The following is a 115,343-nucleotide window of genomic DNA, read 5'->3' as shown; positions in this document are numbered from 1 at the left end:
CTTCAACATCTGCACCTGCCTTTTCAAAGGCTCTCTTTGTATCAATTTCACAGTTTGTACCTGGGAAACATGGGATGAATACCTTTGGCTTTGCAACCTTGATTGCAGGGCTGTGAGTATTTCTTTCTGTATATAGTGGAGCATCAACAGTGATTTCAGGAACTTCTGCCTTAGTTGGGAATACCTTTTCAAGTGGAGATGTCCAAGCCTCAATTAGGTCCTTAAGTTCTAGGCTTTCACCGTTAACAGTAATTTTACTGCTTTCGTTAGTTGTACCAAGTGTATAGTGAAGAACATCTTCGGAAAGTGTTGCACCATCTTTAAGTTCAAGGATTAGTGAACCTGCCTTTGGAGCAAATAGTTCTTCCATTGTGTATGTATAGTCAGGTTTAAATTCAAAACCTAGCATATTACCGAAACAAGCCTTTGCTACTGAACCGGCACAACCACCTTCTTTAACAACTGATGCAGATAGTACCTGACCATTGTCAAATAAAGCATAAACTGCCTTGTACATTTCAACTAGCTTGTCCCAATCAGGCATTAGAGTTTCTTTGTTCTCAGAAACAGGAACATAGATAACATTTGAACCACTCTTCTTGAATTCAGAAGAAATTGTCTTACTTGCCTTAGTCATTGCTACTGCAAATGAAACAAGTGTTGGTGGAACATCTAAATCTTCAAATGAACCTGACATTGAGTCTTTACCACCGATTGATGGAAGACCTAGCTTAATCTGAGCTTCCATAGCGCCAAGTAGTGCTGCTGCCGGTTTACCCCAACGCTCAGGCTTATCGTGTAGTCTTTCAAAATATTCTTGGAATGTTAGTCTAGCAGTAAGTGGGTTAGCACCGATAGCAAGTAGCTTTGATGTGCTTTCAACTACTGCATAAGCTGAACCATGGAATGGACTCCATCTTGATGTACCCGGAATGTAACCGAATGACATTGCAGATGCGTCATCTGTTTCACCCTTTAGTACAGGAATTTTAGCTGCCATTGCTTCTTGTGGTGTTAACTGTGTCTTACCACCAAATGGCATAATAACTGTTGCTGAACCGATTGATGCGTCAAATCTTTCAGCAAGACCAATCTGTGAACAAACTTCAAGTCTTGATAGGTTGTCCTTAAATGCATCCTTAACACTCTTACCTTCAAGTGCCTTTGGAACATTGTTTCTGTAGCAATCATCAGCATCAGGAACTGTGATGAATGCATCAGCCTCTTGAGTCACACCGTTAGTGTTTAGGAATTCTCTGCTAACATCAACAATTGTGTCACCTCTCCAGTTCATAACCAGTCTAGGTTCTTCTGTAACAACTGCAACTGCTGTAGCTTCTAGATTTTCCTTTAGTGACTCTGCAATAAATTTATCTACATCTTTCTTGTCCAGAACAACTGCCATTCTTTCTTGAGATTCTGAAATAGCAAGTTCTGTTCCGTCAAGACCTTCATATTTCTTTGTAACCTTGTCTAGGTCAATAGTTAGACCGTCAGCAAGTTCGCCGATAGCAACACATACACCACCTGCACCAAAGTCGTTACATCTTTTAATCATCTTAGAAACAACAGGGTTTCTAAATAGTCTTTGGATTTTTCTTTCTGTAGGAGCGTTACCCTTTTGAACTTCTGCACCACAAGTTTCGATAGATTCTTCTGTGTGTGCCTTTGATGAACCGGTTGCACCACCACAACCGTCTCTACCTGTTCTACCACCTAGAAGAACAATAACATCATCAGGAGTAGGAACTTCTCTTACAACATTTTCCTTTGGAGATGCACCGACAACTGCACCGATTTCCATTCTCTTTGCAACATAACCTTGGTCATAAAGTTCTGTTACCTGACCTGTTGCAAGACCGATTTGGTTACCATATGATGAGTAACCCTGAGCAGCACCTGTTGTAATCTTTCTTGATGGTAATTTACCATGCATTGTATCCTTGAAAGGAATTGTTGGGTCACCTGAACCGGTAACACGCATTGCTTGATATACATAAGAACGACCACTTAGTGGGTCACGAATTGCACCACCAAGACAAGTAGCAGCACCACCGAATGGTTCAATTTCTGTTGGGTGGTTGTGAGTTTCATTCTTAAACTGTAGTAGCCAGTTTTCTGTTACACCGTCAATAGTAACAGGAACATTAATGGAACAAGCATTGATTTCTTCACTTTCGTCAAGATCAGGGATTTGACCACGCTTTTTAAGTAGTTTCATACCCATAAGTGCCATATCCATTAGGCTAACATTTCTATTTGTGTCCTTACCGTAAACTTCATCTCTTGCATCATAGTATGCCTGTAGGGCATCTTCGATAGCCTTTGAAAGAGCCTTTTTCTCAATTTCAACCTTATCAAGTCTTGTTAAGAAAGTTGTGTGACGACAATGGTCAGACCAGTATGTGTCAATAACTCTTAGTTCAGTAACAGAAGGATCTCTCTTTTCAGTATCACGGAAGTAATCTCTACACCACTTTAGGTCAGCAAGTGTCATTGCAAAGCCCATTGAGTTGTAGTACTTTTCCATTTCTTCATCGTTCCACTTAATGAAGTCAGTAATTCTAGCAACATTTTCAGGAACTTCAACCGGAATATCAAGTGACTCCGGCTTTTCAAGAGAAGCAACTCTACTTTCAACAGGGTTAATCATATATGACTTGATTTTCTCAAATTCTTCGTCAGTAATGTCCCCTTCAAGTGAAACAACTTTAGCTGAGATAACCTGTGGTCTTTCTCCTGCTGTTAGTAGCTGTACACATTGAGATGCTGAGTCTGCTCTCTGATCATATTGACCGGGTAGATACTCCATAGCAAAGATTTTCCAATCCTTATCAACCGGATATTCTTCATCATAAACAATATCCTGATTTGGCTCAGAAAAAACAGTAACCTTTGCCTTAGCAAATTCTTCATCTGTAAGACCTGCAACATCATAACGGTTAGCAAATCTTAGGTTTGTTAAAGAACGAACACCAAGGTTGTGACGCAAATCCCAAAGAATCTGCTTAGCTTCAACATTGAATCCGTCTTTCTTTTCTACGAATATTCTTTTTACTTGTGACATCCCATTGACCTCCATCTGGATAATAATCAATATACCTTTAATATTTTACCATAAAATCACATTTTTAATTTTCAACTGAGGAATTATAAAAAATATATTGTTGTTTTTATAGTAAATTTTTTGTGAATAAAACTTATCAAATAAATTTGTTATAATATGTAGTAAGTATAGAAAATAATTACATATATAATAGAAACACATAAAAACATTTGCACAAATTATTTTCTTTATTTATTAGAATTATAGTGGTAGTTTTTCCTTGCGAATATGGTTAAACTGTGGTACTATAAATAAGTATAATTATAAGTATATGATTTGTTATTAGAAAGGATGTTGACTATGTGTGGTATTTGTGGCTTTACAGGCCAGATTGTTGACAGAAATGAAACAATTAAAAATATGACAGATGTTATCACTCATCGTGGGCCTGACTCTGACGGTCTTTTCCAGGATGATTATATTTCAATGGGCTTTCGTAGATTGTCTATTATTGACCTAGACGGTGGTACTCAGCCTATTTATAATGAGGACAAGTCCCTTGTTATTACTTTCAACGGTGAAATTTACAACTACAAGATTTTGCGTGAACAGCTAATCAAGGCAGGTCATAAGTTCTATACCGATACAGACTCAGAAGTTCTTATTCATGGTTTTGAAGAATGGGGCGAAGAAATGCTACCAAAACTTCGTGGTATGTTTGGTTTCGCTATTTATAACAAGAATGACGGTTCTCTGTTTATTGCAAGAGATTTCTTTGGCATTAAGCCAATGCACTATACATTGATTGACGGTAACTTAGTTTATGGTTCAGAAATTAAGTCAATCCTACAACATCCTGACTTTAAGAAAGAGTTTAACGAAAAGGCTCTTGACTCTTACTTATCATTCCAGTATGTTGTACCACCTGAAACATTCTTCAAGAATGTTTATTGCCTACTACCGGGTCACTATATGTGGTTTAAGGATGGCAAGATTACAACAACAAGATATTTTGAACCAACATTTGAACCTGATGAAACTTTAACAGAAGAAAAAGCAGTTGATGCAATTGCTGATGTATTTGAAGATTCTATCAAGGCTCATAAGATTGCCGATGTTGAGGTTGGTTGTTTCCTATCAAGTGGTGTTGACTCATCATATGTTTCAACTTACTTTGCTGACCAAAAGACATTTACAGTTGGTTTTGACTTTGGTGAAAAGTATAACGAAATTTCTTGGGCTCAAGAACTTTCAAAAGAAATCGGTGTTGAACACCATACAAAGATTATCGGCAGTGAAGAATTTTGGAGTACAGTTCCAAAGGTTCAGTACTATATGGACCAGCCTTTGGCTGACCCAAGCTGTATTGCACTTTACTTTGTATCTAACCTTGCAAGTCAGTATGTAAAGGTTGTACTTTCAGGTGAAGGTGCTGATGAACTGTTTGGTGGTTATACTTGCTATAATGTTCCTCGTTCACTAAAGCCATATAGCATTGTGCCATTCCCTATTCGTAGAGCAATCGGTAAATTAGCAGAAAAATTCCCTAAGGTTAAGGGTAGAGCATACCTAATGCGTGGTGGTAAGCGTCTTGAAGAAAGATTTATCGGTAATGCATTTATGTATGACAAAAAGCAAAAACAGGCTTTACTTAAAAAGCCTGAAATTGCAACAGACCCACAAAACCTATGTAAGCCTTATTATGACAGAGTTAAGGATTATGACGATATTACAAAGATGCAGTACCTTGATATTAACCTTTGGATGACAGGTGATATTCTTCTAAAGGCTGACAGAATGTCAATGGCAAATTCACTTGAACTTAGAGTTCCTTTCTTAGATAAGGAAGTATTTAATGTTGCAAGAACAATTCCTACACACCTTCGTGTAAATGGTGAGAATACTAAGTATGCAATGCGTAAGGCTGCTCGTAGAAGAATGCCTGAAAAATCTGCTCAAAAGAGAAAGCTGGGCTTCCCTGTACCTACAAGAGTATGGTTAAAGGATGAAAAGTACTATAATGTTGTAAAGAAGGCATTTAAGTCTGCTACAGCAGAAAAGTTCTTTAACACAGATATTCTTGTTAGTTGGCTAGACGGTCACTTCCAAGGTAAGGCTGACAACTCAAGAAAAGTTTGGACAGTTTATGTGTTCCTAGTATGGTACAATATTTACTTTGGTGATGATGACAAAATCAACACACCTAACTTAGACTAAATAATAACTGCCAGGCAAAGGGCTTTTTGAAGAATTTTGTATTCTTCTTCAAGGTCTGAAAGTGGCAGAGGGTTCTCCCCTTTACCTATTTCAAAAGTAAAACCCGGTTTGTTAAATCGGTGAATAAACCAATCTTTAAACCCACCACCATCTGCTATTGATGGTGGTGTGGATAATTTATAATTACAGGTTCTTGCCAGTAGTCTTGCCATTGTTTTGGAGTCTTTTGGTGTTTCATCACCAAATGTATAGTAGATTTCCCTACCTTGACTATGAAAAGCATAGCACCTGCTGAAATTCTGTTTTATACAGTAGTTCATAAGTGAGATTGTTTCCGGCTCTGATGATGGAGTTTTGCCACCATACCTTGTGTTGTGTGGTGCAGAAATTCCTAAGGCAATTTCTCTCTTGTGTATTTCTTCCCAATTTGCCGGAAAGTTGTGGTTAATGTCAACACCTCTTGCATTTGATTGCCATATGCAAGAATGTGGACAAATATAATTAATAAGTGAAGAATATTTATTTGCTGAGGATGAACCAAGTAAGTTAATGTCAGTACCGTCAGGATTGACACAAGGTATTATGGTTACACCTCTCCTATGTAAATATCTTTTCATTTTAATACCGGCAACTTCACTTCCGTCTCTGTATGAACAACCAAGTTGCCACAAAAATTTATACAGTAAATTAATGGTCAGGTATTCACTTCCGTGTACTCCCCCAACCATAATTATTTTTTTGTTTTTGTTACCTATGGTGATTGCCTCAATGTTTCTGTTAACAAGGCTTTTCCCTATGGTTTCTTTTTTTATAAAGGGAAATTCCTTTATTAATCGGTTTTCAAATTCTTCACGATTTTTTGTGTGGGGATAAAAATTAAACATATCATACCTCGGAGATTTTATTATGAAATTAGAAGAAAAAACTATATCATCAAAACAAGTGTTTGATGGTTGTTTATTAAAATATATAAGGATGAAGTTCTCTTGCCTGATGGCAATACTGCTACAAGAGAATACAACAAGCACCATGGTGCAGTTTGTGTTGTACCACTAACCAAAGATAATGAAGTGCTTATGGTAAAGCAATATCGTTATCCATTACGCCAAGTAATGTTAGAAATTCCGGCAGGTAAGCTGGAAAAAGGTGAAACACCTTTGGAAAATTGCAAAAGAGAGTTAAAAGAAGAAACAGGTGCTGATGGCTACAGTTATATGACACTTGGTAGCTATGTTGGACTATGTGCTTATTCCGATGAGATTGTTCATATGTATATGTGCAGAGTTGATGGTTGTGGTGAACAACACCTTGATGATGATGAATTTCTAAATGTGGAAAAAATTCCATTTGATAAAGTTGTGGAAATGGTGCTGAACAATCAAATTATTGATGGCAAAACTCAAGTGGCAATTCTAAAAGCAAAGTACCTACTTGACAGTGGCAAAATTTAATTTATATTAAAGTATATTTGAGAGTTACTATATATATGAAAGAACAAATTAACGAAAATAATTATTCTGCAGTAGCACTTGGCTTTTTTGATGGAATACATCAAGGTCATAGGGCAGTTATCGGAAAAATGCTTAAAGTGGCTAATGAAAAGTCACTGATTCCTATTGTTTATACTTTTCAGAAAAACCCGGCATTGCTATTTGGCAGAAGTGTTGAAATTATTACTCCTAACGAAGAAAGACAACATATCCTAAAAGATATGGGTGTCAGTAAAGTTATTGAGGATGATTTCTTAACAGTAAAGGACTATTCACCAAGAGAATTTGTGGAAAAAATCCTTGTTGAAAAATTAAATGCAAAAGAAGTATTTTGTGGTTTTAACTATCACTTTGGCAAAGGTGGAGTTGCTGACCACAATACACTTAAAGAAATATGCAAAGAGTTTTCTATTAATGTTACAGTAGCAGACCAAGTTATTGTTGATGGTGATACTGTCAGCAGTACAAGAATAAGGAAGCTTATTAAGAATGGTGAAATGGAAGAAGTAAATAAACTTCTTGGTCATAGATTCGGCTATACTTCTGTAATTGAACAAGGCAATCACATAGGTAGGCTTATGGATACACCTACTATTAATCAGAAACTTCCGGATAATATTGCAATTCCTAAGTTTGGTGTTTACACAAGTTTAGTTACTATTAAGGGTAAACAATATGTCGGTGTAACTAATGTTGGGGTTAAACCAACTGTTGGCAACTATAAGCCACTTTCAGAAACTTGGTTGCCTGAATATAACGGTCCTGACCTTTATGGTGAAGTGATTGACACAAGATTACTTTGTTTTCAGCGACCTGAGAAGAAGTTTGACTCTTTAGCTGAACTTGAGAAAACTATTAAAAATGATGGCAAAAATGCGTTAATCAACATTAAAAAGTATATTTGTTGATTATTATAATTTTTTTGATAAACTATACTTTTACAACTGAAAATTAAGCAAATTAAAGTCTTTCCTAGTGTATTTAGGAAAGATTTTTCTTATTTTATATATTTTGAACAAATTGTGAACAAGTCGAAAAGCTAGAGCCAATGGGAGTTAAGGGTTGATTTTGGAAGTTTTATAAAGCTATTTTAACAAATAGGGTTTAAATTTTAACAAATTGTTAATACAATATATCCAAAACATAAAGAATTGATTACAAACTTTATACATATAAAGTTTTTTATCTATTTTCACCAAAGTTATGGTACTAAATTCGTTACTTTGCTAATTGAAAAGTGGGTGAAAAAAAGACTATAATAATTATGCAATTAAATGCGATACTTTAAAAGGAGGTTTTTCAGAAATGAAAACAAAAAGAATTGTTAGCATTATTCTTTCAGTGCTAATGGCTTGTTCAGTATTTGCAGGCCTATCAGTAGCTGCTGATGATGACGCTAACCACACTTACACAGTTGTAGGTGACGCTGCATTCCTAGGTGCTAGCTGGACTCCTAATACTCCAGCTGACGATATGGCACTTCAGGCAGATGGCACTTACAAAATCACTTATACAGGTGTTGCTAAATCAGATCTATACACAGTAAAGGTTGCTCAGGATCATGCTTGGGATGTATCTTTCGGTGCTACTCTAGGCGAAGCAAACCCTGCAAACATTGAATTCTCAGTTCCAGAAGACAACTCAACAGTTGATGTTATCCTAACTCTTCAGGGTACAAGAGATAAAGACGGCGTTACAATTCCTGACGGTTTTGTTAAGGTACTAGTTAACGGTACAGACGCTCCTGGTAAGGTTGTTCCTCCAGAAACAGCTCATTATGTAGCTGGTGAAGCTGGTCTATGTAACGGTGTTGCTTGGAACCAGGCTGACGAAACAAACAAGATGACTAAGAACGAAGATGGTTCTTACGAAATCACAATCAAGAATGTACAGCCTAAGGAAGACGGCACAGCTTACAAGTTCAAGGTAACAACAAACGGTGCTTGGGAACCAGCTTATGGTTATGACGGTCTAATTGTTGCTGGTGGTGCAGACCAGGAACTAGCTGTAACAAAGGCTGACTCAGAAGTTAGAATCGTTCTAACAGCTGATCTAAAGGTTAAGGTTTATGTAAATGGTGAAGATGTTACTCCAGAACCAATTACAACTGAATCAACTCCAGCTCCTACTCAGACAACAAATGATAAGGGCGAAACAAGTGCAGTTACAAGCCACGGTGGTATCTACACAGGTCCTACAACAGGTGGTGCATCAAAGAGATATTTCTTTGCTATGCCTGAAGATTGGTACACATTCAACAATGCTACAGCATGTGCTTACTGGTGGGAAGGTACTGACCAATGTAACGCTCTAGCTACAGAAGAACTAGGCGGTTGGCAGCACTCATACCAGATGAGAGCTACTTCACTAAAGCTTGAAAACGGCGCAAATGTTTATTACATTGATGCTCCGGCAGACGTTACTACACTTATCTTCAACAACGGTATCGATGGTGGTACAAAGGCAGCTGAAGGCGAACAGCCATCAATCAACTGGGGTAAGAACTTCCAGACAGATAACCTAAAGCTAGAAGGTTATGAAGCAGGCGACAGTGCTAGCTATCCAGATGGCGTTACTTCATTCGAAAACATGATCTACGTTGTTGACCCAACTCAGACTAAGGTAAATGATTACTCAGGTGCTACAACATACGGTGGCGAATGGTATTACCTACATGCTGATGGTAAGTATGACACAACAGCTGGTTCAACTTATGAAGTTAAGGATGTAACTGCTGTTATTACTACAAAGACAGTTTCAATCTACCCAGGTAAGACTGCTAAGATTAATGTTAAGTATTCAAACACAACTGCTCAGACAACAAAGACTTGGGCTTCAAGCAACAAAAGTGTTGCAACTGTAGACCAGAACGGTGTTGTTAAGGGTGTTAAGGCTGGTAAGGCTACAATTACTCTAACAGTTCAGAACCCTGGCGATGCTCAGGCTCTAGTTCTAACTAAGGATGTAACAGTTAAGCAGTATGTAACAAGCATCAAGCTAAACGCTTCAACAAAGGCTATCTACAATGGTAAGTCATTTACTCTAAAGGCTACAGTTAACCCTAAGAACGCTGCTTACAAGACAGTAACATTCTCTTCAAACAACACAAGAATTGCTACAGTTAACTCTAAGGGCGTTGTTGTAGGTAAGAAACCTGGTACTGCTTATATCACAGTTAAGGCTAAAGATGGTAGCAACAAGTCAGCTAGATGCAAGGTTATCGTTAAGCAGCAGAAGGCTACAAAGCTAACAATCTCAGCTAAGAAGACAACTACTCTAAAGAAGAAGGGTGCTTCTGTTAAGATTAAGGCTACTCTATATCCATCTAACACATACAACAAGCAGATTAAGGTTACATCTTCTAAGAAGGGTATCGTTAAGCTATCAGCTTCTAAGATTAACTCCGGTAAGACTGTAACAGTTAAGGCTACTAAGAAGGGTTCAACAGTTGTTAAGTTCACAGCTGCTGACGGTTCTAGAAAGTCTGCTCAGACAAAGGTAACAGTTAAAAAGTAATTTTAATTGACTACTTTGTTAATCTACTAACTAATAATTCACCCACCTGTTTTCAGGTGGGTGTTTTTGTTGTGTAAAAAATTTATGTTGTGTAATCAATTTGATATAATAAAAAATTTTGGTTGTTTGTTATAAGCCTGTTGTACAAATTAGTTTTTTAATTTTAATTGTGCTAAGCTGAAAATACTTCAACAAATTTGGGCTTTTCAATTTTGTTTCTGCGTTACGATAAATTAATTTTGCAAATTAGGGTTTGTGGGGATATTTATGTAATATAGGTTAATTAGATAGTAACCGAATATTTCATCTAATTTATAGTTTTATCCCTCCTTCAGTCGATTTATAAAAGGTAAATTGCCGTACCGTCAATTTACAATCGACAGCTTCCTCGTCTGAGGAAGCCAAACACAATATGTACAAATTTGTAAGTTTGTACACAAAAAAGAAATTATACAGACCTTGTTGCCTCCCTCGCTGAGGGAGGTGTCACCGAATGGTGACGGAAGGAGTGGTTGGAATTGTAAATTCATTTACAATTCCATATTATCTGAAACTTTCCTTTATTTCTAACTATAAAATATAGAAAAATTTTGAGTTACAGTTGTAGGGTGCAACATTGTTGGACCGTTACAAACTATCCTAAATAAAGGTATTATGCCCTATGCTGATATTATAAATTTATTGTCTGCAAACAGGACAAAATCCCATAGGTATCACACTTTCATTACGGGCGAACGATGTTCGCCCCTACGACTGTAAGCCATAATATGATATAACAATCAGCATTATTTATGCCACAAAATATCGTTATATTATAAATTGTACAACCACATAGTTTACAGTTTATACAAGGACATAGTTTACATTTTTTATAATACAACATCCCCACAAACCCAAATTTATCTAACTAACCTTTACTTACAATCAAAATTAAAACCAAACATTTATGATGTTATTTAGAAAATAACAAGTATTTTCATATTCACTTCTTAAAATGTGGAAAACTATGCGAAAAAATTAATGAACATTTTTATTTTTGGTGTATATAAATAGTTAAATATAGGCTTGATATATTGCATTTTAAGAAAAAAATACACAAATTGTACCTTGAATAAAATACAACTTATTGATAGAATGTAGAATAGTGATAAATCGACTTATTATTCTATAATAGAATTAAAATGCTAAGAAAATATCATACAATGGTATAAGAAGTATAATGTGAAAATGGGTCTAAATGACTATATTTAAGGAGTAAATATGAGATTAGGTCTTGATATTGGCTCAACAACAATTAAGTGTGTTGTGCTAGATGATAATAACAAACTACTATATAGTACATATGAAAGACATTACAGCCAGATTACAACAAAAATCGGTGAAATTCTTACTAGGGTAAGAAAGGAAATTGATGGTGTTGAAAATGCACTAGTTGCAATGTCAGGTTCAGCAGGTATGGGTGTTGCTGAACAGTGTGATATTACTTTCGTTCAGGAAGTTTATGCAACAAGAGTTGCTACAAATACATTTATTCCGGGTACAGATGTTGTTATTGAACTTGGTGGTGAAGATGCCAAGATTCTGTTCCTATCCGGTGGTATGGAAGTTCGTATGAACGGTACTTGTGCCGGTGGTACAGGTGCATTTATTGACCAGATGGCTACTTTGCTAAATGTACCTCTTGAAGAAATGAATGACCTTGCTAAAGGTTATGAAAAAACATATACAATTGCATCTCGTTGTGGTGTTTTTGCTAAGACAGATATTCAGCCACTGCTTAACCAAGGTGCAAGAAAAGCTGATATTGCTCAGAGTATTTTCCATGCAGTTGTTAACCAAACTGTTGCAGGTCTTGCTCAAGGTAGAGAAATTGAGGGTAATGTTGTTTACCTAGGTGGTCCTCTTACATTTATGGAAGAACTTCGCAAGGCTTTTGATGAAGAACTTGGAACTAAGGGTACTTGTCCTGAAAATTCTCTATACTATGTTGCTTGTGGTGCAGCTTTATGTGCTGAAAGTACTATTAATTTTGATGAAATTATTGAGAAGGTTAGCCATTATACAGGTAGTGGCAACTTTGCCTTTAACCCTCCTCTATTTAAAAATGAAGAAGAATATGAACAGTTTAAGGCTCGTCATGCAAAAGCTACTGTAAAGGAAGTTCCTTTGGAAGATTATGACGGTGACTGCTATATTGGTATGGATGCCGGTTCTACAACTGTTAAGGCAGTTGTTATGGGTGAAAACGGTGAACTGCTATATTCAAAGTACCTTTCAAACAGTGGTAACCCTGTTCCTATTATTAAAGATTTCTTAAATGAATTATATGATAAAAAGCCTAACATAAAGATTAAGTCTTCAGCCGTAACAGGTTATGGTGAAGATATTATTAAGAATGCTTTTTGTGTTGATTACGGTATTGTTGAAACAGTTGCTCACTTTACTGCTGCAAAAAGTTTTATGCCTGATGTTGAATTTGTTATTGACATTGGTGGTCAGGATATTAAGTGTTTCAAGGTGCATAACGGTGCAATTGATAACATTTTCCTAAATGAAGCTTGTTCTTCAGGTTGTGGTTCATTCCTACAGACATTTGCAAATGCTCTTGGCTACTCAATTCAAGACTTTGCTCAGTTAGGTATCTTTGGTAAACATCCTGTTGACCTAGGTTCAAGATGTACTGTATTTATGAATTCATCTGTAAAACAGGCTCAGAAAGACGGTGCTACTATTGAAGATATTTCAAGTGGTCTTTCTCTTTCTGTTGTTAAGAATGCTCTTTATAAAGTTATCAGAGCATCAGGTCCGGATGAACTTGGCAAGAAAATTGTTGTTCAAGGTGGTACATTCCTAAATGATGCTGTACTTCGTGCATTTGAACAAGAAATGGGTGTTAATGTTGTAAGACCTACCATCTCAGGTCTTATGGGTGCTTATGGTGCTGCTATGTATGCACAGAGTAAGTCACAAGGTTCTACTGAAGGTAGCACACTTCTAAAGAAACCTGACTTAGAGAACTTTGTTCACGAAATTAAGGTTGTAAACTGTGGTATGTGTAACAACAACTGCCGACTAACAGTAAATACTTTTGCTGATGGCAGAAAGTTTATTGCAGGTAACAGATGTGAAAGACCTATCACTAAGAAATCACCTGATGAAAGTTTAAATATGTATGAGTACAAGCTAAAGGTACTTAGAGAATATAAACCTGTTAAGGGTAGCAGAGGCAAAATCGGTATCCCTATGGGTCTTAATATGTTTGAACTATTGCCATTCTGGCATAGATTCTTTACAGAGCTGGGCTTTGAAGTTATCAGAAGTCCATTCTCAACTCGTAAGCTATATCAAAAAGGTCAGCAGACTATCCCTAGTGATACTGTTTGTTTCCCTGCAAAGTTAATGCATGGCCATGTTAAGGCTCTTATTGATATGGGTGTTGATACAATCTTCTATCCTTGTATGTCATACAATATTGATGAACACCTAGGTGATAACCACTACAACTGTCCTGTTGTTGCTTATTATCCTGAAGTTATTTATAACAATATGAAAGAAGTTCACAATGTTACATTTATCAAAGATTACTTTGGTATTCATCGTCCAAAGGACTTCTATAAAAAGGCATATGAGGACCTTTCAAAGTACTTCCCTGACTTAACTCAAAAGGAAGTTAAGAATGCTGCAAAGTGTGCTTATGAAGAATATGACAACTACTTTGCAAAGATTCGTCAGCACGGTAATGAAATTATTGAAAAGGCTGAAAAAGAAGGCAAGGATATTATTGTTCTTTCCGGTCGTCCATATCACATTGACCCTGAAATTAACCATGGTATCAGCAAGATGATTGCTTCATTTGGTGTTGCTATTGTTTCAGAAGATTGTGTTTCTGACAGAGTAGAAAAGTTCAAGGTTGGTGTTCTAAACCAGTGGACTTACCATAGCCGTTTATATGCTGCTGCAAAGTATGTTAGCACAAGAAAAGATATGAACCTTGTACAGCTTGTATCATTTGGTTGTGGTGTTGACGCTATTACAACTGATGAAGTTAGAGATATTCTTGAAAAGAATGGCAAGATTTATACACAGATTAAGATTGACGAAATTACAAACCTTGGTGCAGTAAAAATCCGTATTCGTTCCTTACTTGCAGCCATCGGCAAATAATAATTTTGATATTGGGGGTTTTTGCTTATGGCAAAACTTGTTTATGATAAAGACGGTCGTCTAATGTATACTAAAGAAATGAATGACGAAGGTTACAAGATTCTTGTACCTATGATGATGCCTGTTCATTTTGGTATTCTAATGGATGCTTTCCGTCATGAAGGTTACAATGTTGAGCTACTTGATACTGATGGTCCGGAAATTGCTCAAACCGGTCTAAAGTATGTACATAACGACACTTGCTATCCTGCTATTTTGGTTATTGGTCAGTTGATTAATGCACTTGAAAGTGGCAAATATGACTTAAATAAAACTGCATTGATGATTACCCAAACAGGTGGTGGTTGTCGTGCATCTAACTACATTCACCTACTAAGAAAGGGTCTTAAAAAGGCAGGTTTGGAGCAGATTCCTGTTATTTCACTTAACCTTTCAGGTCTTGAGAAAAACCCGGGTTTTAAGATTTCTTTACCACTAATCAGACGAGTTATTGCCGGTCTTGTTTATGGTGATGTGCTTATGTCTGTTCGTAATCAGACTAAGCCTTATGAGGTTAATAAGGGTGAGGCTGATGCTTTAGTTCTAAAGTGGCAGAACAAACTTGCTAAGGACTTTAACGAAGGTAAGAACTATCGTTTCAAGGATATGTCTAGAATTCTTGATGAAATTTGTCTTGAATTTTCTCAGATTAAAAAGACTGATGAAAAGAAAATTCGTGTTGGTGTAGTTGGGGAAATTTATGTTAAATATGCCAGACTTGGTAACAATGATCTAGAGCAGTTCCTATATGACCAAGGTTGTGAAGTTTGTCTTCCCGGGGTTATGGGCTTTGCAGCATTTAAAATTGATAACCGTATTGAAGATATTAAACTTTATGGTGGTAGCAAAGCAAAGAAAAAAGTTTGTGAACTTATGCTTGATTATGTATCTAAAACTGAGGATATGATGATTGCATCTACTACAAAGTACGGTTTTCAGCCACCATCAAAATACGCTCATACAAAGAGCCTTATTGACGGTGTTATCGGTTTTGGTTCGAAGATGGGTGAAGGTTGGCTACTAACTGCCGAAATGCTTGAACTTGCTGAAACAGGCTTTGAAAACATTGTTTGTACTCAGCCATTCGGTTGTCTACCAAACCATATTAACGGTAAGGGTATGATTAGAAGAATTAAGGAAATCAACCCTAAGGCAAATATTGTTGCTATTGATTATGATCCGGGTGCTCCAAGAGTTAACCAAGAAAACAGAATTAAGCTAATGCTTGCAGTTGCAAGAGAAGAACTTGATAAGAGAGTTTCTGTTAAAGCCGATAGCAAGAAAAGTAAAAAAGTTGACAGAAGAAAGATTCTTCAAAATAAATAAGAATTTAAATGATTATTATTGTATCAATATTGTTTAATTAATATTATTGAATGAATAAAAATTAGCCGTTGCATTGCAACGGCTTTTTGTTTTTAATTGTGATTGTGGGTTAAGATAAATCAATCAGCTATAAGGAAAATTTACAAAAATATCATACCTTATACCATCGTTAAAGTATGTCTAACAGGTGTAGGGGACATCATTGATGTCCCGTTACAAACTAGCCTTTATATAGGTACTTTGCCTTATGTAGATATTATAAATTTATAGTCTGTAAATAGGACAAAAATCCCATAGGTATCACACTTTCATTACGGGCGAACGATGTTCGCCCCTACAGTGTAACTCATAATTCTTGTTATATTTAATAGTTAGAAATAAAGGAAAGTTTCAGATAATATGGAATTGTAAATGAATTTACAATTCCAACCACTCCTTCCGTCTTTGCATACGCAAAGCCACCTCCCTCAGCGAGGGAGGCAACAAGGTCTGTATAATTTCTTTTTTTGTGTACAAACTTACAAATTTGTACATATTGTGTTTGGCTTCCTCAGACGAGGAAGCTGTCATTCGTGAATTGCAAAGCAATTCACTTTTTATAGAATGACTGAAGGAAGGAAAAACTATAAATTAGATGTATTAATCGGTTGCTATCTAAATCAACCTTTATTACATAATCAGCCTCACAAACCCAAATTTACAAAATTAATTTATCGTAACGCAGAAACAAAATTGAAAAACCCTAATTTATGGAACTGATTAATTTTAATCCACAAAGAAATTATGAAAAATAAAAATACCTCTCTAAAAAGAGAGGTATTTATTGTAATTACTGACTTATTAAAGAATTATTTTATTATTTTTTTCTTCAATAATTTTATTTCTTTAATCATTAATTATTTTGTTTCTTCTTTTTCTTTAAAAGCGAAGAATCTTTGACCGATATAGTTAAATGCTACGAATAGGCACATACCAACTAACATTGCAATATTGCTTTGAATTGTTTTGCTTTGACCTGATAGAATCCATAGTGTAAATGGCTTTGCAAGACCATAAGCCAGGAAGTAGCAAACAGCAATATTTAGTGAGAATTTTAGAATTGGTTTAATGCCCTTTTCTTTGTTTTGGAAAGTAAAGTGCTTGTTTAGAATATAGCTGACAATACTACCGATTATGTAACCAAGTGCTGAACTTACCCAGTAACCACCACTGCTAAATACAGAATCAAGGTCTTTAATTGGTGTGAAGTTGTAGAAAATGAACATTAGTCCGTTACCAACTACTGTGTTAAGAATACCGACTAAAATAAATTTCCAAAACTTAATGTCAAAAAATTGTTTGATAAAGTCTTTCATTAATCATTTTTCTCCTTAGTTTCTTTTTCATCTTCATCAAAATTGGTGTGATGAATAATATAAATAGGTCTGTCCTTGGTTTCAATGAAAATTCTACCTAAATATTCACCAACAATACCAATAGAAAATTCCATAATACCACCCATAAATAGAGTTACCATTAATGTTGTGGCATAACCGGGAACATCAATACCAAAAATCAAGGTCTGAATTAAGGTAATAATAATATAGATAAAGGCAATGATAAAGATTACAATACCCATACCACTGATAAATCTAAGTGGTGCTACCGAAAAACTGGTAATGCCATCAAGAGCATATTTAAACAGTTTCCAAAAACTCCATGTGGTTTGTCCAAGTTCTCTGTCTACAGTTTTAAATGGTAGCCATTTGGTATTGAAACCTACCCAACTGAAAAGACCTTTGCTGAAACGCTGAGCCTCAGAAAGTTCAAGAATAGAATCAACCATTTGTCTTGTCATAATACGGTAGTCAACTGCACCATAAGGCATTTTTGTTTCGGAAAGTGCATTTTGAATACGAAAAAACAGCTTTGAGAATGTTTCTCTAAACTTGCTTTCACCTTCCCTAGCAGTTCTTCTTAATGCACAACAGTCATAACCGTTTTCTGTTACTTCCTTAATCATTTCAGGGAACATCTGTGGTGGATGTTGTAAGTCGGCATCCATAACAATAACATAGTCACCACTAGTGTGCTGAAAACCTGCATACATAGCAGCCTCTTTGCCAAAATTTCTTGAGAATGAAATGTATTTAATGTTGTCAAATTGATTAGCAAGTTCTTTCATAATAAGGTAAGTCTTGTCCTTGCTACCGTCATTGACAAGTATATATCTAAATTTATGTTCAGGAATACCCTCTATAACTGAGTTGGTAACTTCAACAAAATGTCTAAGACCTGCTTCTTCGTTATAACAAGGTACTACAATGTCAATTAAACTCATAATAAGCCTCCTAATCTATTTTACATTATATCAAATAGAAATTGAAAAGTCTATTAATATTAAATATATTAACAAAAATATATAAATTATATTTGATTGACTTGTAATATATAAAATGATAAAATATAAAAGTACTTTAATGGGGTATTTTGGGGGTATAATATGAAAATTTTTAGTAATTTAAGTAGAGGAAAAATATATTTCTTATTTTCTGCTATACCAGTATTAGTAATGACAAGTATTATTAGAGGATATAGAGTATTATTGTTTTCGGGAATATTATTTTTAGGATGTGTTCTCTTATTTATGATTGATAAGAATATAAAAATCAATATAAATAAAAGTTATTTTGATGATAAATATTCGTTTGTTTTGTCTTTGTTTCTCGCTACTTGTGTATTTTTAGACTTCTTTTTTGAGTATAGCAAAACTATACCAAGTATAGTAAAAAAATTATCTTATATTGATCCTAAGATAACCATTTCTATTATAGGGATAATTGGTATTGGTATTGGTTTTTTTGCAATATTTGTTTTATCGAAACAAATAAAAAAGATTTTTATTTATCTAACGGAAAACTTGAAAATATATAAAAAACACTATTTTATTATTTTTAGCATTTGTATGATAGGCTCTTTGTCACTAATAAGAGCTAATTTTAATTATATAGATGATGCGGGAAGGGTAATACATGGATATACACTTTCTGGTGATTTTAGTAGATATATGTCCGATTTTTTATCTAAGATATTACATATGAATTCTTGGCTGGCAGATATTTCTCCATTACCGCAGATATTAGCTTTGGCTATTATGTCTTTAGCAGGAATTATAGCTATTTCTGTAATAACTGATAATAAAAAAACTAGTTTGCTATCTGTTGTTGCAATTATACCGATGATTATAAATCCATATTTCATAAGATGTTTAGCTTATAAATATGATGCACCGTATATGGCGTTATCTGTATTATTATCTATAGTACCATTATTGTTTAGACAGTGCAATAAATTAAAGTATGGAATTTTTGTTTTTATAAGTACAATCTTAGTGTGTATTACATATCAATCATCACTAGGTATTTTTCCGATCTTTGTTATTGCAACAGCTTTTCTTAATTTTATTGATAAAAGAAATGATAATATTATAATATATATTTTAACATCCGCATTTTCATATATATTAGGGTTAGTTGTGTTTAAAGTCTTTTTGATGCAACCTATAACACAAACAGATGCATACATAAATCCACAGGTTTCTTTAAATAAAATATTTATTAATATGAATAAATATTTTAATTTGATGAATGAAGATTTAAATTTTATATGGTTGTTGTTTATTTACATAATAGCTTTTTATTTTATTATTTATATAGTGTTAAAAACAAAGCAAAATAAATTAATAACATTATTAACTCTATTTATTTTTATACCTGTAATATTTAGTGTATCTTTTGGCCCATATATTATCTTTGATGAATTACCAACTGATCCTCGATATATGTATTGCATAGGAGTTCTAATAACAATTATAGGATTACCTATTTGTGTAGAAAAAAAGTATTACTTATGTAAAGTAGTAGAGATTATGATTAGTTTTTCTTTTGTTGTCTATTTTTTGATTTTTGGAAATGCTTTATCATCACAAAAAGAATATGCAGATTTTAGAAATAATCAAATCGTTGAAGCTATAAATGATAGTGATATTTTAAAAGATAAAAAAACGGTACAAATAAATGTTAAGGGTACAATTGGCTTTAGTGAATCAGTTGAAAATATGATTGAAGAATATCCGATTTTGAAGAAAACTATACCAGTTATGCTTAGTGATTCCAGTAAATGGGGTTGGGGTGATCAAAAATTAAGACAATATTATAAAATGAATTTAATAGAAGCAGGTAAACAAATTGATAATAATCAAAAATTAATCATTATAAAAGATACCTATTTTTATAAAATAAAAAGTAATAGTGATAGAGATTATCTATTAATTGAGTTAAAATAATGATAATTAAATAGATTATTTACTCGGTTCTTAAAATTGTTTCAGGATATATTCACAAAAAAATAATAAAACTGTATTCACAAAAAAATAATAAAACTGTATGTGCTAAAATGATATGACCCAATAAAAAAGAGGAGTAACTTCAAAATATGGTATAATGGAATCGCTAAAAAACATTAACCTAAGAAAGAAGTACTCCTCATGAATATGATAACACAAGAAGCAAAGAAAAAGCAAGCGGTAGTAAAATACGCAATAAGAAAAGGAAAAAGCAAAGCAAGTAGAATGTACGGTGTAAGTCTTTCAAGCGTAAAGAGATGGTGTAAACAATATGACGGTACCTGGCAATCGCTATTGCCTAAATCACACAGACCACATAGTCATCCTAACAGGCACACAAAAAGAGAAGAAAGACAAATTAGAAATTCTTTCAAAAAGTGCTATGAAAGATATGGATGGGATGGAGTATACAGTGATTTAAAGAGAAAAGGATATACAAGAAGCTACTCAGGAATGATATATGCAGCTAAAAGAATGGGCTTAGTAAAATATAAAAAGACCAAGAAAAAGAGCCGTAAGCATAGAAGATATCCGGAACTGTTAATACCTGGAGAAAAGGTGCAGATAGATGTAAAAGAAGTGCCATATAATTGCTTAAGAGGTAAGGCTTTAAGGGACGGAAAGCATTTTTATCAATGGACTGCAATAGATGAATGTACAAGGATGAGATTTGTATATGGGTTTGAAGAACATACACCTGAAAACTCAACCAAATTCTTGAAAATGTTATTGAAAGAATTTCCGTTTAAAATACAGACTATTCAAACAGATAACGGAATAGAGTTCACATATAAATATCAGAGCAGTGAAGTGAAAAGTCCTTTTGAAATAGAATTAAACAAACTAGGTATAAATCATAAATTAATACCACCACGAACACCTTGGCACAACGGAAAGGTAGAAAGAAGTCATAGAAACGACCAAAGATATTTCTATGAATGGGAAACATTCAGAAATATTGAAGAATTAAACACAAAATTAAAAGGACATTTGGAATGGAGTAATAACAAAACAATGAGAACACTTGATTACAAGAGTCCAATGCAGTTATTGAGTGAAAAGTTAGAATTGAAATCCATTCATTAATTAATATTCATAATCAAAAGTCAGTAAAACAAGCGAAATATTAAATCGTATTTTATTTTTACCCTAAAATGGGTCATATCTATTTACAACACAGACTGTATTCACAAAAAAATAATAAAACATACTTTACCTTGTAGCAAATAGATGGTACAATAAAATAGTATAGGTAAAAAAGAACTACTTCATAAATATGGAGGAAAAAGTATGTCTAAAAAAACAAAACAACTGATTGATACATCAAGAATGTACACTCAGGCAAAAAAAGGACTGGGAAGATTTTTCAGCAACAACTCATTCGTAATTCTTGCCTTTGTCCTACCTTTCTTAATTATGTTGCTTAACTTTGCAATCAAGAGATTTGCACCATTTGGTGACCAACAAATCCTTGTTGTTGACCTTTGGCATCAGTATTATCCTTTCCTTGTAGATTTTCAGGATAAGATAATCTCAGGTCAAAGTTTGTTACATTCATGGACTAACGGTATGGGTGGCAACTATCTTACCCTACTTTCCTATTATGTAGCAAGCCCTATTAACTTCTTAACTGCATTTGTACCGGCAAGTTTCCTAAGAGAATTCTTGATGCTTTCCGTATGTGTAGAGGTTGGTTGTGCAGGTGGCTTTACTGCTATCTTCCTAAAGAAAACTTTCCACAAAAACGGCTTACCACTTGTATTTTTCTCAGTTGGTTACGGTTGTTGTGCATTCTTTATGGGCTACTATTGGAATGTTATTTGGCTAAACACAGTAGCTATGCTACCACTTGTAGCACTTGGTATGGTGATGCTATGGAGAGAAAACAAGTTCTGTCTATATACAATCTCCCTTGCTTTATCAGTTATTGCTAACTACTATGTAGGTTTATTTGCTTGTATCTTTACATTCCTATGCTTTATCGGTTATAGCATTATGTACTGGAATGGCTGGAAAGAATTTTTCAGCAGACTTGCAAGAACTGCAATTTTCTCTGTTATTGCTTTGATGATTACCTCGTTTATTTCATTACCGGCATTTAACGGATTACAACTTACATACAGTACAAATAACAGTTGGCCTGATACAATCAGAACATATTATAATTGGTCTGAAATAATGTCACAGTCACTTGACTTTATTACACCGTCAACTAAGGAAAACCTACCTAACATTGCTTGTGGTATGGCAGCATTGTTCTTTGGTATTATGTTCTTAAGCGCAAGAAAAGTTACTTGGAGAGCAAAGGCTTTTTCAATCGGTTTACTTGCATTCCTTGTAGCAAGTTTCAATGTAAATGTACTTGACTATGTATGGCATGGTATGCATTTTACAAATATGATTCCTCATAGATTTGCTTACCTGTTTAGCTTTGTACTTGTTGTTATGGCATATAGAGCATATACACTTATTGAAAAGGCCAGAATTTGGGATGTGCTACTTGGATTCTTGGGAAGTTTACTTCTTTGTGTGATTTCTTCAACAATCCAAACAGGTACAGTAGTATGGGGTTCATTCCTACTAATCTGTATTCTAACAGTAGCAACAGGTCTGTATATCTTCAAGATTTATCCAAGAGTTGTACTTGATTTAGTTGTATTTACTTTGGTACTTGTAGAAATGTTTATTGCCGGATACAAGGGTATTGAAGCAGTTAGCTCAACAAGTACTGCTAACTATCCTGAAGGTGAAGCAGTAACTGCTGATGTTATCAGAGCAATGAACAACTTAGAAACAAACACAGTTGATATGTGGAGAGCTGAAATGACCAAGACTCAGACACTTAATGATGCAAGTCTTAACGGCTATAACGGTATTTCACAGTTCTCATCAATGAGTAATGTTTCTGTTACAAAGTTCCTTGAAGAATTTGGTTGCCAAGGTTGGCAAAGTGGTAATAGATATACTTATAGAGAAAGTACTCCTGTAACAAACCTTTTCTTAAATGTTAAGTATTTAATCTCAAGAGATGGTACATATTCAGCTACTGACTATATGTCACCGGCTTATACAAATAATAACGAAGTATTACTTAAAAATAATTACTACCTACCAATGGGTTTTGTAGGCAATAAAAATGCTACTAAATACACTCTGGAAACCAGAGACCCTGATGACTTTAGTGAACTAAATGCAATTCAGAAGCAAAATGAATTCTTTAGAGATATTACCGGTATCAACAAAGATGTATTTAGTGAAATAAAGATGACTAATGTTACATCAACTGCAAATGTTACATCATATCAGGTTAACAAGTATTATGAAGACTCAATGATGGGTTATGACTATTCATTCAATACTAATGGTGCAAGTTCTGCTTCTAATATGGAATTTACTTATGATATTAATGAAGCCGGTAGTTACTATGTATATGGTGTTTACTACGGTACTTCACTGGAAACTCAAGCAATTAATATTAAGAAGAATGGTTCTTCCATTAAGCAGGATGGGGATATTAGCCGACCATATATTCTTAATGCAGGTAACTTTGCTAAGGGTGACAAGTTAAGTGTTAGTCTTGATAACTTGCCAAATACTGCAACAGGTAACTTTGCTTTACATGTTGCAAAGATTAACGATGATGTATTTAAAGAAGGCTATAATAAGTTAGCACAAAATACTTTAAAGGCTACTAAGTGTACTGATACTCAGCTTAACGGTGTGTTAGAAAGCAACACAGATGGTCTATTCTATACTTCTATTGTATATGAAGATGGTTGGACTGTTAAGGTTGACGGTGAAAAAGTAGATACTAAGAAAGTCGGTGGTGCTTTACTTGCATTTGATATTACTGCCGGTAAACACAAGATTGAAATTAGCTACCTACCATCAGGTTACTTAGTAGGTACACTTGCAAGTATTCTTGGTATAATCTTACTACTGGGATTTGCATTCCTATACAGAAGTAAGCTAAAGAATACATTTATCTTTAAGTACAAGACTCATCCTAATGCAAATCCTGACAGATTTGATGATGAAGATGATGAAAATTTTACTGAAGAAAAATCAGATGAAGATACAGAAAAAGAAGAAAACTATGTTAAGAAAGAACCATCAATAGGTACAAGACTTTTCTTTTCCATAATATTTTCTGTAGTATATTTTGTTGTATGGCTAGGTAGCATTATTAAGAAAATGCAAATCCTTTGCAAAGAGGACTCTAACTATGCAGTGGATATTATTCTTTCATTTATAGTGCCATTTTACTTTGTTTATGTTATGTTTAAGTATGGTAAGAAGAAAGAAGAAATTGCCTCAACAAAGTCTCTAAAAGTTACAAGTGCATTTAACCATTTATGCCTTGAATTAGGTGCAAGTTGTGGCTTGATGGTTTCTATCTTTACCTTCTTAACCAGTCTTGTTAAGAACTACACAACATATAACAGTCAGGTACAGCAGAATAAGGATATTGTAGCCGGTGGTGGTCAGGCCTCACCTATTACAGTTTCTCTGTTCCCAACAGGTGTTGCACTAACAATTATGATTTTCTGTATTGGTCTTTGGTTTGTACTTAGATTTGTAAATATGTATCTGTTTGAAAAGGATATTCAGCAAATCGGTAAACAAGTATTTTCTCTAAAGTCTAAGAAAAAGAGATAATTTGTTTCCGGGACTATTGTTATCAGTTTAAAATTATTTTTTAAATAAAAATTATGAAAGCTAATGCGTGAGTAATTACGCATTAGCTTTTTCTTTTACCTAAAATAATATTATTTTATAAATTTGGGTTTGTGAGGCTGATTATGTAATAAAGGTTGATTTAGATAGCAACCGATTAATACATCTAATTTATAGTTTTTCCCTCCTTCAGTCATTCTTTAAAAGGTGAATTGCTTTGCAATTCACGAATGACAGCTTCCTCGTCTGAGGAAGCCAAGTGTAATATGTACAAATTTGTAAGTTTGTACACAAAAAAGAAATTGTACAGACCTAGTTGCCTCCCTCGCTGAGGGAGGTGTCACCGAATGGTGACGGAAGGAGTGATTGATATTTTAAACTTGTTTAAAATATCATTATATATGAAACTTTCCTCTATTTCTAACTATAAAATATAAGAAAAATTATGAGTTACACGGTAGGGGCGAACATTGTTCGCCCGTCAAAAAGTGTGATACCTATGGGATTATTGTCCTGTTTACAGGCTATAAATTTATAATATCTACATAGGGCAAAGTACCTATATAAAGGCTAGTTTGTAACGGGACATCAATGATGTCCCCTACACCTGTTAGCCACACTTTAACGATGGTATAAGGTATGATATTTTTGTAAATTTTTCTCTAAACAAAATAAGTGTTAAAAAGATAAATACACCTTAACCCACAACTAAAATTATAAAGACAAACCCAAATTTATCAAACTTATCTTATCCAACAAACAAATTAAAAGTCCAAAATTAACTCACAATCACGGAAAAATAGTGATAATAAAAGTTTATTTTAAACTTGATGTAGAAATAAATTTTAATAACAGGTGTTTCACTATACATATTCTATAAATTATTGAAAAGGATAATATTTTCATTGATATTGACCCTATATAATGTTATAATATACGGTGATGATATTGTGATTTATTATTATTTTCAAGGATATTTATTATGGAACAAAACAAAAAAATTGAAAAAGAAGATCAGGGTGCTTTTAGCATAAAAAAACAGATAATATACATTATTGTTTTTGTAGCACTAATTGCACTGACTTTCTATGCTATTGTTAGCCAAAATGAAAATTTAACATTAGAAGGTTTTTTGAATTACACTTTCAGCCTAAAGATTGGTTGGCTGATTGCAGCAGTAATGTGTGTATTTATGTTTATTCTGCTTGAAGGTTTAAGCATTAGATACATAGCAGCAAAGTTGGGATATAAACGAGGGTATTACCAAAGTTTTATTTACTCGGCAGCCGATATTTACTTCTCAGCAATTACACCATCAGCTTCCGGTGGACAACCTGCCTCAGCTTTCTTTATGGTAAAGGACAAAATTCCAATGTCAGTTACCACCATTACTTTGATACTTAATGTTATGCAATATACTGCCTCATTGTCGGTAATTGCAGCAGCTTGTTTTATTTTGAGACCGGAATATTTCTTTATCTTTGATTCTTGGTCAAAGCTATTGATTATTTTAGGTATTGTTTTTCAGCTACTGTTGACAGTATTTTTTGCTTTACTTATTTTCTTCCCAAATATTATCAAAAAGAGTTGTGAGGGTGTTATTAATTTACTTTTCAGAATTCACCTTTTGAGAAAGAGAAGAAGAAAGCTAAACAAGCTATATCAGATGATGGACGAATATCAGGAATGTGCAAAAATCATTAAGGAAAGTCCTGCAATGATTGGTGTTGCATTTTTGCTAAACCTACTTCAGAGAGTTTCTGTTGTGGCAGTTACATACTGCGTATATATGGGTAGTGGACAAACCGGTCACTCATTTATTGATATTATGACAGTTCAAGGATATGTGCTTATCGGTAGTAACAGTTTACCTGTTCCCGGTGCTGTGGGTATTGCCGACTACTTATTCTTTGATGGATTCAGAAACATTTTTGCAGACCCTGCAAATGGGGAAATTCTAAGCAGAGGACTTTCATTCTATGTTTGCATTATAGTCTGTGGTGGACTTACTCTTGCTCATCACGCAAGATTTATTATTAAGAGTAAAAGGAAAAAGGGTGCTTAATATGCTAGGTTTTTATAATTACACTGTTATTCTTACATACCTTTCATTATGTTCAGCAGTAACAGGTATCTTTGTAGGGGTATCAGGAACAGGTCATCCGTTTATCGCTACAACTTGCCTTATGGTTTGTGGCTTTCTTGATGCATTTGACGGTATTGTTGCTCGTTCAAAGAAGGACAGAACAGAACAAGAAAAGAAGTTTGGTATTCAGATTGACTCATTAGTTGACCTTGTAGCCTTTGGTGTGTTGCCTTGTGCTATCGGTTATTCTTGTTACACAAGTCACTACTTAAATTCATTTAAGCTAAGTGATAAGTGGCACTTTATGAAACCACTTGCTAACTGCAAAATTACAATTTTCTTTATTGTATTTTCACTATTTGTTTTAGCAGCACTTATCAGATTGGCATACTTTAATGTTATGGAAGAAGAAAGACAGAACAAAACTGATGAAAAGCGTAAGTATTATCTTGGCTTACCTGTTACATCATCTTGCTTAATTTTCCCAACAATTATGCTTATTCAGTATATTATTGGCAAAGGCTTTGACATTTCACCGTTTTATGTAGTTGCAATGCTAATTGTAGCATTCCTATATGTTAGCAAAATTAAAATCAAAAAACCGGGACTAAAGGTTATTATGATTATGGTTGCTATTGGTGCAGTTGAATTTGGACTTTTACTATTCTTTAGGTTTATGTATGGACACTAATAAAACAATTGATTTAAACAATTTAAAACAAGACAAGTCGTTAACATTCCTTTACAAAAACATTTTCGGCAGAATAATCTTAAAGGTGATTACTCTACCTTTTGTTTCAGCAATTGTGGGAAAGTATATGAGTAGTTCCTTGTCAAAGGGTAGAATTGAGAAATTCATAACCCAAAACAATATTAATATGGATGAATATGAAAAGGCTGACTACAAATCCTTTAATGACTTTTTCACAAGAAAAATTAAGGCAGAGAAAAGACCTTTTCCAACTGACAGAAGCTTATTTTTCTCACCATGTGACGGTAAGTTAAGTGCATATAAAATTAAAGACAACACTGTATTGCCGATTAAGGGTAGCTATTATACAATTAATCATCTGCTATGTAATAGCAGACTTGCAAAAAAATACAAGGAAGGCTACTGCCTAGTGTTTAGACTTGCAGTTGATGACTACCACAGATATGCATTTGTTGATGATGGCATACAAGAAAAGTCTGTTAAAATCAAAGGAATACTACACACAGTTCAGCCTATTGCACTAAATAAGTATCCTGTATTTGTGCAAAATAGCAGAGAATATGCAATGATGCACACAGAAAACTTTGGTGACATAGTTCAAGTTGAAGTAGGTGCATTGATGGTTGGCAAAATCAAGAACCACATTTCTTCCGGTAAAATTGAAAGATGTAAAGAAAAGGGTATGTTCCTTTTTGGTGGTTCAACAATCATTTTGTTATGCGACAAAGATGCAGTTGAGATTGATGAAACTTTCTTTACAAACACAGATAACAACAAAGAAACCATTGTAAAAATGGGACAGGTGCTAGGTAAGAAAAGATGAGCAGTTTTCCTTATTTAGTGGCTTTTATAGTATGGATTTTACTTGCTATTTTCTACATTCATATAAAACGCCAAAGCAAAATTATTAAGAAAAGTCAAGAAAATAACGCAACATATATAACACCAAAGGTGTATTTGAAACTTCATTCCGACAATGTAATTTCTTCCCTTTACAAGAAAGACAAGTTAATTGCTGATGATGTGCTGGAAGTATACGAAAATATTTTTACAACACATTTTGTCACAATTTTCGGTATGATAACCTATAACCACATTACAGGAAAATTCAAAAAAGAAGAAAAATGAATTGAAAGGTTGCTATATAGCAACCTTTTTTGTTAGGAAAAATATAATTTTTATATAGCAAAAACCCACTATGGAAATCCATAGTGGGTTAATTTTTACTTATTAGAAGTTATATTACTATCTCCTATTACTTATCTTCCTTTGGTTCAGCAAGATATTCTAGGTGTTCAAACTTCTTAGCTGCAATTTCTTCAGCTTCTGTAAATAGCTTTTCAGCCTTTTCCGGATTACTTCTCTGTAGAGCGTTGTAACGAACTTCGCCCATAATAAAGTCCTTATAAGGAATTGTAGGAGCTTTACAGTCAAGCATAAATGGATTCTTGCCTTCGTGAGCTAGTCTTGGGTCATATCTAAAGATATTCCAATAACCTGCGTCAACAGCCTTCTTTTCTTCTAGCTGAGCAATACCCATACCACCCTTAATACCATGGTTGATACATGGAGCATAGCAGATGATTAGTGATGGACCGTTGTAAGATTCAGCTTCCTTAAATGCCTTTAGACACTGAGCATAGTTAGCACCCATAGCTACCTGAGCAGTATATACATAACCGTAGCTCATTGCAATAGCAGCAAGGTCTTTCTTCTTAGTTGTCTTACCACCGGCAGCAAACTGAGCAATAGCACCAATTGGAGATGCCTTAGATGCCTGACCACCTGTGTTAGAGTAAACTTCTGTATCAAATACAACAATGTTTACATTCTTGCCTGATGCGATAACATGGTCAAGACCACCGAAACCGATATCGTAAGCCCAACCGTCACCACCGAAGATCCACATAGATTTCTTTGATAGAGAATCTTTTTCTGCAAGAGTCTTGTCGATAGTTTCCTTTAGTTCACCCTCAGCTGAAGTAGCTTCAAGAGCAGCGATAAGAGCATCTGTAGCAACTCTTGACTTACCTGAGTCAGTAAGTGTAGCCTTGTATTCGCTGATAGCTTCCTTTAGAGCTTCATCAGCAGTTAGTTCATTAATCTTGTCAACATAACCAACAAGTCTATCCTTGATAGCCTTCTGACCTAATGTCATACCAAAACCAAATTCTGCGTTATCTTCAAATAGAGAGTTGTGCCATGCCGGACCAAATCCCTTCTTGTTAACTGTATATGGAGTTGCAGGAGCAGAACCACCCCAGATTGAAGAACAACCTGTTGCATTAGCGATGAACATTCTGTCACCGAATAGCTGAGTAGCTAGCTTAGCATAAGGAGTTTCACCACAACCTGCACAAGCACCTGAGAATTCAAGTAGTGGCTGTTTGAACTGAGCACTCTTAACTGTCTTATCAGTAGCAATTTCAGGCTTATCGGAAGTCTTGATAGCATAATCAAATACTTCCTGCATAGGTCTCTGTGAGTCAATAGACTTCATTACAAGAGCCTTGTTGTCAGGTTTCTTGTTACCTAGACAAGACTGAACACAAGCACCACAACCTGTACAGTCAAGTGTTGAAATAGCCATAACAAACTTCATACCGTTAGCAGGCTTCATATCAGCAGACTTTGTCTGCTTTGGAGCATTTGCTAATTCTTCTTCTGTCATAGCGATTGGACGGATAACTGCATGAGGACAAACCATTGAACAGATATTACACTGTACACAAGCTGTTGGGTTCCATTCAGGAACATCAACTGCAATGCCTCTCTTTTCATATGCAGCAGAACCCTGAGGAGCTTCACCGTCTACATAATCCATAAATGATGAAACAGGTAGCTTGTTACCCTTGTAAGCATTTACAGGGTTTAGGATACCGTTTACATACTTAACAACTTCTTCTCTGCCTTCTGTTACAACATGTTCAACAGAATCGTCAACACAATTTGACCATTCAGCAGGTACTTCAACCTTTACAAAGTTTTCCATACCCATATCAATAGCCTTATGGTTCATATCAACAATTGCCTGACCCTTCTTGCTATAAGACTTAGTAGCAGCATCCTTTAGATACTGTTTTGCATCTTCAGCAGGGATAATGTCAGCAATCTTGAAGAAAGCAGACTGTAGAATTGTGTTAATTCTTGTACCTAGACCGATTTCCTTACCTAGCTTAATACCGTCAATTGTGTAGAAGTTAATGTGCTTATCAGCTAACTGCTTCTTCATCTTTGCAGGTAGTCTGTGGTCAAGTTCTTCACCGGACCATGGACAGTTAAGTAGGAATGAGCCACCTTCTTTTAGGTCTTCAACAATTTCGTACTTGTCAACATATGAAGGGTTGTGACAAGCAACAAAGTCAGCCTTTGAAATATAGTAAGTAGATTTGATTGGCTTATGACCAAATCTTAAGTGAGATACTGTTAAGCCACCGGATTTCTTTGAGTCATATGCAAAGTAACCTTGAGCGTACATATCAGTATGGTCACCGATAATCTTGATTGAGTTTTTATTAGCACCTACAGTACCGTCAGCACCAAGACCCCAGAACTTACAAGAAGTTGTACCTGCAGGAGTTGTGTCAGGGTTTTCAACGATAGGTAGTGATAGGTTTGTAACATCATCAACGATGCCGATTGTAAATCTCTTCTTAGGTGTAGCTGATTCAGCATTTCTGTAAACAGCAACAATGTCACCTGGTGTTGTATCCTTAGAACCTAGACCGTAACGACCTGTATAAACAGAAACATTAGCAAATTCTGATGCATTAATAGCAGCAAGAACATCTAGGTATAGAGGTTCACCGATTGAACCAGGTTCCTTAGTTCTGTCAAGAACAGAAAGAGTCTTAACTGTCTTTGGTAGTTCTGATAGCATATAGTCAGCTACAAATGGTCTGTATAGATGAACCTTTAATAGGCCAACCTTTTCACCTGCTGCATTTAGGTAATCAACAACTTCTTCAGTTGCATCACAAACAGAACCCATAGCAACAATAACATGTTCTGCATCTTCAGCACCATAGTAGTTAAATGGCTTATAGTCAGTACCAAGCTTAGTGTTAACCTTGTTCATATATTCAACAACTACTTCAGGAATAGCGTCATAATATTTGTTACAAGCTTCTCTAGCCTGGAAGAAAATATCATCGTTCTGAGCAGTACCACGAATATGTGGATGTTCAGGATTTAGAGAACGCTTTCTAAATGCTTCAACAGCATCCCAGTCTAGCATATCGCCTAGGTCTTCATAATCCCAATATTCAATCTTCTGAATTTCGTGAGATGTACGGAAACCATCAAAGAAATGTAGGAAAGGAACTCTGCCCTTAATAGCTGCTAGGTGAGCAACTGCTGCTAAATCCATAACTTCCTGTGGGTTGTTAGAACATAGCATTGCGTAACCTGTCTGACGACAAGCATAAATATCAGAGTGGTCACCAAAGATTGATAGTGCGTGACTTGTTAATGCACGAGCTGATACATGGATAACTGATGGTAAAAGTTCACCGGCAATCTTGTACATATTAGGAATCATAAGTAGTAGACCCTGTGAAGCTGTATATGTTGTAGTTAAAGCACCGGCAGTAAGTGAACCGTGAACTGCGCCTGCAGCACCACCTTCACTTTGCATTTCTGTAACTTGAACTTCTCTGCCGAATAGATTTTTTCTGCCAACAGTAGCATACTTATCTGTTTCATCAGCCATTACAGAAGATGGTGTGATTGGATAGATAGCTGCAACATCAGTAAAAGCATAGGAAACATGAGCTGCTGCACTATTACCATCCATGGTTTTCATTTTTCTTGCCATTGGATTTTTCCTCCTTAATATATATTGCTTCTCCAAAACCCTAACGGAGTAGCAAAAATCAACAAAATTATTAAAATTCTCGATACCTATTGTATCAACATTATACTATCACTTTTTTTGGAAAAAGTAAAGTAAAATAATAGATTTAATTTGACAAATATTAGATTTTTTTGTACACTCTTATAATAGGAAGGGTTATGTAAATCTAACTACTAATCGAAAGGATTGATTTATAAATGCCAGAAGATTCGGGCAGTCCAAAAAGGTCTTTTTTAGGAAAAATTTTCAAAACAAAGTCTAAGGCTTTGGAAGAACAAAAGACAGAAGAGGAAATTCTCAGTCTTGTTGAAGAAGGTAGAGAAAAAGGCTACTTCAAGGACGAAACAGAAAATTTCATAAAAAATGTTTTTGATTTTGATGATACTACTGCATCAGAGATTATGACTCATCGTACAGAGATTACTGCTGTAGAGGATAATTTATCTTTAAAGGAAATTGTGGATATAGCTATCGAAAGCGGTCATTCTCGTATTCCTGTTTATCACGAAGATATAGACAACATTGTCGGTATTCTTTATGTTAAGGACTTACTGAAATATGTATGTGAGGAAGTTCCTGAGGATTTCAAAATCACCGACTTAACAAGGACAGTGCCTTGCGTACCTAGGAGTAAGAACCTAAGTAGGCTTTTTGCCGAAATGACTAAAAAGAAAATTCAACTTGCCATTGTTGTTGATGAGTATGGTGGTACAGAAGGTATCATCTCTATTGAAGACTTAGTTGAGGATATTATGGGTAATATTCAGGACGAATACGACAACGAGGATGAAGAAAGTCACAAGCTAAGTGAAAATAAATTTACAGTTGACGGTACAATGACACTTGATGATGTTAGTGAACTTATTGATTATGAATTTCCGGAAACAGATTGTGATACTATTGCCGGATTTATTCTTGAGCATACAGGAAAAATCCCAACAGAGGGTGAACATCCTGTTGTGTATGAAGGGGATTTAAAATTAACTGTTCTTCAAGTTGAGGAAAGAAGAATAGCTAAAATTTTAATAGAAAAGAACATTAATGAAAATAAGGGGTAACATTGAATGAAAACATTTTCAAAAAATGATACATTAGTTATCAGAGGTATTGCCATCACTATGCTAATGTTTCATCACAATTTTAGGGTAGAGTCTGTTTTTAAAGGAATGTCCTTCAGTTTCTTTCCGTTTAGTCAAAGTTCAGTAGTTATTTTCTGTAATTTTCTAAAGATTTGTGTTGGTATGTTTGCTTTTTTAAGTGCATATGGACTTACACTTTCTCTGAGAAAATATGACAACAATTCACTGCTAAACTCCAGACAGTATTCACATTTTATCAGCAATAAGTTATTAAACCTAATGTGGGGCTTTTGGTTCATTTTTGTTTTGTCAGAAATTTTATGTGCAATAATTGCACCAAGCTTCACAATGGATTATTTCGCTAACGGTGGAGTCAGAGGTATATTAAATATATTTATTGACTTCTTAGGACTTGCAAAGCTTGTTGGTACTACCAGCCTAAACGGTACTTGGTGGTATATGTCACTGGCAATTCTGATTATTCTTTTTGTTCCGTTTATGGTTAAGCTTTGCAAGAAGTTCAATGCTTTTGCATCAATTGCTTTTCTAGTGATTATTCCAAGACTTATTTATGTAACAGTACCTTTACATTTAGGTCAAACATCAAATCTATTTAGATTTATGTTACCTACATTACTGGGTGTTTTAGCTGCACAGAACAACTGGCTTGCAAGACTAAAGTCCTTTACAATTACTAACAACAAGGTACTAAGCAAAATAATTAAGTTTGTTGTTTTAACAGCCGGTTTAGTTGTTCTGTATATTATTAGAATCAAGACTGACGGTAAGTATGCAAACTATATTTTTGAAATTCGTGATGGTCTGATTCCTGCATATGTGGTTTATTATTGCTATGAATTTATCACAGATATTCCACTGATTAAAAATGTCTTTGCACTTATCGGTAAACATTCACTAAATATTTTCTTGTTCCATACATTCATAAGACATCATTGGTTCCATGCATATACATATTCATTTAAGCATTTTGTGCTTATTGCACTAGTATTATTGGCAGAGTCACTTGTGATTTCTATTGTACTTGAATTTATCAAGAAAATTACCCATTACAACAATCTTTGCAGTGTAATAAGAAACAAGATGAACAAGAGATTTTACAGTGATGTACAGATGAATACAAGCAAATAAATTTATGTTTCTAAGCACTCCTTATGGAGTGCTTTTTCTTTTGTAATATTTTCCTCTGTTTTAACATAACTATAACTTATATTTAACATTGAACATTTATAATAATGGAAAAGTGTTTTAGGAGATAGATTATGAAATTTTTTACATTACCTACAATTATAATTCTGTGTGCATTGTTGTGCGTAGTGTTGCTAATTATAATCTTGTATAACCTTAAGAAACACAATTTAGGAGATGAAAATATGAGTGAAAATGAAGTAGTAAAGAAGGACAATGCACTTGAAAAATTTTTCAACAAAAAACTATCCGGCAAGAAGAAATGCTACATTAACAGAGAACTTTCTTGGCTAAAATTCAACAAAAGAGTTTTGGAAGAAGCTGATGATAAAGAAAACCCATTATGTGAAAGACTGACTTTCCTATCAATCTTCCAGACAAACCTAGATGAATTCTTTATGGTTAGAATGGGTTCTCTCCACGATATGACCCTTTTGAAGAAAGAAATCAAAGAGAACAAAACCAAAATGACACCATCAGAACAGTTCTCAGCTTGTTTAAGTGATATTAGAGATACTTTACCTGTAAAGGAAAAGATATACTATTCTCTAATGCAAGAATGTTCAGAACAAGGTGTATCTTTACTTCACTTTGAACAGTTAACTGCTAATGAAAAGAAATACTTTAAGCAGTATTTTGCAATGGAGGTTGAACCACTGCTTTCAACAATTGTTGTAGGCAGAAAGCAACCATTCCCATTCTGCAACAACAAGGAACTTTATGTTGTTGCAGAACTAAGAAAGAAAAGTGACAAGGCTAAGATTGGTATTATCCCTTGTAGCTTTAACCTAATGGAAAGACTTATTAAAGTACCTAACAGAGATGGAGCGTATATTTTAGGTGAAGAACTTATCCTTAACTTTGCATCAAAGGTATTTAAGAAGTATGAAGTTCGCTCAAAGTCAATTATTCGTGTTACCAGAAATGCCGATATTGATGCTGACAGTATTGATGATGAAGAACTTGACTATCGTGAACATATGGCTGAAGTTATCAGACAAAGAAGAAAGCTATGTCCTATCAGACTGGAGTCAACTAATACTCTAAGTGCTATTATGACAAAGTGGCTTTGTCAGCAACTTGATTTACCAACTGAACAAATCTTTGTTTCTTCTGTACCGTCTGATTTATCATTTGTATTTAAGATTCAGGATATGCTTAGAAATAAAACTGAACTATTCTACAAGAGAAGAGTACCACAAACACCACTTGACTTTATCGGTGTTAAGAGAGTTGCCAAGGAAATCGAAAAGAAAGATTGCCTAATTTCTCTACCATATGAAAGCATCAATCCTTTCCTAAATCTACTAAGACAGTCAGCAGTTGACCCACAAGTAGTATCAATCAAAATGACTTTGTACAGACTTGCAAAGAACAGTAAAGTTGTAGAAGCGTTAGTTGAGGCTGCTGAAAACGGTAAGCAAGTTGATGTACTTGTTGAACTAAAAGCCAGATTTGATGAAGAAAACAACATCGGTTGGTCAAGACGACTTGAAGATGCAGGTTGTCATGTTATCTATGGTATCGACCATTTAAAGGTACATTCAAAGCTATGCTTAATCACAAGAAAAAGTAAAAAAGGCATTGAGTATATTACTCAAATCGGTACAGGTAACTACAACGAAAAAACTGCAAGACTATATACCGACTTACAGATTATCACATCAAACAGTGAAATCGGTATGGAGGCAAATCAAGTGTTCTCAGCACTATCATTTGGTGAAGTTGTAGAGGAAACTAACCATCTAATGGTTGCACCAAAATGCCTACAGAACAAGGTTCTTGCACTGATTGATGATGAAATCGAAAAGGCAAGAACAGGTAGAGAAGCATACATTGGCTTAAAGCTAAATTCTCTAACTGATAAGAAAATTATTGATAAGCTGATTGAAGCCTCAAATGCCGGTGTAAAAATTGATATGGTTATTCGTGGTATCTGTTGTTTACAATCCGGTATTCCGGGTTATACTGATAATATAAGAATTATCAGCATTGTTGGCAGATTCTTGGAACACTCAAGAATTTATATTTTCGGTAAAGGTGAAGAAGAAAAAATGTTTATTTCTTCTGCTGACTTTATGACAAGAAATACTCTAAGAAGGGTTGAAGTAGCTGCTCCTATTTATGATGAAAAGATTAAGCACAGACTAAACCACTTCTTCAACACAATGCTTATAGATAACTGTAAGGCTAGAGTACAATGTGCTAACGGTGAATATGAAAAGGTAGTGAATGAGTTCCCTAAGACAAATTCACAGGAATTATTCTATGAAGAAGCATACAACAATGTTGAATCAATTAAGGAAGAAAAAGAAAACAGAAATCAGGAGGTATCCTTATGAGAGTTGGCTTATTAACTAGTGGTGGAGATTGTCAAGCACTTAACCCTACAATGAGAGGTGTTGTACTTACATTAAAGAACCTTGCAAAAAAGGTGGAAATCATTGGTTTTGCTAACGGTTATAAAGGACTTATCTATAACCACTACAGCATTGTGTCACCATCAGCTTTTGTAAATATCCTTAATCAAGGTGGTACAATCTTAGGTACATCAAGAGAACCTTTTAAACACATTACAGAGCCTGATGAAAACGGTGTTGATAAAGTCAAAGCTATGGTAGAAAACTACAAAAAGCTTGACTTAGACTGTCTTGTTGTGCTGGGTGGTAACGGTTCAATCAAAACTGCAAACCTGCTTTCTGAAAAAGGTCTAAATGTTATTGCTTTGCCTAAGACTATTGACAATGATATTTATGGCACAGACATTACCTTTGGTTTTGACAGTGCAATTAGTGTTGGCACTAATGTTATTGACAACATTAGAACAACTGCACAAAGCCACAAGAGAACCTTCATTGTTGAACTTATGGGACACAAAGTTGGTTGGTTAGGTTTGTACTCAGCTATTGCCGGTGGTGCTGACATTGTGCTAATTCCGGAAAAGCCATTTTCAATTAAGAAGATTGCCGATGTAATCAATAATAACAAAAAAGGTTACACAATCATTGTTGCATCTGAGGGTGCAATGACTAAGGAAATGACTAAAATGCCTAAGAAAGACAGAAAGAAAGTTCTTAGCAAAAACAACAATTCTATTGCAACCTATATTGCATCAGAACTTGAAAAGCTAGGTATTGTGGAAGTTAGAACCACTATTGCAGGTCACACTCAGCGTGGTGGTGAACCAACACCATATGACAGAATTTTATCCACAAGACTTGGTGCAAAAGGTGCTGAACTAATCATTAGTAAAAATTACGGCAACCTGGTTGTATTTAAAGATAATGAAATAAGCTACATTCCACTAAGTGAAACAGCCGGTAAACTAAAGGCAATTGATGACAATTCACCGATTATTAAAGAATGTGAAAACCTAGGAATTTCTTTTTGCGACTAATTCCTTTTACACAAAGCAACCCACCATATGGTGGGTTGTTGCTATTTATAGGGTTTTCGGCTACAATAATAAAGAGGTGATAATATGGAATACATTACACTAAATAATCAAGTTACAATGCCCATTTTAGGACTAGGCACATATCAATTAAAAGGTAATAGTGGTATTGAAACAATCAAAAATGCCATTAACCTAGGTTACACTCTAATTGATACTGCCCAAATGTATCAGAATGAAAGAGAAGTAGGCATTGCTATAAAAGAAAGTAATGTTAATAGGGAAAATCTATTTATCACCACAAAAATATGTACACCAAATACAACATATGAAAAGGCTGAAAAGGCAATTGATATTTCACTAAAAAATTTGCAAACAGATTATATAGATTTATTGCTAATTCACGAACCATATGATACATCAACTGAAATGTACAAAGCCTTTGAAAAAGCATATATAAATGGCAAAGTTAGAGCAATAGGCATTTCTAATTTTAATGAAAGTGAATACCTGGATTTTATAGATAAATGTAGTGTTATACCGGCAATAAATCAAGTTGAATGTCACATTATGTATAACAAAAAAGAACTGCAACATACTATGAAAAAGTATGGTACAGTTCTAATGGGCTATAGTCCTTTTGCACAAGGAAATGGCAATCTCTTTGTGGATAATGACATAATGAATATAGGGAAGAAATATAACAAAACTTCTTCACAAGTTATGTTGCGACACCTAATTCAAAGGGACATTCCCACAATTCCTAAAGCATCATCAGTTGAAAGATTGAAAGAAAATCTTGATGTTTTCAACTTCACTCTAAATGATAACGATGTGCAAATTATCAATTCCAAAAACCAAAATAAATCCTTCTTCGGCTGGGATTGAGTTTTAAATTTTGTCTGAGGATTGATAATTTGTACTATAGGTAAAGGTTGGATTGATAAATTTGGGTTTGTCAATTTTGTCTGTGGGTTAAGGTAAATTTGTTATAAATTTAGTTGAGTATAAAGGAAAATTTGCAAAATTATCATACCTTATACCATCGTTAAAGTGTGGCTAACAGGTGTAGGGGACATCATTGATGTCCCGTAACAAATTTTCCTAAATAAATGTATTATGCCCTATGTAGATATTATAAATATTTAGTCTGTAAACAAGACAATAATCCCATAGGTATCACACTTTTTTTACGGGCTTCACTACAAAAGTTTTTATATAAAAAACTTTTGCATAAGTTCGCATTAGCAAATCAAACTTCGCCTATGGCTCGTTTTCTTTGATGCTTACTTAACTGTTCGCCCCTACGACTGTGAGCCATAATATGATATAAAAATCGGTACTGTTTATGCTACATAATATTGTTATATTATTAATTGTGCAATAACTTGGTATACAAGAGAGAAAGGACATAGTTTACACTTTTAAATATTAAAATATCCCCACAAACCCAAATTTGCAAAATTAATTTACCGTAACGCAGAAACAAAATTGAAAAACCCAAATTTTTAAAGTTAATTTCCTTTAATCTTCAAAACAAATTAAAAAACCGACTTTAGGATAGATTACTAAAGTCGGTTAATTTTTTAATTACATATATTTTTAAATCGCATACATATATTTTTTAATCACATATTTAATTTATATATTCAATGTAATAAAACGAATATTACTTATAAATAAAATTACTTATACATAAATGAATATAAAAATAGCTTTACAGTTGTTATTCTTATAAAGGTTTTGAAAAAATAATGATTAATAAAATCAAAAGTTTTCCATATTGTACTCTTAAAATGTGGAAAACTAATTTGTTTTGAAAAGTTTATAAATTTTTAGTTCGTCACCTTTAACGATACCTAAGCCGATAAACTGATTATTGTTATCCCTAACTCTTAGGATTGTGTCCTCTTTAGGTTGCATTTTTTCAAGGTAAGTTCTATTCTTATCCAATGCACCACCGTTAGAGAATCTTCTTGCCTGTGGTTCTGTAATTTTCACATAACCGTAGTTCATAAACAGACTTTCCACACTTTTAATGTACGGTGTGAAGTCCTCTAGTTCCCTAGCTCTCTGCAAGTCAATTGCATCTTCAAGGGTAAAGCCACAAGCCTCGGTTCTAATAAGTGAAGTCATAACTGCACAAGAACCTAAACTTTCACCAAGGTCATCAATAATTGTCCTTATGTATGTGCCTTTGCTACACTTGATTTCCAACTTACCACTTTGATTTTCTTCATCAAAATCAAGAAGTTCTATGGAATAAACTGTTACTTTTCTTTTTTCTCTTTCAACAGTTTTACCTGCTCTTGCTAAGTCATAAAGTCTCTGACCGTTTATCTGAATAGCTGAGTACATAGGTGGTAGCTGATAGATTTCGCCTTGAAAATCTTTTAGTTTTTCCTTAACTTCCTCTGTAGTGAAAGAGGTTTTTTCTTCCTTTAGTACCTTACCCCAAATGTCTAGGGTATCGGTTTTCTTTCCAAATTGAAAGGTAGCCACATAGCCTTTATCGTGATTGGTAATTAAGTCCTGAGCCTTTGTGCCGTTTCCTACAACTAGAGGAAGTACACCTGTAGCATTAGGGTCAAGTGTACCTAAATGACCGATTTTCTTAATGCCAAGGGCTTTTCTCATTACTGCCACAACATCAAATGAAGTAAAGTCCATTGGCTTGTTTATTACAATTACACCGTTCATTGTAGTATCTCTTTCGCTGCATCAATAAGTTGTTGTTTTACACTTTCAAGTGTTCCGTTAATTGCACAACCTGAGGCAGCCTTGTGGCCACCACCACCAAACTTTTTGCAGAATTCACAAGCATCGGTATCACCGTTAGTTCTAACAGAAATTTTAAATACATTATCCTGTTTTTCTCTAATAGTAATGCCCATCTTTACACCGTCAATTTGTCTAGGAATTGATGCCAAACCTTCCATTTGGTCATCACCTAAGTTTAGCTTATCTTGCATTGCAAGGGTGGTGTAAATAATAGCAAGTTTGCCGTCATAGTAATAGTCCAAAGTATCATAAACCATTCTTTCAAGGGCAAGTTTCTGCTTTGTTTTGGTTTCAAACATTGCTCTGTTGATAACTGCAAAATCAGCACCACATTCAATTAGTTTTGCTGCAATCATATGAGTTTTTGCAGTAGTATTTGTGTACATAAAGCAACCTGTGTCTGTACTGACACCTGTATATAGGCAGTTTGCAATTTCCTTAGTAATCTTTACATTCATTAGGTTGATTAAGTCAAAGATAATCTCACAAGTAGATGCTGCTGTAGCGTCAATATAACTATCCTCTACACCTAAAGAATTACTGCCATGGTGGTCAATACATAACTGAATTTTGTTGCTATAACTTTCCTCATTATCCCCCAAAAGCTGAGGTGCTGCTACATCAACAGACATAATAAATTCCGGAGTAAAGGAATTTTCCTTTACTCCATCTTTTAGATAATCAAACTTTGTAGCAGCCTTACCACTAAGGATTACCCTTGCATTTTTGCCCATATCTTGTAAAGCCTTACAAAGACCATAAGCAGAACCTAGGGTATCTCCATCAGGATAATGGTGAGTTAAAATTTCAATATTATTTTTTTCTTGTAAAATTTTAGCTACATTATCAAGCTTCATCTTGGTCCTCATCTTCTTTAATATCAAGGTCATTTAGAATACGGCTAATGTTAGCACTGTATTCAATACTATCGGTAGCCTTAAAGATAAGCTCCGGAGTATGACGCAAATGAAGTCTGTGACCAAGTTCTCTTCTGATATAACCTGTAGCAGATTTCAGTCCCTTTAGTGCTTCCTTTGCTCTTTCCATACCTTCAATTACACTGAAATATACTGTGCAATAGCTAAGGTCATTAGTAACCTCAACTCTGATAATAGAAATAAAGCAATCGGCAACTCTAGGGTCTTTTACTGACTTAAAAATATCAGTTAGTTCTCTTTTAATATCTTCAGTTGTTCTATCAATTCGGTGTCCTGACATATTAATTTCCTCTTTTACAATAGACTGTTATTAGTCTTCACGATACTCCTGAATTTCATACACTTCAAAAATATCACCTTCACGAAGGTCGTTGTATTTTTCTAGGCAAATACCACATTCATAACCTTCGTTTACTTCCTTAACTGCATCCTTAAATCTCTGTAGTGAAGCGATTGTATCATCAGCAATAACAACACCGTCACGAATAACTCTAACCTGAGCATTTCTCTTGATAGTACCGTTCTTAACATAAGAACCGGCAACAACACCAACACTCTTGATTCTGATAATGTTACGGATTTCAGCATTACCGATTACAACTTCTCTTGTCTTAGGAGCAAGCATACCCTTCATAGCTGATTCAATTTCTTCAATACAGTTATAAATAATGCTATATAGACGAATATCAACAGATTCTCTCTCTGCATTTGCTACTGCAGTAGCATCAGGTCTAACATTAAAGCCAACAATGATTGCATTACTTGCATTAGCAAGCATAACATCACTTTCGTTAATAGCACCAACACCACCGTGGATAACATTAACTCTTACTTCATCATTAGATAGCTTTTCAAGTGACTGTCTAACTGCTTCAACAGAACCCTGAACATCAGCCTTAACGATAATCTGAAGTTCTTTCATTTCGCCTTGTTTCATCTGGTCAAATAGGTTATCAAGTGTAACCTTAGTTCTTGAATTAAATAGTTCTTCCTTAGCCTTAGCTTTTCTCTGTTCAACAAGCTGACGAGCAAGTCTTTCATCAGAAACGGCATTGAAAATGTCGCCACCCTGTGGAACTTCATCAAGACCTGTAATTTCAACAGGAACTGATGGACCTGCTTCCTTAACTTTTCTGCCTCTATCGTTAGTCATTGCTCTAACTCTACCAACTGCAGTACCGGCAACAACAATATCACCTTGGTGAAGTGTACCGTTCTGTACAAGCATTGTAGCGATTGGACCTCTACCCTTATCAAGTCTTGCTTCAATAACACAACCCTTTGCCTGACGGTCAGGGTTAGCCTTTAGTTCCTTCATTTCAGCAATTAGAAGTACCATTTCAAGTAGATCAGGGATACCTTCCTTAGTCTTTGCAGAAACAGGAATACAAGGTGTATCACCACCCCATTCTTCAGGTACAAGTTCATATTCAGTTAGCTGTTGTTTTACATTTTCTGGGTTAGCACCCGGTTTATCCATCTTGTTAATAGCAACAACAACAGAAACACCGGCAGCCTTAGCGTGGTTAATAGCTTCTACTGTCTGTGGCATAATACCATCATCGGCAGCAACAACAAGAATAGCAATATCTGTAGCCATTGCACCTCTTGCACGCATTGTTGTAAATGCTTCATGACCCGGAGTATCTAGGAATGTAATATCCTTGCCGTTAACCTGAACTCTGTAAGCACCAATGTGCTGAGTAATACCACCGGCTTCGGAAGATGTAACATTTGCATGACGGATAACATCAAGGATAGATGTTTTACCATGGTCAACATGACCCATAACTACAACAACCGGAGCTCTTGGTACTAGATTTGCATCATCATCTTCTGTGTCATCAATAATCTGTTCTTCGATTGTAACAACAACTTCTTTCTCTACCTTTGCATGGAATTCCATAGCAATTAGAGAAGCAGTATCAAAGTCAATAGTATCTGTAGCAGTAACCATTGTACCCATTAAGAATGCTTTCTTAACAACTTCGGCAACAGTAGCCTTTAGACGAGAAGCAAGTTCCTGAACAACAATTTCCTCAGGAATCTGAACAGTAATAGGCTTTGCCTTTCTTTCTGCTGCAATTCTCTTTAGTCTTTCCTGTTCTGTTTCTCTCTTACCTTGTCTTTTCTTTCTCTGCTGTGAACGTTGGTTAATCTTCTGCTTCTTAACCTGACTTTTATTTCTGTCACTTCTGTTCATCTTAGAGTCAGCCATATTGTCGTACTTTTCGTTGTATTTATCAACATTAACAACAACTGCTGATGTATCAATAACACGGCTTTCCTTTCTTCTAGGAGCTTGGTGTTCTTTCTCTTGTTGTGCAGGAGCTTTGCCCTGTTTTTTAGCTTGTTCGGCTTTTTGGCGTTTATGTTCTTCTTTTCTCTTTTTCTTTTCTTCGTCTTTCTTCTTTTCTGCTTCTTCAATACCTGCGTTTCTCTTTGCATAGTAAGCATCTAAGTTATCAAGATTTTTGTCCTGAGTAAAGTAATCGAAAACAACATTTAGCTCATTTTCTTCCAGAGTAGTTGTAGTTTTCTTCTGTACGCCACAATATTTATCAAGCACTTCGATAACTTTCTTACTGTTAACGCCAAGGTCCTTAGCAACCTCATTAACCTTATATTTAATCATCATAGTTTCATTCCTCCTGTTCTTGCTCTTTCAAGATTAACTCTTGAATTTTATCAGAAAAACCTCTGTCTGTTATGCTGACAACTGCACAATACTTGCCGATTGCCATACCTAACTCATCCTTAGTTCTGTTAATAACGAAAGTTTTAACTGAACTGTTATTAGAGGCTTTCAGGATGTTTTTCTTACTGTTGGCTGAAAAATCCTTTGTCATAAGAACAATAAAAGATTTTCCGGTTGTAACAGACTCAATAACCGGGTCTGTGCCAATTACAATTTTACCTGCTCGTCTGCATAAGCCCAAAATAGAAAGTAATCTGTCATTCATCTGCAATTTCCTTCTCCATTTGGTCATAAATTTCTGAAGGAATGACTGTATCTAATGAACGGTCAATCCTCTTAGTTTTTCTGGCTTTTTGTAGGCACTGAACATTTTTGCAGACATAAGCACCTCTTCCGGATTTCTTAGAAGTAAGGTCAAGAGAAACTTCACCTTTTTCTACTATATTACCGTCACTGTCTTTTTTGTCAGGAGCTTTTACAACCCTAACCAGTTCTTTCTTCGGAAACATATTTCCACAACCGGAACATTTTCTCATTGGAACTTTCTTTGTTTTCACAGTAATTCCTCCTTTCATTATATTAAAAAAATAAATTATTCCTCGTTACCTGTGCGTAAAATGTCATCAATAAAGCTGTCAACATTCATTTCAACAACAGGAACTTCTTCTGTTGGTTCTTCTGCTGCAGTTTCTTCTACTTCTTCAGTTTCAGTTGCAATGTTTTCAACTTCTTCAGGAGTAGTGTCCTCTGTGTTATCAATTAGAACTTCATCTTCTGTTTCTTCATCTTCACCGAAGAAACCGCTTTCAGGACGAATATCAATCTTCCAGCCTGTTAGTTTAGCTGCAAGTCTTGCGTTTTGACCCTTGTTACCGATAGCAAGTGAAAGCTGGTTGTCAGGAACAGTAACTCTGCAAGATTTTCCTTCTAAATCTTCAATAACAACCTTAATAACAGTTGCAGGAGATAGGGAAGCTGCAATAAACTTTGCAGGGTCTTCTGACCATTCAACAATGTCAATCTTTTCTCCACCAAGTTCTTCAACAATAGTGTTAACTCTGGCACCCTTAGCACCGATACAAGAACCAACTGCATCAATAGTCTTGTCATTGCTATAAACTGCCATCTTTGTTCTGGAACCTGCTTCTCTTGAAACTGACTTGATTTCTACAACGCCATCAAAAATTTCAGGAACTTCTGTTTCAAATAATCTCTTAACAAAGTCAGGGTGAGTTCTTGAGATAAATGCTCTAGGACCTCTGTCTGTTGTTCTCACATCAACGATATAAACCTTGATTAGGTCCCCTTCCTTAAAGGTTTCGTCACCAATCTGTTCTGACTTAGGTAGAACTGCTTCTGCTTTACCGATTCTGATTGTAATACCACCTGAAACAGGGTCGATTCTCTCAACCTTAGCAGTAACAATTTCCTGTTGCTTTGACTGGAATTCAGCAAGCATCTGACCCTTTTCACCATCACGAATACCCTGACGGATAACTGAACGAGCAGTCTGTACTGCAATTCTACCTAGGTTCTTAGGGTCAAGTGAAATTGCCACCTTGTCACCGATAGTAGCTGACTTCTTAATTTTCTGAGCATCTTCAAGAGAAATTTCATAGTCAGGGTCAAATACCTCTTCAACTACTTCTTTGTTTAGCTTAACATCAAAGCTATTCTTTTCAGGTACCATAGAGATTTCAACATCATCATTGCCACCGTAGTTATTCTTACAAGCAATAACAATAGCCTTAGAAATTTGTGTAATCATAGCATCCATAGAAATGCCTTTTTCTTGTTCTAGAGATCTTAATGCCTCAAATAATGCCTTATTATTCATTCCAAAATCAAATCCTTTCTTTTAAAAATCAAAGTCATCCAGTTTAATATAAACTGTATCTTTTTTATTGATAGTAATTTCGTTTTCATCACTGTGGTCTGTAATTGTAACAGTTTGTTTATCGGCAGATTTAAGTTTGCCCTTAAATTCCTTACCGATACCCTCAATAGGTCTAATCATCTTAACCATTACATCAGCACCGATAAATTGGTCAAAATGTTCTTCACGAACAAGTTCTCTCTCAATACCGGGAGAACTAACCTCCAGAATGTATTGGTTCTGACCAATCTCTTTTTCATCAAGAGGAGCGTCTAAGGCTCTGGACATTTTCTCACAATCGTCAATGCCTACACCATCTTCTTTGTCAATGATTACTCTAAGATACCACTGTGCACCTTCTTTAACATAGCGAACATCCCAAAGTTGTAGCCCTAAATCTTTTGCAATAGGTTCTGCAATTTCCCATACCATTCCGGCAGTATTGTTACCTTTTTTGTTTGCCATTTTATCACCTCTTTATAATAACAAAGGAGCGGTCGTCCTGACCACTCCTTTACCATTAGGATATTTAACTATTAAATAATAGCATATAATATAGGAAAAATCAAGTGTTTATCTATATTTTCCTAGGATTTTTCCTGAGGTTTTCCCAGTAATCCTGCCAAAAAACCGAAAAATATAGCACCGGCTATTCCACCGGCAGATGCAGTAGCACCACCTGTGAATATTCCAAGCCATCCGTCTTCACTAATCGCTTCCTTTACACCTTTGTATAAATTGTACCCAAAGCCCGATAAAGGTACAGTTGCACCACTACCGGCAAAGTCAACTAAAGGCTTGTATAGCCCTACTGCACCAAGAAGTACACCGATTACAACAAAGGAAGTTAAAATTCTTGCCGGTGTTAATTTTGTTTTGTCAATTAATATTTGACCAACAACACAAATAAGCCCACCAACAACAAATGCTTTTAGGTAATCTATACTATCACTCTTTTCTCTATACTACTAAACAGGCAAACAATGTTGCCCATACCTTATTTATATTAAGTATCTCTGTTTTTCTATTATTTATACTATCTTGTTGAAGAAAACTTCACTCAATGGTATAATAATACGGATTGAAATAATAAATAAACACTATATAAATTAGTTTAAAATAAATTCATTGTCACATTCAATAAAATCTTTTGATAGGTTTTGTTATATTTCACAAGAGAATTTTTTATATTGTGACAGATACTTGAAACTTTATGAATAAAAAGTGACATTTGGAGTTGATTTGTTGAAAAAAACTAATAATCTGTTAGAATTATTATGGAAATTAATCTAGTTTACTAAAAGGAAAAGGAGTTGAAAATATGGTTGAAATCAAAAACCTTGTAAAGCAGTATGGCGACATCAAGGCAGTAAACGACATTAGCTTTACTGTTAATGATGGTGAGATACTAGGCTTTCTTGGTCCAAACGGTGCCGGTAAAAGTACAACTATGAATATTATCACAGGGTACATTTCTTCTACAAGTGGCACAGTAACCATAAACGATTCAGAAATTTTGAAAGATCCAAAGGGTGCAAAGTCCCAGATTGGTTATCTTCCGGAACTGCCACCACTTTATATGGATATGACAGTTAGAAAATATTTGGAGTTTATGTTCTCTATTAAGAAAGTAAAACTTCCTAAGAAGGCTCATATTGATGAAGTTCTTGCAGTTACTAAGTTAACTGACCATCAGTCAAGAATTATCCGTAACCTATCAAAAGGTTATCGTCAGAGAGTAGGTCTTGCTCAGGCATTACTTGGCAATCCACCTGTACTTATTCTTGATGAACCTACTGTTGGTCTTGACCCTTCACAGATTAGAGAATTCAGAAGTCTGATTAGAGGTCTAGGCAAGAAACACACAGTTATCTTTTCTTCACATATTCTTTCAGAAGTTTCAGCAATTTGTGACAGAATCGTTGTTATCAATCAAGGTCAGGTTGTTGCCGATACAAAAACATCAGAACTTTCAAAGGCTATTACCGGTAAGTCAACACTTACTCTTGAAGTTGAGGGTACTGTAGCTTCCGTTACAACTGCTTTAAAGAATGTTCATGGTGTACAGAAAATTACTGTTGAAAGACAAAGTGCAGAAAACACAAATGTATATAACATTGAACATGAAAGTGGTGTTGACATTAGAAAAGGTGTTTTCAATGCTATGGTTAACAACAAGTCAGTTATCCTTACTATGAACGAGGGTGGTATGAGTCTTGAAGAAGCATACCTAAAGCTAACATCAAAACCTGTATCAAAGGGAGGTAAAAAGTAATGACAGCTATTTTAAAGAAAGAATTAAGTTCATATTTTACCTCTGCAATCGGATATGTTGTAATGGCAGTTTATTATTTCTTTGCAGGGTTATTCTTCTACTTCTACTGTATAGTAGGAAATAGCAAAGATATGGCAAGTTTATTCTCAAATATGTTTATGATTACAGTTCTTGTAATTCCAATTATTACAATGAAAACTTTTTCAGAAGAAAAGAAACAGAAAACCGATCAGGCTCTTTTAACATCTCCGTTAGGACTTGGAGAGATTGTTGCCGGTAAGTTCTTCGGTTCACTGATTATGTTTATCTGTTGTGTTGGCATTTATGTTTTATTTGCACTAACACTTACTTTCTACAGTGCACCTGACTGGTCAGTATTTTTAGGTAATCTACTTGGCACAATTATCTTAGGTGCTGCAATGATTTCTATTGATATTTTCATTTCTTCATTAACAGAAAGTATGATTATTTCTGCTATTGTCAGTATGTGTTTTGGTCTTGTAATCTTCTTTATAGACAGCATTTCTCAGCTAATCTCTGTATCTTGGATTTCAACTGCTATTTCCAGTATTTCATTTGTTGACCATTACTCAAACTTTACTAAGGGTATTTTAAGTGTTGCAGATACTGTATTCTTCCTATCAATTATTGCACTATTTAATTTCTTAACACTTAGAGTACTTGAAAAAAGACGCTGGAGCTAAGGAGGTATTACATTGTCTAAGAAAAATAAGAAAGAAGATTTCCTAGCTACAGAAATCGAAAAAGATATTAAAGCAGATGAAACTTCTACAGATGAAGCTACCGAAAAAGAAGAAACTTCTGATGTTGAAGTAAAGAAACAATCTAAAATCAAAAAGATTTTACATTCAAGAAAGTTCTCAAAGGGCTGGTTAAGCATTGCAATTATTGCAGTTTTCCTTGCCTGTGTAGTTGCAGTAAATATTATTGCATCTGTATTGGAAGATAAATTCCCATCTCTTTCAGTAGATATTACAAATTCAAATATGTATCAGCTACAGGATGATACAAAGAAACTTTGTAAGAATGTAAACCAAGATATTGACATTTATCTACTAACTGATGAAGATACTTTCACTTCATATGACTCAAGTTTTGGTGTTGCATATTTCTCACAAGCAAATCAGTTCTTTAAAGAAATTGCATCTCTAAATAAGCATATTACATTTAAGTATGAAGATACTTCATCAAATCCATCATTTGCTAAGAAATATAGCAATCTAAATCTTACAACATCAGGTTCAAGCACAATTTGTGTTATTGATGCCGGTAATGACAGATACAAAGGTCTAACAATGGAAGACCTATTTGAAACAGAAAATGACTCTTCAACAGGCTATACAACAATTAAGTCAAGTAAAGTTGAACAACAGGTTTGTACTGCTATTCTTGGTTTAACTAAGAAAAATGCTGCAAAGGCTTGTTTCATTACTTCATCAGGTGTTGGTTCAGAAAAGACAAGTTCAAGTGGTTCTACTGCATATTCAGCACTAAAGAAATTACTTGAAAATCAAGCATATGAAACTACCACCGTTGACCTAGACTCTAACAGTAAAGTTCCTAGTGACTGTGATATTCTTCTATTTGTTGCTCCAACATCCGATATTTCAGAACAGGCACTTAAGAAAGTTACAAGTTTCTTAAATACTGCCAAGAAGTCTAACAAAACATTTGTTTATGTACCTGCTCCAATGGCTATTGAAAACGGTACACCTAATATGGATTCATTCCTAGAAGAACAAGGAATGAAGGTTGAAAGTAACTGGATTTACGAACAGGACAACAACTACATTACTTCTATTGCTCCAAGTGACCACAGACTTTCAACATATGATTATGATGACTCTACATTTACAGATGGCATTGATAGCAACACAAGAGTTGCTATGGGTGACACATGGAACATTACTTTAACAAAGGGTAGTTCAGCAAAGGTACTTCTAAAGAGTTCAACTAAGGCTGACTTATTACCATCTGATGCTAAGTCAACTGATGATGTAAAGGATGGTACAGGCAAAGCACTTAACGGTGCAGTTATTAACCAATCTGAAGTATCTGACGGTGTAAACAAAAATGTTGTTGTAATCGGTTCTTACTATGCAGTTTCTACTGATTTCTTAACAGGCTATACTCAGTTTAACAACAGTACATACTTTACAAATATGTTTAATGTACTAACAGAAAACGACAGTGAAACTGTTACAATCAACAGTGCAAGTGCCAGTGATACTTCATTAGGTCTTGAAGCTGCAAGTGATGCACTATTCCCAACAATCCTATTTGTAGGTATTATCCCAATCGGTGTACTAATCCTAGGTATTGTAATTTGGGCAGTTAGGAGAAAGAAATAATGGCTACTAAAAAGAATAACAAAAAACTACTTAAGATTATTATTGTGGCAGCAGTTGTTGTTATTATTGGTGTTGCATTAATCGTAGTACTTAACCTACCAAGTGGTAGTGACAGTAAGGATTCACAGGAAGAAGTTAAGGAAGCAAAGATTTCCGATACTGTTGATAAGAACAAAATGCATCAGGCAGAACCTGCTCTTGATGATAAGGGTGAAGTTAAAGAAAACGGTACAGGTGAACTTATTAACTATATTCCTAGAAAAATTAAAACTATTAAAGTTGAAAACGATAACGGTAGTTTCCAGCTAAAAAGCTATACTCCCGTAGAAAAAACTACTGATTCTAAGGGTAAAACAAAGACAGAAACTCAGGCTACAGAATATACTTTGGTAGGCTATGAAGACAAAACAATGGCTGAGGGTAAGCCTGATTCAGTTGCATCAGATGCTGCATCAATGTCATTTACTAAGATTGTTTCTGTAAGTGGTGATGAAGACAGTGACTTTGGTTTTGATAAGCCAAAGGCTACAGTTACTGTTGGTTATAATGACAACACAAACTCAAAGTTCTATGTTGGCGACAAAGCACCTAATAACACAGGCTACTATGTAAAATTCGGTACAGGTAAATCAATTTACCTAGTTGATGAAGAGTCAGTTGATTCATTCCTATACAGTGTGTATGACCTTATTGACTTAAATGTTACTAAGGCAGCAACTGAGGGTGACACAGCTACTCCTCAGACAGTACACCTAAGTGGTACTCACTACAAGGAAGATATTGAATTTGAAGATAGCACAGATGATACTGCTACAACAAACTACATTATCACACAACCTGCTAAGTACTACGGTAACGATACTACTTGTAGTGAAATTGAAGCAGGTATCCGTGGTGTTGCAGCTAAAGCAGTTGTATGCCTAAACCCAACAAGTGCTGACCTACAGAAGTTCGGTTTAGCAACACCTTATGCTGAGCTAACTGCTACATATAAGGACACAGTTGTTGAACTACAGGCAAGTAAACCGGATAGCAAGAAGTACTGCTACCTAATGGTTAAGGGTGGAGATGTTATTTACAAGATTCTTACAGACTCAGTTAGATGGACAACATCAAGCCTAGACAAAATGAGAAGTGACTACTTTGTAGATAACAAAATAACAAGCCTATCTAAGACAGAAGTTTCTTTCGGCAAAAACAACTACACATTTGACCTAGAAACAAAGACTTCTACTACTTCAGATAACCAAACAACAACTGACACAACAGTTAAGTATAACGGTAAGCAAATCAGCTTTGGTTACTTCCAAACTGCATTTGACTATATGCATGGTGCTAACTTTACAAGAGAAGATTTCTCTAATGAAAAGATTACCGGTAAACCTGAAATGACAGTTAAGTTTACATATACATCTGACTCAGGTAGAAGTGCCGATACACTTGAACTATACAAGGTAAACAATTCTAAGTATGTTGGTGTTGTAAATGGTGAACAAATCTCTTATGTTTATAAGACAGCCATCACTTCACTACAAGAACAGTTTACAAATGCTACTAAGTCATCACCTAAGGATGATAAATAAACTTAATAGTTAAGGTATAATCAAACCCCGATTAGTATATCTAATCGGGGTTTTTCATATCTGTATTAAATTATAAATTCAAAATAAAGAAGTCACAATCCTTATATGGATGGCTGAATTTTACCGGTAATTCATCTTCCGTAACTTTCTTAAAACCTGCTTTTTCATAGAACTTATGGGCTCTTGTTGTGTTGTAAGGAGTATCAAGCATAATAGTTTTGTAGTTGTTTTTCTTGGCAAATTCAAGGAAATAACTGTATAATTTTCTGCCTAAATGATGTGGACTGCTTTGATATTTTTCATATACAAAGAATTTCTTCATTACTGCTACTTTATCATTACAAGGCATTATACCGATAGTACCGGCTAATTTACCATTGTCTGTAGCAATCCAAAAGTAACCACCGGCATTAATGTATTCCTCTGTAATGTGTAGTAGGTCAGGTTGGTTATCTACCGATACAGGTGGTCTTGTACCATCATTTTGAAAATGTAGCACAAGGTCTATTACATCATTGGTGTATTCATCTCTAAACTTGCTAATTTCTATCATTTTTATTTCCTCCTTGTTGTTTTTTCTATTCTATTTTTAAATTTTCCATTCTATTAGATGATAAATTTGGGTTTTTCAATTTTGATTGTTCTAATCTAAAAAACAATTTAACAAATTAGGGTTTGTGGGGATGTTTATGTAGTGTGGGTTAATTAGATAGTAACCGATTAATTCATCTAATTAATAGCTTTTTCCCTCCTTCAGTCATTCTTTAAAAGGTGAATTGCTCTGCAATTCACGAATGACAGCTTCCTCGTCTGAGGAAGCCAAACACAATATGTACAAATTTGTAAGTTTGTACACAAAAAAAGAAATTATACAGACCTTGTTGCCTCCCTCGCTGAGGGAGGTGGCTTTGCGTATGCAAAGACGGAAGGAGTGGTTGGAATTGTAAATTCATTTACAATTCCATATTATCTGAAACTTTCCTTTATTTCTAACTATTAAATATAACAAGAATTATGAGTTACACTGTAGGGGCGAACATCGTTCGCCCGTAAAAAAGTGTGATACCTATGGGATTATTGTCCTGTTTACAGACTAAATATTTATAATATCTACATAGGGCAAAGTACCTATATGAAGGCTAGTTTGTAACGGGACATCAATGATGTCCCCTACAACTGTGAGTCATAGTTTCATAATATTTTCAGGTATATATTCTCACTATGAATTTTTCTTTATAGCTAATTGAATTTAAAAGAAATTTACCTTTACCCACAATCTAAACTAAAAGACAAACCTAAATTTGTAGTGGGAAATTTCCTCTATACGCAAACAAAATTAAAATATCAAAATCACATTATCAAATATTTTTGCAAAACAAAACCCACTAGTCAACCGAAAGTGGCTTACTAATGGGTTTTTTGTGGAGCTGATAATCGGGCTTGAACCGATGACCTCTTCCTTACCATGGAAGTGCTCTACCTACTGAGCTATATCAGCAAATATAAAATTTACATAACAAAAATAATATATCATTAATACAAGAAAAAATCAAGTGTTATTTGATACTTTTATAAAATTTATAAGGTAGTCGGTTATACAAAATAACCAACTACCTTAATTTTACATTAATGGTGAGAATAATCGTAAAACTGCATAATAAATTCTACGGAAGAAACCTACATTCAAGTTTTCTTCTAAAACAATTTGATTGCCGTATTGTTGAGTATCTAGGAAATCCTCCTTAACTTGGCTTATTATTGAGGATTTATAGAACAAACAACCGTTTTCAAAGTGTAGGTAAAGACTTCTAAAGTCAAAGTTTACTGTGCCTACTGTTGCAATTTCATCATCCACTACAACATTTTTGCAATGTACAAAACCTTTTGAATATTCGTAAATCTTTACACCATTGCGAATTAGTGCAGGATAATATGACCTTGTAGCTTGGAAAACTGTCTTTTTGTCCGGTATACCCGGTGTTATGATTCTTACATCAACACCTCTTTTAGCTGCTAAGGTTAATGCTCTTGTCATTTCAGCACTGATTATTAGATATGGTGTTGTAATGTAAATGTACCTTTGAGCCTTGTTTATTATGGATAAATACACATTTTCGGAAGTAGGTTCATCATCAAGTGGTGTGTCACCATAAGGACAAATGTAACCGTCACCTTGTGGCATAACAGAAATTTCATCAATATATTTGTCAGGAAAATAAGGAGAAAAGTCCCATTCTGTTCGTCTTAGTGCATTCCATGTGGATAAGAACATTTCTGTTAAATTCCACACAGCGTCACCTTTCAGCATAATACCGTCATCTTTCCAATGACCGAATCGTTCTATTCTGTTAATGTATTCATCAGCTAAATTAATACCACCGGTAAAGCCTGTATGACCGTCAATAACCATAATTTTTCTGTGGTCACGATTGTTAGCTACTGATGAAAGTACAGGTCTAAAGGGATTGAACTTAATGCACTTAATACCGTAACTTTCTAAAATTTTTGGGTAGTTGTTTGGCAAAAGTGAAATACATCCAACATCATCATAAATCAGTCTAACATCTAAACCACGAGATGCCTTATCCTTTAGAACATCAAGAATACTGTTCCACATATAACCATCGGCAATAATGAAGTATTCTAAGAAAATATAATGCTTTGCGTTTCGTAATTCTTCCAGCATAACAGGAAAATTATATTCGCCAAGAGGATAGTAACAAACATCACTTTTCTTATATACAGGATAACCCATCCTATCTATATATCCAAAAATATTTTTCATACATAGGTCTTGTTTTTCAATTTCATAAAGAGTAACACTGCAATCAGGTTTAAACTTCTGAGAATGACTTTCACTTTTATCCATTCTTTTTCGCAAAAATCTACCGGGTCTTTTGCCACCTGCAACAAAATATACCATACCACCAAAGGTAGGTAATGCAACCATAGGAATAATCCATGCCATTTTGTAGGCAGTATTTTTGTTGGAATTAATAATAGAAACAATCTGAGAAATTGTGATTAAAATAAAAAATACTCTTACAATCCTAAAAGCAAGTTGGAACTCAAACATTAAAAATAATAGGAATAATGCTTGAATAAAAATGATAAATCCGATTATGAAAACTCTTGAGAAAATTTTGTTTAGAAATTTCATAAGAACTCCTTAATATCTAATGTTAATCAGTATTATAACAAATAGTGGTTAACTAATCAACAGTAAATAAGCAGAATAAAACCACTGTTTATTGACTATTTTTGTGACTTCACTTATAATGAAAGTAAATTAACTATAAGGGAGTTTATGATGAATCTATCTACAGCAACATCTGTAACCGGTGGTATTCTTCTTGGTATTATCCTACTGGTTATCGGTATTATAATTTGGTTTGTATTTTTAATGCTTAAAAAAAGAAAGAAAGCTATTGTACCTAAACATGGTGGTAAGTCCGGTTATGTAGTAGGTGGTATTGGTTTGGCAATTACTGTTGTGTCTTTAATTGCAATGTTAGTTACCGGTACAACAAGTGGTGTGGGTACTATCCTTTCAACTATGAAAAGTGACAGTAAGGCTATTTGTGACGGTAAAATGTATGTGAAAACCGATTTTACTTATAACGGAAACAGTGACTATAAACTATCAAAAGCTGAGGGTGTAATCTCAGGTGCAAGTGATTTGAATACCTTGAAAGGTTATAGTGAATATAAAATTTTAGTATCATTAAACACCAACATTTCCGGTGTTATCTTTGTTGAAGAAGATAGCGAAAGAAGTTTTGAAGAAAAATATACTGATTACGACAACTTTAAGTGTGGTGCATTATTTGACACTAAGGACAAGAAAATGTCAACTAATGAGTCGGATATAAGCACAAGTCTCTTTGAAAAAGTAATTTCAATGGATAACTACAAGGAAGTTGATAAGGATAAAATCAGCTATGTGGATAAAATTGATACAAAACAAAATTGTACTTTTTGGGGTACTAGTGAAGATGAATTGGTGACAAGTCAGGTTAAACTATTCCCTAAGGATAAGAACAAAAAGTATATTAGAGTTGTTGACAGTAAGTATTATGAACTTGACGACAGTTTAACAAAATCTGTTGATAAATATTTTAAGTAATAATTATTATCGGAAAGAGGCTTTCATAGCCTCTTTTTTGTTGCATAAATATTATTGCTATGTTAAAGACTTGAATTAAATGGCAATAAGTGATACAATTATGATGTTATTTTATACACTATGAAAATAGAAAGGAAGATTGTAATGGGTATGACAATGACACAGAAAATCTTAGCAGCACATGCAGGACTTTCTGAGGTTAAAGCAGGACAGCTAATTGAGGCAAATTTGGACCTTGTACTTGGTAACGATGTTACTTGTCCGGTTGCTATCAATGTTTTTGAAGAAAATGGTGCTGACTCTGTTTTTGATAACACAAAAATTGCAATGATTATGGACCACTTTACTCCTAACAAGGATATTAAAGCAGCAGAACAGGTAAAGATTTCTCGTCAGTTTGCTGACAAGTATGATATTAAGAATTATAGAGATGTAGGTCAGATGGGTATTGAACATGCCCTACTTCCTGAAATCGGTTTAGTAGGTCCGGGTTCACTATGTATCGGTGCTGACTCTCACACATGTACATACGGTGCTTTAGGTGCTTTCTCAACAGGTGTCGGTTCAACAGATATGTGTGCCGGTATGATTTCAGGTAAGGCTTGGTTCAAAGTTCCATCAGCTATTAAGTTTGAACTTGTTGGTGAACCTCAGGGTTATGTTAGTGGTAAGGATGTTATCCTACACATTATCGGTATGATTGGTGTTGACGGTGCATTATACAAGTCAATGGAATTCTGTGGTGAAGGTATTAAGCATCTAAATATGGATGACAGACTATGTATTGCAAATATGGCTATTGAAGCCGGTGCAAAGAACGGTATCTTCCCTGTTGATGATATTACAAGAGAATATTGTGACGGTAGATTCCAGGGTACTCCTGTAGAATATACTGCTGATGAAGATGCTGAATATGACGAAACATATGTTATTGACCTATCAACACTTCGTCCAACAGTAGCATTCCCTCACCTACCTGAGAACACAAAGACTGTTGATGAAATCGGTGAAACAGAAGTTAAGATTGACCAATGTGTTATCGGTTCTTGTACAAATGGTAGACTTAGTGACCTAAGAGCTGCTGCTAATGTACTAAAGGGCAAGAAGATTGCTAAGGGTGTAAGATGTATTATCTTCCCTGGTACTCAGCAGATTTGGAAAGACGCTATGCATGAAGGTCTATTCGATATATTTATTGATGCAGGTGCAGTTGTTTCAACTCCAACTTGTGGTCCTTGTCTAGGTGGTCATATGGGTATTTTGGCTGCCGGTGAAAAGGCTATTTCAACAACAAACAGAAACTTTGTTGGTCGTATGGGTCATGTTGACAGTGAGGTTTACCTTGCTTCTCCTGCAGTAGCTGCAGCATCAGCTGTTAAGGGCTACATTACAGATCCGGAAAAACTTTAATTAGGAGGTTTCATTACTATGAACGCACATGGTACAGTACATAAGTTTGGGGATAATGTAGATACTGATGTTATTATTCCTGCTAGATATTTAAACACTTCTTCTCATAGTGAACTTGCTGCTCACTGTATGGAAGATATTGATAAAGACTTTGTTAAGAATGTAAAGCAAGGTGACATTATGGTTGCCGAAAAGAACTTTGGTTGTGGTTCTTCAAGAGAACATGCTCCAATTGCTATTAAGGCTTCCGGCGTTAGCTGTGTTATTGCATCAACATTTGCAAGAATTTTCTACCGTAATTCTATTAACATTGGTCTTCCAATTCTTGAATGTGAAGAAGCTGCTAAGGACATTAAGGATGGTGATACTGTTTCTGTAAACTTTGATACAGGTGTTATCACTAACGATACAACAGGCAAAACATATCAGGCAGAACCATTCCCTGAATTTATTCAGAATATTATTGCTAAGGGTGGACTTATTAACTCTATTCTTAACAAATAATATATAAAAAGAAAAAAGAACTGAGGGCAAGAAATGAAGAGAACAATTAGCGTAATTATTTGTGGCCTTGTGGTTTTATCTTCTTTGGTGTTTGCAACAGGTTGTGGCAAAAGTACTTATGATGTTGATTTGTCTAAGTATGTTAAGTTTGATGGATTTAGTGGTACAGCAACAGTAAATTCAAAGGCCGATTACCAAAAGTGCAAAGATGAAAGAGATGAAATCGCAGAAAAAAGAAGTGATATTAGCGATAAAAACGACAGTAAGTATAAGGAATATTCAGAACAAATTGCTAAACTTACCGAAACAAAAAACGCTCTAAATAATATCACATTTTCACTGGTTAAGGGTAATGACGGTAAAATCAAAAATGGTGATACTATTACAGTAAAGGCTAAGTATAAGGAAGATAAGCTAAAGAACTTTGGTGTAAACATAAAGTCAGATGAATTTTCTTTCAAAGTAAGTGGCCTTGAAGAAAAGGAAATTATTGACCCATTTGATAAGGAACATTTTGAACTGAAAGTCAGTGGTTTAGACGGTGACGGTAAAGTTGAAAATGGCAAGAGTAACGCAAAGATTTACTATCTATTTAACCCATCATACAACCTAAAGAATGGTGACAAGGTTACTGTTGAAGCTACTATGTACGACAATGAAGCAGTACTAAAGGATAGCGAAGACAAAGACGGTACTACTGCTAAAAAGGAAATTACAATTTCCGGTTTAGGTACAGTTCCTAAGACACTTGACGGTGTTGATACTTCTGACATTGATGAAATTCTATTTAATAAAGTTAAGAATGATACAGATGTTGAAGTAGGTGACACACTAAAGGGTTATGACCTAAATATAAGTGACAATGACTATATGTTTGCTAAACTTAAGGTTACAAAGTTAGGTGACTATAAGAAGGTAAACGGTATCTATGGTTACAAGGAATATAATGGTGAAAGTGATTGTAGATACGGTGTTGTTTATTCAAGACAGATAACTGCAAAGGTTATTGATACAGGCTATTCTAAGAAAGTTAAGAAAGGCTCAACAAAAACATTTACAGTTTATCTAGGTGCTTATGTTAGTGGTGGTTATCTAATGGTTACTGATGATAACAAATTGGCTAAGGTTACTTCTTATTCAATGTATGTATCAACAACAAGTGGAGGTACATATAAGCAAGTTAAAAAGAATATGACTTACGATTCAGAATATAAATATACTGAAGTAAAGTAAAAAAATCAACCGATTAGCCCATAAGGGTTAATCGGTTTTTACTTTGTGAAGAAAAAAGACTGTTGCATTTTGTACAACAGTCTTTCTTAATATTAAAATTAAATTTTATTTATATGGGTGAGAATTTAAATATTCTTCCAGAATGTTACCGGCAATTTTACAAAGTTCAGAACATGGTCTTTTCTTGTAATATTCATCAGTTCTTTTTTCCGGAACAATACCGTCTTTCTTTACAAGTCCTAAAAGTTCCTTGCAGATAATAGAGCCGTTAATCTCTTTGTATTTGTCAGCAACTTCATTGATTCTTTGGTACAGTTCTTTCTTAGTCTGAAAGTCCTTTGGGTCGCTATAACCGTATAGAATACTTAGCACATATACCATACCACTGACACAACCACAAACTTCTCTCATTCTGCCCATTCCACCACCAAAGCCTGAAACAGACATTGCCACCACATCACTTGGAATGTTTAGTTCTTCGGAAAATGCCATAGCTACTGACTGGGAACAGTTGTAACCCTCTTTAAACAAGGACTCAGCCTTTTCACCTTTAGTCATTGAGAGCCTCCAGCTGTTTCTCAAATTCAGCAAGTTTCTGCTGAGCTTTCTTTAGCTTTTCTTGACCTTCTTCTGAAGTGTCATCCTTGTGCTTTTCAATAACACCTTTCTGAGTTTCAATAAAGTGTTCAAGAACTTTCTTTCTTAAATCAGAAGTTTCTTCATCTTTATATCTGTTTGAAGGTGTTTCTTCTTCTACTTCTTCATTGTCATCATAATCAACCTCTTCACCGTTTCTCTCAACAAGAATGTTAGGGTTGTTGTGAAGTTCAATGTTCTTAGTAGCAACACCCATAACATCTCTGTTAATAACTAGGTTAATGCCTACAGGGTTAATTGCAATTGCAAATAGGTTATCTGTCTTGAAAATACGGTAAACCTCTACAAATGGAAGTTCAATACATACTTTCTTGTCATCATCAAGGGAAGCATAGTCTTTCATTAATGGTGTGTTTATAAAGTAATCGTATTCCTTGTGGTCTGTTAGTACAGGCAAAATTTTCTGACCCTCAACATTTGTATTTAGGAAAGGATACTTAACCTGCATTTGGTCACCGTCTCTGCTTTGTACAATAGCAGGTACAAGTAGTGTTGCCTTTTGTAGTGCTAAAGTTAGAGGACTGTTTTCCTGTACTGCTATGTTCTTGTCTTCCTTACGGAATTTTGCAACATGCTGTAGGAAGATTAGTGACTCTATGTAAAGGTCAGGGTTAATAGTTGTTTCACTTTTTTCAGCTTTAAAGATAGTATCTCTTGGGATAACAAGTGGTCTTAGTCTGCCATCTGTAAACTGAATGTTTTGGAAACCTAGTCTTTGCATATCTTCAACAAGTGCAATAAAGTCCTCACCGGTAATTTCACGAATTTCAACATCAAAATTCTGTTCGGCAAGGTTGCCGATTAGGTAATCGGCACCACTTGTATCAACAAGAACAATAGCATCCTTATCGTGTGCATAGAAGTGGCTTGTGCCATGTGAAACTACAATCCACATTTTATCCAGATTTAGAATTTTCTCTAAAGTAAGCATACGGAAATGGATAACATATTCTGTAAACATTTTAAGGTCATCTTCGTTGTTGATTTCCTTTGCTTTAGGGATGCAATGTTCTTCAAGATAATCTATAAAGCAGATATTTTCAGCAACAGTTGCATTTTGCATTGCTTCTCTGCCGTGGTCATGGTCTTCAAAAAAAGCCTTGATTAGCTCTTGTATTCTTTCGTTACTTATCATTTTATCAATTCCTTTATAGTTGATATGTAAATTATACCATAGGTATTTATTTTTGTAAATGACAATAGTAAGTTTTTACTAAAAATCAGTTGGATTTGTTCTTTCCTTTTATAACTTTGTCAATCATATATAGGATATAACCAAGTGCAATAAAGATAGCAAGTAATACTCCTACCCAACCTAAAAAGCCACTCCAACCTAACTTTCCTAAGTCTAAGAAAAAGTATGGGTAAATTACAACACCTTTTGCAGGATGTGTTATCAGTGAACTTCTGATAACAATAAATGCAACATAGATAAGTGGCATAACTACCGACAATATAGGGTCAACCACCTTTAGTGTGTTTCTCTTGCAGAACAGTAACCAGTCAAGAAAATACATTATAGGTAGTACACAATGAAGTAGTGTACAAGAAATATCTGTAAAATATGTATATGGTGTGTGTTCATTTGATAGTAGAATGTTATACACAAAGAAAGTTACCAAAATCATTATTAAACAGTAAAACCTAAATCGTGGCAATACTGTATCTTTGCCTTTTGCTGAAAAGATTAAGGATATAAACATAACTATTATACAAATATAGTTAGATAAATTTGTGTAAAATACATACCAGTTAATGTTGTATTCCCTATTAAACCAACCTAGGCTGGAGAGAATTCCCACTACACCTAAAGTTACAAAAATTGTGCGAAAAATTACTGCACTTACATTTACATTTTTTCTCATACTTTCCTCCATAGATAGCAAAAGGCTGTCAACGACAGCCTTAAGTAGTTTGTTTATAATCAGAAAGAATCTTCCTCTGCAATTTCATTTTCAGCATCAGTTGATGGCTGATTGTGGCTGATTGCCTGATTTACGATTTTCTTTCTGTTTTCTGCTCTTACTTCTTCAGCAGTTTTTTCGTGAGTATCTTCACGCTTAATTTCTTTAACAGTTACTTTTACAGGAGTTTTCATTTCCTTGTACTCGTTTTCATTAGAACAAGCAACGGTTAGAGAATCAAGTTCTTCACTTGTGATTTCTTCTTTATTTTCAGGTGACTGATCGGCAACACCATCAGCTATTTCAATATAGCGTCTATGAGCTCTTTCAAGTCTTTCACTGCTTGTTTCAATAACTTGACAGATTAGGTGATGTTCTTTCTTGTCCTCTTCTGTCATATTTTCATAAAAAGCCTTACCCAGTGCAGTAAAGGCCTGTTCCATAGTTTTGTTTTCTTTTTTCATTATACTGCGAAGACGGTTAAGCTGAGCTTTTTGATGACTTTTTTCTACAACATCTTGTGCTACATCGACAATTGCATTTTTTGCTGAGCATAAACCATCAGTAATTGTTTCTAAAATAGCCATAATAAACCTCCTAGTTTATTTGATAAGTACAATGTACTATAACACTATTAAAACAGATTTTTATAATAAAATCAATAAAATTTTGAAAATTTACTTGCGAATATTTCTGTGTTGTAAATAGATATGACCCATTTTAGGGTAAAAATAAAATACGATTTAATATTTCGCTTGTTTTACTGACTTTTGATTATGAATATTAATTAATGAATGGATTTCAATTCTAACTTTTCACTCAATAACTGCATTGGACTCTTGTAATCAAGTGTTCTCATTGTTTTGTTATTACTCCATTCCAAATGTCCTTTTAATTTTGTGTTTAATTCTTCAATATTTCTGAATGTTTCCCATTCATAGAAATATCTTTGGTCGTTTCTATGACTTCTTTCTACCTTTCCGTTGTGCCAAGGTGTTCGTGGTGGTATTAATTTATGATTTATACCTAGTTTGTTTAATTCTATTTCAAAAGGACTTTTCACTTCACTGCTCTGATATTTATATGTGAACTCTCTTCCGTTATCTGTTTGAATAGTCTGTATTTTAAACGGAAATTCTTTCAATAACATTTTCAAAATTTGGTTGAGTTTTCGTGTATGTTCTTCAAACCCATATACAAATCTCATCCTTGTACATTCATCTATTGCAGTCCATTGATAAAAATGCTTTCCGTCCCTTAAAGCCTTACCTCTTAAGCAATTATATGGCACTTCTTTTACATCTATCTGCACCTTTTCTCCAGGTATTAACAGTTCCGGATATCTTCTATGCTTACGGCTCTTTTTCTTGGTCTTTTTATATTTTACTAAGCCCATTCTTTTAGCTGCATATATCATTCCTGAGTAGCTTCTTGTATATCCTTTTCTCTTTAAATCACTGTATACTCCATCCCATCCATATCTTTCATAGCACTTTTTGAAAGAATTTCTAATTTGTCTTTCTTCTCTTTTTGTGTGCCTGTTAGGATGACTATGTGGTCTGTGTGATTTAGGCAATAGCGATTGCCAGGTACCGTCATATTGGTTACACCATCTCTTTACGCTTGAAAGACTTACACCGTACACTCTACTTGCTTTGCTTTTTCCTTTTCTTAGTGCGTATTTTACTATGGCTTGCTTTTTCTTTGCTTCTTGTGTTATCATATTCATGAGGAGTACTTCTTTCTTAGGTTAATGTTTTTTTAGCGATTCCATTATACCATATTTTGAAGTTACTCCTCTTTTTTATTGGGTCATATCATTTTAGCACATACAATTTTGAAAATTTACTTGCGAATATTTTTCATTTATTATAATATTGTATAGAATAAGGAGGTGGCAATATGCCTAAAACAGTTATAAAAGAGATTATCTGTCCACAATGTAACGCAGTAACTGAGGGAAAATTATATACAAGCATCAATGCCACAAACAATCCTCACCTAAGAAACGAAGTCCTTGAAGAAAAAATCTTTGATTGGACATGTCATGCTTGTGGCCACAAGGCAAGACTTACATATCCACTACTATATAACGATATGAAAAGAAGATTTATGGTGTATCTGATTCCGGATATTGACCGTTTCCAACTTGCCGATAATGAGCTTGAAGAAGAATTTAAGAACTTAAAGGGCATCAGAAAAAGATTAGCACCTAACTTCAATACATTTAAAGAAAAAATATTTATCTTTGAAAACGGTCTTGATGATATGGCAGTTGAACTAACTAAACTTGCCATTAGTGAAAGTGTTGCCAGAAAATTAAAACTAAGGGAAGTTACCGAAGGGTACTTATCAATGTATGACAGAGAAAGCAACACAATGGGATTTACTTTCTTAACAGGTCTTGATAAAGAACCTTATATTCAGTCAGCTAGGCTTGAAATCTATAGCAAAAGCCTTGCTATTGTTGATGAATTGGCTGAAAAGGATAAGAACTTGATGGGTTTCTTAACTATCGACAGAGAATGGGCAACTAACATTCTTTATAGATATAAAAGGTCACGCCAAAGAATAAAAAACAAAAAAGAAAAAGAATAAAAATTATTATTGCAAAAAAGCACTCATTATGGGTGCTTTTATTATTGACTTTTTTCTTTTATAATGAGATAATAAGTACTGTATGAACTTTGCTATGAAGGAGAATAAACTATGGCAAAAGAGATGGCTAAAGCCTACAACCCAAAAGAGGTTGAAGACAAAATATATGACTTTTGGCAGGAGGGCAACTACTTCCACGCAGAAGTAGATAAGGACAAGAAACCTTATACTATTGTTATGCCACCTCCAAATATTACAGGTCAGCTACATATGGGTCATGCCCTAGACAACACTCTACAGGATATTCTTATCCGTTGGAGAAGAATGCAGGGTTATTCTGCACTATGGCTACCCGGTACAGACCATGCTAGTATTGCAACAGAAGCTAAGATTGTTGAAGCAATGCGTAAAGAGGGAATTACTAAAGAAGATTTAGGCAGAGAAAAGTTCCTTGAAAGAGCATGGGAGTGGAAAAAAGAATACGGTGGTAGAATCGTAAGCCAGTTAAAGAAGATGGGTTCTTCTTGTGACTGGGAAAGAGAACGCTTTACAATGGATGAAGGTTGTTCTAAGGCTGTTAAGGAAGTTTTTGTTCGTCTATACAACAAAGGCTTAATCTACAGAGGAGAAAGAATTATCAACTGGTGTCCTCATTGTAAAACATCAATTTCTGATGCAGAAGTTGAATTTGAAGAACAAGCAGGTCATTTCTGGCATCTTCGTTACCCACTAACAGATGGTAGTGGCTACCTAGAACTTGCTACAACAAGACCTGAAACATTACTAGGTGATACAGCAGTAGCAGTTAACCCAAGTGATGAAAGATACAAAGATTTAGTAGGCAAAACATTAACACTTCCACTTGTTGGCAGAGAAATTCCAATTGTTGCCGATGATTATGTTGATGTTGACTTTGGTACAGGTGTAGTTAAGATTACTCCTGCTCACGACCCTAACGACTTCCAGGTTGGTCTAAGACACAACCTACCTGTTATTAATGTAATGACAGATGACGCTAAGATTGTTGAGGATTATCCAAAGTATGCCGGTATGGATAGATACGAAGCAAGAGAAGCTATCGTTAAGGATCTTGATGAAGGTGGTTTCCTTGTTAAGGTTGAAAAGCATGACCACAATGTTGGTACTTGTTACAGATGTCACAGCACAGTTGAACCAAGAGTTTCTAAGCAATGGTTCGTAAAGATGGATGAACTAGCAGGTCCTGCTATTGAATGTGTTAAGAGTGGCAAAACTAAGTTTGTTCCTGAAAGATTTAATAAGATTTATTATCACTGGATGGAAAATATCCGTGACTGGTGTATTTCTCGTCAGCTATGGTGGGGTCACAGAATTCCTGCTTACTATTGTGATGAATGTGGCGAAGTAACAGTTGCAAAGGAAATGCCTGAAAAGTGTCCTAAGTGTGGTTGTACTCACCTACATCAGGATGAAGATACACTTGATACTTGGTTTAGCTCAGCTTTATGGCCTTTCTCAACTTTAGGTTGGCCTGATAAGACACCTGAACTAGACTACTACTTCCCAACTAATACACTTGTTACAGGTTATGATATTATCTTCTTCTGGGTTGCAAGAATGATTTTCAGCTCAGTTGAACAGATGAATAGTCAGCCATTTGATACTGTATTTATTCACGGTATTGTTCGTGATGAAAACGGTGTTAAGATGAGTAAGTCACTTGGTAACGGTATTGACCCACTACTTGTTATTGATCAGTACGGTGCTGATGCTCTAAGAATGTTCCTAGCTACAGGTAACTCACCTGGTAACGATATGAGATATTCCGAAAAGAGAGTTGAAGCTTGTCGTAACTTTGCTAATAAGCTATGGAATGCAAGTAGATTTGTTCATATGAACATTGATGATTATGATGTTAAGAATGAACTACCTGCTACTCTTGAAACAGAAGATAAGTGGATTCTTCATACACTAAATAATGTAGCTAAAGAAGTTAACGAAAATCTTGAAAAGTTTGAACTTGGTATTGCACTTTCTAAGATTTATGACTTTATTTGGAACAGCTACTGCGACTGGTATATTGAACTTTGTAAGGCTAGACTTCAGAGTGAAGGTGAAACTGCTCAGAATGCTCGTCAGGTACTTATTTATGTTCTTGACAAAATTCTAAAGCTATTACATCCATTTATGCCATTTATCACAGAAGAAATTTGGCAGACAATTCCTCACGATACTGATGGTAAGACTGTTATGCTTGAGAAGTATCCTGAATATGATCCTAGCCTTGACTTCCCAAGTGAAGCTGAAGAAATGATGAAGGTTATGGAAGCTATTACTGCTATTCGTACTCAGAGAAACGAAATGAATGTTCCACCATCAAAGAAAGCAAAGCTATTTATTGCTACTGCTATTCCTGAAACATTCAGTAACGGTGAACAGTTCTTTAAGAAGTTAGCATCAGCAAGTGAAGTTGAAATCAGTGATTCATTTGATATTGACGGTGCAGTTACTGTTGTTACAAGTGATGCAAAAATCTATATTCCAATGGAAGAACTTGTTGACAAAGAAGCTGAACTAAAGCGTCTTAATAAGGAACTAAAGCAGGTTGAAAAAATGCTTGCTCAGGATGAAGGAAAACTTAATAATCCGGGCTTTATGTCTAAAGCACCTGAAAAGGTTATTGAAAAGATTAAAGGTCAAGCAGAAAAGGAAAGAGAAAAGATTGCTCTTATCCATGCTGCTATGGATGCACTAAAATAAACAAATTTGCTCCCTAAAACTAGGGAGCATTTTTTCTTTTTCACAAGAATAGTTACAAAATGCCCCATAAGTTGAAAAAAATATATGTAAATGTTATAATGAAAATTGGTAACATCCTTGTTGTAATAGTAACAAGGAATTAATTTAAAAGACAAATGAATAAATATATTTGAAATTACTTAGAAATTCTAGGAGGAATAACTGTGGGAAAAGTACAGAAGATTTCTATAACACTAACATTAGTTTTGCTTACTGCTTTTCTAATGATTGTGCCTATGACATCAGTTAGTGCCGTTAACTATTTTGATGGTGCTAAGATGATTAAGACAAATGGTTACAAATATTACAGAGCATGGAGTCAGGACCAATTTCCTTGGCACAATACAAAACCCAGTGATGCTTGGGAAAGTGACTGGATGAACCGTTACGGTTGTAGTACAGTTGCAATGGCTAAGATGTTTGTAGAAGCCGGTGTTGCAGACCCTAACTCAGTAAACCCCGGGACTCTAATGACAAAGTACGGTTCACCATCTAAGGGTATCGGTGATGTAGGTATTTATTGGTCAACTTTAGCCGGACAGTTCGGTATGAGTTGCGTAAGTTTTCAGCAGTACCCATCAGGTTCTTTTTACAGTACTGCTATGAGGTACTTTAATGACCCTAATACTCAGTATCACCTACTACTAAAGGTTGTATCTCCAACAACATCATCACACTATGTACAGATTGACCGTCAGGCTACTGTAAAGCAAAAGACTTTGGTTATTAACGATTCAACTGCTATTTATGATGGTGGTACAAGATACAATACTGCTAATGATTATTATAACGCTTTAGCACTAAAGAAACTTTCATCAACTAATTATACTGCTTGTTATTTTGTAGTATTTAAGAATAACAACACTGTAAAGCTAAAGTCACTTGCTGAAACTAAGTCTACAGCAGTAACACTTTCTTGGTATCCTAACGGTGCTTGTGAAAAGTACACTGTATATAAAAGAAAGAAAGGTGCAACTTCTTGGTCAGGTAAAAGTTTCAAGACATTCTCTTCATCAGCCGGTGAAGGTATTCGTACTTGTACCGATACAGATGTAACACCGGGTAATACATATGAATATACTGTTACCGGTAATTACTACGACAGTAACGGTAAGGCAGTATATTTGAAATACAACAAAACAGGTAAAAGTATTAATATTGAAACCGATGCACCAAAGCTACTAAGTGCAACAAGTGCCGATTATGATACTATTAATGTTAAGTGGCAAGAAGTTAAAGGTGCAACAGGTTATAAGGTTTATCGTAAAAAAGCCGGAGAAAAAGACTTTACTGCACTTGGATTTGTAAAGGGTACTACATATAAAGATGACTCAGCTCAAGTCGGTCAAGAATATTACTATACTGTCAGAGCTTATGTAGGTGAAACTTCAAACCTAGGTTCATTTGATAAAAACGGCATTAAGGGTGTTGCACTACCAAAGAAACCAACACTAAAAACTGCAGAAAGTGTTGACTTTAATGCAATTAAGGTTACTTGGGAAAAGGTAGATGGAGCATCCGGCTACTATGTTTATAGAAAAGCTGATGGCGAAAAGTACTTTAAGCAGATTGCTGAAGTAAACGGAAACAAAACTTTCTCATCTACTGACCTTTCAGCTACTACAGGTGTAAAATATCAATATACAGTAAGAGCATACAGAAATCGTGACGGTAAACCATATGCCGGTTCTTATGACTCAAAGGGTGTCACAGCTACTGCTTGTACTAAATCCCCTACTATTAAAAGTGGTGTTAGTACAGTAAGTGACAAGTTAAAACTAACTTGGAGCAAGGTAAATGGTGCAAGTGGCTACAATGTTTATCGTAAACTTGAAAATGATAAAAGCTATAAATTAATAAAGACTATTAACGGCAACGGTAATGTAGAATTTACTGATAGTGGCCTAAAGTGTGGTGTTAAATACTACTACAGAGTTAATGGCTTTAGAACAGTTGATGGCAAAAATTATGAAGGTCTTGGTAGCAAGGATTATTTAGGACTGACAACTCCTGCACAACCTGCACTAAAAAGTGCAAAGAGCCTTGGTTATAACACTATTTCAATTGAATGGACTAAGGTTGAGGGTGCTACCGGATATGATATTTATAGAAAGACAACCGGTACATATAGCAAGATTGGTACAGTAGATAAGCAGTCAACTGTAACATTTAAGGATGAAAAGGCAGTTACCGGTGTTAAATATCAATACACAGTAAGAGCTTTCTATAACAAAGATGGTATTAAGAGAGTAAGTACATATGAAAATTATATTCACGGTACTGCTTATCCAAGCAACCCTAACTTAACTTCAGTAACCAGTGTTGAGTACAACGCTATTGAACTAAAGTGGGACAAGGTTGACGGTGCTAACGGATATAAGATTTACAGAAAATTACCATCAGACAAAAATTATAAAGAACTTATTACTCTTTATGAACAAACAGATAAATACACAGACCAAACAGTAACTTGTGGTACAACTTATCAGTATATTATCAAGTCATTTAGATATGAAAACGGCAAGACATATACAAGTGGCAACAACTCAGCAGTAAGTTGCAAGGCTGTTCCACCGATTGTAAAGGTAAAGGTTGCTTCAACCGGCTACAATTCATTAAATGTTAGTTGGGAAAAGGTAAACGGTGCAACAGGTTACAGAATTTACTTTAAGAAAGATAATGCAAAGAATTGGACAACACTTGCAACATTTGAGAACGGTTCACTTACAAGTTGTGAACATCGCAAACTAACAACAGGTGTTAACTACACATATACAGTTAGAGCTTACTATAAAGACGGTAGCAAGACTATCTGGGGTGACTTTAACCAAACAGGTGTTACTAAGAAACCTGTTACATCAGCACCAAAGCTGGTTTCTGTTACTTCTTCTACAGCTACTAATGTAACTGTTAAGTGGGAAGCAGTAAGTGGTGCTAACGGCTACAAGGTAATGCGTAAAGCAGACGGTAGCAAAACATGGTCAACAATTGGTACAACCGACTCTAAGAAACTTTCTTATACTGACAAGAAGGTTACTTGTGGTGTTAAGTATCATTACACAGTCAGAGCATACAGAAATGTTAGCAAGAAACCTGTACTTGGTTCTTACAACTCTAACGGTTTAGAGATTATGACTATTCCTGACAGACCTGTTGTAATGGTAACTTCATCTAACTATAATAAGCTAAATGTTAGTTGGAGCAGAAGTAACGGTGCTACAGGCTATAAGGTTTACAGAAAAGTTGTAAACGGTACATATAAGCTAATTAGAAATATTAGTGGTGGTGCTGCAACAGGCTTTACCGATACAGTAGAGTGTGGTACAGAGTATTACTACTATGTTACTGCTTATGTAATTAATAATAAGGTTGAGTACGGTAGCTTTGACAGTGAAGCAGTAAAGGGCAAGGCTGTTCCTCAGACAGTAAAGCTAGGTTCACCATCAACTACTAAGGGTCAAGCAAAGATTAATTGGTCAACAGTACCTGGTGCTACAGGCTACTATGTATATAGCAAAACAGGCAACAGTGGTTATAAGCTAATTGCTGATGTTAAGGGTGGCAATGTTAAGAGTTATACAGATAAGAATGTTGTTAGTGGCAAGAAATATACTTACACAGTAAAGGCATATATTATCTGTCCTGCCGGTTATATTTCCGGTGGTTATAACAAAACAGGTGTTACAATTACTGTAAAATAATAAAAATTAAGTGGTGCTTTTCAGCACCGCTTTTTTGTATCTATATAAGGCAAAAATAAAGGACTTGCAGTTAAGCAAGTCCTTATTTTAGTTTGGATTATTTAATTTTACAAGTTGTTTCAACTTTCTTTGCAACATTATCCATAAAGTCACCTTGGAAGTTTTCTACTTCACCTGCATCAACCAGCTTTGCTAAACTTGGGTCAATTGGAAGTTTTGCAAGAACTTCAAGGTTATTTTTCTTTGCAATTTCTTCAATATGGCTTTCACCGTAAATTTTATGTTCTTTGCCACAATCAGGACACTTAAAGTAACTCATATTCTCTACAATACCAAGGATAGGAATATTCATTATATTTGCCATATTAACGGCTTTTTCTACAATCATAGATACAAGTTCCTGAGGTGAAGTTACGATGATTATACCGTCTACTGGAAGGCTTTGGAATACTGTTAGAGGAACATCACCTGTTCCCGGAGGCATATCAACAAACATATAGTCAATATCACTCCAAATAACATCAGTCCAAAACTGTTTAACTGCACCGGCAATTACAGGACCTCTCCATACTACAGGACTTGTTTCATCCGGTAGCAGTAGGTTAATAGACATAATATCAATGCCGTCTTTAGTTTTTGCAGGGAAGATGCCATCATCATTACCCTTTGCCTTTTCGTGTATACCAAAAGATTTTGGAATAGAAGGACCGGTAATATCAGCGTCAAGAATTGCTGTCTTATAGCCCTTTCTGTTCATTGTAACGGCAAGTGTAGATGTTACAAGGCTCTTGCCTACACCACCTTTGCCGGATACAACACCGATTACCTTTTTTACTGAACTGTATTGATTTAACTTTTCGATTAAATTTTCCGGTTTTTTACTGTTGCAACTTTCGCCACAACTGGAACAATCGTGAGTACAACCCATTTTATTACCTCTTTTTATTCTTGATTATCTTCAACAGGAGTATCGTCTTCTGTTACTTCCTCGTTCTGTTCAAGTTCTTCTGTTTCGTCAGTTTCGTTTTCATCTGTAGCATCAATTTCTTCCATAATGCCACCTTCAACATTGCCTTCTTCTACTTCTTCTCTTTCTACTTCAAAACCACTTAGGAATGTATATGGAATACCGTAACCAAGTGCTACACCTGCTAAACAAACAACAATTGAGCTGTTGCCGAGTGTGTCGCCCAGTGGTAGTGATGGTGCAAGACTTGTAAGTAAAATGTAAAGTGATGGTAGTACCATAATAATTAGTGTAGCAACACTAAATCTCTTTACAGGTTTACCGTCACCAACTCTTGTTGCATAAAATAGAATTAAGCCAAATACTACTGTTACAAGTGCGTTAATCACACTTTGTACTGTAGTTGTCTGGTTAAGTGTGCTAAAGAAGTATGTGCATACGATAAAAGCAATTACCAAAAAAGCAGATAGGATTAAGTTTATTGTGTTTTTCTTATTCATTATTATTCCCTCCGAAGGATAAAATTTTTGTTAGTTAGTATTATAAAGTATCTATGTGATAGATATATGAATTATTTAATTTTTGCAGTTAAACAGTACCAACCGTTTAAGAACAACTTGTCTGTAATTTCAAAATTCTTCGAAACCGACTCAATAACTTCATCCACTCTGGTGTCAATAATACCACTCATAATGTAGATAGAGTCCTCTTTCATAAACTCTTTAACACCTTCTGACAGGAACATAATTGCATCTGCTACAATATTTGCAACAACAATGTCGTATTTGCCGGTAACTTTTTCTGTAAAGTTACCCTCAATAGCAGTGAAACGGTCCGATACATTGTTAAGTTCAGCATTTTCTTTAGCTGTCTTAACTGCAAGACCATCAATATCAACACCAACAGCTTCCTTTGCACCTAGTAATAAAGATGCAATAGCAAGGATACCACTGCCACAACCAACATCAAGTACAGTAGAATTCTCTGTAACAACCTTTTCAAGTACACTGAGACATAGGCTTGTTGTTTCGTGAGTACCTGTACCAAAGGCAAGACCGGGATCTAGGTTAATTACAATTCTGCCTTGAGGGTCATAGTTTTCTCTCCATGTAGGGCGAATTAATAGTTTTTTGCCAATAGGTGTAGGCTGAAAATATTGTTTCCAATTGTTAAGCCAATCCTCATCGGCACAGTCAAGTGAATCAATAGTAAATTCAATATTAGCTTCCTTTAACTTTTCGGAAATCTGACTGATTGCTTCAAGAGGATTGTCCTCACAACTAATATACATATGAACCTTAGCTTTAGTCCTATCCTTTTTTAATAAGTCTTCATCAATAAGGTCGATGTGTGCAATTTCTTCAACATCTTGTTCAAGGTTTGTGTAGTCCTCAATATAGATACCATAAGGTACAACCTCATTAGCTATATCGGAAGTAATGTCAACATCCTTGTTGTCTATTGTAACAGTAATTTCTGTCCAATCCATAAAATCACCAATCCTAAAATAATAATACCTTTTAATTTTACTGTATTTCTGCTAAAAATACAAGGGTATAATCAGTACAAAAAAAGACTGACCTACCAAGTAAGTCAGTCCTAAAAATTACTGAATTGAACTATCTAGGTAACGCTCTAGTTCTTCGTCATCCTTTTTCTTCTTTTCTTTAATAACAAAGAAGGTTGTTACAGTTGCAAGAAGTGCAACAACTGAGGAAACTAAAGCAACAAAGACGCTAACGCTCATTCCACATATCTTTTTCATCTCAAAATACCTCCTAAATATCAAAGTCGATATAATTAGTCTATCTAATGTAGATTATTTTATCACTTTTAATTAAATTAGTCAATAAATCAAGTGAATTTTACAAAAGAAAAAAGCAGAGTTAAAAAACTCTGCTCACATTTCATTAAATTAAGCGTTTGCCTTAGTAGCTAAAGATGACTTCATTCTAGCAGCTTTGTTCTTGTGCATAATGTTCTTAGCTGCAGCCTGGTCAATCTTCTTTGTAGCAAGACTAACTGCCTCAGCCTTGTTAGCATCGTTGTTTTCGATTGCTTCATAAGCTTTCTTAACTGTAGTCTTTAGGTTAGACTTAATCATCTTGTTCTGTTCTGTCTTTGTAGCGATAACCTTAACACGCTTTTTAGCTGATTTAATGTTTGGCATTGTCTCACCTCCAAAAAATATTATTAAATCATAACGCAAGGCTTATTGTAGCATTATTATTGCAAAAATGCAAGTGTTTTTTTCAAATTTTTCAAATATATTTTAAAAAATCAACATATTGTGGTGCTATTCTGTAAAACACAAGGATTTGTAGGCAAAAAACAAGGAAAATTACTTTTTCTCGTTCTTTTTGATTCGTAAATACATAAATAGCATAATTAATACAAATACAGCTATAACAACTCTGACAATAATTCCGTAAGTACCTTTTAGCAAGTTGACACTAGGTATTAATGCGTCAATAGTCCACCATATGCCCATAAAAATAAACATAATGGAAGCAACAACTGTAATTGCACCTAATTTATTTTTCTTTCCAAAAGCAAAAGTACCAATGGCAAGTAAGAACCAAAGGATTGCATATAAATAAGGTAAAATGTCACTCATAGTCGAAAAACCTACCTTTCAATTTATATTATATATACATATTTAAATAAAGTAAAGAAAAACTATATTTTTTCAGATATTTTTTTAAAAAAGTATTGACTTTTAGCACTCTCGGTGCTAAAGTAATAACTGTAGTTAGCACTCGGGTATGTAGAGTGCTAAACAAGAAGAATAAACGGTGAGGCGATTTAAATGGGTCTATCAGACAGAAAAAAGAAAATCCTCTCCTGTGTTGTTGAGTCTTACATTGCCGATGGTGAGGCTGTAGGTTCAAAAACACTTCAAGCTGCTTTAGATTTTGAAGTTTCTTCTGCTACTATTAGAAATGAGATGGCTGCCCTTGAAAATGAAGGTTATTTAATTCAACCTCATACTTCAGCCGGTAGAATCCCATCACAAAAAGGTTATCGTTATTATATTGATAACCTAATGGAAAAGACAGAACTTAATCCACGATTTACCCAATATGCCGACTCTTATCTTAGAAAAAGAGCTGAGTCACCGGAAAGTGTACTGAATGCAGCGTCAACTCTATTAACTGAGTTAACCGGTTTGCCATCAGTTGCAACAACACCTCCTGAGGGTAATTCAAGAGTCCATAAGCTAAGGTTTGTACAAACAGGCAGATATACCGGTATGGTTGTACTGATAACTTCAACAGGTATGGTTAAGAGCCAGTTATTTAGAACTGAATTTGTTTTAACACCTGATATGCTTAGAGTGTTTGATGAAGCACTTAACAAATCTTTTGCAGGACTTCCACTAAAAGATATTACAAAGGCTTTTATCCAAACCACTGCTTTAGGTTTTGGTGAACTTTCATTCTTTATGCCAAATGTTCTTTTGGCAATCAGGGATGCAGCCAAAGAAGCCTCTCACATATCTGTAGCTGAAAGTGGAATGACTAAGTTGTTGTTCTTAAATGATTTTGATATTTTTTCAGCAAGAGATATTTTAAAGTTTTTAAGTGACAAAAACAATGTTTCCGAATTACTTACAATGAACACCGGTACAAAGGTTATTATTGGTGAGGAAAGTGGTAAATATGAGCTTTCTAATTCGGGAATTGTTGTTTCAAGATATAACTTAGGTGGTTCAATGGCAGGTGCAGTTGCCGTTATTGGTCCACAAAGAATGAGTTATAAGGACATTGTTTCGGCAACAGAATATGTAGCCGATAAGTCCGGTGAATTAATAAGTGAACTGCTTGAGGCAGATTAGGAGATGAAATAATGGCTAAAGAAGAAAAGAAGAAAAATTCTAAGGCTCAGGAAGAAACTGTAGAAGCTACAGAAACAGAAACTAAAGCCGAAGAAGCCACAGAAGAAAAAGAGCCTACTGCAGAAGAAAAGCTGACAGAGGAGCTAAAAAAAGAAAAAGAAAAATATATGCGACTTGCAGCTGAGTATGATAACTACCGCAAGCGTACACAACAAGAAAAATTAGGCATCTATGATGATGCAACAGCAAAGGCAGTTGAACAGCTACTACCAATGGCAGATGCTTTACAAATGGCTTTGCAAAATGCAAAAGATGCACCACAGGAATTTTTGAAAGGTCTTGAGTTGATTCAAAACCAGTTCAAAACTTCTATGGATAAATTAAAAGTTGAAGCCTTTGGTGAAATCGGTGATGAATTTGACCCAAATATTCACAATGCTATTGCTAAGATAGAAAGTGATGAAGTTGGAGAAAATCAAATCTCAATGATTTATCAAAAAGGTTTCAAGATTGGTGACAAGATTATTCGTCACGCAATGGTTCAGGTAGCTAATTGTGATTAATCACAATTAACATAAATTAGAAATTAACACTTATTTAGAAAATATATTCGGAGGTAATTTATTATGGCAAAGACAATTGGTATTGACTTAGGTACAACAAACTCATGTGTAGCAGTTATTGAAGGTGGCGAACCTGTAGTTATCGCTAATGCAGAAGGTGCAAGAACAACTCCATCAGTTGTTGCTTTCGGTAAAGATGGCGAAAGAATGGTTGGTCAGGTTGCAAAGCGTCAGGCTATCACAAACCCTGAAAAGACAATCTCATCAATTAAGAGAGAAATGGGTACTTCATATAAAGTAACAATCGACAACAAATCATATACACCACAGGAAGTTTCAGCAATGATTCTTCAGAAGCTAAAGTCAGATGCAGAAGCTTATCTAGGCGAAACAGTAACTCAGGCAGTTATTACAGTTCCTGCTTACTTTACAGATGCTCAGCGTCAGGCTACTAAGGATGCAGGTAAGATTGCCGGTCTTGATGTTAAGAGAATTATCAACGAACCAACAGCTGCTGCTCTATCATACGGTGTAGATAAAGAAAACGACCAGAAGGTTATGGTTTATGACCTTGGTGGTGGTACATTTGATGTAAGTATCATCGAAATGGGCGATGGTGTTCAGGAAGTTCTAGCTACTGCCGGTAATAACCGTCTTGGTGGTGATGACTTTGACCAGAGAATTATTAACTGGATGGTTCAGGAATTTAAGACTGCTGAAGGTGTTGACCTAACATCCGATAAGATGGCTATGCAGAGACTAAAGGAAGCAGCTGAAAAGGCTAAGATTGAACTTTCAGGTGTTACTCAGGCTGCTATTAACCTACCATTTATCACAGCTACTCAGACAGGTCCTAAGCACCTTGACTTAACTCTATCAAGAGCAAAGTTTGATGAACTGACTGCTGACCTAGTACAGTCAACAATGGGTCCTGTTAAACAGGCTCTAAGCGACTCAGGTCTATCAATTAACGAAATTGATAAGGTTCTTATGGTTGGTGGTTCTTCAAGAATCCCTGCAGTTCAGACAGCTGTTAAGAACTTAATCGGCAAAGAACCATTTAAGGGCATTAACCCTGATGAATGTGTTGCTATCGGTGCTGCTATTCAGGCTGGTGTTCTTGGTGGCGAAGTTGACGGTCTACTACTTCTAGATGTTACTCCACTATCACTAGGTGTTGAAACAATGGGTGGCGTAATGACTAAGATTATCGACAGAAACACAACAATCCCTACAAAGAAGAGCCAGATTTTCTCAACTGCTGCTGATAACCAGACACAGGTTGAAATCAATGTTCTACAGGGTGAAAGAGAATTTGCAAGAGATAACAAGCAGTTAGGTCTATTTGCTCTAACAGGTATCGCTCCTGCAATGCGTGGTGTTCCTCAGATTGAAGTTACTTTTGATATTGATGCTAACGGTATCGTTAATGTATCTGCTAAGGACCTTGGTACAGGTGCTGAACAGAAAATTACAATCAGTAACTCAACATCAATGAGCAAAGACGATATTGATAAGGCTGTTAAGGAAGCTGAACAGTTCGCTGCTGAAGATAAGAAGAGAAGAGAAGCAGTTGATGCTAAGAATGAAGCTGAAAATATGGCTTATCAGGCAGAAAAGCTTGTTAACGAAAATGGCGACAAACTAGCTGAAGAAGACAAGACTGCTCTAAATACAAAGGCTCAGGCAGTTAAGGATGCTTGTCAGAAAAATGACGCAGACCTAATCAAGACTGCTAAGGAAGATCTAGAAAAAACATTAATGTCAGTTTCTCAGAAACTATATCAGCAGGCTGCTCCAAACGGTCAGCCTCAGCCTGGTCCGGCTCCTGATATGGGTGGTGCACCAAACAATAACAATGGTGATGACGGCAATGTTTATGATGCAGATTTCAAGGATGTAGATTAATTCGTATTTCCTTTCTCATAATCAATACACAGAGTCGTTGGGTGGCTTTTGCCACCCAACGATATGTGCTGTATTAAAAAAAACTTGAAAGTATAGATTTGTACAGTTATAATTAACTGCAGAAATATGTACTCTCAAAACGAGGTGACTATAAATGGCAGATAAAAGAGATTACTATGAAGTTCTTGGTATTGACAAAAATGCCTCTGAACAAGATATAAAAAAGGCCTTTAGACAACAAGCAAAAAAATATCACCCTGACTTACATCCCGGTGATAAAGAGGCTGAAGCAAAATTTAAAGAAGTAAATGAAGCATATGAAGTGCTTTCTGACTCAGAAAAGAAAGCAAGATATGACCAATTTGGCCATGCCGGTGTTGACCCTAACTTTGGTGCAGGTGGTCCCGGTGGTAGTCCATTTGGTCAAGATATTGACTTAGGCGATATTTTCAACTCTGTATTCGGAGGCTTTGGTGGCTTTGGTGGAGGTGGCAGAAGAGCCAACCCTAACGCACCAAGACGAGGTACTGATGTTGAAACCAGTGTATATGTATCTTTTGAAGAAGCAGCTAAGGGTGCTAAGAAAAAGATTCAGTACAAGGTTATCTCAACTTGTCCTGAATGTAACGGTACAGGTGCTGCAAAGGGTACCAGTCCAAAGACTTGTACATCTTGTAACGGTTCAGGTAGAGTGACAATTAATCAGAGAACACCTTTCGGTGTAGTTCAAACTCAAAAGGCTTGTGATGCTTGTCACGGTCAAGGTAAGATTGTTGAAAAACCTTGTCACCATTGTGACGGTAAGGGCAGAATTCGTAAGACAAAGTCAGTTGATGTTACAATCCCTGCCGGTATTGCAGACGGTCAGATTCTTAACATTGGTGGTCATGGTAATGACGGTGTTAACGGTGGCCCTGCAGGTGACCTACATGTATTTGTAAATGTTCGTCCTCATGCAGTGTTTGAAAGAAGAGGCAATGATGTTTGGTGTGAAATGCCAATAACATTTGCACAGGCAACTTTAGGTGCTGAGGTTACTGTACCTACACTTGACGGTAATGTTAAATATACTGTTCATGAAGGTACTCAACCTAATGATATTTTCAAACTAAAGGGCAAAGGTATTCCTAACCTAAACGGCAGAGGTCGTGGTGACCAGTATGTTAAGGTTACTGTTGAAATTCCTAAGAACCTAAATACAAAGCAAAAGGAACTTATTAAGGAACTTCAAAAGGTAACTACCGATAAGAATTATCAGAAGAGAAAGTCCTTTATGGATAAAATCAAAGATTTGTTTAAAGACTGATTTTTAATATTATATAACAAAACCCATTTCTGTTTAGAAATGGGTTTTCTGTTGCCTACTAATCTTCATCAAAAAATCCTAAGGTAGATTTTTCTTGATTTTTAGTAGGCTTATTTTTGTTTTTACTTTTGAAATTATTAGATTTTGTAGTTGATTTTTCAGTTCCTTTTTCCACATTTTCCTTTATGTTTGTGGAAAATTCAGTTGTGCTTTCTTTAATTGTACTGTTATTTGCAGTAGTTGATGACTCAGTTTTTAAATTTCTATTTAATGGTGGAACTTTAACTTTTGTGGAAATATCAGTTGAGTTATTATTAACTTTTCTAAGTTCTTCGTCACTATTGCCACATCCACAGAAAGCTACTGACAACAAAACAACACAAAATAATAGTATAAATATTTTCTTCAAATTAATCACCAATAATAATTATACCGGTAATTGCTGAGAAAATTGTCTAAATCATACCCAGGGAAATATCTTCCAAGATTGTATCAATATTTTCATCATCATGTTCAATTTCTTTGCTGAAAATATATGCAACCTTAATGTTATCTTCTGTTGTAAATTCCTCATTTTCAATGAATTTCATCAGTCCGACCATAAAGATAATTCTTGTTGCAATAATAGCAAACCTAACTCTCTGAAATACATTGCCGTCATTAGTGCTGTACATAATATGTTTGTATAGGAAATAGACTAAAATATTTTCATATTCCTTTTCTCTATCCCCTAAATATTCTTCAAATTTTACAATGTCATTTTCGGAATATTCAAGTTCTTCAAGCTGACTGAGAATTTTAGGCCACTTTTCAGTTACAACATTTAAACTGTTTAATGTGTCGCAATAGTCCCATATTGTCTTGTTATCTTCGGTCATAAAGATTTCATCAACCTTGAATTTCTCCACAAGGTACATTTGCTCTTTACGGATATAGTCAATGATAGCTTTTTCTCTATCACGATATTTTATGGAGTCATCTTGTGCAATTTCTATGCACTTATTTACAATGTGAAAAATTTCATTTTCATATTCATCGTGAGATTTGCCTTCAATAATTAACTTTGTTTTAGATTTTTCTCTGACAATTCTGTTAGCTACATATGGACAAGATAAAGTTCTGCCGGTTACTTCATATGTATCACAGGCAATAGTAAAGTCAGGATATTGCCTACAAGTAAATGCCATATGCTTAGGTCCAATCTGACAGTGCATATCACATAAATTTTCATCATTCAAAAATGCACATCTGCCATTGTAAACCTTAATCCAATGTTCATCCCCAATGTTATCAATTTGACTTCTTATGTATTCACCGTATGGTGTATCTAACTTTTGATAATATTCATATGTTTTCTCGTCAACATCAATCTGCCATAATGTGCAACAAGATGAGGGACATTCTCCCATTAAGCACCTAAAATCATCATAATAATCCGGTTTTACAGTTACCATATTTCCTCCAAAGAAAGGTGTGACTTTCTACTTCTTATGTAATATCTGTTTTTATTATAGCTAAATTTTATTTGTTTTACAATATAAATCAATTTATAAAAAGAAAAGGAAGAAGATTTCTCTTCTTCCTTTAGTTGATTGCTTAACTCTACCCTTAAATGGTGGTGAGCACCAATAAAATGAGCAATCAAATCGTTCTTTCTACACTTATATTATATGATATATATAAAGAAAATCAATACAATATATAGATAATAAAAGAAAAAGCACTAGTTAAGAAACTAGTGCTTTGTTGGATGCAGGGACCGGATTTGAACCAGCGACCTCCGGGTTATGAGCCCGACGAGCTACCAAACTGCTCTACCCTGCGATATTCATAAAAACACGCCAATTCCTCTTGGCGTAAATACAGTATATCAAATCTATATATACTTGTCAAGGGCTATATATAAAAAATATTAAAAACTTTTTAAATTATCGTAAAATCGGTGTTTAAATAAGTTAAAAATGACTTTTGAGTAGATAATTTCTTGTTCTTTTAGTATTTTAATCTTTAAAATTAGAGTAAAATTTAGAAGAGAATTAAATAATAAAATTAAAATACTAATATATTATATGAGAATTAATATAAATTAATACATATTAATTGCATTTTTATCTTCACTTTGTTATAATGAAATATAAGTGTTACTACACAATTAATAATGATATTATGGGACAAGGAGTGAGTATTATGTGTAAAAAGTGCGATAAAGAGAAATTTTATATTACAACTGCTATCGCTTACACTTCAAGAAAACCACATATAGGTAACAGTTACGAAATTGTTATGACAGATGCTATTGCCAGATATAAGCGAATGCAGGGCTACGATGTATTCTTCTGTACAGGTACTGACGAACATGGTCAGAAGATTGAAGAATATGCTGAGGCAGCCGGTGTAACTCCTAAGGAATATGTTGATAAGGTTGCCGGAGAAATTAAAGAAATTTGTGACCTATTAAATACAACTTACGATCACTTTATTAGAACAACTGACGAACATCACGAAAAGACAGTTCAAAAGATATTTAAGAAATTATATGACCAAGGTGATATTTATAAGGGCGAATATGAAGGCCTTTACTGTACACCTTGTGAAAGTTTCTGGACAGAAAGCCAGTTAGTTGACGGTAAGTGTCCTGACTGTGGCAGAGAAGTTAAACCTGCTAAGGAAGAAGCATATTTCCTAAAGCTATCTAAGTATCAGAAACAGCTGGAAGATTTTATTGAAGAACATCCTAACTTTATTTATCCTGAAAGCCGTAAAAAGGAAATGGTTAATAACTTTATTAAACCGGGTATTCAGGATTTATGTGTTAGCCGTACATCATTTAAGTGGGGTATTCCTGTTGACTTTGACCCTAAGCATGTTGTTTATGTATGGATTGATGCACTATCAAACTATATCACTGCTTTAGGTTATGATTGTGGCGAAAATAGTGATAAGTACAGAAAGTATTGGCCTGCTGATGTTCATATTATCGGTAAGGATATTCTAAGATTCCACACAATTTATTGGCCAATTATGCTAATGGCTCTTGGTGAACCACTACCTAAACAGGTATTTGCTCACCCATGGCTACTATTTGGTCAGGACAAAATGAGTAAGTCAAGAGGTAATGTTATCTATGCTGATGACCTTGTTAAGCTAATCGGTGTTGATGCAGTTAGATATTACCTACTATCAGAAATGCCTTATGCATCTGATGGTTCTATCACATATGAAACAATCTTTGAAAGATACAACTCTGACCTAGCTAATACAATCGGTAACTTAGTTAACCGTACAATTGCTATGAACAACAAGTATTTTGATGGTGTTATTCAAGAACCAACTGCTGAAGAAGTTCTTGACTTTGAAATCAAGACTGCTTGTACAGATACAGTTAAAAAGGTTGATGAGTTACTTGCAACATATAGAGTTGCTGATGCTCTGGAAACTATTGTAGCTTTAGCTAAGAGATGCAACAAGTACATTGACGAAACAATGCCTTGGGCATTAGCAAAGGATGAAGAAAAGAAAGCAAGACTTGGTACAGTTCTTTACAACTTACTTGAAGGTATCAGATATATTGCAATTTTACTTTCACCATTTATGCCTGAAACATCAGACAAGATTATGGAACAGTTAAATTGTGACAATAAGGATTACGATACACTTGATTCATTTGGTACAATTAAGCCGGGTGTAAAGGTTAACAAGGCAGTTCCTCTATTTAACAGACTTGATTCTGAAAAGTTACTTGCTGAAATTCACGAAAAGCAAGAAGCAGAAGCTAAGAAGAACGAAAAGAAAAATGCACCAAAGATTGAAGGTCTTGCACAAATCGGTATTGATGACTTTGCAAAGGTAGAACTTCGTGTTGGTGAAATCAAGGCTTGTGAACCTATCAAGAAGTCTAAGAAGTTATTAAAACTAACAGTATTTGACGGTGAAAAGGACAGAACAGTTGCTTCAGGTATTTCTCCTTATTATAAGCCTGATGAACTTGTTGGCAAGAAGATTGTTCTTGTTGCTAACCTAAAACCTGCAAAACTTTGTGGTGTTGAAAGCAACGGTATGATTCTTGCTGCAAGTGCCGGTGATGATGTAAAGGTTATCTTCCTAGATAATGAAATCCCTGCAGGTAGCAAAATTTCTTAATTTTACTTAAAATATTAGAGGTTAGATTACCTAACCTCTAATAGTGGAGAATATATGTATAACAATATTTTTGACGGTCATTGTCACTATGATGACGAATGGTTTGATGAAGATAGATATAGTCTTGTGGAAAGTTTAAAGAGTAAAGGTGTTTGTGGTGTTGTAACTAACGGTACAGACCTTGAAAATGTAAAAACCGTACTTGACCTTTGCAGTAAATACGACTTTGTTTATGGTACAGTGGGTATTCATCCTGAATGTTTAGAAAATTTACAAGAAAATTATCTTGACAAAGTGGCAGAAATATCTGAAAATAAGAAGATAGTCGCCATTGGTGAAATCGGACTTGATTATCATTGGGATATTCCAAAGGATAAGCAGATGGAGGTTGTAAAATCTCAGCTTAAACTTGCCAATGACCTTAATATGCCGGTAGTCTTTCACGACAGAGAGGCTCATGGTGATAGTATGGAGCTACTGAGAAAGTATAAACCTAAGGGACTTTTGCATTGTTACAGTGGTAGCACAGAAATGCTGAAGGAAGTCCTAAAGATAGGTATGTATATTTCTCTTGGTGGTGTTGTTACTTTTAAGAATGCCAGAGTGCCGGTAGAAGTAGCAAAGGCAGTACCTGTTGACAGACTACTGCTAGAAACAGATGCTCCTTACTTAGCTCCTGTGCCTTATAGAGGAAAAAGAAACGATAGTTCATATATCAGCTATATTGCTGAAAAGATTGCTGAAATCAAAAATATGGACACACAAGAGCTAATCAATATTACAACAGAAAATGCCAAAAGAATGTATGGCATTAAATAAGGTATGAATAGTGGTAAAACACATTTATATATACAGAAAAAACTGTAAATAACGAAAAAATCTGCACTTCAAATGAGGTGCAGATTTTTTTACATAAAAACAGGTAAACTGTATTCGTAAAGTATATCATTGGTTTCCATAATAGAGCAATCGTGTTGCAAACAAAAGATTACAACAGCATCTCGCCTATTTCTCGGATAAAGTTCACTATATGTACATTTCTTCAGGAAAGATTGAGTTTCCCTAAGGTTAAGTCCCATACCAAAGCATAGCATAATAACTTTATCTCTACTTGGCTTTTTTGTACCGGAAAAAATCTGGTAGCCATAGTGTTTTTCAATAAGGCTATTGTCTAGGACTTGGCTTTTTGTTAAGCCTTTTTCTTTCAGAAAATAAGCCAAAATTTCCGGTATGCTATCGGGATAAATTTCTTCAATATTTTCGGAGAAATACTCCCCTATATTTTCACCGTTTTCTAAGATTTTAAAAAGATCATCTGTTTTCTTGTTCATAGTAAACCTCTTTTATATCTATATTTTATATGTTATAATATTTTTAGCAAATTATCAAGGGGTATGTAATGGATAAAAGTAAATTACTTCTTTGGCAATTTAGAGAGATTGGTCAGATAAATAAGAACACTGTTGTTGTGTATAATGATTACCTAAAAAGACAAATGATTCTAAAAATTTTGCCAAGACAGGACCTTCCTGTTTTGAAGGATATAATGAAAATTAAGCACCCTAACTTGATGGAAATATATGATGTTATGGATGACGGTATAAACTGTAATTGCCTATGTGAATTTGTATTTGGCAGTAATTTGGATAAAATTGTTTATACCAAAATGGGAGTTGACCCTAAAACTGCTGAAAAGTGGATGTTGCAACTTTGTAGTGGTGTGGAAAGTTTGCACAACAGAAATATTATCCATAGGGATATTACACCAAATAATGTTATGGTGGACTATGAGGGAAATATTAAGCTGATTGACTTTAATATTTCACGAGAAAGAAAGCAAAGTGCCTCCAGAGATACCACAGTAATGGGTACAGCAGGTTATGCATCTCCTGAACAATTCGGCTTTACCCAAACCGGTTTTGGTGCTGATATTTATGCTATGGGTGTATTGCTTAACTTTATGCTAACAGGTAAAATGCCTAACGAAAAGTTGTGTAGTGGTAAGTATGCATCAATAGTCAAGAAAGCAACCCAAATCAAGGAAGAAGACAGATATACTAATGTGTATCAAATGGAACTTGCGTTACAGGGTAACGGTAATGAAAAGTTGTCATTTGCCGATAAATTCTTGCTTAATCTACCCGGTTTTCGCAGTAACAAAACTTCACATAAAATAATTGCCATTATCGGATATGTTTTTTATTTGTTCATTTCCTACAATGGTTTTATCAGTTGCCTTAATACAGGTGACTTTAGGTCCTTTATAAATCTTTGCATATCCTGGACTTTAGTACCCTATATATGTTTCTTTGATGTGGGAAACATTAGTAGGTTCTTAGGTAAAGGCACTCAGAAAAGTAAAAAAACATTACTGAAAATTATAGGTGTAGCCCTTATGGTGATAATTCCTAACCTTACTTTATTGTTGGACAAAGTATAATAATATGTTAAATTGTATAACATTATACCCTATTTTTTTACATTGGTTGTATGCTAGTAGCATAACAAATAGCTATAATAATAATTTACTATATAGACAGGGAATTCAAATAAGGAGGAATTAATATGAAAAACCCTGTTAAGAAAATTTTATGTACAGTTATGGCTCTATTGATTGTGGGAACATCAGGTGTGGTGTTTACCGGTTGTGGAAGTGATAACAGTAAAGACAGTTCAGCTTCTACAACATCAGAGGTTACAACTGTACCTGTAGATTCTAATGGTAAGGAATACCAAAAGGTAACTTGGGCTACTAGTGGAATAGGCTCAGAGCTACCTGTACCAAACTTAACTTATGGTAAAGTTAAGTTAGAAAAAGACACTCGTTATTATGTTACTATGGCTGGTGCATCTCTAGATGATTTTGAACAGTATGTAAATGATTGTAAGAGTAAAGGCTTTACTGAAAATTATAGTAAAAGAGATGATTTTTACAAGGCAGAAGATAAAGATGGTCACGGTCTAACAGTAAAGTATCATAGTGATGATAATACTTTAGAAATAAGAGTTAAAAAATCATTCAATATGTCCTTATCAGAATAATGGTGATAATTATGAAAAAAGTTTTATGTTCAATTCTAGCAATTTTAATTTTAGCAACTACAGGTGTGGTGTTTACAGGTTGTGGAAGTGATAACAGTAAAGACAGTTCATCTTCTAAAGTTGAAACTAAAGCAGAAACAACTACAGAAGAAGTAACTGAACCTACTACAGAGGAAGTAACAGAAGAAGAAACTACTACTGAAGCAACTAAGCCTAAGGCTACTAAGAAAACAACAAGCCAAAAGTCAAATTCAACAAGTAGTGTCAATGCTAATTTTAAGGCAACAATGGACAGTTATGAAGAATTTTTCAATGACTATGTTGACTTTATGAAAAAGTATAAAAATTCAACTGATATTACATCAATGGCAAGTGATTATGCTGACTATATGACTAAGTATAGCGATATGATGCAAAAACTTAATGACATTAAGTCAGAGGACCTTTCTACAGCAGATTTGGCTTATTATAATGAAGTTAATGCTCGTATTACAAAGAAACTTGCAGAAGTTGCTAACTGATAGTGGAGGGCAATATGGATACTTTAAAGAAGAAAAATAATTTATTTATACCTTTCATTGTGGCAGTTATCGGTTCAGCCTTAATGATACTGACAATTTTCTTACCTTATACATCAGCAACTAAGGAGTTTGCAGAAAGGATAGACTCTTACCCTGAGGCAGTAGCTTATAGTAATACTGATATTAAAGCAAGTGATGTGAAAAATGTTTCTATGGTTCAGTATGCTAGTATGTACAGCAGTAACAGTAAAGAGATTTTACATCAGTCATCTGTGGGCATAATCTATGTTGTGATAGTTGTAGGCATAGGAATATTCTCTCTTTTATCATTGATTTTTGCTTTACTGAAAAAGCCTATTCCACTAATAATATCTGATGTGTTGGCTTTTGGTGTATTTACATTTTTAGGTTGGGACTTTAGAGATAGAGGTCTTATGAGAAGTGCTTATAATTGGGGCATTGGTTACTACTTATTTTACATAGGTATAGTTATGGCTCTTGTTGGTGCAGTTCTCTTAATAATGACAAAAAAGAAAGGCAAAAAGCAACTACAAGAAAATTAAAAACAATATAAAAAGACCGACAGTAGCTTAACTGTCGGTCTTTGTGTTATTCTTTGTGTTATAGAAAATTTATTTGTATTTATTAACTATCTTTTCATATTCACCGTTACTCATAATCTGCTTTAGACCTGAGTTAAAGGCTTTTACAAATTCCTTTTCTTCACCTTTATTAACCATTAGTGAAAGTGAGTCGGTCTTTTCTTCATTTTCAAAGGTTTTGAACTTTTCACCATTTTTAATAGCTGATTTAACAGTTAATGTGTCATCAAAGAAACCTACAATTTTATTATTTTTGCAATCACCATACATTTCCTTTTCTGTGGAATATTCCTTAACTGTTAGGTTGTACTGTGGTGCAATTTGGTTTCCAAAGTCCTCACCGTAACTGTCCTTTATAACACCGATTTTCTGATGAAGTAACTGTTCGTAAGAATTAATATTGCTATCATCCCTAGTGGTGAAGATAATACCCTTTTGATAGTAACTGTCTGTTGAGTCGTAATTACCGTTTTCATTTATTAATTCACTACTTGCAGAAATGTAATCATCCTTTTCTGAGTCTTTTACATAGTTGATAGTGAAATTTTCTTCCTTGCTAATAGCATCTAATAAGTCAACCTCTAAGCCCTTTGCCTTGTTATCTTCAAAATTGCTATAAGGTGAGTTGTTGTCCTTAATTAAAACATTGTATGTTTTTGTATCTTTGCAACCGGTAAAAAGGGCTAGTGAAATTATTATTAAAAGTGAGAGTGAGATAATTTTTTTCATAATATAATCACCTTTCTGTAATATAATTATCATTTAAATGTATATAATTGTCAAGTAGTAATGATTTGAATAATTATTTTCTATGTGATATAATGTGAAAATAAAAATCAAAGGAAGAGTATAATGAGAAACTTTTTTTACAAAATAGCTCAGTTTATGAACGGTAGATATGGTCACGATAAGCTAAATATGGCTTTGCTTATCTTTTGGCTTGTACTTCAAATTATTTGGATGTTTACAAGATTTTGGATTGTTGGTATCTTAGATATACTTGTAATTGTGCTAATAGTGTATAGAAGTTTGTCAAAAAATATTCAGAAAAGAATGTACGAAAACCGTAAATTCCTTTCAATTACAAGTGGTATTAGTAAGAAATTCAATCTTCTAAAGAGAATGTGGCATGACCGTAAAACCCATAGATATGTAAAATGTCCTTACTGTAAAGCACAACTTAGAGTAAAGTATCAGCGTGGTAAACACAAAGTTCATTGTCCTAAGTGCAATGAATACTTTGAAAAAAGAATATTATTGTAATTTTTAAAAGCCTTATCCTTGTGGATAAGGCTTTGTTACTATCTGTTATTTTACAATTAGTTCCTTAATTTTATAAACATTACCGTCCATAATTTGGTATGGTGTATTTACTTTTCCTTTAATTTCAGGACTGATTGATTGATGAATGTATAGGCTCTTAATACCTGCTCTTTTACTGCCGTTAATGTCAGCTTTGTAGTCATTACCAATCATTACACATTCCTTTTTGTCAAGTCCGTATTCTTCAATTAGACCATTGTAAAAACAAGGATTAGGCTTACTTACTTCTCTGTCTGAACTGATAAAAATACCATCAAAATATGGTGTCAGTCCCAGCATATTCATTTCATTCATAGTGAAACTTCTCTGTGCATTTGATAGCAAGAAAATCTTTTTACCTTTAGCCTTTAGTGTGTCTAATAGGTCAATTACACCGTCATATAGCTTAACATATTTTGTTGAGTAGCAACGGAAGATTGCACATATATTCAGTACTTCTTCATCTGTTACTTCAACATCTTTTAAGTTGAAAAGTTCCTTGAAAACCTTTTCAATTTTAATGTCAACATTGTTTTTGTATTCAGGATGAATAGCCTTGATTCTTGCCTTTTCTTCCTTACAAAGACGGTTGTATTCCTTGTGGAATTCTTTGCCTGTGTATTTAGCACCTTTATAACTGTAGAATAGTGCCATCTTTTCCCACAAATCGTCACTCCACTCATCTGTGTTAATGTCGATTAGTGTTCCGTATAAATCGAAAATGTAGTTTTTAAACATAATATCACCTAAGGGGATTTTAACATAATAAATAAATATTTGCAATGAAAATTTACTGTGTTATAATGAAATAAATATTTAATTAATGAGGAAAAGCTATGACTAAGAAAGAAATTGCACTTCTTGCAGTAGATGCACTAAGAAAAGAATTTCCTGATGCAATCTGCTCACTAACATATAAAGACCCACTACAACTATTAGTTGCTACAAGACTTGCAGCACAATGTACCGATGCAAGAGTAAATATGGTAACACCTGCCCTATTTGATAAGTATAAATGTGCTGAGGACTTTGCCAATGCAAATGTAGAGGATGTTGAAGAATTAATAAAGTCCTGTGGATTGTATAAGACAAAGGCTAAGTCCCTTGTTGCAATGGGTAAAGCCTTAACTGAACAGTACAATGGTGTTGTGCCTGATACATTGGAAGAACTAATCAAACTTCCCGGTATAGGCAGAAAAACTGCTAACTTAGTAATGGGTGATATTTTCGGTAAACCGGCAGTAGTTGTTGATACTCATTGTATCCGTATTACAAGAAGGTTAGGTTTGCATAATGAGAAAGACCCAAAGAAAATTGAGTTTATACTTAGAGATTTACTTCCACCGGAAGAAAGTAATGACTTCTGCCATAGGCTTGTACTTCACGGCAGAAAAACTTGTGATGCAAGAAAACCTAAGTGTGAACAGTGTTGTATGAAAGACTTTTGCAAAAAGAATATTTAAAACAAAACCCTTTACCACTCGGTAAAGGGTTACTTTTGTTAATGAAAAAATAAAACACCTTCCAAAGTGCAATAAGAGTGTTGAAGTCTATTGTAAAAAAATGAAAGGTGATTTAATGGTTAAATTATAAGTGTAAAATACTTGTTGCAATTAGGAAATAAACTACAAGGCTAACTGCATCAACAATTGTTGTAATAAACGGTGACGCCATAACAGCAGGGTCAAATCCTAACTTGTAAGCAAACATAGGCAAACAACAACCTATGATTTTGGCTACAACAACAGTAATTGCAAGGGTTAAACAAACTACCAATGCAACAAAGACAGTAACATCAGGATTGCCTAGCAGAAGTCTGTCAATCAGCATTACCTTTGCAAAAGCAGCAAGAGAAAGAGCAACACCACACATTAGGGCAACTCGGACTTCTTTCCATATGACTTTTACAAGGTCTTTAAACTGTATTTCATGTAGTGATAATGCACGAATGATTGTAACTGAGGACTGACTGCCTGAGTTACCACCTGTATCCATAAGCATTGGGATAAATGCAGTCAGTACAACTGAAGAGGCCAAAGCATCTTCAAATGAACTGATAATCATACCTGTAAATGTAGCAGAAATCATCAGTAACAGTAGCCAAGGAATACGGCTTTTCCATGTTTCAAAAATACCTATCTTTAGGTATGGTGTATCGGTATTAGGTGTGATAGCAGCCATTTTCTGAATATCTTCGGTAGCCTCTTCTTGCATAACATCAACAGCATCATCAACAGTGATAATACCAACAAGACGATTTTCTTTATCAACTACCGGTACTGCTAGGAAGTCATATTTCTTGATAATACTTGCTACTTCTTCCTGGTCGGTTAGTGTCATAACAGAGATAACATTGGTGTCCATCAGTTCGGAAACCTTTGTGTCATCATCGGCAAGTAGCAAATCTTTAATAGTGATAATACCGATAAGTTTGCTTAAATTATCGGCAACATAACAAGTGTAGATAGTTTCTTTATCAACACCTGTCCTTCTGATTCTTTTGATTGCCTCTTCGGCAGTCATACTTGGTCTCAAAATAACAAGCTCAGTTGTCATAATTGAACCGGCTGAATCCTCTGGAAATTTCAGCAACATATTAATTTGTTTTCTTTCTTCCGGAGAACTCTGACGAAGAATACGCTTAACTACATTAGCAGGCATTTCTTCAATCATATCAACCACATCATCAAGGAACATATCGTCCAAAACTTCTTTAAGCTCAGTATCGCTTAGTGAATGAATAAGAAACTTCTGGGTTTCATCATCCATTTCTACGAAAGTATCGGCAGCAATATCCTTTGGCAATAGTCTGTAGAGAAGTGGCATTTTCTCATCTTGAAGTTCTTCAAAAATTGCGGCAATATCCACAGGATTCATTGTTGTAAGTATGTCACGTAATGTTGCATACTTCTTGCTCTTTAGCAGAGTTTCAATAGTATCTTGCAAAGTAACAGTACTTGTTGTTTCCATGGGGAAAACTCCTTTCTTATTTAAATTTTAGTTAAAGTAAAGAATCTTTCCCCGAAAAAATCTAAAAGAAATCTATGAACCCTAGAAGTCCACAGAACATCTTTGTGCTTTTCCCGGGAACCGAGCCTAAACTACCTCCAGTGTCCACGATTTCACCTCAATTACATAAAAATTTGCCCAATAGGGCTACTATTATTGTACACCTTATAAAACAATCTTGTCAATGAAAAATTATGTTAAAAACAAAAGAAAAACCACTTGCATAAATACAAGTGGTTTAAGTAAATAGCTATATGAAATTAGCAGAAGAAAACATCCATTTCTTTTGCTTCACCGTCAGCAACAAAATATGCTTTCTGTTCTTCAGGCTTTAGATATACAGTGATTTCCTTTGCGTCTTTACCGTTAACAATCTTAACATTGTTGATAACATCTTCAAGAGCAACCTGAGCACCGTTATATTCAACAAATACCTTTACAGCAGTTTCTACCTTAGCAGGAGCTTCTTCTTTCTTAGCTGAAGGAACTCTCTTTGAAGGAGTCTTTTCTGTAATCTTCTTTGTAGGTGTCTTAGTTGTAGCTTTCTTAGTAGCTGTTTTCTTTGTAGTAGTCTTTTTAGCAGTAGTTTTCTTTGCAGGTGTTTTTTCTGCAACCTTTTCTACTTTCTTTTCTTCTACCTTTTCAGCTTTCTTAGGTTCAGCCTTAACTTCTGCAGTTGTAGCCTTTGGTGCAACCTTAGTTTCAACTGTCTTTGTTTCTACTTTCTTAGTAGCTTCTGCCTTAACAGGAGCAGTTACCTTTTCAGTAGCCTTAGTAGCAACTGTAGCTACCTTTTCTGTTTTTGCGTCAGCCTTTGCAGTAGTTGTAGTAGCCTTTACTGCCTTAGAGGCTGTAGTCTTTTTTGTTGCCATTATGAAAAACCTTCTTTCAATATATACGGCAGTAATATGCCTTATGTTAAAATTATAAGATTTTTACAATGTTAAGTCAATTTGTTGTGGTAAAATTCGGAAATCTGTACAGATATGTTGTTTTGTAAAATATTCGTTTGCACAATTGTTACAAAAGATTTTGTCGATTTCGGTAGTTATCAACAAAAATCTTTCATTTGTTATTCATACTGCAACAAATTTAAGGTGAAATTTAGGTGGCTTTAACGAAAAATTGCAAATCTATTGTAAAAATTATATAATAGTAGTGAAATATAAAAGATAAGTCCCATTTTTGGGACAGTTAATGTGATATTATATAGGAGATGAAAGTAGTGGAAGAAAAGCTAAGGCAGTTACTTGAAGATGCAAGTAAGGATGAAAACTTAAGAAATAAGCTATTGGAAACTAAGAATTCCGACGACCCTATGAAGTGTTTTTGTGACACTTGTATTAGCCTTGGATATGAAATTTATCTTGGTGAGCTTTTTGCTTACGGTCAAGAAATGAATGACTCTAAGATGCGTTCTGTAAACGGTGGTGGTGTTTGTTCTATTGACGGATGGGACGATGCCTATGATATGTTTTTCGCATCATTGGAGGGAATGAAATGATAAGTAATTTCTTAACTGTAGGTCAGCAAGTAGTGGTTTTGTTTATACTTATCGGTGTTGGTCTTGTATGCAAAAAGGCTAAATTAATAAGTGACAAAGCCATAAAAAGTTTAACAAACCTTGCCCTTTATGTGGCAACACCTTGTGTTATTATTGTGTCATTCCAAAATTGTAAATTTACAAGTGATAAACTGGTTAATATGTTTATAATGATTTTGTCGGTTGCACTGATTCATATTGGCAGTATAGTGGTTTGTACTCTTATTTTTAGGAACAAAGATGAGGCAAAGAAGGTTGTCCTTAGGGTTGGCAGTATTTTCTCAAACTGTGGGTTTATGAGTTTGCCACTTCAAAAGGCTATTTTAGGCAATGACGGTGTGTTTTACGGTGCAATTTATGTTGCAGCATTTAACATATTTATTTGGACCTACGGCCTTGTTACAATGAGTGGTGACAAAAAGGAACTTAGCCTTAAAAAGCTGATTACAAATCCCGGTATTGTAGGTGTTATTATTGCAATTTTACTTTGGGTTTTCCATATTCAGTTACCAACTATTCTTTATTCACCTATTGATTATTTAGGTGCATTAAATACTCCTATACCTATGATTATCGTTGGCTGTCAACTTGCAAATACTTCATTAAAAAGTATGTTTACCGATAAGTACAGTTATCTATGTATAGGTGTAAGGTTAGTGGCAATACCTTTAGTTTCCTTATTCTTGCTTTATCTCTTTGGTGTAAGGGGCAATATGCTTGTGGCAACAGTTATTGCAACTTCAGCACCATCGGCAGCAACAACTACAATGTTTGCTACAAAGTATGACAGAGATGTACCACTTTCTGTTAGCTTGGTTTCTGCTACAACACTTGCATCTATTGTGACAATGCCAACTATTGTTGCTATTTCACAGATGTTTGCATAAGGGGTTGTTTCTATGGCAAGAAGTGAAAATCATAGGCAAAAGTTACTGTATCTTCTTAAGATGTTTTATGAAAAAACAGATGAAGACCATGGTATGAATGTTTATGAAATTATTGATTATTTAGAGAAAAATGATATTGAGGTAGAGAGAAAGACAGTTTATAGGGATATAAAGACTTTGCAGGAATTTGGCATTGATATTAATAAATATAAAAGCAAGGATGTTTCCTATAAATTACTTGGCAGAACCTTTGAATTGCCTGAACTAAAGCTACTTGTGGATTCTATTCAAAGCAGTAAATATATTACCGAGAAAAAAAGTGTTCAGCTAATTAAAAAGTTAGAAAGTCTGACTTCCGAATATGAGGGTAAAGAACTTCAAAGACAGGTTGTTGTAGCTAATCGTGTAAAGTCAATGAATGAGAAAATTTACCACAATACAGACAATATCCACAAGGCTATTAATGAATGTAAAAGAATTACATTTAACTATTACCATTGGGTAGTTGACTTTAATACTAAGTCAAAGGCACTTCTAAGGAAGAAAGATAAACTGTACAAGATTTCACCACTGTTTTTGGCTATTGATGATGAAAATTATTATCTAATCGGTTACGACAGTAAGGTTAATATGATAAAGCACTATCGTGTTGACAAGATGGCTCAAATAGAAGTCCTTGATGAAAAGATTGATAAAAAAGGCATAGAAAGAAAGTGTGATCCGGCTACATATGCAAAGAAAGTTTTTGGTATGTTCGGTGGTGATGAAGTAGAGGTTAAGCTACTGTTTAGAAACGACCTTATCGGTGTTGTTATGGATAGATTTGGAAAGAATGTTTTTATCTCAAAGGCTGATGAAGAAAGTTTCTTTGTAACTACTAAGGTGGATCTAAGCCCTCAGTTCTTTGGTTGGCTATTTGGTTTTGGTGACAGTGTAAAGATTATTTCACCTCAATTTGTAGCTGATGAATATGCTAAGAAACTTGCCGATGTAAATAATCTTTATAATCATAAATAATTTTTCAAAATTTTTTCAAAAAATTCCCTAAAACAAAAGATAAGTCCCATTTTTGGGACAGTTAATATGTTATTATATAGTTGTCTTAAAGAGGTACAGTTTTAGGGGGATTACAATGATTTTAAATTTATGTTTATTTATATTTTTCGGATATGCAGGTAGAGCAATATACAAGATGATAAAGGCTAAACCAAAATACAGAAGAAAATATGTAATGAATACACCTTACGGCAAGGTGAAAGTTATATATGATGAAAAGTAGTTTTTACATTGGTGTTAATTTTATTTACACATAAATATTTGAACCTTTCTAAAGAAAATCACCTATCCCTTTGGGTAGGTGATTTTTCTATATAAATAAGTTTTCAAGTAGTTTTTTACCGGTTTGGGTTTTAAAGATTTTTTCCTTAATTTTCATTGCTGAATCTTTGCTTAAATTATCCTCACAAATATTTACCAAAAAATCTGACTCAACAAGTATTTGATAGTCCATACTATCAATGTTACTGTATGTATGGTGATGAGCAATAAGGAACTTTACTCTATCAATTACATTGTCTGTAAAGTTAAGTTTTCTCAGCATTTTTTCTGCCTCATCAGGACCTAGCTTTTCTTGAATTTTACCATCATTTCTGGAATAAAGTTCCTCACCTTTTTTGATGCCAATATCGTGAGTTAGTGCTGAAGTTTCAAGAATAAACATAGTTTCTTTATCTAGATTTTCTTCTTCGCCTATTAATTTTGCAAATGAATGTACCTTAATAAAGTGGTTAATTCGCTTTTGGTCACCTTTAAAGTAACTTGTCATTTCTAAGAAAAGTTTATTTATCATTTTTAACCATCCTTTTTACATAGGCAAAAGCCTCATCTTCACCTTTATCTGCAAGTAGTCTCAGCATTATTTCTAAGTCCTTTGCAGTTTGAGGGTGCATATGGTATCTGGCTTGACCTTTTAAGAAATAATCCAGAGGGTGGTGGTTGGTATAGTTTTTGCCGTTATATGTTTTACTGGCTGCTACTCTGTCACAGAACATTTCTGCTAAATATCTCTTTGGCATTTCTACCGGTTCAACCTTTTTAGTCTTTAAGTTTATATCTGTCCAATATTCATAATGGTGATTGTTTCTGCCTTTGTGGTGCATCCAAGCCATTGAATAGCCATAAACTTCTCTTTCCTTTTCGTTGGGACTTCTAGTGCCTAAGTAAAATTTTGCACCGGGAATAAACTCTGTTGGACTGTACTTTGATAGGTCATGCCTTAGCCCTTGCCAAAAGATTCCTGCCTTAAAACAATTTCTTATTACCTTGTGTCTGTGCTTTGTTATTGTCTTAAAATGTCCTAGTGGATGTGCCATTGTTTCATTTCCTTCCCATTGTTATGACTTTATTATATCACAAAATGAAATAATTACAAAATACTAAAATTGGTTTACAAAACCGTAACTTTATTGTATTATAACAGATATAAGTATAAAGGAGAGTTTTATGAAGAAATATGTAAAGAATAGCTTTGGCAGATACGGTGGAGTTATCGTTCTTGTTGTGTTCTTTGTTCTTCTGATTTCTCTATCTGTTGGTGGAGCTTTGTATGTTTTTTATGGTGACCAATGGTTTGGCAGAAACCAAGCTGATGTAGTACAGACTGCTAACCAGGACTATGGTACTTGTGTCTTTAGCATAGAAACAAAGTCTATCAAGGTAAAATCTAATGAACGAAAAACAATTAAGATAAAGTCCAATGATGAAAATGCCTCAAAGGCTATTAAATGGACAAGTAGCGATAAGAATACAGCTTTTGTTGACCAAGGCGGTACAGTAATCGGTCTGAAAAAGGGCAAGGTAAAGATTACTGCAACTGCCGGATATTACAGTTCAACTTGCGATGTTCAGGTTACAAGCAACCCTACAGAAGTTTCTAAGGGTTATTCCACAGCTTTTACTGCTAATGAAGTAACTTTAAAGAAAAATAAAAATGACGGTAGTGGCAGAAATCTATATTCTATTGATGTTAATAGAAAGAAAAACTGTGTTACTGTTTATACTTACGATAAAGATGGTAAATATACTGTTCCTGTAAGGGCAATGATTTGTTCTTGTGGTGATGGTGATAATACACCAAAGGGTACATTCTCTATTTTTGTAAAGAACAGATGGCATCCACTTTTCGGTGATGTTTACGGTCAGTATGTAACAGGTTTTAACAATGATATTCTGTTCCATTCAGTTCCATATGAAAAGATGAATCAACCTGAAACTGTAGAAGTTCAGGACTACAACGGTCTTGGTACAAGTATTTCTATGGGTTGTGTTCGTCTTGCAGTAGCTGATGCTAAGTGGATTTACGAGAACTGTGACTTTGGTACAACTGTCAGAGTTTATGAAAGTGACAAGGATGGTCCATTAGGTACACCTAAGTCAATGAAGATTAACGAAAACAAAACAGTTTATTGGGACCCTACCGATAATGACAAGGACAACCCTTATTACAGTAAAGCACCAACATTTACAGGTGCTGATAATGTTACTGTTGAACTTGGTGAATACTTTGACTCAATGAAGAATGTTTCTGCTAAAGATACAAGTGGTAGCAGTATTGATAAAAGTAATATTAAGGTTGACGGTAAAGTCAATACGGATAAAGCAGGGGATTACCTGATTATTTATACTGTTTCCGATGATATGGGCAGAAGTACAACTCAGTATAGAGTAGTAACAGTAAAGTAAGTTAATATTAAAAAGATAGTTAATATTAAACTAACACCTAGCAATTTTGCTAGGTGTTTTTTGTAGGCTATATTGTGTAGTTAATTATATTATTTAATGTAAAAAAATAAACCCCACTTAAAAGTGGGGTTTTGTTATATTCGGATTTTGTAATGTGAAGATAATTAAAATTATTAAAATGAATAAAGTAAATTTACAGATACATAAAAACTATTGGACAAATAGTAGAATTATTGATATAATAATCGGATAAATAAATTTAACAAAAGAAAAATGCCTACCCTATTGGATAGACACTTGTTGATGTTGGCGTCTTCCTATTTTCACAGGCCGCTTCCAGCCAACTATCTTCGGCACTACTGAGCTTAACTTCTGTGTTCGGGATGGGAACAGGTGGACCCTCAGCGTCATCGACACCAACTATTTTCTTTTTGTTTTGTCGTCTCTCTCAACGACAAGATAGATTATATCACCCTTTTCTGAAAAATGCAAGTGTTTTTTCAAAAAAAATTAAAAAAATTTTGAAAAACTTTGAAAATCCCATTAAATAGCCATTTTTAGACGATTGACTACAAGGTATAATTGGAGTAAAATATAAACATATTAAAAGGAAGTAAGGGATTTGTATGAAAAAAACAAAAAAAGCTGCTTTTATGTTATCATCACTTTCTATTTATAAAGGTGTGCTAACAAGAAGTGTACCAAGTGCTTTTCATAAGTTATTGCTTTCTGTTGATGAAGAACCTGAAACATTCCTAAATGCTTACGGTGACTTCTACAGATTACTATGTGACAGAAACGCATCTAACTCATTAAGCTACACTATGACAGAGGCTGCTTTGTTTGACGAAAACTATTTTACAAGAACAGCAACTGCCGATAAGGTTAGTGAAATGTCAGAGGATGAAAAGAAAGCAGTAGTGAGAGATATTGATGCAATTCTTTTTGCATCACAGATTACTCCTGAGGATGTTATTAATGACTATAAATATAAGGAGGAGATTGATGATATTATTGATTGCCTTCCTAAGTGGCATTGTGGTACTCCATCAGAAGAATTTGTTGACTTTAACGATAACCTAGACAAGATTGCAAAGTTCCACAGAGAAAAGGGTTGTGGTATGTTTGCAAGATACCGTTCATTCGTATGGAGAGATAAGGGCATCGAACCTATTATTAATGATGACAAGGTAAGAATTTCTGACCTTGTTGATTATGAATATCAGAGAGACCTTGTTGTTGAGAACACAAGAGCCTTTATTGAGGGCAGAAACGCCAATAACTGCCTACTTTATGGTGATATGGGTACAGGTAAGAGTACAACAGTAAAAGCTACTGTAAACGAATTTAGACGCTATGGCTTAAGAATTGTTGAAATTCCTAAGGAAAAGCTAATGGAATTCCCACTACTTATTGATGCTATCGCTCAAGTACCAATGAAGTTCATTATCTTTATTGATGACCTTTCATTCCAAAGACAAGATGAATGTTACACAAGCCTAAAGGCTGTCCTTGAGGGTGGTGTTGCAGCACTTCCAAAGAATGCTCTTATTTATGCAACAAGTAACAGAAGACACCTTGTTAAGGAGAACTTTGAAGACAGAGATTGTAACGATGTTAACCGTAGAGATAATATGCAGGAAACACTTTCTCTATCAGATAGATTTGGTCTTGCAGTTGGTTATTATGTTCCTGACAAGAGAAGATTTTTACATATTGTTGAAGAACTTGCAAAGGCTCATCATATTGATATGGATCAGGAACAGTTATTCCTACAGGCAGAATCTTTTGCTACACAGAGAGCAACTCGTTCTCCAAGAACTGCTCAGCAGTTTATTAAATCATTACTATAAAGGAAAATATAATGAGAATAGCGAAAACAACCATATGTGCATTGCTTTTACTTTGCACATTGATTTTTACTGTTGGTTGCAACAGTAGTGACAGTTCCTATCCCATTACAATAGGAAATACTACTTTTAACTCTAAGCCTGAGAAAGTTGCAGTATTAAGCCCTAATGTGGCTGATATTGTCTGTCAGCTTGGTATGGAAAAGGATATTACTTTAATTAGCAGTGATGTTATTACAGATAGCATTAAGAATAAGAAAACTTGTGGTACTGCTATTGAACCTGATACAAAGAAGATTATTGATAACGATATTGAAGTTGTACTGGCTGATGACAATATGTCCGATGGTGCTATAAAGACACTTGAAGATAATGATGTTAAGGTTGTACAGTTTCATTACGGAAATACCGGTGAAGATATACTGACAACATATACTTCTGTCGGTGCAATTCTAAATGGTGAAATAGGTAAAACTCAGGGTAACAAGGCTTATACTAAGCTAATGACTACTCTTAAGAATTATAAAGCTGAGTTTAGCAAAAAGCACAGTAAGGACAAGCTACTTTTCCTTGAGGGTACAGGTCCATATGTTTCTGTAATTAAGGAAAGTTGGTACGGTAAGCTACTTGCCTTTACCGGTACTGATGTTGTTACTAAGGATGTTAATAACTCAACTTATGATGTTAATATGATTGGTAGTCTAAACCCTAAGTATCTGGTTTGTAATAATGATACATATAAAAGTTTAGAGAATAAAGATACGCTGAAAAAGTGTGACTTTAACAAGTCTAACGGTCATATTATTATTGAGAAAGATAAGCTAAAGTTACAAGGCAAAACTGCCATAGAAAATGTGGAAAAAATCTTGCAGACTATTGATAAGAGTACCTTTGAAAAGATAAAGTCTACTGCTACAACTACTGTAGAAAAGACTACTAAGGGTACTGCTTCTACAACTGTAAGTAAAGCAACTACAACAGTAACAACCACAACTGTACCTACAACAACTAAACCTAAAGAAAAGTATCCACTACAGTCAAAGTACAAGGTTAAGTTTACCGATAGTGCTATTAAAACAATGACACTACAGTCACAGAATGACTACAACAAGGCTATGCAAGAAAGACTTACTGACCTAGGTTATCTTGCAAGTGGCAATGCTACAGGTTACTTTGGTGATATGACAAAGACAGCACTTGAAACATTCCAAAAGAATAATAAGCTAAGTGCTACCGGTACTGTTGATAGCAAAACATTACAAGTAATGTTTAGTTCTTCAGCTAAGAAAGTTTAATAAAGATTAAAAAATGCTCAAGTAAGTTTTATCCTACTTGAGCATTTCTTTTATACATAATTTTTAATATCTAATAATGAGTCGCAAAGTGCAAATAACTTTGGCTTTATACTTTCATCACAAGGTGTTAGGTCAGGCACAACAATAGTTTTGCAATTTGCATTAATTGCAGACAATGCACCGTTTGGTGAGTCCTCTACTGCAATACATTCTTCCGGTTTTAGTCCCAGTTTTTCACTTGCTAATAGGTAAATATCCGGTGCAGGTTTTGAGTTCTTAACCATTGGACCACATACACAAGTATCAAAATACTGAAACAGATTAACCCTTGACAAATGGTCTTTTGCCCTTTCTAAAGGTGAAGATGTTGCAAGGGCTATTTTTATACCTTTTTCCTTTAGATAAGGTAAAAGTATGTCAGCACCTTTCTTCATTTCAACACCCTTTTCATTTACAAAGTTATCCATCAGTTCAATTCTCTTTGCTTTAACTGTGGGATAATCAAAATCTTCACCAAAAAATGACTTTAGCTTTGCCTCAGCCTTTTTGCCGGTTAATGAGCGTAAAGCAAGTACATGGCTTTCTGTTGCCGGATAGTTAAAGTAGTGTAGTGCCTCTAACCAAAAACGCTGATAAAGAATTTCTGAGTTTAGCAGTACACCATCCATATCAAAAATTGCACCTTTAATTTTCATCTTTCTTACTCCTTAAATTTACAAGAATAATACCTATTGATATTAACACAACAGATACAATGTTGTAAAGATTAATTATATCTTCACCTAACAGAATACCACTCCATATTGTGCCGAAAATTGGGATTAGTAGGTTGAAAATAAGAATCTTGGATACAGGGTTGTATTTTAATAAAGCTGTCCACAAGGTAAATGAGGCAGCAGAAACAATACCTAAGTAAATTAGTAGCAGATATATTGTAATGTTTGAAAAGTCAAGATAACCACCAAACAATGCACCTACAATAATAAGTCCACCACCACCTATAAGTAGGTGATAGGCTGAAACAGTCATAGGGTCTCTGCCTTTGCTGATTTTTTTGCAATAAATATTGCCACCGGTTGCTGCAATTGTGGAGAATACCACAAAGCCTTCTCCAAAAAGAGTAAACCCACCGGTAGTAAGTCCATCAAGGTTAATGACAATTACACCTATAAAACCGATAATACAACCTAAAATCTTTTTAACATTTAGCTTGTCCGATGTGAAAAAGATTGGTGAAATCAGCACACCGATAAATGAACCTAGGGAAGTGATTACTGAGGTTTTTGTACCGGTAGTGTTGGAAAGTCCTATGTAAGAAAATAGATATTGCAAGAATATCTGTAGGAAACCCATAATTGATATTGGTAAAATATCTTTCCTACCGGGTTTTACAAATCTTTTTTGCAATATAATTGCCACAATAAGCACCATTATACCGGCAATAAAGAACCTATATCCGGCAAAAAGCACCTTTGAGGCATAATCACTTGTTGGAATTGAAAATATTTCATAGCACTTTTTAATTACAGGAAAAGCAGTGCCCCACAATGTTACACATAGTAGGGCAATTAAAGGTGCTATTATTTTGTTACTGAAAAATTTTTTTGAATTCATAATTATCTCTTTGCTAAGTTGTAATTTTTCTTTTTAAATAATGAGGCATATATTAAAACTTCTGCTAAAGCAATAGTAGCAATTAGTGCTATGTAAGCCGGTAAACTCATTAATGCTGTTCTTTCGCTATAAAACAAACCGAACTTCAGGTCACCGTTAATAGGTTCACCGTTAATTTTTAATTCACCGGGTAAGCAGTCAATCTGTGAACTGTCTGAATAGTTAAATTCTTGATAGTCAGAGTCAGCTCCTAAACCTTTAATTGTTAAGGTGAATTTCTCGTTATGAGTAGGTGAGTATGTTTTAGGCAGTTTTAATATAACATTCCTTGTCTTTTCAAATGTATAATAGCTGGAATAAGTCTTTTCTGCAAGAACCTTATTTTTACTGTTTTTCAGTCTGATTTTATACTTAGAAGAAGGATTGTCATGATGATCAATACTGAAAAATGATAATTTATTAAAGTCACTGTCAGCATAGAATGTTTGTTTAAGTACTTTATTATGTTCGGAAACATTATCAATTTCATTGCTTACAGAAGAAAAGTTCTCTATTTTTGGAGTTTCCCTTACTATTTGATTAAATGAAACATAATAAATGTTTGAAAGTAATAAGGCAATAAACAAAGTTGCAACTGTTATGTAAGAAACTTTATAACACTTCTTAGTGCTAACTTCCGGTACAGTGAATTTATTTTCAATTGAAATTCCACCCATACTAGCCATTGCAATAATAATCGGTACGAAAGGCAATGCGTAATTAATCTTTACTTCCCATATCATATAGAAAACCAATGCACCAAGTAAAGTGATTGCAAGTAGTAAATCTTTCTTTGATGATTTGTTTATAAATAGCTTATATAAATAAACCATAATAAAAATGTTAAAGGCTAACCATAACATTTGACAATACATCATTAGCATATGTTTCTTTGGTCCACAAATATAGTCATTAAAACTTCTATATGTGTTACTGCCTTTTTGTCTTGTATAGTAACCTACAGAACCCTCACTCCACATAAGGCTGCTTTTTTCGTATTGATGTTTAAACAAAGTTAGTGGTGTATAACTTTTAAGAGTTCTCTTAATATCCTTAATAGAGTCCTTGTTGATTTCTTCTGTGGTATTCATTGCTTCATGCTTATTTTTGTACTGTAAGTCATAAGCACCGTCACCTTTAAGACTCATAGCAATCCAGTGAGTAATAGGGAATTGCTTATCACTACCTGTGTAGTAGTGGTTGTCAATTCCTTTACAGGCTAAGAATGATGTACCGGCTACTACTGCACAAATTGCAAGGGAAAAGGCTGATTTTAGCAGATTCTTTTTGTCTTTAAATGCCCAGAAAAACATACAGATAACGCCGGCTAAAGAAATAAAGATAACAACCGGTCTAACCTTATAACCAACAACACTTAGCACACCTATAATGGCTGAATTAATGATTATAGATTTCCGTGTTGTGGCTTTGATTAGGTTTGCACCACATAGGAAGATGCCACCTATAAAAGGCATACATATTGTTGCAGTATATACCCATGAGGATGAAAATTGAACAGATGGTAGTAGTACACTTAGTAGTAGGAACTTAGTAGCTGTTGCTTTTTTACCTGTAAATTTAACAATGGCAAAGTAGAAAAGAACAGTTGTGCCTATAATACATAGTGAATTAAAAATTCTACCAACCCAAAGAAGGTTGTCCTGTCCTACAAAGAAAAATGCTTTGAATAGATAATATAGGATAAGAACAATAGCATTGTTGTTGCTATATTTTCCAAAGTAGTTGTCATTGCCATCTATTATATTAATATCTCCTCTTGCCATTTTAATTGCATAATCCTGAACATAGTAAGAGTCAGAGTTAGGAATAGCAGGAAATAAAAATATATTTGCTATAGTTGTTATACTGTAAATTCCTATCAGCACAATTGCAAGGGTTGTTAACCCTTTATCTGAAAGCTTATTGATTAGCTTAAAAAGTGCCATAATGCCAATTACCATCAATATGCCACCAATAGCAATTAGCGAGTAAACTAATAATTGTGAAGTTGTATTGTTAGGATTTTTAGTTAAAAGTAATGCTATTTTGTCATTAGCTATAATAGACGAAATGTTAAGTAAAATAAGAATGCCTAAAACAATAGAAATTAGTTTAGCAAAAAAATTTGTAAACTTCGTCATTGAAATTCCTCCTATAAAACAAACTATAAATCCTTAAAGAACCAAGGTTATCTATTAATCATTATAATGCTTTTTCTTAGAAAAGCCAAAATAAAGAAATGCTGTTATAACTTCTATCAAGACAATTCTTACACAAAAAGCACAGTATCTTTTTGGTAAAAGAAGTGAACTTTTGTGCATTTCAGAAACAGTAAGTCTTAAGTCACCTTTCACAAGCTTACCGTTAGTTCTTAGGTTACCCCTTATAGGGTCAATGTCATTACCATGGCTATAACCAAAGTTAAAAGCCTCTCTAGTACCGGAAATACCCTTAACTGTTATCTTGAACTTTTCTTCACCTGATGGTGTGTACTTTTTAGGTAATTTCAGTTTTATATCGGAAATACGATTTGTATAGTCCTTGCTATCAACCAGCTTTGTGGAAATAGTTTTGTTTTTGCTATTCTTTAGAGTTATCTTGTATTTACTGTTACTAACAGAAGGGTTGTTTCTACAAGCTACATTTAGGTAAACTCTGTTGAACTTTTCTTTAGTGTAAAACTCTTGAGTGATTGTTCTCTTTTTTGTTGCAACTTTTTTGATTGAACAGTTGTGAGTTGACTTAACAAGAAGTTTCTTGTCACTTACTTTCATAACATTGTCGGTAAAGAATGGTGCACCGATGAACATAAGTACAATTGAGAAAATTGCTACAGCAGAATAAGAAATTCTACCAATGTTCTTAACCTTAGCATTTGACATAGCAAAAGCATTTTCAATACTTTCACCACCTAAAGTAGCCATACCTATAATAAAGAATACAAATGGTACTGCATAGGCAGTTTTTACTTCCCATATCATATAGAAACCATAACCACCTAGCAAAGTAAGAATTTGTAATAAGCCGTATTTACTTTCTTTGTTAAAGATAAATCTTATTATGTAAATTAGTGTAAGTATGTGGAGAGATAGCCACAACATCTGAGTATATAGACACATTAAGTCACTTTTTGAGCCATATAACCATTTGCTTAGTGGTGTGTATTTTTCAGCAGAACCGATTAATCGAGATTGATATTCCAGTGAACCGATAGCCCAGATATTGCCATTCTTAATATATAGATGGCTGATAAATGAACCGGCATTGTAATTGCTTAGTCTTTCTTTGATATGTTTATTTACATTAGCTTTCATTTCATCTGTGTTAGAAAGCCTCATATTCTCTTGTACCAACTGTGGGTCATACATACCGTTTTCAGTAAGACCCATAGCTACCCAGTGAGTAAGAGGGAAGTTACCATCACTACCTGTGTAGTAGTGGTTGTTAAGTGCCTTAGTTGTTGCAAATGAACCTAAAGCAAAAACTGCACAAATACCTACCATTAAAGCAGACTTCATTAAACGCTTTTTGTCTTTAACAGTCCATAGGAATAAGCATATAAAACCGGCAATAGATAGGATAAGTACAACCGGTCTGATGTTGTAACCAACAATACTCAAAACACCGATAATTGCTGAATTAATGATAATTGATTTTTTTGATTGATTCTTAATAAGGTTTGCACCACATAACATTATACCACCTATAAAAGGTAGGCAGATAGTGGCTGTATATACCCAAGAAGTCATAAAAATCATTGGTACAAAAAGTAGATTTAACAAAATAAATTTTGCACCGGTAGTTTCTCTTTTGGATAGTTTCTGTATTGCAAGGTAGAACAGTACCAGACTACCCATAATGCAAGAAGCATTAAACAATCTGCCAACTTGAATTAGGTCGGTAATTCCAAGTGAATAAGCTATTTTGTAAATAAAATAAAGCAGAATAATCAGTGGGTTGTTGTTGCTATACTTTCTAAAGTACTGTGAATTGCCATTGATTACATCCTTAGTACCATGAGCCATACCAACTGCTTGGTCGTGTACATAAAAGCTATCAGTCATTGGAATTGTAGGGAAAAGGTAGGTGATAGCTACAACAGATATACCGTAAATCACAAACAGTGCTATCGTAAAAATCAGCAGTCCCTTTTTTGACAGTTTATTAATAAGCCTAAACAGTCCCATTATTGTACAGGTGATAATTATGCCACCTACTGCAATTGAGGTAAATAGCCAGAACAACTGTTTACCATCCTGACTTGTTGCTGAAAAGTAGTTTCCGTATTCCGGATAAGAGATAATAATTCCTGAAATGGTGATGCAAATAAGTATCCCCATAAGGATAGCGAATACTTTGCTTACGCAATTTGAAAATTTCTTCATTTTATAACTTCCTATCTTTTTTGTCAAAAAACAACATTAATATACACCTTTTTAAGGAAAAAATCAACTGTACACAAATTTACAGATGTATTATTGAGGACAGAAAAATTCATTCTATCCCCATATATAACACGATTTAGAGGGGCTAAAAGTTACATATATTTTAAAGTTTAGAGCATTAGCTAAGTGAAGTGATATTATACTTTGTTGGATTGGATATATTTCACAAAAAATTATATTATTTTTATGCAAATAAAATAATTATAAATTTCTATATAAAATAGAAAAAGCCTTCCCATTTGGGAAGACTTTTTCAAAACTTAGGAGATTGTAGTTGTAAGATTATTTTAAGTAAGTTAAACCTGTGTCGCCAATTGCACCGTTAACTTCACTGCCTGAGTTCTGTAGAACATAAACTCTCATATTACCCTGGCCACTAGCACCACTTGTTGAAAGTGTGCCACCTGTAACAACTTTCTTGTCACCTGTAACTGCATCAATATATGTGCCGTTTGGTAGACCCTTGAATGTTGCGTCACCACTGATTGTTACACAAGCTACTGAATCAACGCCTTCATCAGCATTTGTATATCTTCTGATGTAAGCCATATTACCACTTACATAGTTGCTATCAGTTGTGTACTGACCTTTTTGTAGAGCAGGAACAGCTCTTCTAATCTGGTTTAGCTTTTCCAGATGCTTTGAAAGTGGAGCATTTAGTGTAGAAGCTACTGTGCCTGAAGCTGTATATTTACCGTAGTCACTTGCAGTAACTGAACCTTCTAGGTAGTCACCGAAGTATGCACGACCTGTTTTGTCTAGTGGAGCGTTAGGACCAACATCAATTGGAACATCTTTCTTAAATTCTACTTCTGAACCATAGTAGATACATGGGATACCACGGAATGTGAACATTAAGTCCATATTTTCTGCCCAAGCAGCAGCACCACCCTGGTAACGAGTCTTTTCTTGACCGTCAGGACCGTAGTCGTGAGAGTCAACATATGTAACTGCCCATGTTGCGTCATTGTATAGTGAATCTTCACCCTTAGCAGCACCGAATGCTGAACCTGCATCTTTAAATGCCCAGTGCATAGGGAAGTCGATTGTACTTGTGCCGTTTGCTTTGCTATAGTCAGGTGTGTGATAAGATACACCGTTTAGGAAAGCATTGTTACTTGTCTGGTTGAAACTTCTGTTCTGGTAAGCTTGATAATGCTTAACAGAGTTATCATAGTTAGATTTCCAGTCAGAGTTGCTCCAGTTGTTCTGCCATGCACTGTCTGTTTCGTTCCATGTGTAGAAGAAACATGAGTCGGAAGAACCACCTTCGTTGTAAGCACCATGGTATCTTGCACAAACTTCACCGAATAGGTGGAAGTTCTTGTACTGATTAAATACAGGGAAGAAAGCGTTGTTTAGTGTCCAACGGTTAATGTGCTTTTCTGTATCCATTCTGAATGCATCAACACCCATATCCAGGTACTTAGAATATGTATCTGTAATGTACTTTGCAACTGTTGGATTTTCTGTATTAATATCAACACAGTCACCTGCCATCTGACCTGTTTGTTCTGTGTATGAACCGTAGCTTAATGACTTGTCATGGTGATAGTTGTGCTGAGTATCGTTAGCATCTTCCTTCATAACTGCAAGTCTTGCCTGATACTGAGCATCCGGCTTCATATTGCTATAGTCAGAATACTTATTAGCTAGTGTAGAACCTGAGATAACCTTCATACAGTCTGATGAACCTAGGTTGCTATAGTCCTTAGTGAACATAGGAGCTAGGTTAGCTTCACCAAAGTTACCTGTGTGGTTAAATACAACGTCCTGAATAATCTTTAAGCCTTTTTCGTGAGCTGCATCAATTAGGTCCTGATATGAAGTGTCATCACTTTCGTATCTTGGGTCAACCTTTGTAAAGTCAAATGCGTGGTAGCCATGGTAGTCATAGCCTGATGCATTTTCTACAACAGGTGTAATCCAAATTGCTGAGAAGCCAAGAGCCTTGATGTAGTCTAGCTTTTGGATAAGACCCTTGAAGTCACCTCTCCATGCTGGGTCTGTGTCAGGGTTGTTAGCCTGACCGTCATCCCAACAGTGAACATTGTTACTCTGGTCACCATCGTAAAATCTTGTTGTAATTACGAAGTAGATAGAGTCTTCTCTAAGGTCTGTTCTTTCATAATCTGTATCTGATGGTTGTTTGTTGTACCAACGGTTACTCTTGTACCAGAATTCGTTAGTACCACTGTTTGTGTTTCTTGTAAGTTCTTTACCCTGAGTACCGTCACTTTCGATGAACTGTAGGTTAATCTTAGAAACACTTGAGAATGTGTATCTGTAGTAGTTACCACCCTCACTTGTCATTTTTACACCGGGATACTCTGTAGAAATATTGTTTGGAAGTGCATTCCAGTAGTAAACGCTTGGAGTTCCTTTTTCTGTGTAGTAGTGAACAGTAATGCCTGTTGCACCGGTTGATTCTTTATCTGTCTGTGCAGCAGATGCAGAAACTACAAGTGCTGACATAGCCAAAGTTAGAACCATTAAGATTGCGACTAATTTTTTCATTGGCGTTATCTCCTTTTGCATATTTCATTATTATAATTATAAACAGAAAAGCTATGGTTATATTTCTATAAAAGAATTATAGCCATAGCTAGGTATCCAATAATTTACTATTAAATTTGTCTATTATTCATAATATGTGAATTGATTATGAATAAAGTATTTCTAAAGGATATATTCTTTAATAATTTTTGCAACACCACAGTCATTGTTGCTGACTGTTACAAGATTTGCATAGTCTGAAACGCCCTCTTTGCTATTTTTCATAGCAACACCAAGACCTGCTTCCTTTAGCATTTCAATATCGTTAAAGCTGTCCCCCATTGCAATCATCTTTTCAACAGGAACACCTGTGATTTTTGCAAGGTTGTGAAGTCCCTCACCTTTATTTACATTTTGTGGTGTAATTTCCAGGAAGAATGGTTCACTTAGGAATACATGAAGCTTTGGTTCTAATGTATCGTGAATGTTGTCATAGTTTGCACCGATAACCTTTGGGTCATCAACAAGCAGTAGCTTGTTCATTTCCGTATCAAGTGTTAAAAAGTCCTCGTGATATTCAAATGGTAGGTGAACAACATTAGCTTCGGTTCTAGACCAATCATTTAGTGCATGACCGGCAATAATCTTGTGGTCAAGTGGGGAAGAAACTGTAATTGTTGTACCCTTTACTAAGTCAAAGACTTTTTGTACATATTCTTTAGGGAAAGCCTTGTTGTAAAGAACCTTGTCATTCTTTACATCATAAATTCTGCCACCATTGTAGGAAAGTACATATCCACCGTACTTCTCTAGGTGTAAATCCTTAACAAATGGCAACGCACCACTTGCAGGTCTGCCGGTACAAATAGCAACGGTTTTGCCTTGTTCTTGCATTTCTATAATTGCATCAACATTTTCTTTTGGAATAACCTTGTCATCATTTAACAAAGTACCATCCATATCAAGTGCTATTAAATCATATTTCATAATTATCACCATCACGATTTTAGCACATTTGAACTACACTGTAAATATAGTTAGAAATAGAAAAAAGACCTTACTTAAAAGGTCTTTTTGTATGGAATTATTAAATTTTGTTTACTGTGAAATTGCATCTTTCATAGACTTAACATATTCTGCAACATAAGGAACACAGTCCTTGCCGTACTTTGCACAAATCTTTACAATAGCAGAACCCACAATTACACCGTCTGCATTTTTTGCCATTTCCTTTGCTTGTTCAGGAGTTGAAATACCAAAACCCACTGCACAAGGAATATCCTTAACTGACTTTACAAGGTCAATCATTTCACCGATATTTGTTGTAATATTCTGTCGTACACCTGTAACACCTAGGGAAGATACACAGTACATAAAGCCTGATGCATAATTTGCAATCATCTTGATTCTATCGTGACTTGTTGGTGCAACGAATGAAATATATTCAACACCGTACTTTTCGCAAGATGGCTTTATAACATCTCTTTCTTCATATGGAACATCAGGGATAATAAGTGCATCAACACCAACTTGCTTACAGTTAGCAAGGAACTTGTCAGTATTATAACCATAAACAACATTTGCATATGTCATAATTGCTACTGCACAAGAAAGTTTTTCCCTTACTTTTGCAATCATTTGGAAGATTTTATCTGTTGTTGCACCTGCTGCTAACGCTCTAATGTCAGCCTCTTGAATAACAACACCCTCAGCTACAGGGTCAGAGAAAGGAATACCGATTTCAATAATATCAGCACCGTTTTTGTCCATTTCAATTAATAGTTGTTCTGTAACTTCAAGGCAAGGGTCACCGGCAGTTACGAATGGGATAAATGCCTTGCCATTCTTAAATGCATCTGTAATTTTACTCATAAATCTCAACTCCTCTGTATCTAGCGATTGCTGCAACATCCTTATCTCCTCTACCTGATAGGTTTACAACAATGATTTTGTCTTTGTCCATAGTTGGAGCAAGTTTCATTGCATAAGCAACTGCGTGAGAGGATTCAATAGCAGGGATAATACCCTCGGTTCTTGATAAATATTCAAAAGCATTTACTGCTTCATCATCTGTAATAGCAACATACTCTGCTCTGCCAATATCGTGAAGATATGCGTGTTCAGGTCCAACACCGGGATAGTCAAGACCGGCAGAAATTGAATATACCGGTGCAATCTGACCGTATTCATTCTGACAGAAATAACTGTGCATACCGTGGAAAATACCGTCTCTGCCTGTTGAAATTGTAGCAGCAGTTTTGTCTGTGTCAATACCTTTACCGGCAGCCTCACAACCGATAAGTCTTACTTCTTCATCAGGGATAAATTCGTGGAATGCACCGATAGCATTACTGCCACCACCAACACAAGCCATAACTACATCAGGAAGTCTGCCTTCCTTTTCCATAATCTGACTTTTGATTTCTTTACCGATAACACTCTGGTAATCTCTTACAATAGTTGGGAATGGGTGAGGACCCATAACTGAACCAAGTACATAGTGAGTATCGCTGATTCTGTTAGTCCATTCTCTGAAGGTTTCGTTAACTGCATCTTTTAGTGTCATTGTGCCACTTGTTACTGCGTGAACCTTTGCACCAAGAAGTTCCATTCTAAATACATTTAGTGCCTGACGGTCTGTGTCCTCTTTACCCATAAAGATTTCACATTCCATACCCATAAGTGCTGCTGCAGTAGCAGTAGCAACACCGTGCTGACCTGCACCAGTTTCGGCAATTACTCTTGTTTTGCCCATTTTCTTTGCAAGTAGTACCTGTGCCAAAGCATTGTTTAGCTTGTGACTGCCTGTGTGGTTAAGGTCCTCTCTCTTTAAGTAGATTTTAGCACCACCAAGGTCCTTAGTCATCTTTTCTGCATAATAAAGACGAGATGGACGACCAACATATTCTCTAAGCAGTTCATTTAGTTCATCGTTAAAGTCTTTATCATTTTTGTATTTATTATAAGCATCCTCTAGTTCCATAATGGCATTCATTAGTGTTTCAGGGATAAACTGACCACCATGTCTGCCAAATCTTCCGTTTGACATATTAATTCTCCTTCTTCTTATTTATATAATGGTTCACCGTTAAGCTCAGCAAGAGCCTTTGATTTATCTTCACTTCTCATAAGTGTTTCACCGATTAAAACAGCATTTACATTAGCTTTCTTTAGGTTAGCAATGTCTGTGCTTGTTTTGATACCACTTTCTCCAACAAATAAAATATTTTCCGGAACAAGTTTTCTTAGGTTGATACAGTTGTTAATATCAACTGTAAAGTCCTTTAGGTTACGGTTGTTAACACCGATAATTTTTGCACCACAGTTTAGTGCCATTTTAACTTCTTCTTCTGTATGAGCCTCAACTAAAGCCGAAAGTCCAAGAGAAGTTGCAATATCTAAGTATTCCTTAATTTCTTCTTCGGTAAGAATTGCACATATTAGTAGTATAGCAGATGCACCGATTACCTTTGCCTCGTAAATCTGATAGGCACATACTGTAAAATCTTTTCTTAAAATAGGAATAGAAACTTCCTTGGTGATTTCTTCAAGATATTCATTCTTACCTTTAAAATATTTTGGTTCGGTTAAGCAAGAAATTGCTGATGCACCGGCTTTTTCATAGTCTTTGGCAATTTCTTTGTAAGGGAAGTTTTCTGCAATAATACCTTTGCTTGGACTTGCTTTCTTTACTTCACATATGTAGGAAAGTCCTTCCTTTGCCAAAGCCTTTTCAAATGGAAAACCTGTGTTGCTGTCCATCTTCTCAGCTTTACCTTTGATTTCTTCAAAAGGTACAACCTTTTCTTGCTCAATATATCTTTGTTTTGTATATACTGCAATTTCGTTAAGTATTGTCATATCTATCTCACTTATTCATTAGTTAAAGCAACGAATGCTTCCTTAGTAGCAAAAGCCTTGCCACTGTCTATAATTTCTTTTGCATAGTCAACACCGGACTTAATAGAGTCTGCCTTACCTGCAACATAAAATGCAATACCTGAGTTTAGCAGCACAATATCTCTCTTTGCACCTTGTTCTTTGCCTGTAAGAATATCTAAAGTGATTTCTGCATTTTCTTTGCCGTTACCACCGATTAGGTCATCCATTGGGTAAGTCTTTAGTCCAACTTCTTCCGGTGTAATGTAGTAGGAATGTACCTTACCGTCACGAATTTCTGAACAATAAGTCTTTGTTGTAACAGTAGCCTCATCCATACCGTCTAAACCGTAAATAACCATACCTTTCTTAACACCAAGGTTGATAAGTGTCTGTGCTAATGGCTCACATAAATCTTGACTAAACACACCCATAACCTGCATTGATGCACTTGCAGGGTTTGTTAAAGGTCCAAGAATGTTAAAAATGTTTCTGATACCGATTTCTTTTCTTGGCTTAGCAACATACTTCATTGACTTGTGGTAGCACTGTGCAAACATAAAGCACATACCACATTGGTTTAGTACTTCTTCACTTCTTTCAGGTGTAATGTTAAGGTTTACACCTAAGTTTTCAAGACAATCGGCAGCACCTGACTTACTGCTCATTGAACGGTTACCATGCTTTGCAACAGGAACACCACCGGCAGAAATAACAAATGCCGAAGTAGT

General features: G+C 34.8%; 94 protein-coding genes, 2 tRNA genes and 1 rRNA gene (2 of these 97 cut by a window edge). 48 read left to right on the top strand and 49 right to left on the bottom strand.

Annotation, left to right across the window (positions count from 1 at the left end; translation table 11 throughout):
- Nucleotides 1-3,067, bottom strand: the 5' portion of a protein-coding gene (locus E5Z56_RS04620; protein WP_138156742.1) for a phosphoribosylformylglycinamidine synthase. The gene continues 707 nt to the left of window position 1, outside the view; only the first 3,067 of its 3,774 coding nucleotides appear in the window; it begins with the start codon at nt 3,065-3,067; the stop codon falls past the left edge of the window.
- Between the two features lie 339 nt (nt 3,068-3,406).
- On the opposite strand from E5Z56_RS04620, the gene asnB reads away from it, so the two are divergent.
- Nucleotides 3,407-5,263, top strand: a complete 1,857-nt coding sequence (gene asnB / locus E5Z56_RS04615; RefSeq protein ID WP_138156741.1) for an asparagine synthase (glutamine-hydrolyzing) — start codon at nt 3,407-3,409, stop codon at nt 5,261-5,263.
- Here the strand turns inward: asnB and E5Z56_RS04610 are convergent.
- Nucleotides 5,260-6,147 carry a M14 family zinc carboxypeptidase gene (locus tag E5Z56_RS04610; RefSeq protein WP_138156740.1) on the bottom strand — a complete coding sequence of 296 codons (888 nt, stop codon included), beginning with the start codon at nt 6,145-6,147 and terminating at the stop codon, nt 5,260-5,262. The two genes, asnB and E5Z56_RS04610, sit on opposite strands and share 4 nt — an antisense overlap.
- A 69-nt stretch (nt 6,148-6,216) precedes the next feature.
- Here E5Z56_RS04610 and E5Z56_RS04605 point away from each other — a divergent pair, with 69 nt between their 5' ends.
- The 5 genes from E5Z56_RS04605 to E5Z56_RS04585 all read left to right on the top strand — a co-directional run bounded on the left by E5Z56_RS04605 (nt 6,217) and on the right by E5Z56_RS04585 (nt 15,798).
- Nucleotides 6,217-6,714 carry an NUDIX domain-containing protein gene (locus E5Z56_RS04605; protein WP_232842481.1) on the top strand — a complete coding sequence of 166 codons (498 nt, stop codon included), beginning with the start codon at nt 6,217-6,219 and terminating at the stop codon, nt 6,712-6,714.
- A gap of 35 nt (nt 6,715-6,749) precedes the next feature.
- Complete coding sequence (gene ribF, locus E5Z56_RS04600; protein ID WP_138156739.1) at nt 6,750-7,661, top strand: riboflavin biosynthesis protein RibF; 912 nt, start codon at nt 6,750-6,752, stop codon at nt 7,659-7,661.
- A 397-nt stretch (nt 7,662-8,058) separates the two neighbouring features.
- The gene (locus tag E5Z56_RS04595) at nt 8,059-10,269 is read left to right on the top strand and encodes an Ig-like domain-containing protein (RefSeq protein WP_138156738.1); all 2,211 of its coding nucleotides are present in this window, start codon (nt 8,059-8,061) and stop codon (nt 10,267-10,269) included.
- Nucleotides 10,270-11,529: 1,260 nt separating this feature from the next.
- Nucleotides 11,530-14,433, top strand: a complete 2,904-nt coding sequence (locus E5Z56_RS04590; RefSeq protein WP_138156737.1) for an acyl-CoA dehydratase activase-related protein — start codon at nt 11,530-11,532, stop codon at nt 14,431-14,433.
- A 27-nt stretch (nt 14,434-14,460) separates the two neighbouring features.
- On the top strand, nt 14,461-15,798 hold the full coding sequence (locus tag E5Z56_RS04585; RefSeq protein WP_138156736.1) for a 2-hydroxyacyl-CoA dehydratase: 1,338 nt from the start codon (nt 14,461-14,463) through the stop codon (nt 15,796-15,798).
- A gap of 896 nt (nt 15,799-16,694) precedes the next feature.
- On the opposite strand, the gene E5Z56_RS04580 is transcribed toward E5Z56_RS04585, so the two are convergent.
- Nucleotides 16,695-17,153 carry a GtrA family protein gene (locus E5Z56_RS04580; protein ID WP_138156735.1) on the bottom strand — a complete coding sequence of 153 codons (459 nt, stop codon included), beginning with the start codon at nt 17,151-17,153 and terminating at the stop codon, nt 16,695-16,697.
- Nucleotides 17,153-18,118, bottom strand: a complete 966-nt coding sequence (locus tag E5Z56_RS04575) for a glycosyltransferase family 2 protein (protein WP_138156734.1) — start codon at nt 18,116-18,118, stop codon at nt 17,153-17,155. The genes E5Z56_RS04580 and E5Z56_RS04575 overlap by 1 nt, the downstream gene beginning before the upstream one ends.
- 162 nt (nt 18,119-18,280) lie before the next feature.
- Here E5Z56_RS04575 and E5Z56_RS04570 point away from each other — a divergent pair, with 162 nt between their 5' ends.
- The 7 genes from E5Z56_RS04570 to E5Z56_RS04540 all read left to right on the top strand — a co-directional run bounded on the left by E5Z56_RS04570 (nt 18,281) and on the right by E5Z56_RS04540 (nt 28,785).
- Nucleotides 18,281-20,122 carry a glucosyltransferase domain-containing protein gene (locus E5Z56_RS04570; RefSeq protein ID WP_138156733.1) on the top strand — a complete coding sequence of 614 codons (1,842 nt, stop codon included), beginning with the start codon at nt 18,281-18,283 and terminating at the stop codon, nt 20,120-20,122.
- Between the two features lie 207 nt (nt 20,123-20,329).
- Nucleotides 20,330-21,268: a DDE-type integrase/transposase/recombinase gene (locus tag E5Z56_RS04565; RefSeq protein WP_175405349.1), complete on the top strand. Its 939-nt coding sequence runs from the start codon at nt 20,330-20,332 to the stop codon at nt 21,266-21,268.
- A 204-nt stretch (nt 21,269-21,472) separates the two neighbouring features.
- A complete protein-coding gene (locus E5Z56_RS04560; protein WP_138156732.1) occupies nt 21,473-24,841 on the top strand; it encodes a YfhO family protein in 3,369 nt (1,122 codons plus the stop codon).
- A gap of 1,000 nt (nt 24,842-25,841) precedes the next feature.
- Nucleotides 25,842-26,924 carry a lysylphosphatidylglycerol synthase transmembrane domain-containing protein gene (locus E5Z56_RS04555; RefSeq protein ID WP_138156731.1) on the top strand — a complete coding sequence of 361 codons (1,083 nt, stop codon included), beginning with the start codon at nt 25,842-25,844 and terminating at the stop codon, nt 26,922-26,924.
- Nucleotide 26,925: 1 nt separating this feature from the next.
- Nucleotides 26,926-27,636, top strand: a complete 711-nt coding sequence (locus E5Z56_RS04550) for a CDP-alcohol phosphatidyltransferase family protein (protein ID WP_138156730.1) — start codon at nt 26,926-26,928, stop codon at nt 27,634-27,636.
- Nucleotides 27,626-28,480: a phosphatidylserine decarboxylase gene (locus tag E5Z56_RS04545; protein ID WP_138156729.1), complete on the top strand. Its 855-nt coding sequence runs from the start codon at nt 27,626-27,628 to the stop codon at nt 28,478-28,480. Before E5Z56_RS04550 ends, E5Z56_RS04545 begins: the two co-directional genes overlap by 11 nt.
- Entirely contained in the window at nt 28,477-28,785 is a 309-nt protein-coding gene (locus E5Z56_RS04540) for a hypothetical protein (protein ID WP_138156728.1), read from the top strand. Before E5Z56_RS04545 ends, E5Z56_RS04540 begins: the two co-directional genes overlap by 4 nt.
- Before the next feature lie 127 nt (nt 28,786-28,912).
- Here E5Z56_RS04540 and nifJ read toward each other — a convergent pair whose 3' ends face one another.
- Nucleotides 28,913-32,473, bottom strand: a complete 3,561-nt coding sequence (gene nifJ, locus E5Z56_RS04535; protein ID WP_138156727.1) for a pyruvate:ferredoxin (flavodoxin) oxidoreductase — start codon at nt 32,471-32,473, stop codon at nt 28,913-28,915.
- Nucleotides 32,474-32,709: 236 nt separating this feature from the next.
- Between nifJ and E5Z56_RS04530 the strand changes: the two genes are divergently transcribed.
- The 5 genes from E5Z56_RS04530 (at nt 32,710) to E5Z56_RS04510 (ending at nt 39,079) form a co-directional block, all read left to right on the top strand.
- Nucleotides 32,710-33,570: a hemolysin family protein gene (locus tag E5Z56_RS04530; RefSeq protein WP_138156726.1), complete on the top strand. Its 861-nt coding sequence runs from the start codon at nt 32,710-32,712 to the stop codon at nt 33,568-33,570.
- Nucleotides 33,571-33,576: 6 nt separating this feature from the next.
- Complete coding sequence (locus E5Z56_RS04525; RefSeq protein ID WP_138156725.1) at nt 33,577-34,740, top strand: acyltransferase family protein; 1,164 nt, start codon at nt 33,577-33,579, stop codon at nt 34,738-34,740.
- A gap of 242 nt (nt 34,741-34,982) precedes the next feature.
- Nucleotides 34,983-37,139 carry a polyphosphate kinase 1 gene (ppk1, locus tag E5Z56_RS04520; RefSeq protein ID WP_138156724.1) on the top strand — a complete coding sequence of 719 codons (2,157 nt, stop codon included), beginning with the start codon at nt 34,983-34,985 and terminating at the stop codon, nt 37,137-37,139.
- Nucleotides 37,136-38,194, top strand: coding sequence for a 6-phosphofructokinase (locus E5Z56_RS04515; protein ID WP_138156723.1), 1,059 nt, complete (start codon nt 37,136-37,138; stop codon nt 38,192-38,194). Before ppk1 ends, E5Z56_RS04515 begins: the two co-directional genes overlap by 4 nt.
- Before the next feature lie 84 nt (nt 38,195-38,278).
- Complete coding sequence (locus E5Z56_RS04510) at nt 38,279-39,079, top strand: aldo/keto reductase (RefSeq protein ID WP_138156722.1); 801 nt, start codon at nt 38,279-38,281, stop codon at nt 39,077-39,079.
- 918 nt (nt 39,080-39,997) lie between these two features.
- On the opposite strand, the gene truB is transcribed toward E5Z56_RS04510, so the two are convergent.
- The 9 genes from truB to spoVAE form a co-directional block, all read right to left on the bottom strand.
- Nucleotides 39,998-40,891, bottom strand: a complete 894-nt coding sequence (gene truB, locus E5Z56_RS04505; protein WP_138156721.1) for a tRNA pseudouridine(55) synthase TruB — start codon at nt 40,889-40,891, stop codon at nt 39,998-40,000.
- Nucleotides 40,888-41,829 carry a DHH family phosphoesterase gene (locus E5Z56_RS04500; RefSeq protein ID WP_175405375.1) on the bottom strand — a complete coding sequence of 314 codons (942 nt, stop codon included), beginning with the start codon at nt 41,827-41,829 and terminating at the stop codon, nt 40,888-40,890. Before E5Z56_RS04500 ends, truB begins: the two co-directional genes overlap by 4 nt.
- Nucleotides 41,819-42,190, bottom strand: coding sequence for a 30S ribosome-binding factor RbfA (gene rbfA, locus E5Z56_RS04495; RefSeq protein ID WP_138156719.1), 372 nt, complete (start codon nt 42,188-42,190; stop codon nt 41,819-41,821). Before rbfA ends, E5Z56_RS04500 begins: the two co-directional genes overlap by 11 nt.
- 30 nt (nt 42,191-42,220) lie before the next feature.
- Complete coding sequence (gene infB / locus E5Z56_RS04490; RefSeq protein ID WP_138156718.1) at nt 42,221-44,548, bottom strand: translation initiation factor IF-2; 2,328 nt, start codon at nt 44,546-44,548, stop codon at nt 42,221-42,223.
- A 4-nt stretch (nt 44,549-44,552) separates the two neighbouring features.
- Nucleotides 44,553-44,873: a L7Ae/L30e/S12e/Gadd45 family ribosomal protein gene (locus E5Z56_RS04485; protein WP_022504697.1), complete on the bottom strand. Its 321-nt coding sequence runs from the start codon at nt 44,871-44,873 to the stop codon at nt 44,553-44,555.
- On the bottom strand, nt 44,866-45,165 hold the full coding sequence (rnpM, locus tag E5Z56_RS04480; protein ID WP_138156716.1) for an RNase P modulator RnpM: 300 nt from the start codon (nt 45,163-45,165) through the stop codon (nt 44,866-44,868). The genes E5Z56_RS04485 and rnpM overlap by 8 nt, the downstream gene beginning before the upstream one ends.
- A 35-nt stretch (nt 45,166-45,200) precedes the next feature.
- Entirely contained in the window at nt 45,201-46,445 is a 1,245-nt protein-coding gene (gene nusA / locus E5Z56_RS04475) for a transcription termination factor NusA (protein WP_138156715.1), read from the bottom strand.
- Between the two features lie 21 nt (nt 46,446-46,466).
- Nucleotides 46,467-46,949 carry a ribosome maturation factor RimP gene (locus E5Z56_RS04470; protein WP_022504694.1) on the bottom strand — a complete coding sequence of 161 codons (483 nt, stop codon included), beginning with the start codon at nt 46,947-46,949 and terminating at the stop codon, nt 46,467-46,469.
- Between the two features lie 122 nt (nt 46,950-47,071).
- Complete coding sequence (gene spoVAE / locus E5Z56_RS04465; protein ID WP_022504693.1) at nt 47,072-47,428, bottom strand: stage V sporulation protein AE; 357 nt, start codon at nt 47,426-47,428, stop codon at nt 47,072-47,074.
- A gap of 377 nt (nt 47,429-47,805) precedes the next feature.
- Between spoVAE and E5Z56_RS04460 the strand changes: the two genes are divergently transcribed.
- Genes E5Z56_RS04460 through E5Z56_RS04445 form a run of 4 tightly spaced genes read left to right on the top strand, consistent with a single transcriptional unit; the run spans nt 47,806 to nt 52,714 of the window.
- A complete protein-coding gene (locus tag E5Z56_RS04460; RefSeq protein WP_138156714.1) occupies nt 47,806-48,759 on the top strand; it encodes an ABC transporter ATP-binding protein in 954 nt (317 codons plus the stop codon).
- Nucleotides 48,759-49,463, top strand: coding sequence for an ABC transporter permease (locus E5Z56_RS04455; RefSeq protein WP_138156713.1), 705 nt, complete (start codon nt 48,759-48,761; stop codon nt 49,461-49,463). The genes E5Z56_RS04460 and E5Z56_RS04455 overlap by 1 nt, the downstream gene beginning before the upstream one ends.
- A 12-nt stretch (nt 49,464-49,475) precedes the next feature.
- Nucleotides 49,476-51,131 (top strand): Gldg family protein, encoded by a 1,656-nt coding sequence (locus tag E5Z56_RS04450; protein ID WP_138156712.1) that lies wholly within the window; start codon nt 49,476-49,478, stop codon nt 51,129-51,131.
- A complete protein-coding gene (locus tag E5Z56_RS04445; RefSeq protein WP_138156711.1) occupies nt 51,131-52,714 on the top strand; it encodes a DUF4340 domain-containing protein in 1,584 nt (527 codons plus the stop codon). The genes E5Z56_RS04450 and E5Z56_RS04445 overlap by 1 nt, the downstream gene beginning before the upstream one ends.
- A 70-nt stretch (nt 52,715-52,784) precedes the next feature.
- Here the strand turns inward: E5Z56_RS04445 and E5Z56_RS04440 are convergent, their stop codons facing one another.
- The 3 genes from E5Z56_RS04440 to cls all read right to left on the bottom strand — a co-directional run bounded on the left by E5Z56_RS04440 (nt 52,785) and on the right by cls (nt 55,874).
- The gene (locus E5Z56_RS04440) at nt 52,785-53,267 is read right to left on the bottom strand and encodes a GNAT family N-acetyltransferase (protein WP_138156710.1); all 483 of its coding nucleotides are present in this window, start codon (nt 53,265-53,267) and stop codon (nt 52,785-52,787) included.
- 869 nt (nt 53,268-54,136) lie between these two features.
- A tRNA-Thr gene (locus E5Z56_RS04435) sits at nt 54,137-54,212 on the bottom strand.
- Nucleotides 54,213-54,335: 123 nt separating this feature from the next.
- Nucleotides 54,336-55,874 (bottom strand): cardiolipin synthase, encoded by a 1,539-nt coding sequence (gene cls / locus E5Z56_RS04430; protein ID WP_138156709.1) that lies wholly within the window; start codon nt 55,872-55,874, stop codon nt 54,336-54,338.
- Between the two features lie 147 nt (nt 55,875-56,021).
- Here cls and E5Z56_RS04425 point away from each other — a divergent pair, with 147 nt between their 5' ends.
- The 4 genes from E5Z56_RS04425 to E5Z56_RS04410 all read left to right on the top strand — a co-directional run bounded on the left by E5Z56_RS04425 (nt 56,022) and on the right by E5Z56_RS04410 (nt 59,987).
- Nucleotides 56,022-56,840, top strand: coding sequence for a hypothetical protein (locus E5Z56_RS04425; protein ID WP_138156708.1), 819 nt, complete (start codon nt 56,022-56,024; stop codon nt 56,838-56,840).
- Between the two features lie 144 nt (nt 56,841-56,984).
- Nucleotides 56,985-58,250 carry a 3-isopropylmalate dehydratase large subunit gene (gene leuC, locus E5Z56_RS04420; RefSeq protein ID WP_022505162.1) on the top strand — a complete coding sequence of 422 codons (1,266 nt, stop codon included), beginning with the start codon at nt 56,985-56,987 and terminating at the stop codon, nt 58,248-58,250.
- 18 nt (nt 58,251-58,268) lie between these two features.
- The gene (gene leuD / locus E5Z56_RS04415) at nt 58,269-58,754 is read left to right on the top strand and encodes a 3-isopropylmalate dehydratase small subunit (protein WP_022505161.1); all 486 of its coding nucleotides are present in this window, start codon (nt 58,269-58,271) and stop codon (nt 58,752-58,754) included.
- Nucleotides 58,755-58,787: 33 nt separating this feature from the next.
- On the top strand, nt 58,788-59,987 hold the full coding sequence (locus tag E5Z56_RS04410) for a hypothetical protein (protein WP_138156707.1): 1,200 nt from the start codon (nt 58,788-58,790) through the stop codon (nt 59,985-59,987).
- Nucleotides 59,988-60,092: 105 nt separating this feature from the next.
- On the opposite strand, the gene E5Z56_RS04405 is transcribed toward E5Z56_RS04410, so the two are convergent.
- From E5Z56_RS04405 to E5Z56_RS04385, 5 genes are all read right to left on the bottom strand, one after another.
- The gene (locus E5Z56_RS04405) at nt 60,093-60,545 is read right to left on the bottom strand and encodes a C-GCAxxG-C-C family protein (protein WP_138156706.1); all 453 of its coding nucleotides are present in this window, start codon (nt 60,543-60,545) and stop codon (nt 60,093-60,095) included.
- The gene (locus tag E5Z56_RS04400) at nt 60,538-61,779 is read right to left on the bottom strand and encodes an SseB family protein (protein WP_138156705.1); all 1,242 of its coding nucleotides are present in this window, start codon (nt 61,777-61,779) and stop codon (nt 60,538-60,540) included. The genes E5Z56_RS04405 and E5Z56_RS04400 overlap by 8 nt, the downstream gene beginning before the upstream one ends.
- Nucleotides 61,780-61,864: 85 nt before the next feature.
- On the bottom strand, nt 61,865-62,509 hold the full coding sequence (locus E5Z56_RS04395) for a Pr6Pr family membrane protein (RefSeq protein ID WP_138156704.1): 645 nt from the start codon (nt 62,507-62,509) through the stop codon (nt 61,865-61,867).
- 59 nt (nt 62,510-62,568) lie between these two features.
- Complete coding sequence (locus E5Z56_RS04390) at nt 62,569-63,135, bottom strand: hypothetical protein (protein ID WP_138156703.1); 567 nt, start codon at nt 63,133-63,135, stop codon at nt 62,569-62,571.
- A gap of 200 nt (nt 63,136-63,335) precedes the next feature.
- Nucleotides 63,336-64,271: a DDE-type integrase/transposase/recombinase gene (locus E5Z56_RS04385; protein WP_175405374.1), complete on the bottom strand. Its 936-nt coding sequence runs from the start codon at nt 64,269-64,271 to the stop codon at nt 63,336-63,338.
- Nucleotides 64,272-64,450: 179 nt separating this feature from the next.
- Here E5Z56_RS04385 and E5Z56_RS04380 point away from each other — a divergent pair, with 179 nt between their 5' ends.
- The 3 genes from E5Z56_RS04380 to E5Z56_RS04370 all read left to right on the top strand — a co-directional run bounded on the left by E5Z56_RS04380 (nt 64,451) and on the right by E5Z56_RS04370 (nt 71,625).
- On the top strand, nt 64,451-65,146 hold the full coding sequence (locus E5Z56_RS04380; protein ID WP_022505155.1) for a CpXC domain-containing protein: 696 nt from the start codon (nt 64,451-64,453) through the stop codon (nt 65,144-65,146).
- Between the two features lie 111 nt (nt 65,147-65,257).
- A complete protein-coding gene (locus E5Z56_RS04375; protein ID WP_138156701.1) occupies nt 65,258-67,885 on the top strand; it encodes a valine--tRNA ligase in 2,628 nt (875 codons plus the stop codon).
- 203 nt (nt 67,886-68,088) lie between these two features.
- The gene (locus E5Z56_RS04370; RefSeq protein ID WP_138156700.1) at nt 68,089-71,625 is read left to right on the top strand and encodes a fibronectin type III domain-containing protein; all 3,537 of its coding nucleotides are present in this window, start codon (nt 68,089-68,091) and stop codon (nt 71,623-71,625) included.
- A gap of 97 nt (nt 71,626-71,722) precedes the next feature.
- Here the strand turns inward: E5Z56_RS04370 and E5Z56_RS04365 are convergent, their stop codons facing one another.
- The 6 genes from E5Z56_RS04365 to E5Z56_RS04345 all read right to left on the bottom strand — a co-directional run bounded on the left by E5Z56_RS04365 (nt 71,723) and on the right by E5Z56_RS04345 (nt 75,209).
- Nucleotides 71,723-72,553 (bottom strand): Mrp/NBP35 family ATP-binding protein, encoded by an 831-nt coding sequence (locus tag E5Z56_RS04365; protein WP_138156699.1) that lies wholly within the window; start codon nt 72,551-72,553, stop codon nt 71,723-71,725.
- 14 nt (nt 72,554-72,567) lie between these two features.
- A complete protein-coding gene (locus E5Z56_RS04360; protein WP_138156698.1) occupies nt 72,568-73,092 on the bottom strand; it encodes a hypothetical protein in 525 nt (174 codons plus the stop codon).
- 71 nt (nt 73,093-73,163) lie between these two features.
- Nucleotides 73,164-74,081: a 50S ribosomal protein L11 methyltransferase gene (prmA, locus tag E5Z56_RS04355; RefSeq protein ID WP_138156697.1), complete on the bottom strand. Its 918-nt coding sequence runs from the start codon at nt 74,079-74,081 to the stop codon at nt 73,164-73,166.
- Nucleotides 74,082-74,198: 117 nt separating this feature from the next.
- Complete coding sequence (locus E5Z56_RS11660) at nt 74,199-74,357, bottom strand: hypothetical protein (RefSeq protein WP_022505149.1); 159 nt, start codon at nt 74,355-74,357, stop codon at nt 74,199-74,201.
- A 150-nt stretch (nt 74,358-74,507) separates the two neighbouring features.
- Nucleotides 74,508-74,762 (bottom strand): 30S ribosomal protein S20, encoded by a 255-nt coding sequence (gene rpsT / locus E5Z56_RS04350; protein ID WP_022505148.1) that lies wholly within the window; start codon nt 74,760-74,762, stop codon nt 74,508-74,510.
- Nucleotides 74,763-74,933: 171 nt separating this feature from the next.
- Entirely contained in the window at nt 74,934-75,209 is a 276-nt protein-coding gene (locus tag E5Z56_RS04345; RefSeq protein WP_138156696.1) for a hypothetical protein, read from the bottom strand.
- Nucleotides 75,210-75,401: 192 nt separating this feature from the next.
- Here E5Z56_RS04345 and hrcA point away from each other — a divergent pair, with 192 nt between their 5' ends.
- From hrcA to dnaJ, 4 genes are all read left to right on the top strand, one after another.
- Complete coding sequence (hrcA, locus tag E5Z56_RS04340; RefSeq protein ID WP_138156695.1) at nt 75,402-76,430, top strand: heat-inducible transcriptional repressor HrcA; 1,029 nt, start codon at nt 75,402-75,404, stop codon at nt 76,428-76,430.
- A gap of 11 nt (nt 76,431-76,441) precedes the next feature.
- Nucleotides 76,442-76,993: a nucleotide exchange factor GrpE gene (locus E5Z56_RS04335; protein ID WP_138156694.1), complete on the top strand. Its 552-nt coding sequence runs from the start codon at nt 76,442-76,444 to the stop codon at nt 76,991-76,993.
- A 63-nt stretch (nt 76,994-77,056) separates the two neighbouring features.
- Entirely contained in the window at nt 77,057-78,901 is a 1,845-nt protein-coding gene (dnaK, locus tag E5Z56_RS04330) for a molecular chaperone DnaK (RefSeq protein ID WP_022505144.1), read from the top strand.
- A 154-nt stretch (nt 78,902-79,055) separates the two neighbouring features.
- Nucleotides 79,056-80,207, top strand: a complete 1,152-nt coding sequence (gene dnaJ, locus E5Z56_RS04325; RefSeq protein WP_138156693.1) for a molecular chaperone DnaJ — start codon at nt 79,056-79,058, stop codon at nt 80,205-80,207.
- A gap of 58 nt (nt 80,208-80,265) precedes the next feature.
- On the opposite strand, the gene E5Z56_RS04320 is transcribed toward dnaJ, so the two are convergent.
- The 3 genes from E5Z56_RS04320 to E5Z56_RS04310 all read right to left on the bottom strand — a co-directional run bounded on the left by E5Z56_RS04320 (nt 80,266) and on the right by E5Z56_RS04310 (nt 82,031).
- Nucleotides 80,266-80,616 carry a hypothetical protein gene (locus tag E5Z56_RS04320; RefSeq protein ID WP_138156692.1) on the bottom strand — a complete coding sequence of 117 codons (351 nt, stop codon included), beginning with the start codon at nt 80,614-80,616 and terminating at the stop codon, nt 80,266-80,268.
- Between the two features lie 46 nt (nt 80,617-80,662).
- The gene (gene fliB / locus E5Z56_RS04315; RefSeq protein WP_138156691.1) at nt 80,663-81,661 is read right to left on the bottom strand and encodes a flagellin lysine-N-methylase; all 999 of its coding nucleotides are present in this window, start codon (nt 81,659-81,661) and stop codon (nt 80,663-80,665) included.
- 293 nt (nt 81,662-81,954) lie between these two features.
- Nucleotides 81,955-82,031 (bottom strand) — tRNA-Met (locus tag E5Z56_RS04310).
- A 363-nt stretch (nt 82,032-82,394) separates the two neighbouring features.
- Here E5Z56_RS04310 and metG point away from each other — a divergent pair.
- Entirely contained in the window at nt 82,395-84,347 is a 1,953-nt protein-coding gene (gene metG / locus E5Z56_RS04305; RefSeq protein WP_138156690.1) for a methionine--tRNA ligase, read from the top strand.
- 54 nt (nt 84,348-84,401) lie between these two features.
- A complete protein-coding gene (locus E5Z56_RS04300; protein WP_138156689.1) occupies nt 84,402-85,166 on the top strand; it encodes a TatD family hydrolase in 765 nt (254 codons plus the stop codon).
- A gap of 89 nt (nt 85,167-85,255) precedes the next feature.
- Here E5Z56_RS04300 and E5Z56_RS04295 read toward each other — a convergent pair whose 3' ends face one another.
- Nucleotides 85,256-85,678, bottom strand: a complete 423-nt coding sequence (locus tag E5Z56_RS04295) for a hypothetical protein (protein WP_022504762.1) — start codon at nt 85,676-85,678, stop codon at nt 85,256-85,258.
- A gap of 68 nt (nt 85,679-85,746) precedes the next feature.
- Here E5Z56_RS04295 and E5Z56_RS04290 point away from each other — a divergent pair, with 68 nt between their 5' ends.
- The 4 genes from E5Z56_RS04290 (at nt 85,747) to E5Z56_RS04275 (ending at nt 88,473) form a co-directional block, all read left to right on the top strand.
- Nucleotides 85,747-86,787, top strand: coding sequence for a serine/threonine-protein kinase (locus E5Z56_RS04290; RefSeq protein ID WP_138156688.1), 1,041 nt, complete (start codon nt 85,747-85,749; stop codon nt 86,785-86,787).
- 125 nt (nt 86,788-86,912) lie between these two features.
- On the top strand, nt 86,913-87,389 hold the full coding sequence (locus tag E5Z56_RS04285; protein ID WP_138156687.1) for a DUF6591 domain-containing protein: 477 nt from the start codon (nt 86,913-86,915) through the stop codon (nt 87,387-87,389).
- Between the two features lie 11 nt (nt 87,390-87,400).
- Nucleotides 87,401-87,910 carry a DUF6591 domain-containing protein gene (locus E5Z56_RS04280; RefSeq protein WP_138156686.1) on the top strand — a complete coding sequence of 170 codons (510 nt, stop codon included), beginning with the start codon at nt 87,401-87,403 and terminating at the stop codon, nt 87,908-87,910.
- 14 nt (nt 87,911-87,924) lie between these two features.
- Nucleotides 87,925-88,473, top strand: coding sequence for a hypothetical protein (locus E5Z56_RS04275; protein ID WP_138156685.1), 549 nt, complete (start codon nt 87,925-87,927; stop codon nt 88,471-88,473).
- A gap of 69 nt (nt 88,474-88,542) precedes the next feature.
- Here the strand turns inward: E5Z56_RS04275 and E5Z56_RS04270 are convergent, their stop codons facing one another.
- Nucleotides 88,543-89,241, bottom strand: coding sequence for a transporter substrate-binding domain-containing protein (locus E5Z56_RS04270; RefSeq protein ID WP_175405373.1), 699 nt, complete (start codon nt 89,239-89,241; stop codon nt 88,543-88,545).
- Between the two features lie 123 nt (nt 89,242-89,364).
- Between E5Z56_RS04270 and E5Z56_RS04265 the strand changes: the two genes are divergently transcribed.
- Nucleotides 89,365-89,775: a hypothetical protein gene (locus E5Z56_RS04265; RefSeq protein WP_138156683.1), complete on the top strand. Its 411-nt coding sequence runs from the start codon at nt 89,365-89,367 to the stop codon at nt 89,773-89,775.
- A 45-nt stretch (nt 89,776-89,820) separates the two neighbouring features.
- Here E5Z56_RS04265 and E5Z56_RS04260 read toward each other — a convergent pair whose 3' ends face one another.
- Entirely contained in the window at nt 89,821-90,552 is a 732-nt protein-coding gene (locus tag E5Z56_RS04260; RefSeq protein WP_138156682.1) for an HAD family hydrolase, read from the bottom strand.
- A gap of 98 nt (nt 90,553-90,650) precedes the next feature.
- Here E5Z56_RS04260 and nth point away from each other — a divergent pair, with 98 nt between their 5' ends.
- Nucleotides 90,651-91,277, top strand: a complete 627-nt coding sequence (nth, locus tag E5Z56_RS04255; protein ID WP_138156681.1) for an endonuclease III — start codon at nt 90,651-90,653, stop codon at nt 91,275-91,277.
- Nucleotides 91,278-91,401: 124 nt separating this feature from the next.
- Here nth and mgtE read toward each other — a convergent pair whose 3' ends face one another.
- Together mgtE and E5Z56_RS04245 are read right to left on the bottom strand one after the other, a co-directional pair.
- Nucleotides 91,402-92,784, bottom strand: coding sequence for a magnesium transporter (mgtE, locus tag E5Z56_RS04250; protein WP_138156680.1), 1,383 nt, complete (start codon nt 92,782-92,784; stop codon nt 91,402-91,404).
- Nucleotides 92,785-93,083: 299 nt separating this feature from the next.
- Entirely contained in the window at nt 93,084-93,695 is a 612-nt protein-coding gene (locus tag E5Z56_RS04245; protein ID WP_138156679.1) for a DUF6465 family protein, read from the bottom strand.
- Nucleotides 93,696-94,048: 353 nt separating this feature from the next.
- Between E5Z56_RS04245 and E5Z56_RS04240 the strand changes: the two genes are divergently transcribed.
- From E5Z56_RS04240 to E5Z56_RS11655, 4 genes are all read left to right on the top strand, one after another.
- A complete protein-coding gene (locus E5Z56_RS04240) occupies nt 94,049-94,327 on the top strand; it encodes a hypothetical protein (protein WP_232842480.1) in 279 nt (92 codons plus the stop codon).
- Nucleotides 94,324-95,253 carry an AEC family transporter gene (locus E5Z56_RS04235; RefSeq protein WP_138156677.1) on the top strand — a complete coding sequence of 310 codons (930 nt, stop codon included), beginning with the start codon at nt 94,324-94,326 and terminating at the stop codon, nt 95,251-95,253. The genes E5Z56_RS04240 and E5Z56_RS04235 overlap by 4 nt, the downstream gene beginning before the upstream one ends.
- A gap of 12 nt (nt 95,254-95,265) precedes the next feature.
- Complete coding sequence (locus E5Z56_RS04230; RefSeq protein ID WP_138156676.1) at nt 95,266-96,270, top strand: helix-turn-helix transcriptional regulator; 1,005 nt, start codon at nt 95,266-95,268, stop codon at nt 96,268-96,270.
- Nucleotides 96,271-96,385: 115 nt separating this feature from the next.
- Entirely contained in the window at nt 96,386-96,532 is a 147-nt protein-coding gene (locus E5Z56_RS11655) for a hypothetical protein (protein WP_175405372.1), read from the top strand.
- Nucleotides 96,533-96,619: 87 nt separating this feature from the next.
- Here the strand turns inward: E5Z56_RS11655 and E5Z56_RS04225 are convergent, their stop codons facing one another.
- Together E5Z56_RS04225 and E5Z56_RS04220 are read right to left on the bottom strand one after the other, a co-directional pair.
- Nucleotides 96,620-97,102 (bottom strand): HD domain-containing protein, encoded by a 483-nt coding sequence (locus tag E5Z56_RS04225; protein ID WP_138156675.1) that lies wholly within the window; start codon nt 97,100-97,102, stop codon nt 96,620-96,622.
- Nucleotides 97,092-97,625, bottom strand: coding sequence for a DUF5662 family protein (locus E5Z56_RS04220; RefSeq protein WP_138156674.1), 534 nt, complete (start codon nt 97,623-97,625; stop codon nt 97,092-97,094). Before E5Z56_RS04220 ends, E5Z56_RS04225 begins: the two co-directional genes overlap by 11 nt.
- A 130-nt stretch (nt 97,626-97,755) precedes the next feature.
- Between E5Z56_RS04220 and E5Z56_RS04215 the strand changes: the two genes are divergently transcribed.
- Nucleotides 97,756-98,994 carry a L,D-transpeptidase family protein gene (locus E5Z56_RS04215; RefSeq protein WP_138156673.1) on the top strand — a complete coding sequence of 413 codons (1,239 nt, stop codon included), beginning with the start codon at nt 97,756-97,758 and terminating at the stop codon, nt 98,992-98,994.
- 304 nt (nt 98,995-99,298) lie between these two features.
- Here the strand turns inward: E5Z56_RS04215 and rrf are convergent.
- A 5S ribosomal RNA gene (rrf, locus tag E5Z56_RS04210) occupies nt 99,299-99,415 on the bottom strand.
- Between the two features lie 205 nt (nt 99,416-99,620).
- Between rrf and E5Z56_RS04205 the strand changes: the two genes are divergently transcribed.
- Both E5Z56_RS04205 and E5Z56_RS04200 read left to right on the top strand, forming a co-directional pair.
- Nucleotides 99,621-100,847 carry an ATP-binding protein gene (locus tag E5Z56_RS04205; protein WP_138156672.1) on the top strand — a complete coding sequence of 409 codons (1,227 nt, stop codon included), beginning with the start codon at nt 99,621-99,623 and terminating at the stop codon, nt 100,845-100,847.
- A gap of 11 nt (nt 100,848-100,858) precedes the next feature.
- On the top strand, nt 100,859-102,139 hold the full coding sequence (locus tag E5Z56_RS04200; protein ID WP_138156671.1) for a peptidoglycan-binding protein: 1,281 nt from the start codon (nt 100,859-100,861) through the stop codon (nt 102,137-102,139).
- A gap of 50 nt (nt 102,140-102,189) precedes the next feature.
- Here E5Z56_RS04200 and E5Z56_RS04195 read toward each other — a convergent pair whose 3' ends face one another.
- The 10 genes from E5Z56_RS04195 to trpD all read right to left on the bottom strand — a co-directional run.
- Nucleotides 102,190-102,834, bottom strand: a complete 645-nt coding sequence (locus E5Z56_RS04195; protein ID WP_138156670.1) for an HAD family hydrolase — start codon at nt 102,832-102,834, stop codon at nt 102,190-102,192.
- Nucleotides 102,824-103,753, bottom strand: coding sequence for a DMT family transporter (locus E5Z56_RS04190; RefSeq protein ID WP_138156669.1), 930 nt, complete (start codon nt 103,751-103,753; stop codon nt 102,824-102,826). Before E5Z56_RS04190 ends, E5Z56_RS04195 begins: the two co-directional genes overlap by 11 nt.
- A 2-nt stretch (nt 103,754-103,755) precedes the next feature.
- The gene (locus E5Z56_RS04185) at nt 103,756-105,933 is read right to left on the bottom strand and encodes a hypothetical protein (RefSeq protein ID WP_138156668.1); all 2,178 of its coding nucleotides are present in this window, start codon (nt 105,931-105,933) and stop codon (nt 103,756-103,758) included.
- 54 nt (nt 105,934-105,987) lie between these two features.
- On the bottom strand, nt 105,988-108,177 hold the full coding sequence (locus E5Z56_RS04180; RefSeq protein WP_138156667.1) for a glycosyltransferase family protein: 2,190 nt from the start codon (nt 108,175-108,177) through the stop codon (nt 105,988-105,990).
- Nucleotides 108,178-108,519: 342 nt separating this feature from the next.
- The gene (locus tag E5Z56_RS04175; RefSeq protein ID WP_232842479.1) at nt 108,520-110,754 is read right to left on the bottom strand and encodes an alpha-amylase family glycosyl hydrolase; all 2,235 of its coding nucleotides are present in this window, start codon (nt 110,752-110,754) and stop codon (nt 108,520-108,522) included.
- A gap of 162 nt (nt 110,755-110,916) precedes the next feature.
- The gene (locus tag E5Z56_RS04170) at nt 110,917-111,720 is read right to left on the bottom strand and encodes a Cof-type HAD-IIB family hydrolase (RefSeq protein ID WP_175405371.1); all 804 of its coding nucleotides are present in this window, start codon (nt 111,718-111,720) and stop codon (nt 110,917-110,919) included.
- 111 nt (nt 111,721-111,831) lie between these two features.
- Nucleotides 111,832-112,605 carry a tryptophan synthase subunit alpha gene (gene trpA / locus E5Z56_RS04165; protein ID WP_138156665.1) on the bottom strand — a complete coding sequence of 258 codons (774 nt, stop codon included), beginning with the start codon at nt 112,603-112,605 and terminating at the stop codon, nt 111,832-111,834.
- Entirely contained in the window at nt 112,598-113,782 is a 1,185-nt protein-coding gene (trpB, locus tag E5Z56_RS04160; RefSeq protein WP_138156664.1) for a tryptophan synthase subunit beta, read from the bottom strand. The genes trpA and trpB overlap by 8 nt, the downstream gene beginning before the upstream one ends.
- Before the next feature lie 17 nt (nt 113,783-113,799).
- Complete coding sequence (gene trpC / locus E5Z56_RS04155; RefSeq protein WP_138156663.1) at nt 113,800-114,594, bottom strand: indole-3-glycerol phosphate synthase TrpC; 795 nt, start codon at nt 114,592-114,594, stop codon at nt 113,800-113,802.
- Nucleotides 114,595-114,605: 11 nt separating this feature from the next.
- Nucleotides 114,606-115,343, bottom strand: partial view of an anthranilate phosphoribosyltransferase gene (gene trpD / locus E5Z56_RS04150; protein ID WP_138156662.1) — the 3' portion only. It continues 273 nt past the right edge of the window; only the last 738 of its 1,011 coding nucleotides appear in the window; its start codon lies beyond the right edge, outside the window — the gene reads right to left on this strand; it ends in the stop codon at nt 114,606-114,608.

Source organism: Ruminococcus bovis, from assembly GCF_005601135.1.
GTDB lineage: Bacteria > Bacillota > Clostridia > Oscillospirales > Acutalibacteraceae > Ruminococcoides > Ruminococcoides bovis.
This window is presented reverse-complemented; position numbering and strand designations above follow the sequence as displayed.

Excerpts from the sequence above, each read along its gene's own strand:
- asnB (WP_138156741.1), top strand. The coding sequence starts at position 3,407 with ATGTGTGGTATTTGTGGCTTTACAGGCCAGATTGTTGACAGAAATGAA.
- E5Z56_RS04610 (WP_138156740.1), bottom strand. The coding sequence starts at position 6,147 with ATGTTTAATTTTTATCCCCACACAAAAAATCGTGAAGAATTTGAAAAC.
- ribF (WP_138156739.1), top strand. The coding sequence starts at position 6,750 with ATGAAAGAACAAATTAACGAAAATAATTATTCTGCAGTAGCACTTGGC.
- E5Z56_RS04595 (WP_138156738.1), top strand. The coding sequence starts at position 8,059 with ATGAAAACAAAAAGAATTGTTAGCATTATTCTTTCAGTGCTAATGGCT.
- E5Z56_RS04590 (WP_138156737.1), top strand. The coding sequence starts at position 11,530 with ATGAGATTAGGTCTTGATATTGGCTCAACAACAATTAAGTGTGTTGTG.
- E5Z56_RS04585 (WP_138156736.1), top strand. The coding sequence starts at position 14,461 with ATGGCAAAACTTGTTTATGATAAAGACGGTCGTCTAATGTATACTAAA.
- E5Z56_RS04580 (WP_138156735.1), bottom strand. The coding sequence starts at position 17,153 with ATGAAAGACTTTATCAAACAATTTTTTGACATTAAGTTTTGGAAATTT.
- E5Z56_RS04575 (WP_138156734.1), bottom strand. The coding sequence starts at position 18,118 with ATGAGTTTAATTGACATTGTAGTACCTTGTTATAACGAAGAAGCAGGT.
- E5Z56_RS04570 (WP_138156733.1), top strand. The coding sequence starts at position 18,281 with ATGAAAATTTTTAGTAATTTAAGTAGAGGAAAAATATATTTCTTATTT.
- E5Z56_RS04565 (WP_175405349.1), top strand. The coding sequence starts at position 20,330 with ATGATAACACAAGAAGCAAAGAAAAAGCAAGCGGTAGTAAAATACGCA.
- E5Z56_RS04560 (WP_138156732.1), top strand. The coding sequence starts at position 21,473 with ATGTCTAAAAAAACAAAACAACTGATTGATACATCAAGAATGTACACT.
- E5Z56_RS04555 (WP_138156731.1), top strand. The coding sequence starts at position 25,842 with ATGGAACAAAACAAAAAAATTGAAAAAGAAGATCAGGGTGCTTTTAGC.
- E5Z56_RS04550 (WP_138156730.1), top strand. The coding sequence starts at position 26,926 with ATGCTAGGTTTTTATAATTACACTGTTATTCTTACATACCTTTCATTA.
- E5Z56_RS04545 (WP_138156729.1), top strand. The coding sequence starts at position 27,626 with ATGGACACTAATAAAACAATTGATTTAAACAATTTAAAACAAGACAAG.
- E5Z56_RS04540 (WP_138156728.1), top strand. The coding sequence starts at position 28,477 with ATGAGCAGTTTTCCTTATTTAGTGGCTTTTATAGTATGGATTTTACTT.
- nifJ (WP_138156727.1), bottom strand. The coding sequence starts at position 32,473 with ATGGCAAGAAAAATGAAAACCATGGATGGTAATAGTGCAGCAGCTCAT.
- E5Z56_RS04530 (WP_138156726.1), top strand. The coding sequence starts at position 32,710 with ATGCCAGAAGATTCGGGCAGTCCAAAAAGGTCTTTTTTAGGAAAAATT.
- E5Z56_RS04525 (WP_138156725.1), top strand. The coding sequence starts at position 33,577 with ATGAAAACATTTTCAAAAAATGATACATTAGTTATCAGAGGTATTGCC.
- ppk1 (WP_138156724.1), top strand. The coding sequence starts at position 34,983 with ATGAGTGAAAATGAAGTAGTAAAGAAGGACAATGCACTTGAAAAATTT.
- E5Z56_RS04515 (WP_138156723.1), top strand. The coding sequence starts at position 37,136 with ATGAGAGTTGGCTTATTAACTAGTGGTGGAGATTGTCAAGCACTTAAC.
- E5Z56_RS04510 (WP_138156722.1), top strand. The coding sequence starts at position 38,279 with ATGGAATACATTACACTAAATAATCAAGTTACAATGCCCATTTTAGGA.
- truB (WP_138156721.1), bottom strand. The coding sequence starts at position 40,891 with ATGAACGGTGTAATTGTAATAAACAAGCCAATGGACTTTACTTCATTT.
- E5Z56_RS04500 (WP_175405375.1), bottom strand. The coding sequence starts at position 41,829 with ATGAAGCTTGATAATGTAGCTAAAATTTTACAAGAAAAAAATAATATT.
- rbfA (WP_138156719.1), bottom strand. The coding sequence starts at position 42,190 with ATGTCAGGACACCGAATTGATAGAACAACTGAAGATATTAAAAGAGAA.
- infB (WP_138156718.1), bottom strand. The coding sequence starts at position 44,548 with ATGATGATTAAATATAAGGTTAATGAGGTTGCTAAGGACCTTGGCGTT.
- E5Z56_RS04485 (WP_022504697.1), bottom strand. The coding sequence starts at position 44,873 with ATGAATGACAGATTACTTTCTATTTTGGGCTTATGCAGACGAGCAGGT.
- nusA (WP_138156715.1), bottom strand. The coding sequence starts at position 46,445 with ATGAATAATAAGGCATTATTTGAGGCATTAAGATCTCTAGAACAAGAA.
- E5Z56_RS04470 (WP_022504694.1), bottom strand. The coding sequence starts at position 46,949 with ATGGCAAACAAAAAAGGTAACAATACTGCCGGAATGGTATGGGAAATT.
- E5Z56_RS04460 (WP_138156714.1), top strand. The coding sequence starts at position 47,806 with ATGGTTGAAATCAAAAACCTTGTAAAGCAGTATGGCGACATCAAGGCA.
- E5Z56_RS04455 (WP_138156713.1), top strand. The coding sequence starts at position 48,759 with ATGACAGCTATTTTAAAGAAAGAATTAAGTTCATATTTTACCTCTGCA.
- E5Z56_RS04445 (WP_138156711.1), top strand. The coding sequence starts at position 51,131 with ATGGCTACTAAAAAGAATAACAAAAAACTACTTAAGATTATTATTGTG.
- E5Z56_RS04440 (WP_138156710.1), bottom strand. The coding sequence starts at position 53,267 with ATGATAGAAATTAGCAAGTTTAGAGATGAATACACCAATGATGTAATA.
- cls (WP_138156709.1), bottom strand. The coding sequence starts at position 55,874 with ATGAAATTTCTAAACAAAATTTTCTCAAGAGTTTTCATAATCGGATTT.
- E5Z56_RS04425 (WP_138156708.1), top strand. The coding sequence starts at position 56,022 with ATGATGAATCTATCTACAGCAACATCTGTAACCGGTGGTATTCTTCTT.
- leuC (WP_022505162.1), top strand. The coding sequence starts at position 56,985 with ATGGGTATGACAATGACACAGAAAATCTTAGCAGCACATGCAGGACTT.
- leuD (WP_022505161.1), top strand. The coding sequence starts at position 58,269 with ATGAACGCACATGGTACAGTACATAAGTTTGGGGATAATGTAGATACT.
- E5Z56_RS04410 (WP_138156707.1), top strand. The coding sequence starts at position 58,788 with ATGAAGAGAACAATTAGCGTAATTATTTGTGGCCTTGTGGTTTTATCT.
- E5Z56_RS04405 (WP_138156706.1), bottom strand. The coding sequence starts at position 60,545 with ATGACTAAAGGTGAAAAGGCTGAGTCCTTGTTTAAAGAGGGTTACAAC.
- E5Z56_RS04400 (WP_138156705.1), bottom strand. The coding sequence starts at position 61,779 with ATGATAAGTAACGAAAGAATACAAGAGCTAATCAAGGCTTTTTTTGAA.
- E5Z56_RS04395 (WP_138156704.1), bottom strand. The coding sequence starts at position 62,509 with ATGAGAAAAAATGTAAATGTAAGTGCAGTAATTTTTCGCACAATTTTT.
- E5Z56_RS04390 (WP_138156703.1), bottom strand. The coding sequence starts at position 63,135 with ATGGCTATTTTAGAAACAATTACTGATGGTTTATGCTCAGCAAAAAAT.
- E5Z56_RS04385 (WP_175405374.1), bottom strand. The coding sequence starts at position 64,271 with ATGATAACACAAGAAGCAAAGAAAAAGCAAGCCATAGTAAAATACGCA.
- E5Z56_RS04380 (WP_022505155.1), top strand. The coding sequence starts at position 64,451 with ATGCCTAAAACAGTTATAAAAGAGATTATCTGTCCACAATGTAACGCA.
- E5Z56_RS04375 (WP_138156701.1), top strand. The coding sequence starts at position 65,258 with ATGGCAAAAGAGATGGCTAAAGCCTACAACCCAAAAGAGGTTGAAGAC.
- E5Z56_RS04365 (WP_138156699.1), bottom strand. The coding sequence starts at position 72,553 with ATGGGTTGTACTCACGATTGTTCCAGTTGTGGCGAAAGTTGCAACAGT.
- E5Z56_RS04360 (WP_138156698.1), bottom strand. The coding sequence starts at position 73,092 with ATGAATAAGAAAAACACAATAAACTTAATCCTATCTGCTTTTTTGGTA.
- prmA (WP_138156697.1), bottom strand. The coding sequence starts at position 74,081 with ATGGATTGGACAGAAATTACTGTTACAATAGACAACAAGGATGTTGAC.
- E5Z56_RS11660 (WP_022505149.1), bottom strand. The coding sequence starts at position 74,357 with ATGAAAAAGATATGTGGAATGAGCGTTAGCGTCTTTGTTGCTTTAGTT.
- rpsT (WP_022505148.1), bottom strand. The coding sequence starts at position 74,762 with ATGCCAAACATTAAATCAGCTAAAAAGCGTGTTAAGGTTATCGCTACA.
- E5Z56_RS04345 (WP_138156696.1), bottom strand. The coding sequence starts at position 75,209 with ATGAGTGACATTTTACCTTATTTATATGCAATCCTTTGGTTCTTACTT.
- hrcA (WP_138156695.1), top strand. The coding sequence starts at position 75,402 with ATGGGTCTATCAGACAGAAAAAAGAAAATCCTCTCCTGTGTTGTTGAG.
- E5Z56_RS04335 (WP_138156694.1), top strand. The coding sequence starts at position 76,442 with ATGGCTAAAGAAGAAAAGAAGAAAAATTCTAAGGCTCAGGAAGAAACT.
- dnaK (WP_022505144.1), top strand. The coding sequence starts at position 77,057 with ATGGCAAAGACAATTGGTATTGACTTAGGTACAACAAACTCATGTGTA.
- dnaJ (WP_138156693.1), top strand. The coding sequence starts at position 79,056 with ATGGCAGATAAAAGAGATTACTATGAAGTTCTTGGTATTGACAAAAAT.
- fliB (WP_138156691.1), bottom strand. The coding sequence starts at position 81,661 with ATGGTAACTGTAAAACCGGATTATTATGATGATTTTAGGTGCTTAATG.
- metG (WP_138156690.1), top strand. The coding sequence starts at position 82,395 with ATGTGTAAAAAGTGCGATAAAGAGAAATTTTATATTACAACTGCTATC.
- E5Z56_RS04300 (WP_138156689.1), top strand. The coding sequence starts at position 84,402 with ATGTATAACAATATTTTTGACGGTCATTGTCACTATGATGACGAATGG.
- E5Z56_RS04295 (WP_022504762.1), bottom strand. The coding sequence starts at position 85,678 with ATGAACAAGAAAACAGATGATCTTTTTAAAATCTTAGAAAACGGTGAA.
- E5Z56_RS04290 (WP_138156688.1), top strand. The coding sequence starts at position 85,747 with ATGGATAAAAGTAAATTACTTCTTTGGCAATTTAGAGAGATTGGTCAG.
- E5Z56_RS04285 (WP_138156687.1), top strand. The coding sequence starts at position 86,913 with ATGAAAAACCCTGTTAAGAAAATTTTATGTACAGTTATGGCTCTATTG.
- E5Z56_RS04280 (WP_138156686.1), top strand. The coding sequence starts at position 87,401 with ATGAAAAAAGTTTTATGTTCAATTCTAGCAATTTTAATTTTAGCAACT.
- E5Z56_RS04275 (WP_138156685.1), top strand. The coding sequence starts at position 87,925 with ATGGATACTTTAAAGAAGAAAAATAATTTATTTATACCTTTCATTGTG.
- E5Z56_RS04270 (WP_175405373.1), bottom strand. The coding sequence starts at position 89,241 with ATGAAAAAAATTATCTCACTCTCACTTTTAATAATAATTTCACTAGCC.
- E5Z56_RS04265 (WP_138156683.1), top strand. The coding sequence starts at position 89,365 with ATGAGAAACTTTTTTTACAAAATAGCTCAGTTTATGAACGGTAGATAT.
- E5Z56_RS04260 (WP_138156682.1), bottom strand. The coding sequence starts at position 90,552 with ATGTTTAAAAACTACATTTTCGATTTATACGGAACACTAATCGACATT.
- nth (WP_138156681.1), top strand. The coding sequence starts at position 90,651 with ATGACTAAGAAAGAAATTGCACTTCTTGCAGTAGATGCACTAAGAAAA.
- mgtE (WP_138156680.1), bottom strand. The coding sequence starts at position 92,784 with ATGGAAACAACAAGTACTGTTACTTTGCAAGATACTATTGAAACTCTG.
- E5Z56_RS04245 (WP_138156679.1), bottom strand. The coding sequence starts at position 93,695 with ATGGCAACAAAAAAGACTACAGCCTCTAAGGCAGTAAAGGCTACTACA.
- E5Z56_RS04235 (WP_138156677.1), top strand. The coding sequence starts at position 94,324 with ATGATAAGTAATTTCTTAACTGTAGGTCAGCAAGTAGTGGTTTTGTTT.
- E5Z56_RS04230 (WP_138156676.1), top strand. The coding sequence starts at position 95,266 with ATGGCAAGAAGTGAAAATCATAGGCAAAAGTTACTGTATCTTCTTAAG.
- E5Z56_RS11655 (WP_175405372.1), top strand. The coding sequence starts at position 96,386 with ATGATTTTAAATTTATGTTTATTTATATTTTTCGGATATGCAGGTAGA.
- E5Z56_RS04225 (WP_138156675.1), bottom strand. The coding sequence starts at position 97,102 with ATGATAAATAAACTTTTCTTAGAAATGACAAGTTACTTTAAAGGTGAC.
- E5Z56_RS04220 (WP_138156674.1), bottom strand. The coding sequence starts at position 97,625 with ATGGCACATCCACTAGGACATTTTAAGACAATAACAAAGCACAGACAC.
- E5Z56_RS04215 (WP_138156673.1), top strand. The coding sequence starts at position 97,756 with ATGAAGAAATATGTAAAGAATAGCTTTGGCAGATACGGTGGAGTTATC.
- E5Z56_RS04205 (WP_138156672.1), top strand. The coding sequence starts at position 99,621 with ATGAAAAAAACAAAAAAAGCTGCTTTTATGTTATCATCACTTTCTATT.
- E5Z56_RS04200 (WP_138156671.1), top strand. The coding sequence starts at position 100,859 with ATGAGAATAGCGAAAACAACCATATGTGCATTGCTTTTACTTTGCACA.
- E5Z56_RS04195 (WP_138156670.1), bottom strand. The coding sequence starts at position 102,834 with ATGAAAATTAAAGGTGCAATTTTTGATATGGATGGTGTACTGCTAAAC.
- E5Z56_RS04190 (WP_138156669.1), bottom strand. The coding sequence starts at position 103,753 with ATGAATTCAAAAAAATTTTTCAGTAACAAAATAATAGCACCTTTAATT.
- E5Z56_RS04185 (WP_138156668.1), bottom strand. The coding sequence starts at position 105,933 with ATGACGAAGTTTACAAATTTTTTTGCTAAACTAATTTCTATTGTTTTA.
- E5Z56_RS04180 (WP_138156667.1), bottom strand. The coding sequence starts at position 108,177 with ATGAAGAAATTTTCAAATTGCGTAAGCAAAGTATTCGCTATCCTTATG.
- E5Z56_RS04175 (WP_232842479.1), bottom strand. The coding sequence starts at position 110,754 with ATGAAAAAATTAGTCGCAATCTTAATGGTTCTAACTTTGGCTATGTCA.
- E5Z56_RS04170 (WP_175405371.1), bottom strand. The coding sequence starts at position 111,720 with ATGAAATATGATTTAATAGCACTTGATATGGATGGTACTTTGTTAAAT.
- trpA (WP_138156665.1), bottom strand. The coding sequence starts at position 112,605 with ATGAGTAAAATTACAGATGCATTTAAGAATGGCAAGGCATTTATCCCA.
- trpB (WP_138156664.1), bottom strand. The coding sequence starts at position 113,782 with ATGTCAAACGGAAGATTTGGCAGACATGGTGGTCAGTTTATCCCTGAA.
- trpC (WP_138156663.1), bottom strand. The coding sequence starts at position 114,594 with ATGACAATACTTAACGAAATTGCAGTATATACAAAACAAAGATATATT.